Source organism: Pseudomonas sp. NBRC 111133, from assembly GCF_001320605.1.
Taxonomy (GTDB): Bacteria; Pseudomonadota; Gammaproteobacteria; order Pseudomonadales; family Pseudomonadaceae; genus Aquipseudomonas; species Aquipseudomonas monteilii.
The window spans coordinates 1-96,716 of sequence record NZ_BCBJ01000088.1 but is presented as its reverse complement, the minus strand read 5'-3'; the positions used below and the strand labels follow the sequence as shown (position 1 = coordinate 96,716).

Here is a 96,716-nt window from a genome sequence, read left to right as displayed (position 1 = left end):
TGCGGAAAATGGCTGCTGCGAGGTGCTCGCGGCGGCCAAAAACGGAGAACTGAGCGGGTTACCTGGTCGATTTTGATCGACGGCCCGCTTTCAAAAGCAGCAAGGGCTGAAGTCGACCGGAAATACAGGGTTACTTCAGACCTTCCTTAGGTAGCGGCCATTGCTGCGAGTGAACAACGCGCCAACTTCCGTTCGACAGACATTCACGGCGATCGCCAGGCAAAACAGCGGGAACGAGAGGCGTCCCAGAATGAACAGGTTATCCAGTGATGGCCATGCCAGACGCATGTGGTCGAGCACCATCGTGAGCAGGGCGATCCACTTGATGAGGTCCTGTCCGTTGTGTCGTTCAACCCGCGAAGGTGGTGATTCGTACGCGCTCAACTCAGGTTCTCCAGGATGAGAATCGCAAGGACCAGATACCGTCCGCCCTTGGCGAGCGTGACGATCAGGACGAACCGCCAGAGCGGCTCTTTCATCACGCCGGCGATCACGGTTAGCGGGTCTCCAATGATGGGTACCCAACTGAGCAGCAGCGACCAGTACCCGTAACGTTCATAGGAGGCTTTGGCTTTTTCGAAGGCCGCTTGCTTTACCGGAAACCAGCGCTTTTCGCGATAAGCCTCGATACCTCGTCCCAGCAGCCAGTTCACAACCGATCCGAGTACGTTGCCTGTGGTGGCCACCACCAGCAGGATGGCTGTGGAAAAACGCTCGGATATCAGCAGTCCGCCCAGCACTGCCTCCGATTGCATGGGCAGCAGGGTTGCCGCGCCGAATGCAGCCAGAAACAGGCCGAGGTAACCGCCGTACTCAAACATTCAACAACCGAGCACCGTGCCTACAGGTATTTGGTGATTTGCTTGAATTCGTCCAGTGCCGAACGGTCGCCCTTGCTCAGGGCTGTCACCGAGTCTTCCAGGCAATGGTCGATGTGGTCCTGGATCAGTGTCCGCTTCGCCTGGCACACGGCCTTTTCAACAGCATGGAGCTGCTGGGCGATGTCCACGCATTCACGTCCTTCATCGATCATGGTGATGATGCTGCGCAGGTGGCCGTCCGCTCGCTTGAGGCGTTTGATGATGGCGTCGTGAGTCTGGTGGGTATGAGCGTGACCATGCGGTTGGTCGTGAACGTGTTCTGACATGACTTGAGTCTCAGACGGCGATACTTTACGCTCTGCATGCTATCCCCCTGGGGGGGTTGGGTCAAACGCGCTATTTCACACCGTGTTTCAACCGGATAAGCATTGGGATGTCTCGTCGTTTTCTTTCAGCGACCATGATCGTGGCTTTGGCAATGGCCTTTCTGCTGGCCTGGACCGGTCATGCCTATTCACTTTCCGTCCTCTCGCAAATCACGGCAAAGAGCGCCCAGAGCCTGACTCATGATCACTCCCACGACTCGTCCCTGAGTTGTGCGCAGTGCTCTGATCACTACCACTCCCCCCTGACGCCCGATCACCAGCACGAAACGCCTCAGATACCAGCTGCAATCCACTTCTCCAGTCATTTCGAAGCCTCGGTACACCTGGCCATGCTGGGCGATTCCGTGCCTTGGCCCCCCATCTTCCGTATCGAACGCCCACCCCGTCCTGTGCTTGCTTCCTGACCAAGGCCGCTCTGCGGCCAACAATCACTGCAAGAAAGGATTGATCCATGCATTCGCACTCCCTAAAGGGTGGGGGCCTGTTCGCCATGCGTTCACGCCACCTGTTGTATCTGCTGTTCCTGCTCGTCGCCTCGCTGTTCATCGGCATGCCAGAAGCTCTGGCCCATGCCGTGGCCGAGGGTGACAAGGGCTTCATCCAGGAAAGCACCGGGGTCATGCTGATCCCCTTCATCTACATGGGCGCCAAGCACATGGTCACGGGATACGACCATCTGCTGTTCCTGTTCGGCGTCATCTTCTTCCTCTACCGGCTGAAGGATGTCGGCCTGTACGTCACGCTGTTTGCGGTCGGCCATTCGGTGACGCTGCTGATCGGCGTGCTGACGGAAGTCAGCATCAGCTCGTACGTCATCGACGCAATCATCGGTTTCTCGGTGGTGTACAAGGCCCTGGATAACCTGGGCGCCTTCCAGCGCTGGTTCGGCTATCAGCCGAACACCAAGGCCGCCACGCTGATTTTCGGCCTGCTGCACGGCTTCGGCCTGGCAACCAAGATCCAGGAATACGAGATCTCTCCCGATGGGCTGATCCCCAACCTGATCGCCTTCAACGTAGGGGTGGAGATCGGTCAGCTGATGGCGTTGAGCGCCATTCTGATCCTGATGGGCTTCTGGAGGCAGACCCCAAGCTTCTGGCGTCATGCCTATACCGCCAACGTCGCAATGATGAGTGCTGGTTTCCTGTTGATGGGTTACCAGATCTCCGGCCTGTTTCTGACCGCTTAAGGACTCCTGATCATGTTCAATTCTCCACTCCCATCGGCAAGCGAATTGCCGAGCAGCCGCCAACTCGTTCGTTCCACCGTCATTGCCCTGGCTGTCGCCATGGGCCTGCTGGTCACCGTGGTGATGCCTTCGGAATACGCGGTCGACCCGACCGGCCTGGGCCGCGCCATGGGCCTGACGCAAATGGGCGAGATCAAGATCACCCTCGCTGCCGAGGCTTTGGCTGACGAGGCTGCGTCGAAAGCGGCAGCTGCTCCGGCCCCAGCTCCTGTCGTTGCTGCTGCACCGGCACCTGCACCGGTAGCGCCACCCGTACAGCAAGTGGCAGCAGCCCCTCAGCCCGCGGCTCCCGTATCCAGCAAACCTGCTGCCAACGCCAAGTCCGATCAGGTCACCGTAACCCTGACGCCAGGCGAAGGTCGGGAGATCAAGCTGGAAATGCTCAAGGGCAGCACTGTGAGCTATGAATGGACCGCATCCGGCCCGGTCAACCACGACACCCACGGTGAGATCTACAACGCCGCCCAAGGCGATTTCCACAGCTACAGCAAAGGGCGTCAGGTGAAAGGCGACAAGGGCGACCTGACCGCGCTGTTCGATGGCACCCATGGCTGGTTCTGGCGTAACCGCACCAACGCCGATGTCACCATCGTGCTGAACACGACTGGCGACTACCTGAACGTGAAGAAGTAATCCCGCCGGGGCGAACCTGTTGTTCGCCCCGACTTTTTGATCTCAATTGGAATAGCTGAAGATGACTACCAAAATCCTCAAATCGCTCGTTGTGCTGAGCTTCCTCGGCCTGTTGGCTGCCTGCGGTGGTACTGATACCGAATCGAAGTCTGGCGATGCGGGTCACGGCCACTCGCACGAGTGATGCAAACAGGGCCGCTAAAGCGGCCCTGTTTCTTTCTGGATTACGCGAAGATCATCGATAGAACCCGTGCAACGCGGGCTTTATGGCTTTGGCCATTTCCGGTGATCGTCATCGATGACGAACGAGTGCGCATGCGCATTGCCGTTGGCCACGTGCGGGTGGTCTTCCGGCAGGTCATCGTGATTGTGCGCTACCACGTCTTCCTCATACTCCGGGCGCCAGATCCGCTTGCTCACCAGCCAGGCTACGGCGGCAACCAGACTCAGTCCGATGAACGAAGCCGTCAGGCTGACGCTTGCCCCCAACCATCCCGCGAGCGGGTAGGTGATCAGCCAGCAGGCGTGTGAAAGGGCGAACTGGGCGGCGAACAGCGCAGGTCGATCCTGGGCTGAGGACGAGCGCCGCAGAATGCGTCCGGACGGTGTCTGTGCCAGGGAGTAGCCGGCACCCAACACCAGCCACAACAGGATCAGCGCCGGGTAACTGGAGACGAAGGTACCCAGGATCAAACCGGCTACCAGCACGGCACCGCCGGCCAGCATCGCCTTGCGATCGTCCAGTCGTTCCAGCAGCTTGGGCAGCATCAGGGCGACCACCATCGAGCCACCGCCGAAGGCCATCAAGGCCATGGCGGTAGAGCTCTGGGGCAGCGCGAACTTGGATTGCACCAGTACCACGGTGTTGACGATGACCATGGCGCTGGCGGCTGCGATCGTCAGGTTCAGTGCAAGAAGGCCACGCAGCCGCGGGGTGCGCAGGAAAATCCGCATGCCCTTGGTGGTGCGTTCATAGATGCTGCGTTTGGGTCCTCGTGCCGCCAGGGGCAGCACCACGGTACCGACCATCGCGGCGGACACCAGGAAGCCCACCACCGTGCCCGCGAACAGGCTGTGGAAGCTGACCACCGTAAGCAACAGCGCGGCCAGCATCGGACTGATCACGCTTTCCAGGTCATAGGCCAGGCGCGAAAGGGAAAGCGCCCGGGTGTACTCGCGCTCATCCGGCAGGATGTCAGGGATGGTGGCCTGGAAGGTTGGCGTAAACGCCGCAGAGGCCGACTGCAGCACGAAAATCAGCACGTACACCTGCCAGATCTCGGTGACGAAGGGCAGCATCAGCGCGACCGCTGCCCTGACCAGATCGAGGGTGACCAGCATCGCCTTGCGCGGCAGATGCTCGGCGAACGCGGCGGCAACCGGTGCAACGCCGATGTAAGCCGCCATCTTGATGGCGAGCGCGGTACCCAATACAGCTCCCGCCTGGGCGCCGGCCAGGTCGAATGCCAGAAGCCCGAGGGCAACCGTCGCCAGACCAGTGCCCACCAGGGCGATCACCTGGGCCAGAAAGAGGTGTCGATAAGTACGATTTTTTAGAACGGATAGCATGCGCTACCTCCGGGTAGTGCGGGTGATTCATGTTTCTAGCGTATCCCCCCTGGGGGGATACGGTCAACGTGAGTGAATCGAACCCTCATCCCGGCAGTGCATTTTCCTGAGAACAGAGCTAAAGTAGAGATTCATACATTTTATGTTTGATTCTCTACATGAAAAATTGGCTTCTTCTTGTTTTGGCACTCCCCACGGCCAACGCGACCGAACGTATGCGTGCCTGGCGGGCGTTGAAGGCTTGCGGCGCTGCCGTGCTGCGCGACGGTGTGTACCTGTTGCCTGAGCAGGACGCGGGCCGCGAGGCGTTCGAGTCCGTGGAGCGCGATGTGACGGTCAGCGGCGGCACTGCGTTTCTGCTGGCATTCCCGGACGAAGAAACTCGCTTCGCCGGCCTGTTCGACCGGAGTGAGGAGTACAGCAAGCTGCGCGACGAAGTCGCCGCGTGCAGGGAGGGACTGCTTCCCGAGAACGCCCTGCAGGTCGCTCGCCAGGTCAGAAAACTGCGCAAGAGCTTCGCCCAGTTGGCCCTGATCGACTTCTTCCCCGGCGTTGCGAAGCAGCAGACGGAGACCGCGCTGGAAGCGCTGGAGACGGCAATCAGCCGTGCCCTCTCACCTGATGAACCGCACATTCAGGATCATCCCGTCACGCTGCTGGACCACAGTCATTACCAGGGGCGTCGCTGGGCAACCCGTCGACGTCCCTGGGTCGACCGGCTGGCCTGTGCCTGGCTCATCCAGCGCTTCATCGACAGCGGCGCGGAAATCCTCTGGCTGGAATCCCCGAGCGACTGCCCCGCCGATGCACTGGGCTTTGACTTCGATGGCGCCGCGTTCAGCCATGTCGGGCACCGCGTCACCTTCGAAACCCTGATCGACAGCTTCGTGCTGCAGGCTCCAGGCCTTTCACGCATCGCCGCGCTGGTTCACTACCTCGATGTCGGTGGCAGCCAGCCTGCGGAAGCGTCCGGCATCGAGCGTGTCCTGGCGGGCCTGCGCGAGAGCATTACCGATGACAACCAACTGATGGCAGCGGCAAACGGCATCTTCGACGGGCTGCTGGCGGCCTTTGCCAACGAGGAAAACGGTCATGGCTGAAACGACGACGCTGGCCACGGGCGAAGCCCCCCTCAAGCCAGCGACCCCGGTGGGCTTGTTCGAAGCGTTGCTGTTCTGGCTGAAGATCGGCTTCATCAGCTTTGGCGGGCCGGCAGGACAGATCTCCATCCTCCACCAGGAGTTGGTGGAGCGTCGCCGCTGGATCAGCGAGAAGCGCTTTCTGCATGCCCTGAACTACTGCATGTTGCTGCCCGGGCCCGAGGCCCAGCAGCTCGCGACCTACATCGGTTGGTTGATGCACCGGACCTGGGGCGGGGTGATTGCTGGCGGGCTGTTCGTGCTGCCGTCGCTGTTCATCCTGATCGGGCTGTCGTGGGTCTATATCGAGTTCGGCAACGTTCCGGTGGTTGCCGGGATCTTCTATGGCATCAAGCCGGCGGTCACCGCGATCGTCGTTCATGCGGCGCACCGCATCGGTTCCCGGGCATTGAAGAATGGCTGGCTATGGGCGATCGCCGCAGCATCCTTCGTCGCCATTTTTGCCCTGAACGTCCCGTTCCCGCTGATCGTTCTGGCCGCTGCCGTGCTGGGCTACATCGGCGGAAAAGTGCTGCCGGACAAGTTCGTGACCGCTGGCAAGCATGGCTCCGGGAAGGCCAGTTACGGGCCTGCGCTGATCGATGACGATACACCGCCACCCGCGCATGCCCGTTTCCGCTGGAGCTATCTGCTCAAGCTGATCCTGATCGGTGCGGCGCTATGGATGCTCCCCATGGGGTTGCTGACCGTCATCTTCGGCTGGCAAGGCACTCTGACCCAGATGGGGTGGTTCTTCACCAAGGCTGCGTTGCTCACCTTCGGCGGTGCCTACGCGGTGTTGCCCTATGTCTACCAAGGTGCGGTCGGTCACTACGGCTGGCTGTCGCCCACGCAGATGATCGACGGCCTGGCCCTGGGGGAAACAACGCCGGGGCCGTTGATCATGGTGGTGACTTTCGTCGGCTTCATTGGCAGCTACATCCACCCGATGTTCGGCACCGACCATCCGTTCCTGGCGGGCGCGGTGGCGGCTGTGCTGGTCACCTGGTTCACCTTCCTGCCCTCGTTCCTGTTCATCCTTGCCGGCGGTCCGCTGGTGGAGTCGACGCACAACGAACTGAAGTTCACAGCGCCGCTGACCGGGATCACCGCCGCCGTGGTAGGTGTGATCCTGAATCTGGCGTTGTTCTTCGGTTACCACGTGCTCTGGCCCAACGGCTTTGGGGGAGGATTCGAGTGGGCCTCCGCACTTATCGCCGCGGCCGCCGCTATTGCCCTGTTCTACTTCAAGCGCGGTGTGATCCAGGTGCTGGTGATGAGTGCACTGGCGGGGCTGGCGGTCCAGCTGTCGATGCGTTGAGGAGGATGCCGCTTGAGGGTGATCCGGGGCAGGCGGTCAAGCGCCTGCCTCAAGATCGAGGGGGAAGGAGGAAGTAGAGAAACAGCACATCCATGAGCCTAGGATGGGCTTTTAGCGTTTTCCTTTTCTTTGGTCTCTGCCGGTTTGGCTTTGTCTGCGGTGTCTTTTTCACCCCAGAGGCGTTTCTGGTCCTCGCGGAATTTCTTGTTGAATTCGATCGAGCGGTCGTAGCCATCTTCGGCAAATACCGGTGTCGTCACACCAACAGCCAGTACACCGATGAGAAGCGCTTGGGTCAGTCGCATTTTCAGAAACTCCAGGGGTTTGGATCTCAATGGATCGTGAGATTTTCGATACCCCTGAAGCTTAAAGAAGCGTCTCTGACGACAACGTGAGGCGCGAATTACAATGTTGAAAGACGCCTTGGGCTCAGAGACGGTTCACCGGAAAACTCAGGTGGAACCAGGTAAAGCCCGAGCCCGTTATTTCTACCTTCGCCACGCCTTGGTGCAGGCTCATGATCGATCGCACGATGGCAAGCCCGAGGCCTGTGCCTCCCTCGCTGCGCGCACGCCCTTTGTCGACCCGATAGAAGCGTTCGAACAGATGAGGCAGGTGCTCTTCCGGAATACCTTGGCCTGGATTGCCTACGCTGAGCCTGATGTGCTCCTGCTCACGGTGAACCTTCACCACTACAGCCTGCCCTTGTGGGCAGTAGCGAATGGCGTTGGAGAGCAAATTGGACACTGCCCGTTGAATCATCAGGCGATTGCCTTGGATCACATCGACACTGCCTGACACATCGAGCCGAACGCCGCTCTCTTCGGCACTCAGGCTGAACAAGTCACTGACCCTCTGCACCTCGTCGACCAGTGCCACCGTCTCGAATTGCACCAAGGCTGCAGGCTGGCTGACATGTGCCAGGAAAAGCATGTCGGCCACCATGCTTTTCATGCGATCCAGCTCCTCGGCGCAGGATTCCAGCACCTCACGGTACTCCTCCGAGCTGCGTGGTCGTGACAGGGCCACCTGTGCTTTGCCCATCAGGTTAGTGAGCGGAGCACGCAACTCGTGGGACAGGTCGTCCGAGAACTGCGATAGCTGCTGCACGCCACCGTCCAGGCGGTGCAGCATAAAGTTGATGCCGTCCGCGAGCTCCAGCAGTTCGATCGGCAAGCGGTCGGTAGGCAGCCGATGCTGCATGTTGTCGGTGGAGATCTTCGACGCGACTTTCAGAAAGCGCGTAAGCGGCAGCAAGCCCCGGCGTACCGTCCACCAGGCCACGACCATGATCAGCGCCAGGATGAAGGGTGACGCCATCAGGGCCCAGCTCAGCATCGCCCGGAGCAATTCGGCATCGGAGGATTCATCCACGGTCATGTACACACCGACCTGGGTACCGTCAGCCAGACGCATGAGCTGGGAAACGCTGAGCATGGGCATGCCCAGTTCGTTGTTCCACTCGTAGAACTCCACTTGATCGTTGGCAGGAAAGCTGGTGAGTTCGGTGGTTATCTTTTTCGAGCCGATGGTCAGCAGGGGGATTCGGCTGTTTGCCGTATCGAAAATGCTGACGAACAGGTTGTTGTGGCCCATCGCAAGGTCGACCAACTGGTGGGAGTCTGCGGTGACCTCGGACAGATCCGCGACGGTCGATAGGTTATGGGCCATGCCACCCATCTTGGTGATCAGGCTGCTTTGCGCCGTGCGCTCCAGCGCCTGGCCGAGCATCAGGTAGCCCACGATAGAGAGCAGCACCAGCAGTATCACGCTCATCAAGCCGACTTTGAGTCCCAACCTGGCGGCCAGGCTGAAGCGCTTCATGAACGCTCCTCGATCACATAGCCCACACCGCGCAGGGTGTGGATAAGTTTGTTCTCGAACGGATCGTCGATCTTGGCGCGCAGGCGCCGGATCGCCACGTCGATCACGTTGGTATCGCAGTCGAAGTTCATGTCCCAGACCAGGGAAATGATCTGCGAGCGGGTCAGGGCTTCCCCTGGGTGGCTCATGAGCAGGCGCAACAGGGCGAATTCCTTGGTAGTCAGCTCGACGCGCAGGTCACCCCGGAACGCGCGGTGGCGACCCGGATCCAGCTCAAGGTCTGCGACCCGCAAGGTCGGGTGGTCCACCACCTTGTCGCCACGCCGCTGCAGCGAGCGGATGCGGGCAAGCAGTTCCGGAAACTCGAACGGCTTCACTAGATAGTCGTCGGCGCCGCCGTCCAGGCCCTTCAGCTTGTCGTGCAGGCGGCCACGACCGGTCAGCATGATGATGCGAACCCGACTGGTCTTGCGGATCGTGTCGAGCACGTCCCAGCCGTCCACCTTGGGCAGGTTCACATCCAGGATGACCAGGCCGTAGGTGTTGTGCTGGAACAGGTGCAGCGCATCGACACCATTACTTGCCCGGTCAACGATATAGCCACTTTCGGTAAGCCCTTGCTGAAGGTATTCGGCAGTTTTGGCTTCGTCTTCCACTACTAGAACACGCATTATTTGTTTATCTCAAATTAAAAAAGTATTCGGGTGTCAAATAAAAAAATATTCATTTATTTCTTGAAGTGTCATTGCCTCATGCACCGAACCAGCATGGTGATCATCGATGACGGCGTTTTTCAAGGTAGTTGTCGCGTCAACCATCCAACTATGCGGCTTGCTTCACGTGCTGTTGTTCTCGATCAGGGTTCAGTAGCACGGTACCAATCGGCTCCCAGTTGCGAGTGCGTCCTGACCATCGCTCCGGATTCTTGCTTCGAGCGCGCTCATAGAGTTCGTGGCGCAGGGCAAGGATTTGCCTGTCCTGACCTCGATGACGCTCTGCTGGCGTGACGAAGCGGATTCGGCTGTGTCGGTGTTCGTGGTTGTACCAACGGATAAAATCACGCACCCAACATCGTGCAGCATCCAAGGTCTCGAAACCCTTGGTCGGCCATTGCGGGCAGTACTTCAGTGTTCTGAAAAGCGCCTCCGAGTATGGATTGTCATTACTGACACGCGGCCTGCCGCGGGACGGTGTTATGCCCAGCTCGTACATCTTGCTCAGCAAAGTGGCTGATTTCATCGGCGTGCCGTTGTCCGAGTGCAACACCAACGGCTCTCTCAAGCACTGTTCGCTGATTACACTCCTCTGCAGCAACACTGCAGCTTTGGCGCCGTCTTCGTTCTCGTGTACCTCCCAGCCCACAGTCTTGCGGCTGTAGATGTCTTCGATCAGGTACAGGTAGTAGTATTTTCCACGCACCGAAGACGGCAAGTATGTGATGTCCCACGACCACACCCGGTTAGGTGCGCAGGCTGCATGCGTTGTCGGCCCGGCATGACGCCCAGGGCGTTGAGCACGCCCTCGGCGTTCTTGCTGTCCAGCAGCCCGAAGCACCCGGTAAAAGGTCGACTCCGAGCCTATATAGAGCTGCTTATCGGCCAGCCTCGGCACGATCTGGCTAGGTGGCAAGTGAGCATATTCAGCGCTGTTGCACAGGTTGAGAATCGCTTGTCGCTCGTGCTCGCTCAGCGCGTTCGGTGGGGTTGCGCGAACTGTAGTTGTACGTGCATCCGCCGCCACTTCTTCCGATTGAGTCCAGCGCTGCAACGTTCTGAGCGTCAAGCCAACTTCCTGACATGCCGTCAATTTCCGAGCTCCGGAATTAATCGCCTCAGTCAGCCAAGCCACCAGCAGTTGCCGTTCCGGCAGAGCAGTCAATTGTCCTCGTCGTCTACTCCCCAGTAGTCGTTGAGCTTTTTTCGCAGCACCAATAACGCGGCTGTTTCAGCCAACGCCTTATCCTTGCGGCGCAGTTCGCGCTCAAGCTGTTTAATGCGTTTCTGATCCTGACGGGCCTGCTCCCGATCAACCTTAGGCTGCGCTTTTGGAGGGGCCATCCCACTCAGGAACGCTTGCCGCCAGGCAGCAAGCTGCTCGGGATACAAGCCTTTGCGACGGCAGTATTCACCCACCTCAATCTCGGACAAGCTGGCGCATTCGGCTACAGCTGCGAATTTCATTTCTGCCGACCAACTCTCGGTCGGGTGTTTGGGATCGGTCACCACCACACATTCTTCGGCACTGGCTCGTTTGCGCCAGGTATACAGCGACATTTCAGTAACGCCCTCGCGCCTAGCGACTTCGGCCATCGTCAGGTTGAGTGGAGGACCCAGCATCTTGAGCAGTTCGGCTTTGCGCTCAGAGGAATAGTACGGCACAACGGCTCTCTTTCCGCCCCCGGGGTCTGGTTTCAGGTAAATCTGGCGAGGCGACAACTATCCTGACACCGGGGGATGAATCAATCTTAAAACGAAAATCAGGAGGGAGGTGGAATCCTTCAAATTTGTAATTCAGCGGTAACGTTCCTGATAGTCACCCCCCTCTAGAATCGAACCTGTAGAGGAGTCTACGACAATCTCCTTCCATGCAAAGGGTGCAGCAGACGAGTGGGTTACTCATGTGTGTCCTGCGACCGCGCTCGCCTTGCGATTTAAAAATCCTCAAAGACAGGTCTAAAGCATGCCCATGTCATGGCGCTTCACGGGGAACTTTCGATGAATAACGAACATTATCTGCGCAGTGTAAAGGGGCTCTCTTTCGCCATCGCTTTTATTATTTCAGGGCCTGCCATGAGTGCTGAGAAGTTCTCTGTCGCCAATGAACAGATTCAAGCGCTGGGTATCAAGACGTCTGCTGTGCAAAGCATGAAACAGACGGTCAGCACGCGATATCCCGGCCAGGTTGTCGTGCCTCCGAAAGCGGAGCAGATCGTCAGTTCCCCACTTGAAGGTGTGGTGGTGCAACTGCTGGTGGGCGAGTACCAGGCCGTTCGCAAAGGCGAGCCGGTCGTGCGCCTGTCCAGTCCGGCGATGAGCCAGCTCCAGCTCCAGCTGTTGCAGGCATCTGCCCGCGCCACGCTGGCCCGGCAGGCCTACACCCGGGAACAGAAGCTGTTCGATGAGGGCATCATTCCGCAGCGTCGGGCGCAGGAAGCCCAGGCAACGCTGAAGGAAGCGGAAGCGACTCTGGTGCAGACCAAGGCCGAACTGGCCCTGGCGGGAATGACCCCGGCCATGATCGAGCAGGTCATCCGCTCCGGGATTCCTTCCGACAGGATCACCCTCAGCGCCGTTCAGGACGGCATTGTCAGCAACATCTCGGTCCGGCCCGGCCAGCGGGTCGACGGTGCCACGTCGCTGCTGAACATCACCCAGGTCGATGCGCTGTGGCTGGACGTGCAGATTCCGGCCGCGGCCAGTATTGGCATTCAGCCGGGCGCGGGCGTAACGGTGGTCGACAAGGGCATTAATGGGCGTGTCATCAACCTGAGCCCGACCCTCTCGGCTACCAGCCAGTTCGTGGTGCTGCGCGCCGAAATCGAAAATGCCAACGGCGCCCTGCGTCCCGGCGAGCTCGTCACCGTGGAGATCCCGGTTCAGGCCGCTGGCAAATCCTGGGACATCCCTCTGTCTGCCGTCGCTCGCAACAAGACCGACTCCGTGGTGTTCGTCCGCACGCCCGACGGTTTTGAAGCCCGCCCGGTCAAGGTCGAAGTCAGCGCGGGGCAACTGGTCCGTGTCCAGGGCAACATCAGCGAACAGGACCAGGTTGCCGTCGCCGGCGTGATTGCGCTGAAAGGCGCCTGGCTTGAAGAGGACGGTGAGTGATGCTGAGCCGTCTTATCCAATTCTCTTTGTCCCAGCGCCTGTTCATGGTGCTGGCGACGCTGTTGCTGACCGGCGCGGGCTGGTATGCCTACCGTGGGCTGCCCATCGATGCCTTCCCTGATGTGGCCAGCACCCAGGTCAAGGTGATCATGAAGGCACCGGGGATGACCCCGGAAGAAGTTGAAAGCCGGATTGCCGTGCCGATCGAAGTGGAAATGCTCGGTATTCCCAAGACCAAGATCCTGCGCTCGGTCACCAAGTACGGCCTGGTCGATGTCACCATCGATTTTCAGGATGGCACTGACATCTACTGGGCGCGGCAACAGGTTTCCGAGCGTCTCGGCAACCTGAGCGACAGCCTGCCGGACGGCATCAGTGGCGGCATGGCGCCGATCACCACACCGCTGGGCGAGATGTTTATGTTCACGGTGGACGGTACAACCTTGTCTCTGGTCGAACGTCGCAGCCTGCTCGACTGGGTGATCCGGCCGGCGCTGCGTACCGTACCTGGCGTGGCGGATGTGAACTCCCTCGGTGGCCAGGTCAGGACCTTCGAGGTACTGCCAGATCCCATCCGCATGGCTGCCAGCGGCGTGAGCCTTGAGCAGCTGACCAACGCGGTCAACACCAACAACCGTAACGACGGTGCCGGCCGACTGGGTGAAGGTGACGAAGTCCTGCTGGTACGCAGCGAGGGCAGCATCCGCACCCTGGATGACCTGCGGGCCGTTGTGGTCAATTCCAACAGCTCCAGCCCGGTGCGGGTTGGCGACCTGGCCGAGGTTCGCCTTGGCACCCTGACCCGCTACGGCGTGGTGACCCAGGATGGCAAGGGCGAGGCTGTGCAAGGCCTGGTGCTCGGCCTGGCTGGCGCCAACGCCCGCCAAGTGGTCGCCGGTGTGCAACTGAAGCTCAAGGAACTGGAGGCCACACTACCGAAAGGCATCACCATCACCAGCTTCTACGATCGCTCGTCGCTGGTCGATAAAGCGGTAGGGGCTGTGTCCAAGGCGCTGATCGAGGCCACCGTGTTGGTCATCGTGTTGCTGGCCCTGTTCCTCGGCAACGTTCGCGCAGCGCTGACGGTTGCCCTGGTACTTCCGCTGGCGGCGTTGATCACCTTCATCCTGATGCGCTTCGTCGGCATGTCCGCCAACCTGATGAGTCTGGGAGGGCTGGCCATTGCCATCGGCATGTTGGTGGATGCCGCGGTGGTGGTGGTCGAGAACATCGTCCAGCGTCTGGCCACCGATCCTTCCGGTGGCAAGCTGCCGCGTCTGCACATCATCTACCGGGCGGTGCGCGAGGTCGCGGTACCGGTGACGTCCGGCATCCTGATCATCATCACGGTGTTCCTGCCGCTGCTCACCCTGCAGGACCTCGAAGGCAAGTTCTTCGTCCCGGTGGCGCTGACCATCGTCTTCGCTCTGGCGGGATCGTTGCTGCTGTCGCTGACCGTGATCCCCGTGCTGTCCTCCTACCTGCTGCGCGAGGTCAAGCACGAAGACCCCTGGCTTGCCCGCAAGCTGCTGGGCATCTATGGCCCGGTGCTGGAGTGGGGGCTTGGCCGGCAGAAACTGATCGCGATCATCGCTGGCGCCATGTTGGTCGTCGCTGGCCTGGTCTACACCCAGGTGGGCAAGACCTTCATGCCGACCATGGATGAAGGCGACCTGATCGTGGGTATCGAGAAACTGCCATCGGTCAGCCTCGAACAGACGGCCGAGCTGGACAAGAAGATCCAGACCGCGCTGATGGCAGCGGTCCCGGAGATCCGGGGCATCGTGGCGCGGGCCGGTTCCGACGAGATCGGTCTTGATCCCATGGGCCTGAACCAGACCGATACCTACCTGCTGCTCAAGCCCATGAGCGAATGGCGGATGGACACCAAGGAAGAGCTGATGGACGAGGTCCGCAAGGTGCTCGATCCAATGCCGGGTATCGGCTACAGCTTTACCCAGCCCATCGAGATGCGCGTCTCCGAGATGATCATCGGTGTGCGCGGCGACCTCGCCGTGAAGATCTATGGCCCTGACCTGGGCACCCTGAGCCAACTGGGCGGCAAGATCGAGTCGCTGCTCAAGACTGTGCAGGGCAACCAGGACGTCTACACCGTGCAGAACGACGGTGTGCAGTATCTGCGCGTGGAGATCGACCGGCTGCAGGCTGGCCGTTTCGGCCTGAGCGTCGAGGCCATCCAGGATGCACTGCGCGTGCAGATCGAAGGCCAGCAGGCCGGCCTGGTGATCGAAGGCAACCAGCGCACGCCGATCCTCATTCGCTCGGACGAGTCGGTGCGCACGTCGCCGGCGGACTTCAACGCGGTGCGGATCACCACGCCGGATGGCCAGACCATTCCGCTGAGCAGCGTGGCGAGACTGGAGCGTGCCGATGGCCCGGTGAAGATCGACCGGGAAATGGGCAGCCGCTACAGCGTGGTGATCGCCAACGTCAGCGGTCGTGACCTGGTCGGCTTCGTCGAGGAGGCCAAGGCGCTGGTGGCTCAGCAGGTGGAACTGCCCAACGGCTATCGCATCAGCTGGGGCGGCCAGTTCGAGAACCAGCAGCGTGCGGCTGCCCGGCTGTCCATCGTCGTTCCCGTGGCGCTTGGTCTGATCTTCGTCCTGCTGTTCTCGACCTTCGGCTCCGTGCGCCAGGCGTTGCTTATCCTCAGCAACATCCCCTTCGCCCTGGTGGGCGGCATCGTCGCGCTGTGGGTCACTGGCGAGTACCTCTCGGTGCCAGCGTCGGTGGGGTTCATCGCTTTGTTGGGTATCGCGGTGCTCAACGGCATCGTGCTGGTCAGTTACTTCAACCAGTTGCATGGCGAAGGCCTGCCACTGCGGGAAGTGGTGCTCCAGGGTGCCCGTCGCCGGTTACGCCCGGTACTGATGACCGCCTCGATCACCGCCTTCGGTCTGGTCCCACTGTTGTTCGCTACCGGGCCCGGCTCCGAGATCCAGCGGCCGTTGGCCATCGTGGTGATCGGCGGTTTGATCACCGTCACCGCGCTCACCCTCATGTTGCTCCCGATTCTCTATCTGCGATTCGCCCACGCGAAAAAGGAGGCCAAAGATGCCTGATACCTGGTTGACGCTGCTCTGCACCCCAAGCTTGGAGGAGAAGCTCATCGACCACCTCCTGGTCGTGACGGGGAACCAGATCTTCACCAGCACACCGGTTGCGGCGCACGGGCTGTCCACCGCGGCACTCAATCCGATGGAGCGTGTCATGGGGCGGGCCAAGGCTGTGCAGATCCAACTCGTGGTGGAACGGCAGCAACTCACGGAGGTGCTGCAATCCCTCAAGGAGGAGTTTCCAAATACCGGGCTGCGCTATTGGACGGTCCAGGTCAGTAACTTTGGGGAGTTCGTGTGATGAAGCGCCTTGTTCCCCTGGCTCTGCTGATCAGTGTGTGTGGCACGGCCGTGGCGCAACCTGCCGCTCCGGCAAACATTCTGCCCAAGCCGCTGGTGGTGTCGCTGCTCAACGCCGATCCCCGCGTGGCCTCGGCACGCTCCAGCATGGATGCCGCCATGCTGGAGGCTGGCATCATCCGGCGTTCGCCTTATGAATGGACGGCCACGGCAATCGGCCAGCAACGGCGTACCGACGCTGGCCCCAACTACAACGAATGGAACGTGGGTATCGAGCGCACGGTGCGCCTGCCTGGCAAGGCCAGTGCCGACCAGGACATCAGTTCGGCAACGCTGCGATTGGCAGATGCCACCTATGGCGAAGTCCGTCATGAAGCCGCGCGGGAACTGATGACCCTGTGGCTGGATTGGCTGGTGTCGGAGCACGCGCTCACCATCGCCAATAAAGGCCTGGCCTCAGCCAAGGAAAGCCTGGCGGCGGCGGAAAAACGCAACCGTGCGGGTGACGCCTCTAAGCTGGATGTAAGCCTGGTCAAGGCGGAAGTGGCCGAGCAACTGCGACAAGGCAACGAAGCCAAGATAAAAGCCGCTGCGAGCTGGGCAACACTGTCGCGGCGCTTCCCTGGCATCGAGCGCAAAGTGGTTGATCTGCCCATTCCTTCGGCCGAACTCGGTCAGTACGACACCTGGCGCGAGCGGATCCTGGCCGAAAGCGATGTGCTGCGTCGGGTCGAAGCCTCTCTGCTGAGAAATCAGGGGCAATCGGCCCGGGCGAAGGCTGACAGGGTGCCGGATCCTACGTTGGGGGTATTCACCGCCTCCGAGCAGGGCAACCGTGAGCGCATCTACGGTGTCAGCTTCAGCATGCCGATCCCCAGCGGGTCGCGCAGTGCTCGCTACAGCCAGGCGCTGGCCCAGGAGAATGCGGCTCGCGAGGATGTCGACCTGGCCAAACGCGAGCTGGAAGCCGGGATTGCCCGTGACGTCGAACTGGCTTCAGGTGCTTACGAGAGCTACCTGATCGCGAAGGATGGCGCCGCTGCCATGACCCAGAACGAAGCACAGATGCAGCGTGCCTACGAACTGGGCGAGGTGGATCTGCAGTCGTTGTTGCTGGCTCGCCGGCAAGCCGTCGCATCGTCTACCAGCGCCCTGCAGGCCCACGCGGATACGCTGCGCACCCATCTGTCGCTGTTGATCGATGCCCACTGGATATGGGGGTTGGACGAAAGCTGAGTTGTTGCGTTGCCCGGCATAGGCCGGGCAACCTTTCAGAATCGTAATGAGTTACTCATGCTCCGGTTAGTTTTCGGCAGCAATGATAGGAAACGGCCAGTGACCACAGCTGAATAATAAACGGCCGTCCTATCTCAATAAGGGAAGGTCTGAAGTAACCCTGTATTTCCGGTCGACTTCAGCCCTTGCTGCTTTTGAAAGCGGGCCGTCGATCAAAATCGACCAGGTAACCCGCTCAGTTCTCCGTTTTTGGCCGCCGCGAGCACCTCGCAGCAGCCATTTTCCGCATTACAGGTGCACCTTTCCTGCGGTAGTCAGCAAATGTCGGCGCGCCATCCATAGGTTCGACAGCGCGAACAGCGTCACCAGCTGAGCGGTGTTCTTGGCCAGGCCACGGAAGCGCACCTTCACGTAACCGAACTGGCGCTTGATCACTCGAAACGGGTGCTCGACCTTCGCTCGCACTTGTGCCTTGGCCTTCTCGATCTTGCGCTTGGCTTTGTACAGGGCGCTGCGTTTATCGAGCTTCTTGTAGGTGCTGCGGCGTGCTGCGACCTGCCAGATCACTTCGCGGCCCGCATGTTCGGGGCGCTTTTCGACGCCGGTGTAGCCGGCATCGGCGCAGACGACGTTCTCGTTACCGTGCAGCAGTTTGTCGACCTGGGTGATATCGGGGTTTGGGGAGCAACGGAACAGAAAGTGCACTTAAGCCCAGCGCCTGCCCGCAAACCCTTGTGGCGTCTGGTTAGTTCGGGAAAACCAAGGTTTTGCCGAACTCTATCGAGGAATGGCTCGGTTCGTTAAGCTCCCCACGCTACGGTTCAAATAACTGGTACGCTTTATCAAAGTTCAACTATTACTAACGTAGTCGAGTAAACGGTACTTTTGATGAAGATCGGTTATGCGCGAGTGAGCACTCGGGATCAGAAAGCCGACCTACAAGTCGATGCCCTGAAACAGGCCGGGTGCGAACGCATCTACCAAGACATCGCCAGCGGCGCGAAAAGCGCCCGTCCGGAACTGGACAAACTGCTGGCCAACGTGCGTCCGGGTGATGCCGTGGTGATCTGGAAACTGGATCGCGTCGGGCGCTCGCTCAAGCACCTGGTCGAGCTGGTCGGCGAGCTGGCAGAGCGTAAGGTCGGCTTGCAGAGCCTGAATGACCCCATCGACACCACCCATGCCCAAGGCCGCCTGGTGTTCAACCTGTTCGCCTCGCTGGCCGAGTTCGAGCGCGAGCTGATCCGCGAGCGGACTCAGGCGGGCCTGTCGGCCGCACGGTCGCGGGGCCGGATCGGTGGCCGTCCCAAGGGTCTGCCCGCCAAGGCCGAGGCCACCGCCATGGCGGCGCAAACGCTGTACCGCGAGGGTCGCCTGAGCGTCAGCGCCATCGGCGAGAAGCTACACATCTCCAAGAGCACACTGTACAGCTACCTGCGCCACCGGGGTGTCGAGATCGGCGCATACCAGAAGAGCGCCCGGTCACGCGATCAGCAGATCACGGCCTCGTCGTCATCGCCGGCAGAGCCGCCCGCTGTCGAGCGGGTGGCCACCGTCACCCTGCGCCTGGCGGTGGTGAATAACAGCAAGTTCGTGCGCGGCCGGAAACGGGCCAAGGAGAACATCGAGCGCTACTGCCTGGAACCCTACGGCATGAAACGGCTGGAGTCGGGCCACTACGAGTTGGCCATTTCGTATCGAAGCGACGACGAGCTGGACAAGACCGTGCACGACCTGCTGACCGAGATCAGCCAGGAAGCCGACATGCGCAACTGCTTCATCGAGGCGGATGCCTGGGAAGAAGGCACCGAGCGCAGGTGGTAGGGCTTACGTTGGTTTTTGGTTCCATTGCTCCCCAAACCCCAGTTTCGCCAGGAAACCCATCGGCTGAAGGATGGCGCGTGGCTAGTGCAGTTTGCCTACTGGATGCCTCAGGAGCTGCGACAAAGCCTCACCGGGAGTTTCACCCTGACCGTCACACCTCCTCGAGATCCTCTTGATCGCCGAGAGCCTGAGTGAGTTGGGGTCAATCGGTCGGTGAAGACCTGGTCCCCGGAGCCGGTGATCTGGAACGGAGTATTACTGATTCCATGACATCCCGCTGCAATTCGCAAATGTCGTCGTTGAGTTGCGTGACTGACGCCGAAAAGCCCACGATATCGGGAGGGCCGGACAGCTGCTGGTAGAGCTTTTCAAGTTGGACGCTCAAGTAGCTGTGTCGGCTTGCGAATCCTTGTAGTTTCATCATCCACCTCACCTCGACATCATCCCTGCGTGTGACTGGGTGAAGGGATATCCGTTCCCTCCGGATGTTGGGCGATCTCTAAAATGTGAACTAGTAGAATCATTCCGCGTCGTCTGGATCCTGCTCCTCAAAAGTCATTTCGCGCTGCAGGTTCAGCTCGAGCACGGTCCCCGGCGCCGGCGCATACCAGTCGACGATCACGAAGCGTCCTTTGCCTGTGGCAGCGTCGTACTCCATGAGGACGCAGTCGTCATTCCACTCCTGGAGAGCCCAGCTTAGCTCAGAGTGTGAGGGTGACTCTTCCCCAGCCGGCTCAAGCTGAAACCATCCATGGCCAGAGCCTGCGCTGGGAAAGAACCTGCTTGGCAGGTTGCTTTCTTCTTCATTGTTGTCGTTGCGCAATACCGTGAGTTTGGTCATTACCTGGCCTAGTCCTTGCGCAGTGGGGCCTGGGCGGCGAGGGCATCGATGACCGACAACAGCGCGGCGCTGTCCACGGGGCCCTCCAGGCGCATGCTGTGCCCCGTCAAACTGTCGGTGACCTCGATCGTAGGGGTAGCGGCAATGCCGCGGCTCTTGGCCACAGCCAGTTGTTTGTCTACAACCCCACGGATGTCCATGTTTGCTCTAGCGCAACTGGAAAGAGCCTCGGTGGACACACCGGGCACCTCCAGTTCCCCTGCGAGTCCTTGTCCATCACCCCGTGTGCGCAGCAGAACCAGTTCGATCGCCTGCCAGAATACCGCTGCCCCCCCTAAGTACCCTGCGCATTGAACGAGTCGCGCCTCCGATTGTGCGGCAACTCCATGGATATCGAGGGGGAAATGGTGCCACGCGAGCTTCACGTTCTCTTGCCCGCTCACCCAGTGCTTCAGTTGCGGGGTGTATGCCCTGCAATAAGGGCATTCGAGGTCTGCATACTCAGTGATTACCCACCTGGCATTCGTGGGGCCGAAGTACCAGGTCTCATCGGGGCTTCTGGTATTCGAACTCGTCGCGAGCTGCCAGCAGACACCTACGCCTGCGATCACCATGACAATAAACAAGATGAGGTTGAGCCTAAGCTTAGGCATGCTTCCCCCCTAACTCACCAGGATTGGCTCCAGGCCGGCCGAGATTCTGCAACGCAACTTGGAGATCCTGGATTGCCCCCTCCGGTTGAGGATGCTGCTTCAGCCACTCATCCAACACGGACTGAACCAGGGGAATGATGTCGCGACGATCGAGGGCGTTATTTTTGATCTGTTGCAGCTCGTCAATGAGCACTGGTGCGCAAACCGACAGCGACTGGAGTGTGTCGTGCCCGGGGTCTTTGAGCAGCTGGGTCAGGTTATCAATGATGTTCTGGGTCAGGGTATTCATGACTCTCATGCCACGCGCTCCACGGCCTTCTTTTGTTCGGGAAAGGTGATGGGGAAAGGGGTGATACCGCGCTTGCGGTCCAGGTCTGCTGCCACCTGCAGCGCGGCATGTAATTCATCGCAGCCGAGCGCTTGCATGGTTTCATAACGTTGCCGCTTTTCTTCTGGCTCGGTCATGGCCAAGGCGAGGCATAAGCTGGGCGGCACTACCCGGAACAGCATCTCGATCCGCTTGGCCAGGACGATGCCCTCGGTGAATTTGCCGTTCTCCTTCCTTGCCGAGAGCATCATCGTCTTCTGTGCCGGCGTGAGTTCACGGAAGCGCGCGATCTTCTCCACCTCGTCTGGTGGCATGTTCAGGCAGATCCACCACTCGATCATGTTCAGCAGCGCCGATGCTTCTGGGGGGATGTCGTCGACGTTTTGGGTCGCCATCCAGTACCAGGCACCCAGTTTTCGCCACATCTTGGTGATCTTGACCGAGTACGGGGAGAGCAGTGGGACCTTCAATGGAATGTGGCCTTCGTCGGTGAAGGCAATCAGTGGTCGACCTTTGAACTGGTCACGCTCTGCGATGTTGTTGATGGTGTTCAGCAGTGAGATATAGGCGATGGCCATCTGGGCCTGATAGCCCTCACGCGCGTAAGTAGCCAAGTCTACGATCGTGATGTCAGCTTCCGGCCAGGCGGTACCAGGACGGTTGAACATCTCGGCTTCCGTACCCATGGTGAACATCCCCATGGCTTCGGCCATCTCCATGAGTCGGTTGCGCCGGCTTTCAGGGAGCTTGTCGTTGCTGGCCATCGCTTGGAGTGCTGCGCTGATATCTTCAGTGAGCACTGGCCGGTTCTTGCTGACACACAGCTCGGCCGCGTTGAGGATGCACTGGCGGATAGCACTGCGGTCAGCCCGAGTGAGCCGAGCATCTTCCTTGGACTCGCCGCCTGTGATCATCAGTCGGGCAGTGATCTCAAGTTCGCCCAAGATATCCCGCTGGTCGTCCTCGAGCCCCGCCAGGGCGTCGGCGAGGTGTTGATCGGAAGCATCCACGTCCGCCGCATTCAGGACCTTGACCTGGTCCTTGTTTTTGACGAGTTGCACCGCGTCTACGAACGGGGCAAGGCTCACGCCGCTGCCTGGGGCGAGCCGCACTCGGTTGACGGTCAAACCGAGCCGCTTGGCGAAATCCCCCAGCAGGCCGAAGCTGTTGCCGGCCTCGATGATGAAGAACCTTGGGCGGTACAGTGCGATGGCTTGCATGATCAGGTAGTTGGCTGTTGCGGACTTACCCGCGCCGGTGGGACCAAACAAGAACAGGTGCGCGTTCATCTGGCGATCGAGCTTGTTCAACGGGTCGAAGGTCAGCGCCGCTCCCCCCCTGTTGGAGAGCGTGAAACCTGGGTTGCCTGTGCCAGTGGAACGCCCCCATACCGGCGCCAGGTTCGCGATGTGCTGGGTGAACATCAGCTGGGTGTACCAGTCCAGAGCGCGGTTTTCATTCGGGTCGAAATTGCAGGGTAACCACCGTAGGTAGCTGTTCAGGGGCGCTACCTCGTCCTGTGGCTGGACTGGCTGCATGCCGGCGCCGAGCAGGATGTTGCACAAGCTGGTCGTGCGCTCCCCGAGCACGTCCTTATCCTGCCCACGCAGGAAGAAAGCAACACTGCCCCTGTAGAGCTTGTGCTTACGCCCGAGGATGGACCGTGCCGTTTGAACGTCATCCCGGGTGTGGCTGGATGCCTGGGTGTCGCCGATGGCCTTCCTGGAGAGTTGTTCAAGATGCCCTTCCAGCAGATCCTGCGGGGTCGGCACCATGGTGATACACAGCACGGTATCCTCAGGCAGGCGGTCGAACAGCGAGTTCAATGAGTCTGACTGCTTGGTCTCACCGGTCAGGTGCCCGGTAAGGGGGGCATTTTTCAGGCGATCGAGGATCACAACTCGGTGCGGCATGCCGTCGAACGACCAAAGGCCGCTGTCGACATCCGAGCGCGGTTCTCGGAAGAACAAATTCTCCGAAAAGTCGGTACCGCTGGCCACCGGCAGTTCACCCTCGTCGAGCTCGCGTGGTGGTTGGCAGACCGTGTCGTAGAATCGACGGATATCGCTATCGGTCGTGCCCAGATGATCTGGGTGTGGATTGAACCAACCCACGAGCCAGCGCTTGATAGCGTGGCCATCCATGCGTTTGGTTGTAACGCCGGCGTTGGCCAGGGATCCCTTGAGGCGATCGCAGATTGCTTTGAGGTATGCGGCAGGCTCCTGACCGCGAACCACGAGGTCCTGTTTCTTTACCCGGCGGTACACCACCAGGCGGACTTTCCGGGTCTGCCCACGCCACGGAAGGTTGCTGACGGCCGTGTCGACGAACAGCCCACCGGGCTTGGAGATGGATTCAAGGTGGTGGCGGAACAGCGCGAGATATAACCTGGTGAAGTCTGTGTTGTCAGCCCGGGGCTGAACGTAGGCCTGGAGTTTCTGCAGGTAGTCACCCCAGTCCGTCTCGTCCTGGGCGTAAAGCTGAACGACCCAGTGCGAGCTCTCCAGCTCGTCAAAACTGTCTTGTAGGACGCCTTGCAACGCATCGCGAGCTTGTTGAAGCCAGTCGTCGGAGCGCCCCTCGGTCCCAATCGGGACCAACTCGAAAAACGCCGCCCTGGAAATGCCATCCTCGAGGAGCATGGCTTCTTCCTCGGGCAGATATTCGGCCCATGGCAGCATGTCCACGAACGACGGGTTGACCTCGTACATGCGCGACACGTCAGCTTTCGTAGCCGGCCGACGTTTAGGGTTTTGCCAGTCGATAGGGGAAGGGATGCCCATCGACTCCAGGCGGGCGATGTACCGGTCATTCGCAGCTAGGCGGTGCTCCTCGTTGATGGCTGTACTAACCGTTGTGGGACGGTCGTCGATTGGCTCGTGTTCGGTCGCTGTCTGGCCGAGCACGGGCTCGATGGGCATTGCAGAGCCTTTGCCCAGCAATTTGCTGATGAACTGCATCAGTACTCCTCCGTACGCTCGCCTGGCATGGCGTACTGCACGCGTTGATACATCGGGAACACCGTGGTGTAACCCGGGACTGGAACCGGATCCGTACCAGCCAGGTGCGGGAACACGTACATCACCAGGTCAGGATTCGGCAGGCGCTTGAACTGGCTGTAAATCTCGTTCTGGGGCGTGCGAGTGAAGGCGTCAGCACCTGTCTGTTGGCGAACCACCTGCGCCTCATCAAGCGGCCGGCGAAGTTCCTGGCGAGCATCCAGCAGCATTCTGCTGTTGGAGCTGCCAGAGCTTCCTCCAGACGTTCCGTGTTGCCACACGTCCATCATGTTGGCTTCCCCGTGGGGGAGCAGCTCGTCTTTGTCAGTCGTGCATCCGCCTAGAAGGAGGGTGAGCACGAGCCAGGCCCCGGCCTGCAGGTGGGGCTTAGTCCAAGTTTGCAGATACATGGTTGGCTCCGGAGTTGTAATCGACCTTGCGGCCTTTGATCTCGTAGTCGATGGCGAGCTGCTGGTCCAAGTGGACGGCGACCTTCGCCCCGGGCTGGACGTACACGGCGGCGAAGGCTTCGCCGTAGAGCTTGTTCATCCAGGAGCGGATGTCGCTGACGCCGCCGGTGAGAATCGCGCCCATGGCTGAGTTCCCCGAGGAGCCCGTGGTCCCGAATGACGTTCCTCCGCTGCTGAAGGATGTTGAGCTATTTTGCTCATCGGCCTTCAACAGTTTGGCGATGCCGGCGCCCGCGGCCGTCACCAGGGATTGGTTGGTCAAATACTCCTTAGCGTTTGATCGGCGGTCGCCCGAGATGCAGGGGATGCCGTAGGAATCGCTAATCCAGCCGAGCCCGCCCTGGATCGCAGGCTGCCCATTCCCGTTGCTGCTGTTCTGATTGTTGTTCTGGCTGCCATTTGCTTCCTCGGCCGGGGCAGGGAACGATCGAACCGTGCCGTCGGCGAACACGAAGGTCAGGCTCCGTACTTGTCCGCGCACGCAGGACAATGTCCAGTCGCCCGATGCGGTCCCACTGGCGACGGCGCCGACGACGTCAGGGAGATCAATGCCGTTGGCGGTTAGGTTGTCCGGACCGATCAAAACCTTAAATGGGAAGGGGTCATTGACTGTTCCATCGATCGGGACGCGGCCAATGAGCGCCGACATGGCTACCGACCCCATCAGGGTCGAGTTCTGAGGCAGGGTATAGGCTTTGCGCACTTGCTTGCGGGCATCCTGGGGAGACATCTCAGCACCGACGTTCTGCGCCGTTGCGTTGAGAACGGTCTGGCCTTTGTCCAGGGTGCTGCCAAAGCTGGTGGGAAAATTGAAGCCGCTGGCTGCCTGGGGGGAGCCGGGCTGAAGTGGCTTACCGCTGGCGTCCACTGCAGTGGCGTCGGTCGGCTCGACCCACACGAGGCCATTGGACTTCGTACCCTTGTCGAAGCCTGCGCCGTCACCAGGTTGCACGCCAAGCCCGATAGGCAGGTCTTGCCCAGCGGCATTGGGGTTCTGCGACAGGTTATCCAACTGACGCTGGAACTGGTCCAGTAGGCCCAGGCTCTGGTTTTTAACCTGCTCCTGCAGCTCGCCCTTCGCATCATTCAGCTTGCTGTCGACATTCTGATCTATGCGCGAAAGCCGGAGCTGGAGCTCTGCGTTCTGGTCCTTGAGTTCTTTGTTGTCGGTCAGCACCTTCGCGATCTGGTCTTTCACCTCCCGACTTTCAGCGACCACTGTGCGGAGAGTGTCGGCCGGGGTATCCCCGTCCACCCCTAGCTTGCGCGCGGTGTCGCCGCCGATGATGATCGGCTCATCTTCAGGAGCCTTCACCTCTTCTTTTTTACTCCCGCCCTTGAACAGGATGATGAGCACGACGATCAGCACCGGAATGAGCAGGTACTTGAGGAGTGGATTACTTTTCAGACTGCCCACGGCGCCCTCCTGCTTTCGGATCAATTTGGCTGACCGAGGACGGCAGCAGAGCCTCTTTCAGCCCTTTGCTCTGGGTGACCAGGTAAAGCGTGGTGGTATCGCTGGCGTTTCCGCGAGCCCCAAGGTACGGGTGCTGGAATGTCGCTGTGGTGAAGTTACCCATCAGCTCTGTGGCATTCATCGTCAGCTGCTGGGCGCTCAGGTTCCTCAGCTTGACCGCAGTGACGTAACTGTTGTCGAGGCGCCAAGCCCCCAGGATTGATGCCTCCACGGGCAATACCGGCAACAAAGTGCTCAGATCCAGGGCCCGGTCAACACGCACCTGGCTGATGCCGGCGACAGGCTCAACGGTGCGAAGTGGGGCGTACAGCATTTGTGCCGCATAGCGGGTCAGGGCCACCGGCGCTGGAGTCTCATGGCGGGGGGGCGGTGGAACATCCTCTTCTTCCTCCGACGTCGCGGATCGCTTTGTCGAAGTTCGTGCTGAGGTGGTATCGCCGTAGTAGGTGGAAGGGGCCGCACCGGCGACGATCTTGGCGGGCTCGAGCTTGGCTTGGCCCTCTGCCGCCGGTGTTGCGGCAATATCCACCAGCATGATCTCGCCGGTGGCCACGTTCTGCAGCTGGAGCCGAGTCGGTGGAATTTCTTGGCTGGCCAAGAGGTAGACCGCGCCACCGGTGCTCTGGATGCGCAGCATGCCGACAAGCTGGGGAGGCATCCCAACGCGCACGTTTTGGTCGACGAACACAATGCGCTCTTGCCCTACAATCAGCGGGATTGCCATGGGGATACGGTCCCACTGCAGTAGCTCTACCGCTTTCACATCGGCAACTGCGAAGAGGCCCAGAGCAAGAAGCCAGGCGCGCAGATTCATGGCTTCACCCCGGTGGCTTGCAGATCGACCTCGATGCGTTGTGGGTTGGATGCGTAGCAGTTCCACATCAACCCGAATGGATTTTTCTCTGGGTTGACGTCGGCACGGACAATGGACAATGGGTAGCGGGTCATGGCGCGCTTGACCCGCTCCCCGTTCACCGACTCGTCAGCGAGCAGATCCAGGTTGACTGTCCAATCGTTGATCCCGATTTCTTCTACGCGCAGCACGCCAGGGTCGGTCAGCCCGTGACCCGGGATTTCTGAGACGTTCCGCTCACGGCGACGCAGCTCACCGGCGTTACGGCGCATCTCGTAGTCTTTCTTCAAGTATTCCTTGCAACCAGGGGTAACGTAGGAGGCCAGGCGTTCGATGTTGTCCTGGTAGTCGTCGTCCCCATTCTTCTCCCAGCGCTGCATCTGCTGGAAGATATAGAACCCGAAGGCGTACACGTTCTCAGGCGGCACTTCCCACCATTTGCGAGTGCTGCCGGAGCGGAGGTCCGGCGGCACATGCACGGTCAGGTCTTCGGGGGCTTTGTGCCAGCCGTAGAACGCAAAAAGACTGACTGCGCCCAGCACAATGACCGCGATTCGCAAGCTAAGGATGTGTGCCTGCTGAGCATCCACTCGTTTTCGAAAACTCATGAAGATCCCTACTTTCCTGTACGACGGCATGTCCACGCACCCTTCCGGGTGACCAACTGGGGGCCACCGAGGAAGGGGAGGTGTTGAGCCTTATAGAACTGGAGCTGGCGGTAAAACCATGTGTCCGGCCGGCCGCGCTTCATCTTCCGGAGGATTCGGCTTGCCACGGTCAAGCCCAGAGCTCCACCTACAAGAGCGCAAGCGATGAAAAGAGCTGGGTTGCCGAACAAGAACGACACAGGGATGCCCAGAATCACTCCGACCCCCCCACAAACACCGACCGTTCCCCACATTTCATCAGCAGTGAGGCCGCCCATGACGATGGGCTGCCTATTCAGGTTGTGGGGGAGGAAGTCGAGCGTTCCATCCTTCAGGTAAGTGGTCTCAGCCATGTCGCATCACCAGTTAGAGGACGCCGGTAGCTTTGGTGACCATGAAGATGCCAACGCCGATCAGACAGATCCCGACAACGGCGGTGAGCCCCAGGTCTCGCCACTTTTTCTTGCCCTCATGGATATCGTGGTAAACGCCGTAGGCATGGGAGGCGACCCCCACCATCATGCCTCCGAGCAGAAACAGCCCGATAAGCATGAAACCGTCGTAACCGTAGTTCTGGATGGTTTGCAGCCAGCTCGTTCCCTCGCCGCGTGTGGGGGCTTGTGCTCCTGGTAAGGCGGCAGCGGCAATGACTGGGTGCAGACCCATGATCATTGCGGCGGCGCCGGTGAGTGACTTGGTGATGGTGCGGATAGACATCGGTTAGCTCCTTGGCTAGCTGAGAACGAGTGTGGATAGGATCAGCAGGAGGACGATGACCTTGACGGTCGACGCGGCTGCAATGTTTCTGTCGATGTTCTGGGTCGCCCAGCCCCGGTAGATGCTGTACAGCGCCCAGGCACCCCAAAGGGTCGACAGTGCGATGACGGTGCCTACGAACAGCACGGTGCTGGCCTGCGGTGTGATGCCGCTGGCAGCGTTGAAAGCTGCGACTTGAGTGCCGCTCATGCTCATGGCATCCGCCCGCCGGTGAGGGTGTATTTTCCCGCCAGCTCTGCCGGATCCCGCGGCTGTGCGCGACTTGGGGTCAGGTACTCTTGCAGGCCCTGGCGAACGCGCTGGATATCGCCGGCCAGACGTTCATAGTCGAAGTAGTAGCGCTGGCCAGGTTCGCTGGCGATCGTGGCGCTGCGGCGCGCTGAGTCCTCCAGCGCGTTCAGCTGGCGGATCATCACCTCGATGTTGGCCTGTTCTGATGCACCGGCCGCCTGAGCGCTTGGTATTAGTGAAAAGCCGCCGCTGACGCTGATCAGCGCGCCAAGCAGGATTCGGCGAGGAGATACAAGGAGGAGGGATGGCTTGTTCACGGCTGGGCTCTGGGACGACTGACTGTGGATGTCAGAATGCCGAGACCAGGTGGGGGGGCGCCTCAAGAAATACTTATCTGGGGGCCGTAGAATTTTTTCTCGAGGCCAATCAGGGTTTGAAACCGTACAATTAACCTGTCTCGATAAGGCAGTTGATCAGCCCAGTTCGGCCTGAGCCCACTGCATCGATTACGATGAGCCGGAGTCAAGCCAGGGAGTTGGTGTACTGGAATACTGATCTGTGGGGAGTCGTATGCCGCAGCAAAAAACTTATTCGCCGGCGTTTGATACTTGGGTCTCGGACTTTCTCGGTGTGCATTTCCGAGATGAGGGTTGCTACGATAAAGCGGTCCTGGCCGCTGAGATGTTGCAGCACAGTCGGGCAGTTAGCTCGTCCGAGTTGATCGAGATGGTCAGAAGAGCCAATGCCATGTTGGCCCTTCTCCCTGGTTACGATCATGAAGGCTAGGCAACGGATGGGTCAGGCTGGTAACTCGCTGTTCCCGGCCTCGCGCTTGAAAAAGAGCAGATATCCGACCGGCATGGGAAATCCGTAGGACCAGGCCTGGGCATTTTGATTGCCCATCTTGATCTCCCCTCGGCACACTGGCTGCGTGCTGACGAGTTCCCAGCCATCGGCGCCGAGCTCGAGCATCTTCGTCTGCAGCGGCTCGTCTTCGGACAAGAGAGACACAACATCGGGTTCCAACGTCTGCTCAGTGCTCTTGAAGATCCATGCGCCGCTAGTCGTGTTCTTGAATGGGATAGCGACAAACTCAGCGCGGTGTTCGAATTTCTTGCTCATGGTTCCTCCTTTACTTAATCAGCCGCGCGCTTGACGTGCCCCGGGGGCGAGCGCGTCGACGTAGCGTTCCATAATGGACAGCACCAGACTGTTGATCGCCAAGATCTTCATCGCTCGGGTGACGGCCACATACAGAAGGTTCAGCTCATCATCTCGTCGGCCTGGATCGATATCCGGTGAGAGCGGGTCTGACGTGAAGTCGTCGAAGAGCCCGACAAAATCCCACTCCAGGCCTTTCGACTTGTGGGCAGAGGTCAACGTAATAGTTGCGTCAAGCTCCTTATCCACCGTGCATGAGCGTAGAGCCAAGATTCGCTGGGGCAGATCCGGATACATGTTGATGATCTTGATCGAGCGGATCATCTCGCTGTCCTGGCTCACCTCGGCGATTTCTACGTACTGGGCATAGTCCCGGTAGTCACGGAGCAGTTTTTTGTTCTGGACCAGGTCGCGCTGCTGTCGACTGAAATAGAACAGGTCCTCGAGGTCGCGCACTGAGTAGCTGTCGATGCCGCCAACCCAGTAGATCTTGGGCTTCTCGGTGACCAGGCACAGAGCGTTTTCAATCACCCCAATGACGGTTCGATGAATGTACGTCCTGTGCGGCAGTCCAGCCGGCAGCGCTTTCTTCACCAATGTCTTCTCGCCCAGTCCCTGCAGCTTCCTGGTTTCTCCCTTGTAGGACAGGATGATGTTGGCGACATGGGCGACTGCCGGCCCAAACCTGAAGCTCTGGGTCAGGTAGTGCTTCTCAGCCCCGGCCATCCAGCTGGCGTTGAGAGCATCTTCCGCGCCTCGAAAGCGATAGATCTGCTGATGACGATCACCCACTGCCACCTTGCGAATGTTCTGAATGCGCACAATGTCTGCGATCACGGGGTTTACGTCCTGCCCCTCATCGAGCAGAACACAGTCGAAGCGCTGGCTCAGATCGGGTTTGCTCAACTGGTACAGCTTCAGGTAACCGTCATGAGTGATCTGCACCGCTGTGTCCTGCAGGTCAGTCATTCGCTTCCAGATGCCCATCGCTGCTGCGAGCGCTTGCTTCAGGTAGCGCTCCTGGGCGGACGTAAGCATCGGCCGGTCACGGAACCGCGGAAAGTGGCAGCGTTCGATAAGATCGTCGGCGCTGGCCATGTAGTTGTTGAGGGTGGTCAGCACGTCTCTAACCAACTCCCAGTCCTGCGTATCGATCGCTCGGGCGATGTCGGTCAGTCGCAAGTTGTTGGTCTGCTTATGGCTGAACTGTGTGCCATAGACGGCGTAGGCCAGGCCGTGTGCGGTTTTGTTCACCACGTTGCGCGGGAAGCGTCCCCGTGCGGCGATCTCCACCGACTTGTTGTAGCAGAGATAGAGAATCCGCAGTCGGGAGTGATGTTGAGCGTATCCCACCAGCGTGGTGGTCTTTCCACTGCCGGCGCCGGCCTGGATGAGGAGTTTCGGAGCCTCCGACTGGATGATCGGCGACTGTTCGTGGGTCCATTGCATCGTGCTCTTCCTCACAAATACTTCTTGAAGCTCGCGGCCGTGATGCTCACGGACACACCGAGCAGGGCGGCGCAGGGGAGCAGTACCAGCATGGGACTGATGCTGATCGGGAGTGCCAAGTAGAAGGTCCAGGGGAAAATAGCCAACGGCATGATCGTTGCGCGGGCCTTGTGATAGAGGTAACTGGATTCGCGGCCAGCGCCGAATTTGCGCAGATCTCGGCGCACCAGGCCGTCGACCAGACCCGTCAGTGCCGCCATGGCGAACAGCGGTATGGTCATCAGCAGCACGACCAAGCGGACGCAAAACACCAGAACGGTGAAGAGAGCGGCAAGCACATAGTTCTGGACCGTTGTGACGCTTTGCGCGGCCCAGTAGCGCATGTCCATCTCGTTGCGGGGCCCGGCGTGGGCTATCGACTCCATACCCTGGACCCAGCTGAGCATCCCGGTCTTCACGATCAGCCAGTCATAAGCTTCGGTGACCAGCCATGTCGCAGTGCGTCCCGGCTCTTGGACGATGGCACTGTGGACCAAGCCTTTGGATAACCAGCTGACCTCGCTGACCAGCATTTGCTGACCGTGTCGCCATCCAGCTTCTGGCCAGAAGAAGTACAGGCATACCCAGTCGACCAAGATGGCGACGAGCAGCGAGCCGAACATCACTCCGAGAAAGTTGAACGGGAACCAGAAGATCTTGCTGAACAGCGATTCCTGTCGCTCCTGCTGCTGTTCGGCCTTCTTTGAAACGTCGTCTGCCATGGCCTACACCTCAAGCTGCGTCATCGGTGGCCACCTGACGGAAATCTTCAACCAGGTCTTCGGGTAACGCAGATTTCAGTTCCTGATAGCCCGGGGCTTCCCACCAGTCGCTTGAGGACGCCGCCGAACGTCGCATGCCTGCGGCCAGGTCCTGCAGATTGCCGGGCATGACCTCGTCGGGGTCGTTCGCGGGAAGCGGCATGCGGACCTTCCAGAGGTTTCCACCCTCAATGAGCGCGAAGGCCTGCCCCTTGGGAAGCCCGACCACGTGGGCGGGCTCAATCATCGGCACGCTCGCCAGTTGCACTTGGTCATGTGAGCTCGAGGTGAATGCTGTTTTCCCGTTGACCGAGTCGTTCGCACTGCTCGCCGGGGTGCTGTTGTAAATCTGCACCTTGGGCAGCTGGTTGGTCAGCAGCTCGGCGGTTGCGGTTTCACGGACGCGCAACATGAACAGGTTGTTGAAGTTACCGATCACCTGGCCGGCCTTGGCTTTCGAGCCAATCTTCGCCTCGATGTCGCTCATGGTCTGGGTGTAGGCGGTGACCTGCATGCCCGCGCCGCCGGCTTTGTTCACCATGGGGATGAACTCGTCCCCGATCAGTTCGTTGAACTCGTCAGCGTGGAGGTTGATGCGAACCTTGCCACCGGCCATATGGCCCGGCAGACCATCATCGATGCCATGCTTGTAAATGTGGCCGGCGACGGAGACCAGGTCGCTGAACATCGAGTTGCCCACCGCCGCAGCGACCTCAGTGTCGGACAGCGCATCGAGGCCGATGTATACGACCGCGCGTTTCCGAATCACTTGCATCCAGTCGAAAATCGGTCGCTGGTCAGCGAGATCCAGGTAGTCGGGCGCGAGTAGCTCAGCGATACGACCAGTGGTGAGTTTCTCCAGGAGCGGCAGCAGGGATGCGACGATCTTGTCGAAGTAGGTCTTGTCGTAGCGCACGGCACTTCGCAGGCCATCCATGACGGAGTCGTTGATGCGTTTCTGGGTCAAGTACATGTCGATCGCCACGACGCGCAGCGGACGGTCCTTCATGGCGAATGACAGGTTCTTCCGATCGATCTTGCCTTCAACTTCAACGATGGCTTGCCAGGCCTTCGGATCATGTTCTGCGAAGTACTTCTGGGCGTATTCGATGAATAGCTCGTCGATGTTGATGACGTGCCGGCGGATCTGTTCGTAGTCAGGACGGCGGCCGAGGGCGACCAACGACTGCGCGATGATGTTGACGAATCGCCAGGCGAACTCCCGGAACGCAGCAGAGTTGCCCTCGCCGGAGAGCTGGCCAGCGATACGGGTGGCGACCTCGCTGATCCGACCAAAGCGGCCGATGGCGTTGTAGCGCGCGGAAATGTCCGGCCAGCCCAGGTGGAACACATAAAACTCGTCGAGGCGTCCGGCGCGCTTGCATTCGATGTACATGCGCTTGAGCAGATCCGCATCACCTTTCGGGTCGAAGACGATCACAACCTCGTGGTCGGCCTGTGCGTCTGCACGCCGGCGCCGGCTCCAGCGATGGGAAGTTTGGCTCCGGCGCCCCATACGGACTCGCGGCCCGCGTCGATGCGTTCGGCGAATGTCCTGCGTGATGAAGACCTCAGCCAGGCGAGTCTTGCCTACCCGTGTGGTTCCCAGCACCAATGTGTGGCCCACGCGCTCACCGAGAGGCAGGCTAACGTTCTGCTCATCAGGCTCGATTCCATGCAGCCTGGGCAGGCCACCCACGGGTGGCAGCGGCCTGGCGGGGTTCCAGTTGGAGTCCCAGCCAGTGACCTTGGTGATGAGCTTCAGTGGAAAGGGGGCGAACTCCAGACGTTCTTCCAGCCAGCGCGCACGTATATAGAGGTTCGTCGGCTCGACGTAGGCCGCGAACTGGGGAAGGTAGGTGTCGGCCAGGCGTTGCGTGTGCTTCTGTGTCCACCGGAATCCACGACCGATGAACAGGCGCTCATTGCTGATCGGCATTTCAGCGCTGGTCATGGTGTAGTGGGGAAGCCGCCGTAAATTCGCCTGGTAGCGTAGGACCCTCCGCGCCTGCAGGAGCCGAATGGTGCCCAGGTAGATAAAGCCCAGGGCGGCGACAATCCCGAACAGCGGTGTCAGGGCAAAAGCCCAGGGTGCGCCAATGCAGAGTGCAGCCGCTACATAGCAGACGGCAGTGGTGAATAGTTCTACCGGGGGGCGGAGCAGAGATTCAAGGGTATATGTCGCCATCTCACGTCCTCGAGGTGTAGGTCAGGGCGTCGGCTTCAGCGCGTGCTGCCTCGACCTGGTCCGGAGTCAGCCGTTCGGCCAGGCGCTGGGCGAATGCGTGTTCGTTGAACTCGGAGATCCCGGTTAAGCGCGCACCGTAGAGCTCGCTCACGTGGCGGACCTGCTCGATCATTTGCTCGCGGCCGGGTCGGTGCAGGGGATGGCTGATGATCAGCGTGAACACCGGCGATACAGGTCGTGTTGGGCGCATACCGGGTCTCACTGCTGAAGGGTTGTGGCTGTGATCAGCACCGGGTAGTGCTGCAGCCCCAAGCGACCAGCAATATCGCTGGCAGGAACGGGCATCACTTGCAACCCGGGAGCCCAGCGGCGGATCTCTTGCAGTCGTGCCGCGTTGCCAACATTCACGGCGAGTCCCACTGCCTGCAGGCCTTGAAGTGCCGGCAGTTTCTGCTTGAGCCAGGCCTGCGACATTGGATCATCCCCGACGATGAACATCGGCTGCAGACCAGCTGCATTGATGACCCGTCCCTGTACTGGGCCCGGGCTCAGTTCTGGAGTCAACACCGGGAAAGCCCCTCCAGCCCTGACACCAGTCACAACTGGGGGAGCGTGCGCAGGCTCGGGCTCAATGTCCTGGTAGTAGAGCAATGCGGATGCTCCGCCGCGGTCCTCTACTACTGTGAGCACCGCTTGCTGGTCAGCATTGGTGGGTAGGGCCAGGCTGGTCACCATCGCGAAGGCTAGGGCTTGCAAGACGTGTGACCGCCAGGCGTGGGGATATGTCATGGGGTCCGTACCTCGAAATTGATGCCGGTGACCCGGCTGAGATGTTTCGCGAAGTAGCCTCGGTACTTTGCCGCCGGCGCGCCGCCGGCCGGGCGGTGATACCGCCCGGCAGCATCGATCCAGGTTCCGCCCTTGGCCTTTTGCTCAGCCAGGATCTGGGCGGTCACCGCCAAGTTCTTGTAGGGGTCCAGGCCTTCGCAGGGAAAGCTGTAGCGATGCCCGTTCGAGCGAATATTGGTTTGCCCCAGTCCCACGTCGACTCGAGCGGGCCCAGCGGTCGCAATTGCGACCAACAGCGCTCGGCAAGCATCTGCGCGGGTGGCGAAGCGATAGCCGGTGCCCGCGACATTCAACGTCCACGGCCAGGGCACAAGCTGACCCCGAAGGCGGGTGCCGCTCTCCTGCAGCGCCACTGAATAGAGCACGACCGGTGGAACCCCGTGCCTGATGGCGATCGCCTTGTAAGCTGGTGGCGGATCTTCCACGCCCCACGCATTGCCGGCGAACAGTAGCACCGGCAGCAGGCAGAGCTGCCACCAACTCATTGACGGCGCCATGATCCGTTCACCTGCGTCACGGCCGCTGGCAGCGAGCCGCCGAGACCGAGGCGAATCCAACGGCCCTGGTCATGATTGAGTGTGATCAGTCGGCTTTTAACACTGGACGGGTCAACACCCGCGAGGATTGCCCAGCGGCGAATTCGTTCATCGTCGTTCTGGCTGCCGACGAAATAGAGGTCAAACGGTGTCTGGGACGCCTGCAGGCGTTTGACCTGGTCGATGCAGGGCAGGCAGTCGTCTTTGACGAAGAGTGCCATTCGCCCGTTACCTTCCAGAGCTGGGCCGCTCCCGGACCCGGCCCGGGTCGAAGGGGAGGCCGAAATCTCAATGGCATTGATGCCCGGGAACAGACGCTGGTACGCCTCATCGTAGGCTCGCTGGTAGGCGAGCTCCCTGTCGACTCGTTGACGCTCTGCCTGAACCTGGAGCTCGGCAAACCGGCGCCGCTCACTATCCGATCGAGCTTCGATTCCGAGTGCAGTGAGCGGGTCAAGCCCCGGCGAATACACCCCCCGAGGCCCTTGCATCACTTCTTGATATCGCTCGTATTCCTTGGAGGTCAGGCCCCACTCCTGCGCTGCTTTATCATGAAGCTTGTCCTGCGACAGGATGCTTTCGCTGGTGAGCTGTTGAACACTGGGGGCGCCTCCTCCTACAGCGGAAGGAAGCGGCGCGGCCTCAATGCCCGCAGCAGTAAATGCGCAGGCGCAGGCGATGGCTCGAACGATTGGTAGATTCATGATGCTTTTCTCATGGCTGGATGCTCAGGGTTCGGGTTGTGCCGCCGGCGTCGAAGGTTGCAGTTCGTTCATCTACAGCCTTGAGTCGCCAGGTGCTGCCACTGACCACTTCGCCTGGCCGAAGCAGGTAGATCTGGCTCAGTCGCGTGCTACCGGTGGGGGCAACAGATAGAAAGCGCTCGCCGCCCCGGTATTCGAGACCGACCATCTGAAATGGTGGAGGCTCTTGCGGGATGGGCGTGGCTTTAACCGGTGCGGGCTTCGCCTTCGGTTTGGAAGTGGAGGCTTTAGGAGCTGGTGCAGTTGCCTGGGCCTGTGGCCTGCTCATTTTCTGCACTTTGCCGTCAAGTGACTCAAGGTCGGCTTTCAGTACCAGGAGATCGCCCGCAGTCGCGGATGAGCGAGTGGCTTCAACTGCAGCTTCGTGGGCCTGCTTTGCCGTGGCTTGCACAGCATCGATCCGGCTCGAGAGTGTTTGCTGGCTAACACGGAAGTCTTCCATCGTGACCAGGGGTTTGCCTGACACAGTGTCGAGACGATCGTCGATCGCGCTCACCCTGCTCTGGAGTGCGTCGATGGAAATTTTCTCTGCTGCTCCGTTCACAGCGCGAGACAGGGTCGACAGCTGGTATTGCTGGAACGCGATGATGCCGCCCAGGATGAGCAGTCCTGCGGCGATGGGCAGATATTTTCGGATCGGCAGTTTCATGGGTGTCCTCTCGAAGCCGAGTACACCCTCGCGCATCCATGATGCTGTTTCAGCAGAAAATACTTAGCCCGACCGTGTGGAATTTATTGATCGATGCCAAAGGGCCCGCCATCTGCTGGCGAGCGCCGCGACTGCAAACCCACCTTTGCAGCCCAGGTCGCTCAGGACGAGCGTGCTGGACAAACGGTTTTCTCGGCTGACGGCCAGTGAACGATTGCCACGAATGTTTAGAACCAGCCATCTGGGGGTTACACTGGATTCACTTTCCAGCAGGCAAAAAAAAACCGCCTTTAGGGAAGGCGGTTTTTGTGCAATCCAGATTAGGGGGCTGAATTGCGAGTCCTCACAGGGACCATCAACGTGCGTTCAGTTTACGTTCGTAAATTACGATTTGCAAATGGTGGTGGTCCGATTGGGATTGCGTTTTGGCATGCGACGAACGTACCGACCGTTTTCGGTGGCCTGAAAACCGATCCGCTTTTCGGCTTGGCTGAAAGCTGACTGCTTCCGCCCATGATCGCACAATGCCAGATTTGCAGCTATTATGGCGCTGCCTGCACTCACGTTGCCCGAAGCAGGTGGCCAGTTACGCAACAGTTTCATCCCCCAGACGCGGCGTAGGAACCCGCGCCAGATGACCATCCGGGGGTTCTCAACCGGCCACCTCACAGGGACCATCAACGGTAACTCGAAGGCGCTATGTGTTCTGGAAAAAGCGCTGGAGGTTCGGCCTTACCTACTTAGGAGGCCGAAATGTCTAAATTTGGACGTTTGTGGGACCTCGTTTGGAATGGTTACAGAGCTTTCAAGCTGTACGAGTTCCTGCGGGACCATTATGAAGACTGGTTCTAATTAATGGGGAAGCCCCGTTCTGGTTCGCCAGGGCGGGGCTTTTTGCATTAAGACAGAGCATGGCCAATGCCTGGCGCGCCACCCTCATCTGCAGTAAACCCGCCATAGCTGATCTAACCGGGTCGTAAACGACTGACTCAGCAGTTCCCGACGCATACCCCACTCAGGGCTTCTTGGAACGTTGGCAGATCTCAGTGTGCCTTTGCCGTACCGCTGGTTTATGCCATCCATTACCGACATCAGGCGATCGCAGGCAACTGGTTGCGTTGCCGCGAAGAGATCGTCAGTGAACTCACCCGGTTGCCGTAGCAAGGAGATATCGCGGTAATGCCCAAGCCCAGCCCTCGCTCTCCGCCGAAGTAGAGGGATAAGCCTTAGCCCGTTATAAGACTTGATAATCAATTGTGGCTGAAATAGGCTTAGGACCGGGCCACTTGCTGCCTGCCCCCTCCGCCGAATTGGCATGGTGAAAGCAAGGTTTTACCCCCTAATGGTGATTCTCACCGGCAGGTCGCAAAGGAGGGTCCGACACGCGATGCGAGCCGGTATATTGAGAACACATCATGACCAAGATTGAAGCGCTGAAGTCACAGGCCAAGCGCCTGCGCACCCACCTAGCAGCAAATAACGTTCCTCTCAGCCATAGCCAGGTTCTCGAAGCGGTTGCTGTCATGCATGGACATCGAGATTGGAACACGGCTTCAGCGGCCGAAAAAGAACATTCCGCGCTCCTGAAAGATCCCCAACATCTTAATTTGTCATTAGAAGCCATTTTGAATGGAGGCATGCAGCCTGGTGCAGACCTTGGGCCAGCCGAAGTGCAGAGGGAAGGCACTTACAGGCGCGGCTACCATCACTGTGCTGCTGTGATCATGCATGCGATGCGAGGGCCCGCGCCGATTACGGCTGCCATGTTGAAGGGCTGGATCGAGGGGGCGGGTAAGGAGTGGAGACATGATAAGCCTCTGGACCGTATGATCATCGCGCCCGCCTTTGTGGCTGCGAACGCAGAAGATTAGATGCTATCTAAGTGTTTTGAAGCGGAAGTAAAGGCATGCGTGGCCTCTAATTAGCGGGGGCTGAGTGTTCTTCCTCATACTAAAACCTTCACCAATTATTATAAGGGTCTTTCATGGCAAGCTTCACAGAAGGTAACAAATATCAGTTCGCGCTCCCAGATGGACAGGTCATTGTCCTTCTCTTTAAAGGTTTTGAGGGATATATGGAGCCTGTATGGATTGATCCGGCGTCCGGTCAGAAGGTCCAGCTGCCACCATTTAGCAGCTACAAGAAGGTTTGAGGGAACTAGATTAAAAGAGGCCACCTGAAGGTGGCCTTAAGTTATGCAGCAATCAGTTGTCGTGCGAGAGCCATCTCTACCGAATCTCCATCTTGGTTTAACGAGTCGAGTCCGGATTCCGGCACATCGCCCGAAGTGCTCTGGGCCACTGCGATCTTCTTGGCCATCAACTGCAGGCAGGTGATCTGCGAGCTGCCGGCGTAGCCGAAGAACACTACGCGGACCGGGTGTTTCTGCCCGATCCTCCACGACCGCCGCGCGGCCTGCTGTAGGGTGTACACGTTGTACCCGGTCTGCAGGAACGCGATGGTTGGGAAGTCCAGCAGGTCCAGCCCGGTCTTAACCAGCTCCGGGTTGGTGAGCAGCACGTCGACACCACGGTCAACCTGGTCGAGGATCCAGTCCTCGCGCCGAGCCGTTTCAACCGTGGCCCGCAGTACCGCAACGCGAAGGCCTGCCTGCTCGAGGACCTTCTTCAGCCTGGACGTGGTGTCGCGCGTCCCGCTGTAGACGGTATATGCAAGGACCTTGCGGCCTTTCGCTTTCTCCTCGAGGCAAAGGTTCAGCAGCGCCTGCTCCTTGGGCATCAGTTCATGGTCGCCGAAGAGCGCCGGCACAAAGGCCAGCGTGTCTCGAGTGCGCGGATGTTTGACCATCTCCGATCGGAAGCAGCAGTCCGGCCAGGCCAGTAGCACGTTGAGCACCACTCCCAGAAGAGTGGTGTCTCTCCGGGCCAGGGCCTGGCGGAGCTCAGCGGTCAACGTGGCCGCCAAGCGCTGGTAGGCCGAGGCCTGCTCCGGCGCCATGGGCACGTCGATGAACTCCTCCTGGTAGCTGGGCAGCACGTTGCCACCGATATCCTTGAGCTTCAGGAACACGGTGAATGGCAGCACGAACCGGTGGATGCCTTTAGGGCCGAAGCCTGGGGCCTTCACGGTGCGTACCGACAGCTTCTTGCCCTTGGCAGTCTTGTGCGAATCGCCATCGCGCTCGGTGTAGATGTCCTTGAGGACTCCGTGATCGCGCATGAACGACATGGCTGCAGGAGCCATACTGCCGCGTGCGTTGGGTCGGTAGCCGTCCTCGATCATGCGCTGGGTGAGAATGCGGAACAGGAGGTAGAACAGGTCGTCGGCGTAGCCGCCCATCAAGGTCCCGGTGAGAAGCACGGTTTTACGCGCCTTCGCGGCCAACACCCCCATGGCCTGGCCCTGGGCCGAACCGCTGTTCTTGTATTCATGCCCTTCGTCGACAACCAGCAGGTCGAAGAAACCATCGGGTAGGTAGCGCTTGATGAACTCTGTCGGCTGGTATCCGCCTTCGCCGAATCCAAACTCGATGTTGGCCATCGCCCGCTCCATGCGCTTGGCCTGACGGTCGCTGAAGACGAAGTTGCCTTTCGCGTCCATCAAGTTGATGAACTCTGAGACGTTGTCGACCAGCATCGAGGCCAGGAAGTCCTCGCCGAAGTCGTTCAGCAGCCGTTCCGCCCGGACCGGGCCGATCGTTGGTATCCGGCACATCGACTTCAGGATTGTCGAGCGTCGGTCCCCACCATCAGCTTTGCCTGGGCGCATAAGCGTCCAGAGGGCAGCGTTGCAGGCACTGCAGTTGCGACGGCGATCACCGCGCTCGAACTCTTCCACGGTGACCAGGTTGCCTTCCAGGTCCTCGAGGACCTGGCCGCAATCTGGACATGCCGCCAGCCGCTGGCCACCTGCAGTGCGCCGCTTCCAGCAGGCGAGTCGCCAGTGGAAACCCATCCGCATCCTGACGCGGCCGAGGATGAAGAACTCCGGCCGGCCGTCATAGGTTTGCCCCGCCTGGTCACGCAGCTTAAGCAGTTTGACCAACGTGTCCGGGCCGTTGAGCACCCAGACGCGGGCGCCTGGTGTGGTCTCCAGGATCTCGCGCCGCCACTTGTAGACAAGGTGGGGTGGTGAGATGACGAGGGTTCGACGGTAGCCTGCCGCGTGGAGCACGGCAGCGACTGCGATGGCCATCATCGTCTTCCCGGTACCCATCTCGGCGTTGATGATCGCAGCTTGCTCGTTGCGATCGAGCAGAAGCGCCGTGATGGCTTGGACAACCTCAGCTTGCGCCACGAATGGCGTGCGCTTGAGACTTGCCATCACGGCCTGGCGCTGTTCGTTAATGCTGCCGGTATAAACCGGAGGGTTGGAGCGGTTGAGCGACTCCAGTAGCTCATCGCCAAATTCGTCGATGAAAGCCGTCAGGTTGATATTCAGTGGGGAGTTGGCCGAGGCGGCTGCTTGGGTCAGTGCGTTCATGTGCATCTCCTGCAGGGAAAGCAGGGCATGCACAAACCCCAGCGGGTATGGGCATACCCTGTGGGTCGGTGTGGGGTTGTCGCCGTTGCGGCGTGGGTCAGTAGTCGCTGGGAAGCAGCAGGGTGGTGGAGCTGCGGTCGGCTTCGGTGATGATCCAGAGCCTGGACTCGTCGCCCGCGTCGATGTCGTAGCCTGAGAACAAACGGTCTCCGTGGGTAAGCGCAAGCTGATTGGAGGCCCGATCGTCATCGCATAGCTCACCCCAGTCGCCAGCAAGATGGCGTTTCAGCGCGGGAGTAGGGTTGAGCTGCCCGGTTTCGACCAGATGGCTGACAGCGGCGGTCATCATGATCTGCCCCGGGTTGAACAGCGGCGTTGCAACTGACTGATCGGTTGCAGGCGCTTCGTCGTTGCTCGCCGGTGAGGAACTGATGATCAGCACCTTGCCGTAGTTCACCGAGGAAGGTGTCATTTCCCAGGCGCGGATGATCGGAATGAACCGGTCGGTGAGGATCCTGACTTCTGAGACGTTGCCTTTCTCGTCCTCGGTGAATTCTGTCTTGCGCACCTTGTCCTTGTAGGTATCACCCTTCACGACCAAGACGCGCCCCGACTTCGAACGTACAACACCGGAGATTGCGCCGGCGGCCAGGGCCAGGGCGAGGTGCCAGCGAGAAAGCTCGCGGACAGGGGCTCGGGGTTGAAGGCCGGCCTGACCGAAATGCAAGTTGAAGTCGGGCCAGAGGCCTCGCAGCCGCAGAATCTCGGAGGCGAATTGCTCCGGCTCCAGGGTAATGCGGTAGAAGTGCTCCAGCTCGCTGGCAACTGACGGAATGAGGTACGGCTCCCATGGCCAGGTGGCAGGGATCTCCTCGGCCAGTTGCTGCCCAGCGCCGATCGCCTGCAGGCGGGACCTCACCTGGTTGGTGGTGGCCCGAGCCAGGTCTTGCCGGCGTACGCGAATGCCGAAGATCACCACCTGTTTGAAGGTGGGGTCTGCAGCACCGTATACGCGCAGTTCGGCGAAGTGGTTGCTCAGCCATCCTGTGAACTCGTCGTCCAGCACGTAGTGAGGAACGATGAGCACCATGACGCCGCCGTACTGCAGAAGCGGGAGGCAGCGTTGATAAAAGGCTTTCTCCAAGCGCCGGCGGCCGTTGCCTTGGTACTGGGATGCACCGGAGTGATCCGCGACCAGGTCACCGTAGGGTGGGTTGAGCCAGAGCAAGCCGAACGACTGGCGGCTGATCAAGGTGTCGAAGAGGTCGCTGTGCAGCACCCGGTCGAGCAGGCCACGCGCGTGATCCGCGCGTTCGAGATCGTACTCGACGGCGAACGCTTGGACCTGGTCGCGGCCTAAGAGATGAGCCGCTTCAGCAAGGGCGACACCCTCGCCGGCACAGGGGTCGCAGATCCTCATCCTGCCCGAAGTGGCGGGAGTGAGTGCCTGCAGCGTGCGTTCAAGAGTGATTTCATCGGTGGGGTAGTAGCCGTTGCGGGCAAAGTTGCGCGCCAGGCGCGGAAACATGAGGGCCATAGAGTGTCCTTTGAGTTGGTGGATGAGCTCAGGCAGGTGCCTGAGCTTCAGTGGTGAGTACGCCCTGGCGAATCAGCTCTCCGAGAGTAGGCTCGAGCACCTCGAGCTTCATGGCGAGTCGCCAGGCGCAGACATTGCCGATCGCTCCAGGGAGGGCGATCAGCATCTGGTGCTGGGTGAGTACCTCAATCACGGGCTCGCGCCAGTGGGAGAGAAGGGGGAGTGGGCAGGTCTCGATTACCAGCGGCCAGAGTCGATGGTGTGGAGCTTCATTTCGCTCCAGGAGGGCGAAAGCGAAGTGATTGGCTTGGTCGGGAACAGAGGCGCGTCGATCGAACAGCCAGAGGTGCAACATGCTGCCGAACAACGTCCCGCGGAATTGCCGTGTGGTGCGCTTTTCCAGCAGGTCCTGGTTGGGGAAGACGGGAATGCTCCGCCCGTCGACGAGAATGTGAAACTGCTCAAGGCCATTCTCTTCCCGGCCAAGTGTGAGCCTGGCCAGAAACTCCTGTAGTGCGGTGTCACGACCCCAGGCCGACATGAACACCAAGTTGCGTTGTTCGTCGCACACACAGGCGTCGACGTACAGGTCCGGGCATTCCTCGATCTGAAACAAGGGGGATGGGTGCATGATGGCCTCCATTGTGGAGGCGTCCGTCCCAGAGGGCGGAAACGCCCCCCGGGGTGGTCTGGTGGTTAATTGAAGGTCCTGGTGAGCGGATCGAAAGCCACACTGTCTTGTTGGTGCAGCGGGCCGTGACCCTCGAGGAATATTTGGATCCGGTACTGGTCGCGGAGACGTATAGCAGCCTCAGCCTGGTCCAGTGTGAGGTCCAACTCTTCGATGAAGAAGTCGACGAGTTCCTCGTCAGTCGACACCTCGTTGTTGGACAGCTGGTCCTCAATGTTGGCGAGGGTTTGTTTGCTCAAGTGGCTGAACATGGCGTTCATGGTGGTGCTCCAGGTAGATAAATGGAGCCCCCGAGGAGGCCCCTCAGGGTGTGTGGTTCAGGTTGACTGCGGCAGTGGTCTGGCAGGGGGGGGTTAAGGCGAAGCCCTGGTCCAGGTTTGAGTTTTGAAGTCCATGGTAAAACCGAGCTGGTCCAGCCGCGTGCACTGGGCGCGCAGCCGTTGTCGGTCTACGGTGGTGTCGAGCCTCACGGTTTCGCTCAATGGCCAAACCGTGCCAAATAGCTCGGCATCGATGTCGTTCGTGCTCGGTGGCTCCGATGGACTCATCCCGAAGGGCTCATCCGAGGCGAAGGCATCAGTTTGGGGCTGTCGCGCCGGCGTACTTGGAGTCCGACGTGGCGGTATCGGTGTGGGTGGTGGCCCGTCCTCTTCAAGAGGGTCAGGGACGTTGGTTGGCAGGTGTTCTTCGTCTTCGCGACTGAGACCTGTGACATCCTCCAGGGTCATGCCCTCGAGTTCAGCCCTGATCTCAACAACGAGTCGACCGCCGTGTGAGTAATACGATGGGCGAATCTGCTTGATCGCGAAATCACCTCGGTATTTACCCTCCTGGTACTGATCCAGAAGAGCATCCTTGATGGTGAACTCACCGATCGAGGTACTGAGGCGGCCGACGTTGAATAGCCCGAGTCGGCCGGAGATGGTGCGGATGGCCAACTGGCCGGTGATTGAGATCATGCGCGCTCCCCGTAAAGCATGGGGAACTCCCAGCGGGCGTTCCCCGCGAGGGTGGAAGGTGGTCAGCAGTCGAACAGCGGCAGACCGTCGAGAACGTTGCTGTTGGGGTCGATGACCAGGAACCTCACTTCAGCCTGAGCGGCAAGAGTGAGTACTCGGATGGTCTCCTCACTGAAGCCCTCGGTGGCTTGCAGAGCTTGAAGTGTCGACAGTTCGTACCCCCAGTACTGTCCCAGATGTTGGTCGGTCCAGGGCGTACTGAGAAGTTTGAAGCCGATGGCGTCACTGTCGGGCAGGGTGAAGCACTCGAACTGAAGCAGAGCTGTATCAGCAGTTTCAACGAGTGCCTGCAGCTCCTCCCAGTCCTCCTCGGGCAAGTGTGCAGATGCGATCTCGAACGCTTGGCTGCAGCAGGGATGAGGTACAGGGTGATCGCCGGTAGCGATGTTGAAGGGGTTGGGTGATTGTGCCATGTGGCGTGCTCCTGGTTGAGAGGAAGCCACCCCAGAGGGTGACCCCTCTGGGTGATTAACTGGCTGTGTCAGGCGGGGTCTGCAGTGGGCTGCAGCTGGATCTGGATGTAGGCAGGCTCGTTCTCGGGGGTGACGACTCGCAAAGCGAGGGCAACCCAGTCACGTTGGCGGCCAGTATGGCGCTTTGTATACACGCCGAAGGTAAAAGCCTTGGCCAGAGGTTGCTGCTTGAGTTCTTGCCACGCCGTTTGTACGACGGTAGCGAGGCGTTGGCTCATTTCGGCTACCCGGTCAGGGTTTTCGAGATAGACCGCACGCATCCACGCAGCGTTGTCCAGGACAACCGGAAGGGTGAGGTATGCCTCGGACGAGGCGGATGGTATGGACATCAGAGGTCTCCAGAATGAGCGAGGCCTCAGTCCGCGAGGGATGAGATCCCCGCGGGTAGGTAAAGTAGAAGGCACTCCATCACTGAGTGATGTGATCGCGCTGCCGAGTGCTAGGCGATCTTGGGTGGGTTGGCGCAACGCGCTGGAGCCTTAAACCCTGGCTCCGGGAGGCACTGTCAACGACAGTGAACCAAAACAGAATTCATTTGTCGGGCTGTTGGCAGAAGCCTCACAGATGCCCGGTAACTGCTTTGAAAGCCCCCCCGAAGGGATACCCTTCGGGGTGGAGGACTGGTGATACAGGGTGGGTCAGATCATGTCTTCGTAGATCTCTTCCCAGAGGTTGGAACTAGCTTCCTGTACAGCGCGGTAGTGCTCATCATCGAGCTGGAAGCCTTGTCGTTCTGCCTCACGTTTGAACAACTGATCGTGAGGAAAGGTGAGTGCGGCATATTGATCGCGCAGCGTAGTGAGCAGGCTCATCTCGTAAAGTTCGAAGTGTTGACCACAACGATCCATCGCAAGATTCGAGCTAGCTTGAATTGAATCCGCGAACCGCCGCTCGAGTACGTCTACGCGGATGAAGGCTCCGGTAACTCGTTTCTCGAAAGGATTGGTGATGAACATGACGCCGTTAAAGGCTTGAGTGGCTTGGGACATGGTGATTCTCCGATGAGGGGCCACCAGCCCGCTCGGGTGATGTACCCGAAAGGTAAGGTTCAAGCGCTGAAGTTGGTGGTACTAGAGGTCATTGGGGTCCATGAGACCCTGGGTGACCCTGAGAATTCGTGTATTGACCCGAAGATCCTTGGGAGTGATTTTGCCCTGGGCGTAGGCCATGTCAGCTAAATGATGTTTACGACCGCAGAGGAGTGCATAGACATCAACAAGACGATATCTGTCATTCGACAGTTCATCATCCGTTACCGACCAGGAAGAGTCGAAGTGAGGAAGCAGCTTGGTGAAATCGCACCAGGTCATGTCCGTGTAGTCTTGGATTCGCGCGCCGTGATCATCGATCTCGCAACCCAGACGTTCGAACGAAGTAGAGTAGTACAATCGAGGCTTCTGACCTTTGTCCCGCAGCTCCAAAATATCTGAGCGTGCGGTAGCGAAGTCGGGGAAGCATTGCCGAATATCTCCAGCAACAGTGATGCAGTACGGCATGGCGAAGTCCTTTGTGAGGAAAACGCCTCCCGAAGGGGATCGGCGTCCCCTAATGGGTAGAAGTCAGGTTGGTGTGATCAGTGGGTTGGCACAGTTGTGATCGAGCTGACTTTGCGGTTGAGGACATCGATAGCAAAACCGCTCAGCCCGATGAAAGCGCATGCGCCGAAAACAATGTCGCCGAGAATGACGGCGGCAATCAGGATTAGAAGGTTCAACGCGAACAGGATTTTCATGACTGCCTCCTTGGCAGAAAGTGAAGGCGCTGAAGTCAGCGCCTTGATAAGGGTTATGCGGCCTGGTTGGCCTCCTTGGGAAGATCATTACCGAAGTCAGGTTCAGGCTGTTCACCAAACTGGTCGGCGACTGGCTGTTCCTGATTCACGGGTTGGTCAGGAGCAGGTTGTTCCTGATTCAACGACTGATCAACACCAGGTTGTCCCTGATTGTCAGCTGGTGGGGTAGCGTTTTTCGGCTTCGCTTCGTACACCAGCTTGCCGTCGACTTTGATCCAGCCGATGAAGAGCAGACGGCCTTTGAGGCTTGCGCCGGCCTGGCCTTTCTTCTCGCCTTTATCATAAGTGAAAGCATCAGCCCAGATGTCGCCGATTCGGAAGGAGACGAGCACCTTCTTTTTAGCTTCAACGGCCTGCTGGCAGCGTTTAACCAGCGATTCTGCCTCGGCACCGACAATGTTGCAGTCGATGTAGGAGTACTCGGCTTTATCAGTTGCACCGTGCAAAGCTGCAACGGTGACACAGGTGAAGGGTTTGCCCTTGCGGGGACTGACTTCACGGATACGGTTGAGGTAGCCGATGCCAGTGGTATGCAGGTCGAAGAATTTGGCTTCGTTGGATTGATTGCTCATTGTGGTTCTCCAGTTTCAATAGCGAAAGCGGAGAAACACTTCGCCCAGGTGGGGAAAGTATTCCCCGCATGGGTTAGATGGTATTGCAAGTTGGGAGGGCTTCCATCAATTCGAAAATTGACCAATCGCTCTACCGGAAGCTTGGCGATTTTGGGTTGATCAACGCCTGAAGGGGCGTGGCAGTCTTTCAGATCTTGACTACTCGGGCTTGGGGTGCTGACGACGTCAGCAGCTCACAGGCTCAAGGATGGAAACGGCAGAATACTTTGTCAAGCCCTTGAACAAAAAACCCTCCGGTAGGAGGGTTTGAAGGGGAATCGACGTTCAATGCGCTCGCAGAAGCTTCTGGCATTGACGTTTGACATTGGGCCAATCTGCCCAAACCGCCATACCCAAGCAGAGTACGAGCAGGGAAGTCAGCAAGAGAATACCGAATGTGGTCTGGCTCATGTCAGTCCTCCGGTGTGAGGTAAATACCTGCTAACCAGATTACAGCACCTACCGCCAGGGCGAAAGTGGTAAGCAATCGGTTGGTGCTCAGAAAAATGCCCACGAGGGCGGCGGCGACAGCTGTGGTGCCTATCTTGCGAAGGTCGTCCGCTACAGCGGCGCGTTTTTTGGATGCCATGGCTTTCCTTAGATCGCCAGGCCCTCACCTTGCCAGGTGGGGTGCCTGGCACAGGGTGGGGAGGGAGAAGGGTTAGATCGCCGCGACTGGGGCTATGAGATCGTTCAGCGAGCCCATACGTGGCTCAGGTGCTTTGCGCTGGGCCGGCTTTCGCTGACGGACACGGCGCTTGGTCGGTGGTACCGGCTTGGTGTTGGTATCGAACCACTGGTTCAGATCAACGCCGCGGCGTGCAAGGGTAGGAAAGCGGCAAAGCTCATCCCAGTCGTTTCGAATGGGCGATATGCTCGCGAAATGAGCTACAGGCTGGGCCTGAACAGGGACAGGCGGAGTTGTCCGTTTCATGGAGCGCAGGAACTCTCGGGTGAGGGTGCCGAGCGCATAGCCAAAACGGAAGCCGGTCGTTGGTGCGGACATTGCGGTCATGGTGTTTCTCCTGCGGTGAAAAATGCGGAGAAACACTGACCCAACGGGGGAAGTGTATTCCCCGCTGGGTTTGCGGAAGGGGCTTCTATCGGTTTTACCCGATCGGTCGTGCTACCAGAAGCGAAACGACCTTGGGAGGATCACACATCGAATGGTGTGCTGCCGCATTACAGATCCGTGCGGCATAGGGCATGTTGCTGACGACGTCAGCAGATCACACACCAATAATCGAAGCAGAGGAGGCTTGTGTCAAGCTGGCAGTACGAAACAACGAACCTCAGGCTGGCCTGGAAAAGTGGTCGTCTCGGTCGCCAATCCTTGGTATCGATTCTTTAGCTGAGCAGATCCAGTAGGTCGGCTGGGGAATTACAGTCAGGAGAAAGCAATGCTTGCCGCACTTTTTCGTAAGCGCGCGCAGCCTCTTCGTAGGGCGTGTGACTATCGTTAAAAGTCCAGCCAGCCTTGTGCAGTGCGGCACGTTTAAGTTTGTCTCCCGCTCCCCAGCCCTCCCAGCCTTCCCAAGCGGGTTGGGATCTCAGTACACCTAGGTCGCGGCCAAGCTTTTCGAAAAAGCCTTGGTTCTTCTGCATTTCGTTCTTGGCGAGAGACGCAACCTCTCCGTCAATCAAGATGTGAGTTGGGAGCGCTCCCTCAATGCGAACAAAGTCATACGGTTCAACTTCGTCGCGGAGTCGGAGCGTTTCAATCGAATTCATGTTGTGGTCCTATTTTTGAAAGGGCAGACACGCAGCGCTTTATAGTTGGATATGTGCTGGAGAATAGGCCGGGAAGCCAAACTCTTATATAAATCTATCTCAAGTCTGTCTGGTTTTGGAAGAGGTTTTTATTCGGGGTCAATTTCGGTGAGTTGACGCCTTTCACGGGTTTGTTATATTTCCCTGAATTTGCAGGGTATGGCACCCATTTTTGCTGGGGGATTCAAAGGCTAATGAAGGATATTTTGGATTGGTTTTCCAAGGTTAATAGCAGGTCGTTGCTTATGGTTTTTGGTGCTCTGACATTGTTGAGCGTTTTCCCGGATTCATCGCCGTTGGCCGACCCATTCTCTGTTGCTGCACTCGCATTGCCGGTCGCAATGGGGATGTCGTACCTGATGGTGTTATCTTGGGTAGTCTTTATTGGTCGCTTGAACCTAGGGTTGCGCGATGGTGATTGGGCTAACATGGGGGTGCTGATCGGAGGATCAGGTTTGGCTTATTGCCTATGCATTTTACTTTGGTATGTCTCGCATACCCCTGACCCTCTTGATCTCAAAATCCTTGGTGCGGCTGATTTCGTTCGTTTCATTACGCTGTATCTCTTGTCTGTCGTGACAATGAGAGTGCCTCGATATCCCGCTGCAGCGAGGGGCCATGAACCCGATTAGGGATGTAGGGAGGGAGAAAGGATACCGGCTGGAGATCACCTCCAGCCGTGATGAGAAAGGATGTAGAAGGAGCCACCTGTGGGGAGATCGTCGATCCCTGGGCATTGATCGTCTCGATTCTCATCACCTGGCCATTCTCGTGGCTTTGGCCAGCAAACGTGAGGCACGCATCCGCGCACAAAAGGAGCCCGGCTTATCGCCGGCGGGCCACCGGCAGGGGGAGAAATACCCATTGGGTAGCCTGATGGACCTCGCTTGAAGTCCATCAGGCTACCCAAAGGGAAAGAAAAGAGTGGGGCCACATCACCGGTGTGGCCCTTGGAGCTAAGAAGCACCGAATCTCTTGAGACTCTGTATGCCTTTGGACTCGATCATCACGAGTTAGACGGCTGCGCGACTAGAGAGAGCAGGGAGGCAAAGGGAGAATCACAACCAGATCCGCACGCCCTTCCCGGAGCTATAGCGTGCTTACGGTTTGGTATTGGGGCGAACCACAACACCTGGGCGCTACTGATGACCGTCAGTAGCCAGCGGGGTTGAACCATTGCTGATGGCATTATGTTGTCGGCACCGTACAGATGCAAGCCGATACGCCCTTGCAGCCTGAATTCTTTAGTTGAGCGCTACGACCGCGCCTTCGGGTACAAGCGGAGGAATAGTGACGTTCGTCACGCCAGCAACTGGCGAGTACAGCAGTCCGGAACGCTTGACCCCAACGGACATCGATTGGGTTCTTTCCACTAGGGCAGCAGGTAGCCCCGCTGGTACGGCACCGGTGAAGTAGGTGTAGCTCTGTCCCGCCGTCACATAGGCGGCCAAGCCCGATGGTTTGGAAAACCAGGAGGGAAGCGACAAGGCGGCATCTGCAGGCGTGCCAGTGTAGGATGGGTTCGCAGCGGCATACTGCGCTGCAGCTGATCGGTAAACGAGGAAGTTACGGCTGACCGAATCAACCGTGGCGTAGTCCGAGAGCTGGAGAGACTGTTCCTCCTGCAGGGAAACTATCCCCACGGCAATCAGAAGTATGGTTATGACGATCCAGTTGAAAGACATTGCCTGGCCTCCTGGAGTGCAGAGGGTGAAGTTCAGCCCTGTGGGGCTTTGTCAAGACCAATAGTTCCTGAGATCGCCCCAGCCGCATCATGAGCGTGTTAGAAATTCCAACGCAGCAACGTTTTCCACATGTTCTTGAGCGGCGACCGCCAATGCTTGCGCCAGTTGCGCTCCCACCAATCATCTTCATTTTTAACCACTTGCTCCAGGTCGCTCCCAGTTACGCAGGCAGCGTGCTGCCGGAACATCATCGGGAAAACGCAGTGCTGGCGGATAGTGTTTTTGAAAACGACGTCGACAGGTGTGCCGTCATATTGGGTGTTTGCCAGGATCTGGCAGCCTTCTCGCGAAAGCACGTAGGCATGCAGCGCTACGACGCGTCCACGAGCGATAAATGGAAACCACGTCAGCCATGTTCGGCCCATGGAGTAGCCCAGGTGTAGCGCCTCGAATCGGTGCCGACGCATGAACCGGTTGATCCATTGAATGCGTGAGGCTTTGAGTTCATAAGGCTTCACATCATCTTCAAACACAAGAATGCGCTCAAGTCCCTGATCCAGGGCAAGGCGAGCCAGCTGCTGATGAGACTCGTAACAACCTTGTTTGGGATCGTGATGTTTTTGAACGATGTGGAAGTTGACAGGGTTATCGATTACTTCGCCGATGCTTTCTCTGAAGAGCTGGCGGCGATCTTCGCGAGTGTCTAAAGAGATGCAATACACTGCATCTACATCAAAATGGATACTGCTCACTTCTCAATCCTTGTAAGTGCTGCTTGGAAGCTCGGTAAGGCGGTAAGCCATGATACCCGCTAGAGGGTGTGTCACAAAGCCATCATTGCTTATCGAGCAGTTGGAGCCGCCGGCACGGCGGCGCTGGGTCAGAACTGGCAGCAGAAAATGGTCGAGTAATCGTTGGAGCCGATGATGATTCCGGGCGTCGTGCTCGAGCGCCAACCCTGGCCGTAGGTGTCCCACCCGATCTTGGTGTAGCCCGCGGGGCAGGCGTATGTGGTCACGTCGTTCGCGGCGTACCCGGGGATGGTGTAAGCCGCGCACTTGGGGGCTGTACTGGATGCGGAGCGCCATACCCCTGATTGGCAGGAAAGGGTTTGGCCGGCAGCGTTTTTGGCGATCAGGCTGTTGTCGCTGCAGGCAGCACCCTCAGCAGCCTGGCCACCGATCGAGAGATACTCCCCCGTCGTAAGTCGCCCAGACGCGCTGATGCTGCCGTAGGACTGGACCTGACCGGCGACGACGGCACCACCCGTAGCGAGGCCTTTGTTGTTGTAGATGCGCACCCAGTCCGGATCCGACTGGTAGATGCCGCCGCCCCATTTTTCGTTGTACCAGCCAGTATCACCGCGCGATCTGAACCAGCCGCCCGTATAGGTCTCCCCTGTGATGTTGGCGGTTGCTGCAGTCACCGTATTTGTCGCCGTCACGTTCCGAGCATTGAGGTCCGCACTGGTTGTCACATTGCCAGACGCAGTGATGGCTGCTGCGTTGTTGATATTGTGCCCCCCGATGCTGAGGTCGGTGTTCATGCTGTTCAGCTCGGGGTGGCCCGGCACCGCGTTGCGATACAGGTAGTCGTTGGCGAGTTGGCCATCCATCAGGAACAGTGCGCTTGCGGTATGGCCGGCGCCGGGGTTGATGGCGTAGTTGCTCAGGGTCACTTGCCAGCCACCGCGTACGCCCTGAATCACATTGGTGTTGCTCGAAGAAATGAAGCCGCCCGGGCCGCCGAGGTTTTCTGCAATTGTTCGAATGCCCAGCTCCGATATGGCCTGGCCACCGGTGGTGAGGACGACAGCTTCCAACTGGTTGGCATTCGGCTTGCGAGCCAGCCCGACGATCGTCTGGCCAAACCCATTGGTGTCCGTGAACCCGGCCGGCAGGAAGTTCGTGTTGCGAAGCATCGGTACTGTGATCTGTACCGGATTCGTAGCGGTGGCGCTCGCCAGCACAGTACTGAAGTTGTCTTTGAGGTACTTGCTGACCGCGTCAGCGACCGCCTTCTGCTTGTCTGCAGCGATCCTGAAGTCCTGGGCGTCCATCTGCTTGATGATCCACACCGAGCCCAGGGTGATGAGCACAGAGAGCACGAGCAATGCCATGACGGCGTCCACGCCGAGCATCCCCGCCTGGTTGCGTTTATTGATCATTCCAGAGGCTCCTAGAGGACTGGTTGGCGATGTCTTGCTCGAGCATCTGCAGTTGGCCGGCACGGATCTTTTCGCGGATACCAGGTGCGTCGGTTCCAACCAGAGACAGGCATTGAAGTTTCAGCCGCTTGAAGCCAGATGCGTCAGGGATCAGGACCTGGTGGATGACGGCAATGAGTCCTTGAGCCAGCAGGTCTTTCGCATTCGGGATCAGTGGCTGTGCCAGCGAAGCCAAGCGCTCAATGCCTTTGGTGGCGCTGCCGGCATGCCCGGTGCAGATGATGAAATGACCATTGATCGAGGCCTGGACTACTTGGGCGGCTGTCGGTGTGTCGCGTACTTCGCCCACCATCAGGATCTCCGCGCGCGTTCTCAGCGCCCGGATCAACGCCTCCTCATATCCACCCTGGCGACGGGAGACTGGGATCTGGATACAGCGCCCAAGTCCATGCTCGCCATGCAGCAGAGGTTCGGGTGGATCCTCGACGGTCAGTCCCATTCCCCCAAGCTCCTCAAGCCTTGCCGCAACCATCGAGGCCGCACTTGAGGTCTTGCCGGAGCCCATCTCACCGCAGATGAATATCAACCCTCGTATGCCAGGGTCGAACAGGCTCCGATGGAGTTCATCAGGCAGCCCGAGATCGTCCAGCGGGAGAATCCGAACCACCGACCTGCTCAGTACGAAGAGCGATTGTGCGTGGAGATCCTGGAGCTGGGTAACCCGGTAAACGGCACCATCGAAAATCAGCGAGAACTCAGGTTCCTGCGTTTTGTTGAAGTGCTCTTGGCAGCGCTCGCGCAGTTGATCAATTTCGACTCCCCATTCCTGAGGGGCAGGAACACGAGTGGGCTGCCCAGGCAGCCCCTTCACGTCCGCGAAACCGTCGCCGAGGTAGAGGTCGACGAAGTTTGCTTCGGAGATGGCGCTCACACCAAGCTCCTTCAGTAGGTGGTCCAGGTCATGGTGTTGGCGTTGTTCGAGCAGCTGGTGGTTGCTGCAGTCGCTAGTACTTCACCCGTGGTCGCCGTGCCGCCATTGATTGCGGTAGTGGTCTGCTTGTCTTTGGCCACCTTGGTTGCCAAAGTGATACAGGCGCTTTTCGGAACGTTGGCTTCGGAGATAGTGAAGGTCATACCGTTGCTGACGACCGTCACGGCACCATTCCACTGGTTCACCAGGGTGGTGCCGGAAATCCCCATCGAGCCGGTGCCTTCGATGTTGATCAGGGACGTTACCAGGCTCTGCCCGGACGTCCCGTAGCCAGTGGAGCCTTTAAGCTTTTTGGTGTTTGCGATCAGGGTGCTGATGTTGCTCTGTTCGATCGCGACATCGGAGTTGCCGATCATTCTCCAGCTCATCCAGACGATGAAACCGATCGCAACCGCGATCAGCATCAGCCAGAAAACACCGTCAATCGACAGGAAGCCGGCTTGTGTACGTTTTGCACGAGTTACCATGCTTGTTACTCCTTGGTTACTGTTTAAAAGCTGGTTGAGTCCATTACGCTTCCGGCCATCTGGAAGATCCCGATGACCACGAGGATCATCAGGACGCCCATGCACACCGAGGACATGGCGATCAGGAATTTGGAAGTCGCATCAACGCGAAGAAGGGTTTGCTCTAGCCAGCGATTGGCAAAGCGCTCCATGGACTCCGCGAATCCCTTGCGGGTCGCCAGGACCTCCAGATAGTGGATGGCCATCGCATCGGGAAATTGGTGTCCGGCGAGCTTCAGCGCTTCGCCGAAGTTTTTGCCTGAGCTCACGCCGTAGTGAATCGCGTCGAGCCTTTCGCTGAGCCAAGGTGGAGCGCTCCTGTTGAGGATGGCTAAGGCATCCAGCTGGTTGATGCCGGTGCGCAACATCACCGACATGTTCAACAGGAAAATTGAGCCGTGCAGAACCTTGTACAGAGACCAAGGTGGGAACGACTCAACGCGAAGGCGCGCGACTTGCAGAACCCTGCTCACCTGTACCTGCCAGGTCGGGCTGTCAGGTTTGATCTTGAGCCCGCAAAATACGGGTAGCGTGGTTACAGCAATGGCGATCACCGCCAGCAGGCCGATCAGTATTGCCAAACCGTAATGGGTGACGAGGTTGGACAGGTGGTAAAGCAGCGCCGGAATACCTGTCCAGGATTCTGGGTCCGATCGCCTTGTCATTGAAGGGACCATCCATAGGGCGATCACATACAAGAGCGCCCACATCAGGCTCCAGGTCAGCGATGGAAGCGCAACTACTGATCGGACCAGCCGGCCAATGCGCTGGCGGATCTCGATGATCCGCACGCAATCACGAAACGCCTGCACCAGGTTCCCGGTTTCTTCTCCCGTCTCGATCAGTGACGCTTCATCGTAAGGAACGTGAGCCCTGCAGGAGTGCGCCAGGGACTTCCCCCCACGTACTGTCATTGCGATCTCGCCGCAGATTATCGATACCGGATGCAGCTCCTTGCCGTTGTTGCTGAAGGCTTTTTCAACCGTCTCCAGAGCAACCTCGATCGGGATCCCGTCCTCGAGCACGCCCATGAGGCTCTCGTAGAATTGGACGCGCTCCTTCTTCCCGAATTGCTTGGCATAGAAGGTCTCGACCCAACCTCGGGACGCCTCTTTCAAACCAGCTCGGAAGTCTTGGAGCGCATCAAACATGGGAGAGCTCGACTAACTGGCGGTCAAAATCGAGCGGACCAATAATGGTCTCTGCGTGCCGAGGATCGATACTTCCCATTTCGATCTTTGTAATGGCATGAGCGATCTTGGTAATGCCCCCCATCTCCTTAACCCAATGCCTACGCGCAGCGCTGGCACCTCTCTCTGAGAAGACACCCATGAACTGCATGTCGGTGAGCAACACCTCACCTACTACGGTTCGATCGACGACACCGAGATTTCTACAGCATGAGCAGCCTTCGCCGCGCAGATTGACCTGGTCGACGATCCTCAGTTTTTCAAGGCGAGAAAGTAGGCCGGGAGTGATCGTCCCGAGGTTCCTAGACAATGGAACGCGACATGAAGGGCAGAGAACTGGAAGCAGGGACTGGTTGATGATGCCGGTGGTGAGGGCAGGATCCGTCACCAGGTACTTGGGTACCCCCATGTCGATCAGGCGCTGAAGGGAAGCGACAGCGTTATTCGTGTGCAACGTCGACCAAACCTGGTGACCTGTCATCCCTCCGCTGTAAGCGGCCTGGGCCGACTCAACGTCCCGCAGTTCTCCGTACATCAAAATGTCAGGATCCAGGCGGACTGAGTTTTTGATGCCGTGATTCCAAGTCTCACCGCTACTCAATGGGGATTGATTGGCTTTTAGCGGATACTCGGGTGGATCCTCGAGAGTCAGAAGGTGCTTCGTACCCTGCGTCTCGTCGTGGAGTAAGTTCAGGTTCACCTGCAGCGATTTTGACTTTCCGGAGCCAGTCGGACCGGTGATCAAGTTCACCCCATACGGCAGACTCCGAAGGCGCGCGAACTGTTCGATTTGCGCCGGCAAGAAGCCCAAGTGTTCGAGCGTCATCTTTTTTTGATCGTCGTAAAGAAGCCGCATGACCATCAGCGGACCGTCCACGAGAGGGCGCGTAGCTACCCTGGCACCGAACAACCCAAGCTGTTGCACGAATTCCCGACCAACGCGCGCGTCTTGCGCGATCTGCGGTTGGTAGTGATCTTTGGTGACGTCACACATGCTGTTGTAGAGCGCTGAACACAGCTCCAGACCGACCAGGCTTGACTCCTGGCGTGCCTCCCAGAGCAGTCCATGTAGGCGGTAGAAGATCTTGGAAATGTCGTGGCCAACAACGATGTGTACGTCACTGGCCCCGCGTCGATGGGCATCACCCAGTATCTGCAGGGCATGGGCCTGACGGTCGGTATCGACTTGCGCGAGACCCACGCCGGCCTGGGCGGAGGTTTGGTAAAGCGCCTTGATGTCTGTCATCGAGCACGTCGAGATCGTGTAGTCGAACCCTGCGTGGTCGAGCTGATCCATGAAAGCCATCACCCAAGGATCAGTCTGGTGCTGGGTCGACACATGAAGTGTGCCGTCTTCGGTTAGCGCGCAGTAAAGACGCAACTCGGGCTTTACCTCGAATCTGCCCCCTGGGGCCGTCAAGACGGTACAGGCAGGGGAGAACAGAGCTGCTGTGCCGGCATCTGCCGACAGACTATCGGCAGGGTTTGGAGCTGTAAGGACGGTCACTGGGCGCTACCTCAGGGCTTGGTTTGGAACATGCCGGGCAAGGCGTTGGCTGGCTGGGTGAGCGCAGGGGGCTGGATGGCTACCGATGGGGCCTGGTCAGAAAACCCCAACGGGAATCGCTTGCCCTTACGCTCGAGCGTTACGCCGTCCAGGGTGATCTGAGCAACGCGGTAGCCACCAGGCAGCTCGCGGCCAATCAGGGCATCAACCTCGATACCGCTGCTGTAGAGCAGGGTCGCCTGCATCCTGCGAGCTGAACCCGTGACGGCCTTGACCACTGGGAGGTCTGACTTGGCGGCTGCTTTGCTTTCAGAGGGCAGGTACTGCATAGGCTGAGGCGCAGGGAAGGGATTACTCATCCCAGTGCTTACCGGTTGGACCGATGGCGTGGGTTCGCCCTTCATTTCTCGCTCGGCCTTGGCTCGTTCGGCCTTGGCCTTCAACAGAATCGTCTCGCTCTGTACCTTCCCCAGTTCGCCAATGCTGATGCCAGACAATTCCGAAGGGGTCGCAAAGGCATTCGTAGCGAACGCCGCGACGATCAAGAGGCCCACGGCGTTATTTCGCATACAGATCACCTGTCACAGTCCACATCAAATGGTTGGCCTGATACTCAGCCTTGATTTCGCGCAGCCTCAGCCCCTGGACGGGTGCGTCCGTGAGCGAGTCGTGCGGTAGCACACCCGTGCTGTACTTCAATTCAAACTGCCTCCACTCAGGGGGCGGAGGCGGTGGAGGAGCGGGTTGTCCTGGCAGGGCGGGCTCTTGGGGAACAGCAACAGGCACTTCAGTGAGCGTCGGTTCTTGAGAAAAACGATGAAGCGACGACGTCAAATTGGCAGTTGCTTCGGCTACGTTCAGCAGTGGCTCGTCACCTGCTGCAGGCAGAGATATCGCGTAAGGCAGCGTCGCGGAATTACCCTGGTTGAAGAATGCAGGGGGACCCGAAAAGACGCCGTTCGTGGCGGATATGAGGTCAGCTGCCGTGCTGTTGCCTGTGCGGTTGTAGGTGGTCAGAACCTGGGAGCCGTCGCACACAGCGTCGGCATAAAGCCAGCCATCGATGCTGGGGGGCAGCCAGTAAATGACCTTGCTGCAACCGTCCACAAAGTCTCCGACTGAGGGACGTTTTGCCCAAGGGTGCTCCAAGGCTTGTGCAGGCTGAGTGCTGCCACTCTCCCGCTCCAGCCTGGCGAGTTCTTCGAGCCGCTTCTGCTCGGCCGCCAAGCGTTTCTCCAGCTCAACCTGGTCCTGGTAGGCGCTCCACTGCGACCAACCGATCAGCCCTGCTGTAACAACGATGCCTGCGATTGCTAGCTGGGACAGCTCTGCTCTGGATAGCCCGAACACCAATGGGCGTAGTCGATACTCGCGCTTGAGCTTCGACGGCTGGAGCAGCTCATCGACATCGAGTGGTTTGCCCCCCATGTCGAATTCGGTGGGCAAATACCACTCTTCAAACTCAATCCCGCGGCTGCGCTGTTGCGCCACTCGCCGGCGGATTTCGACTTCCGAGCCAATGACGTCACAGCCAGGGATGATGCCGCCCTTGTAAACAGCGACAAGCGCGTATCGATCCTCGTCCGGGCTCACTCGCCACGCGGCGATCCAGGACTCACCGAGCTGGCCTGCCAGGGTCGAGGCCAGGGAGTACATCCCTTTGGTCACACCATCGGTACGAGCAACGAAGCCGGCCTGGATAATTCGCGGGTTACGTCGAATCGTGACGATATCGAGCTTGTTCTCCTTACCGAACTGGCGAGCTTCCTTCATGTGGCCAGTCACGCTGCCCAGCGGGTGCCATCGCAATCCGGTGACGAACGCTCGGCCTCGGTGGTGCAGAATCTGCACCCGAGAGATGCGTGGCGACTGAGTTTCAGTGCTCATTGTCGGCATCTCAAAGAACCTGGCAGACGCTGAGTGGCGGCCTGCAGTGGGTGCGGGAGGCAGGAGCGGTTCCGTTCAAGCTGAACTGATGGCTGCTGAGGGGGTAAGGAATGCTCCAGCTGCTGGACAGGCTGTCGGGTAGAACGATCGGCGTTACCAGAACGACCAGGGAACTGTGGGTGGTAGCGCGCTTGCGACCGCCGCCCAGGCCAAAGAAGCTTGCACTCCCTACACCACTCTTGTCGGCGTTTTCACTGTTCTCATCGAACCCGGTCAGGACGAGTGTTTCACCGCTCCGCAGGCGTACCTTGGGGGCAACGTTCTTGGTGTCATAGTCTGTGGTCTGGATCTTCGATTCATTGCTTTCGAAGTCCTTGAAGGTGGGCTTGCTGCTGATGCTCAGCGTGATCATCAGCAGCATGTTTTCTTTGTCCAGGAGCTTCGGCAGCAGCATCATGTTGAAGCCACTGGTGATGGTTGCCGGCGTCAGGGCAGTGCTTGAACCTACCGAGGCAGTGGTGGTGGTCGAGCTCGAGGCGACGTAGCTCTGAACGTTACCGATCTGGATGGGCGCGGGTTGCAAGTTGAGTGTAGTGACCGAAGGCGAGCGGACCTCCGACACCCGGCCTTGCTCCGACAGAGCTTGGAGGACGGCTTTCGAGCCAGCCCACGGCGAGCTGGACGTGTCCAGAATGCTACCGGTTGCAGAGATTGCCTCTGAGCTAATGCCGGCAACGGTGTTGCTGAGTCCAAAGCCCCATTTGCCTGATATCGACTTGTAGACGGCGCTCCAGTTGATGGCTGTCTGATCGCTGTCGGTAAAGTTCACCTCATAGACCTTGACGTTGAAAAGTACCTGCCGCGTGATACTGCGATTGGTGTCCTTGAGGTAGGCCGCGATACGGTTCAGTACGTCAGGGCGATCGCTGACGGTGAGCGAACCGGTGGAGCGGGAAAGCGACAGGCGCCCGGGCGGTTGTACGCTTAGCATTGCCCGCACATCGTTCTCGATGTCGGTCATCAACGATGTCTTATAGGTCGACTTGGTGCTCTGGTTGCTCCCAGACTCCCCTGTGGCGCCCGAAGAGCTGGACGAGCCGGTATCTCCGCTGCCTGTCGAGGTCAGCAGGCCGGACTTCACCGTACTCTCGATTTCCAGGACATCGCCGAAGGTCCACACATCGAAGGTGCGCGTGTCAAAGTAGGTGATCCGCACGCCTCGTAGTTCCTGGTCAAAGTGCCAGGACAGGCCGAGCTGAGAGGTCGCCTGGTTGAGCAGACCGGATACTTTCCCTGAGTACTTGAGGCCCGAAATCAAGCTGCTGGAGCCAATGCCGAGGTCGAAGGTGCTCGTATCACCATAGCCACCCATCACTGAGCTTGGCAGGAGGCCGGCCAAGCTATCGGGGTTTGCTACAGGAGGCTTTGGCTGGGCCGTTTTGTCCGACTTCCCAGACGACAGAATTGCCGGGTTGATTGCATCAGGTGCCACGATTACCGGCAGGCCTGTTTCCTTGGTGATGTACTGGGCCAGCTGCGAAATCGAGACAGCCCCTGCCGGGCGATACGCGATGTCGGCATCGAGCGCGAAGGGCAGCCCACGCTTGCTCACCAGCGGCTGCGTCGACACCCACGGCTTGTTGCTAAACACCACGGTTTCACGCGCCTGTTGAGGCTGCTGATTCTGGAGGTACTTGCTGTATTGCCCTGCAGTTCGCCCTTCATACTCCGAGCGGTCAAATGACTCGTTCACGCGCTGCAGCGCGCAGCTGGTCAACATTGCCATGGCGATCGGCGTCAGGGCCCAGCGTGCCCAAGCGGACTTGGTCATTTCTTTTTCCTCTCAGCTACGTGCAGGACGCTCTGCGCCCCCTCGCTGCCGTCGACCACGAAGGGGCGAGGGGCGTTGTCGTAAAGTGGGAACAGCTGCTTGATGGCTTCCTGGAAAGACCCTTCGAAACGCAGCGGGGCCTCAATGGGGTAGTTGAGGTCCTCCTGTGCCCAGATCACTCGCCAGTTGGCTTTTTTGGCCCATTCCTCAACGGTCTCGCGCAACGTTGATCCAACTGCGGCCGTCCATACCTGTGGCAGCGGCCGGGGAGCGGGTTTGACCTCGATGGGCGGGGCGCCGACTGCGGTACTAGAGACCGCAACCGCTGGCTTGGAAGCTGCCTGTTTGTTCGGCACTGTCGGTGCTGGGAACGCAGGCGTCGAAGGTTTAGCCGCGGCGGTTACGGTCGCAGCCGGGATAGAGCCATCCTTGGCGGGTGCCACTGGGGGGAGCGCGGGAGCCACTGGCGCTGGGGATGCGACAGCGGGCGTAGTGGTGGAGATGGGAGGGGGACTAGGCACTGCGGCGACGACTACGCCCGGCGTCGAGCCCGGTGTGGCGGAGCTGGTTTCAGGAGTCCGCGCTTTGTCGGCGTAGAGCTCGCCTGCCGGCGTCGACGGGGTTGGCAATTGGTAACCGGGGCGAAGCACGAAGCACACCTGACGGTTCACTTCATCGATCTTCACCTGCCAGGCTGGGCCGGCGAGGACCTGGAGGGTATTACGCAGCGTCATCGGGCCAAGTTTGTACTGGGCTGCCGGCAGAGGTCGGGTGTACAGGATGTTGACGTGCTGCGAACTGGGCGGGCAGAGGGCGTACCCTGACCGGTCGACCACGTAGAGCATGGCATCCCTAACGCTTGGGTTCATGCTGGACGGGATGGTTACGTCGATGATCTGTGCCATCAGGTCGCGCTGGCTCGCATCGGGTTGGGTGCTCACCAAGGTGTAGCGGCCATACCGAACGACCGGTTCCTTCTCCGGACTTGCACCGTTCGGGTAGATGTCCGGAGACAGCCATTCGGGATTACGGCTGCTATCGAACGCCGGCTTCGGCGGCTGCTCAGCCTTCTGAATCGCACAACCAGCAACGAGTGCGGCGAGCGAGAGAGTGGTCAACTGCCTGATCATGAGGCCCCCTGTAGTCATTGAGGGCACGGTGACAGCCAGCAGATTCTCATGCAGCAGGAAATCAATATCACACAGAGTTAGAATTTCCGGCGCGCTTGATGGAACGCAAGTGAGTAGCCGCTTGGGGCGCCGAGGTTGGCCTGACCTCGGACTGGAAAAGATCAACGGAGGTGATAATGCTCGACAGTCGAATTGCCGCTTTCGAACACCTGATGGACTGGGCGAACACTCTCAGCGCTGAACACAATCGGCGCGGCCTGGAAGACCTCATAAAAATTGTGCTCAGGCCCGTTCAGGCCATCCACTTACGGGACGCACTGCTTCGACCTCGGCATGCGGGCCCTCAGTCGCTGCACTGGATGAGCTCACTTGGTGGGCTGTGGGATGGGCACGCCGAGAACGGCACTTGGGCTGCATTTCTGCTGAAGAATTGCCGTCGGCCAGTGGATCAGAGCTCAAGTATCCGGTTGGCCAGTGACATGGTAATCCCTACTCTGTGGTCGGAAAGCAGCATACTCAATAGCCTCGGCATGATCGGGGAGGGACGTGAGCTCGGCGCGTTCGTGCAGGATCCAAACCATAGCGTGACCCTGATGCAGCCGTTGAACATAGCTTGGGTCAACGGTGGTAACCATTCGATCGCCCAAGGCATTCTGGGCGGGGAAGGGGTGCTCGTACCCGATGATGTTTATGACGTTACCGAGATCATCAGGGGAGTGCGTTTTGATGGCGAATGCTGGGTCTGTCGGAAGACCGGCGACAAATATGGTTCACCAATCTACGTTGAGTTTGGATGGGCCTGGGAGATCGCACGCTTGCTGGTCGATCTCCCACGCGGATCTACTGGCTGATGGTCGCGGCGAGCATAGCCTTGGCCAAGGCGTCCTGCTGCTCTTCCGGCTCGATAAGCTCCAAGCTGACTTGGCGCTTCGCTAAGAGCATCTGCCAGAGCTGCTGATCGATGCTGTTCTCCACGAGGGGGATCTTCACGATCACCGTCCTGAGCTGACCATTCCGGTACGCCCGGTCCTCGGCCTGATCCTGTTGTCCGGGTGTCCAGGGCAGGCCCAGGAAGAAGACATAGTTGGCGGCCGTGAGGTTGTTGCCGGTACCGGCGGCTTGTGTGGTGCAGATGAAAGCCCGGCAGTCGGGGTCGCCCTGGAACTTGTCGATCGCCCTCTGGCGCTTGGTGAGTGAGTCACTGCCGACCAGGGTGACGTTCCCGATACCGGCTGCATCGCACAGCTCCTTGAGGCGCGCGACGGTGGGTTTGAACTCGCAGAACAGGATGACCTTGTCTTCGGGGTCCAGCTCGCCCAGCAGGTCCATAGCGACTCTGACCTTCACCTGTTCCAGGTAATGGCGAAGCGCGCCGAGCCTGGCAAAGATGGGCCTGTCCTCGAGGCGAATGCTGTCGTACTTCTTCCGCTCCTCCACCCCCATCGCCACGGGCAGCAACTGGCGGTGCTTACCCTTGAGCCCGGGCAGAACGTCTTTGCGCCGGCGAAGCATCCAGTCGCCCAGTTCTGCCCGGAGGTTTTGCCGGAACTCTGGGCTGCCGGCGAAGCGTTCGCAGAAATCGCTGAGGGGCAACTGGCCGACCGGGTGCCCCGATAGACGTAGCAGGGTGTGCAGCTCCGTCTCACGATTGAGGACAGGCGTGCCTGTCAGCAGATAGCGATTCGGCACCTTGGCTGCGATATCGAAGCCATGGCGTGTACGCTCGGCAGTGGGCTCCTTCAGCTGGTGCGCCTCGTCGACCACTAGAACGTGGTAATGCTCAGCCAGCAGCACGTAATCGCCGAGACGCTCGTAGTTGATCAGCATCCATTGGACCAGCGGGTCGTGCTTCTGCACAGCGACTGTCGCGTCGGGGTAGACCGCCAAGATTTCGCGCTGCCAGTTGATCAGCAACGAGGAAAGGGTCACCACCAGGATCGGGCGACCGGCTGCACTGATATGCGCCGCGATGATGGCCTGGCGCGTCTTGCCGAGGCCCATATCATCAGCCAGCAGTGCGCTGGTGCGCTGGAGCAGGTGAGCGATGCCAGCAGGCTGGTGATCGAGCAGGGAATAGCCGACCAGGGCCTGGGCGATCATGGCATCTGAGAATTTGGTGCGTTCGATCGGCGAGACGGCAGCGAGGTAGATGTCGTTGGAGCTCTCCTCACCGCTGGCGGCTGTCGAGGGTTCCTGAGGAGCACCGCCCAGGCTGATGCGCGGAATGTCTGCTGCTGGAGTAACAGAGCCATCGCCCAGGAGCTCCTGTACAACGTCCAGGATCTCGAACTGATCCTCTACAAGACCGAGCTCCAGAACCAGGTTGCTGCGCAGGATCTCGGCGGTGGCGTTGACTCGCCACGAGCTGGATTTGCCCAGGAACACTCCCCGCATCCGGCGGGCCACTGCAACGACTCCAGGATGATAATCTCCGGACAGCAGCACACCGCCGTCGGCTAGCGGAGCAATTCGCAGCAGCATTCCGGAGATGAAAGCGTCTCGGCGTGGGTTGGCCAGTGCGCTCTCGATCTTCTGGCGGAATGCCTGCCATGATTCAGTGACCTTGCCACCGGCCAGCTCGATCAGCTGGTGGTACACCAGGTCCAGCTCGTCGATGAACTTGGCCTTGGGCACGCGCCAATAACGGCAGAGCGGGTGATCGCCGCGGCGAATGAAGAACCCGCTACGTGCGAACATGACCTTGTTTGCGCCCTCAATGTAGGGCATGAGGATGCCCATGTCGTAGCCGTCGAACACGGCGGCTTCGAGCAACACTGGCTGGCTGTTGAGGAGGCGTGGTCGTTTCAATTGGCGTCCGCGCTCTTGGGCTTCATCGGCACCGTTTGGTCGAGGTGGTAGGCCGCGACCCAACGGGTTAAGAGCACTGAGCCGTGGAGTGATCCTCCCTGGCCACTGATTACATACGCAGCTGGTTCTGCGCCCTTCGGCACACGTCTGCGTTCCTGCTTCCAGTACCCGGCGGTCTTGATGTCGTCAGGTTGTAGCGGCCAGCATGACTCACCTGGCCGGGACTCATAATGGGGGATCTTCGGATTGTTCGCCTGCTCGGCCTTCAGCCGATCAATGACTTTCTTGGAACGAGCCACAAGCACCTCCGGGAGGATGAGTAGTCAACACGTCATCATTCAAGGTGCGCCTGCCCGCACCCGTAAGAGCGAGCAGATTGGCAGCTGGGGGAGAGCGGCTACAGGAGAAATGGATTACCGCCCCCGAAGCATTTCGGCTACATGCCCCTGGGCTTGGACATATCCGGCTTGCCGCTCACCGAGGGGTAGCTCACACGGCAGTTGTTCACCTTGTACCCGGTGCATCCCCAGAAGTCGTAACCCCCATCACCGCGCTTCTGGCGGCGCGCCAGTGGCATCCCGCACTTGCCGCAGGAATGGCCGCCCTGGGTGCCTGATGAAGCTTCAGGCGAACGCGCCTTCATCGCCACTGTGGGCGCCTGGCGGAGGGCTGCGAGCTCCGACTGGAGATGCTGAAAGAACTTGGCGACCACCGACCCGTACTGCTCCTCCCCGCGTGCGATTCGGTCCAGGTCCTTCTCCAGCGTGCTGGTGAACGCCAGTTCGACGAAGCTGAAGCGGCCCTCCAACTGGTCGATGGTGCTCACCCCCAACGGGCCTGGGACCAATTTGCGCTTCTCCTCAACGACCAGGCCTTTTCCGGTGATGTTCTTGATGATCGATGCAAACGTGCTGGGGCGTCCTATCCCAAGTCGCTCTAGCTCCTTGATCAGGCTTGCCTTGGTGAAGCGTGCCGGCGCCTTCGTCTTCTGGTTGAGCACCTCACCCTGAAGCACGCTGAGGATCTGTTTGGGTTCGAGCACCGGCACCGGATTCTTGGGGATGTCGGTCGACTCTTCATCCGTCTCGTCCTTCTGCAAAAGCTTCATCCAGCCGAGATAGGCGACAGTGCTGCCAGTCGCGGCGAAGCGCAGAGGCCTCTGATCCGGCCCCCTGGCCAGCAGTTTGGCTATGCGCACGTCGTAGATGGCGTCTGCGAGCTGGCTGGCCAGCGCCCTGATCCGGATGAGCTTGTACAGCGCTTGCTCTTCAGCAGACTCGCCTGCGACTTCATCCTCCCACGCGGTTGGCGCAATTGCGGGGTGACCTTCCTGGGCGCTATCCGCAGCCTTGAACGTCCGGCGCTCGTCAACAACGTCGAGGCCTTGCCTGCGAGCCACTGCCTGGATATCTGGCATGGCTTCATCGGCCAAGTTGGGGTTATCCGTCCGGTGATAGGTGATCACGCCCTGCTCGTACAGGCGCTGCGCGACCTGCATGGTTTTGTCCGGGTCCCATTTCAGCGCTACGCTGGCCGCCTGCTGCAGGGTGGATGAAATGAACGGTGGGGGTGGCGGGCGCCGCTTCTTGCCGTCTTCACATGACTCGACAATTACCGCGCGCGTTGCGGCAACCCTTGCCGCGAGTGTGCCGTCCTGAATATAGGGGTTTTCTTTGCTCGCGAAGTCGGGGATCGGTTGCCATACGGCAGTCCAGTCCATACCGGTGGTTTCGTCCTTGAAGGTCAGCTCTACCCCGAAGTGGTGGACCACCTTGAAGTTCCTGATTTCACGCTCGCGCAACACCACCAGGTAGAGGGCAGGTGACTGAACTCGACCAGCGGAGGTAGGTTGGCCCAGGACTCTGCGAAGCTCCTGCGTGACCAGGTAGCCCACCAGGCGGTCCAGCACTCGCCGGCACTCTTGTGAGGCAACGAGTTGCCCATCGATTCTCCGTGCATTGGCCAGGCCCTCCCGTACTCTGGCTTGGGTGATCTCATTGAACGTGACTCGCTTGTACTCGCGGATCCCCAGCGCCTGCTGTATGTGCCAGGCGATACTTTCTCCCTCCCGGTCCGGGTCGGTGGCGATGTACACCTCCGTGGCGTCCTTGAGCGCTTTGCGAATGGTGCTGACGTTGCGGGCACTCTTGGGCAGGATCTCGTAGACCGGGCGAAGGGTTTTCAAGACGCCGGTTGTGATCATCGTGTCGTCCTGACCCGATTGGGGGAGATCACGGATATGGCCACCAGATGCCACCACCACCCAGTGCTCGCCAGGGCGGATCTTTTTCATCATGGGCCCAAGCTTCTTCAGCTTGCCCGGTGCCTCGATGATCATGAGTTTCATAGGGTGCCCCTGCACAGATAAATCAGGGAGCACTCTTGCCGCCGACCGGGGACGGCACAACGTGAAATGGTCAACTGGAAGAGAGGGAATTCGGTACGGCTCAGGCCCACGGAGGAAGGGTCAAAAATTGAGGGTGAGCTGCTGGGCGCGCTTGTACCCTTTCAGCCAGGAGGCCAGCATGGCAGGGTGCTTGTAGGGGCAGGCATATATGGGCAGCCCTTTCTCGGCGGCTTCAACCCCTGCAGCCTCCACCGCAGGATGGGGGTTATTGAACTGGCGCCTGTCCGCTTTTCGCTCCTGGGCATCTTCGTTCTGCATCGATTGTTCCTCATCAACGCCCTGTTCACGCCGGGCGAGTCACGCCTCAAACGACCTGGCCACCAGCAACTCCCCGACAAGGGCGTTTTTTACGACCCTGTGCCTCACTTCGATACAAGTTAGCAGCCGTAGAGCGGAGATGCCTTCAGGAAATGGTAATTTGCCAGCGCTGTCATTTCAAATGTGCCCCTGACCTGGGCAAGCGCTGCTTGCAGCGCCCCTTGGGCTACGAGTTCGCGTCCTCGTCGTAGGAGCTTCACGAGCTGCGGCCGCAACAGAAGGTCCTTGTCGCCAGAAATGCGAGGCACCAGACGGCAGGTCCAGAGGACGGGGCTGCGACGATCCGTCCTTGTCTCCGGAAACTTCACGAGTGGCGCGCCTGAAAATAGCTGTCACGCCAATGCCCGTGTACCACAGCTAGTGGGGAATCATGCTTGAGCGGTAGAGTGCCGACCATGCCAGCAGCGTCGCGCTGGGGTCATCCAGTGCGGCACGAACCATCACCTCAGCGTGTTGACCTGTGATGTCGCAAACTGCCTGCCCAAGTCGAAGGAGCTCAGCTTTCACTCCTGCATTCCAGGCCTTGGTCGCAAACTCATACTCCTCGCCCTGCCCATACTCAAAGGTGGCATTGAACCGGAGGCGAAGCATTTCGATGGCCTCCACTTCGGCCTCCGGCAGCATGATGGATTCGCCGTCGCAAAAGATCTGGCGGACGCCATTGAGAGCTCGAACCGCATCCATGTAGCGCGAGGCGTCTACAGTCGCTTTGACGGATGGATATTCCGGGTAGTCGTGGTGCATGGGGCGATACCTCGAAGCGGAATGAGGTGGCGACGATCCGTCCTTGCCCCCAGTGACTTCACGAGAGGCGCCTGAAAAATCGCCTGCCAGGCTGTGGCTAGAATGCCGTGGAGATGCCCCATCGAAGGGAGGGGAAACTCGAAGTGACGTCCTTGTCACCAGGAGCTTCGCGATGTGGCGCGCCAAATTAAGGGGGGGCTACAGGGGAATGTCGTCGTCAAAGCTGTCGCTGTAGTGGCGCATGTCTTCGGGGGTCGGCTGAGGAACGTTTTGAGCCTGGCCGCCGACGGCTTGACCGCGTGGCTGACCCTGCGGTTGATTGGTCGGACGCTGACCGCCGCCAGACAGAGATACGTGTTCGACTCGGTGTGGAAGAATCGAGATCCGGCTGGCCTCGACCTTGAGTGCAGACACCTCCTCGCCGCTCTGTTTATCCGTCCAGCTATCCATGATCGCGCGACCAATCACCACCACGCGCATGCCCTTCTGAAACAGAGCCGCAAACCGCTCGGCATCCTGATGCCACCATTCGACGTTGGCCCAGAAGCCACCCCGATCCTTGTAGCCACCCTGGCCGTCAGGGATCGAGTTGTCGAACATCACATTGAGTCGCAGCATGTGCCGCGGATCTTTGTTGCCGTTGGCAAACGACCGGTGCTCAGCGGCGTTACCAACGTTGCCTTCCCAAACTACTGGTGTACCCATGGTGTATCTCCCGTTCAGTGTTGAGGTGGGTTCATGACCTGCTGCAGTCGAGCCTGATATTCGGCTTCGGCCTGCCCCATCTTTTCTGCGCATTCGGCGGCCTGTTTGCCGATGGAGTGGATGAGGCTGATCTGCATGTTCAGGGTGATTCGGTGTTGCTCCAGGGCAAACAGGTCCTGCAGCAAGTGGATTGGTGTTTTGGGGGCGTGAACCATCTGAGCCCATACGCCGACACCCATGCGCCGCTCTTGCACGCTTTGCCAGCGAAGAAAGGTTGTGCCAGCTGCTGTGTTTTGCTCGATGAGCCTGACGGGCAGCAGAGCGAATGGATGTTGGCGAACCTGGGCCAGTACTTCCTGGGTAAGGGTGCGCAGCCCCGCCTCCAGCGATGCGCACTGCTCCGCCAACTGGACCAGCTCCCCCTTACCTTTAAAGGGCTTTAAAAGGCCTTTTAGTGAGGCACTCTGTTGCAGCCCCTGATAGGCACCCTGTTGCAGCGGTTTGAAGGCACTCTGTTGCAGTGCCTCCATTGGTCGGGTGTCCGATCGCATGAGCGTCATGCCTCGCCTTCGAATTCGTCATCCACATCCTCGACCGGGCCTGCGGAGCCACGGCGGATGGGCGGGGCGAAGTTCGAGCGGCGGGTGCCTTCCAGGATGTCCTGGGGGATATCGCCGTAGCGCTTGTACATTTCGCGCGCGTTTTCAGCCCGGGCATTGTTGGCGGCGAAGTCGTCACGCGATGCGCCGGAGAAGCGATGGAGCTGGGCCAGCCCAAAAAGACTGCGCAGCAGGTGAGCACCTTCATCGATCCAGATCTCGCCATCGCGGCGACCGATCATGGCGACGTGCTGAGCCAGCAGGATGCGGCGGACGACTTCGTCGTACTGAGTCAGTAGATGGACGCCCTTGAAGCCCAGCGGGTTGGAGATGAAGAGCGGCAGCTTCAGCGGCTGGATGGAGAGGTTCTCGCCGATTTCGAGTGCTTTGGGGAGTTGGGCCATCACTCCATCAAGGCGGCTGTCGATGGCCTTGAGGGCATCATCTACCTCCTGGATTTTCTCCTCGATCCTGATCATCCACCAGTCGGAGTACGGGTCGTCTTGCGCTGCGGCGCGATCGATCTGGTTGATCTTGAGGCAGAAGCCAGCCAGCCCAAGAATGCTGTGTTTGTCGTCGGTCTTCTGGCGACCCAGCCAGATTCGGGCGGCATGGTGAGTGTGGAGAGTCAGCTGGACCTGGCTCCTGAGGGAGCCGATGTTGAGCTGATAGTTGTCAGCCATGGACATGGTTTCCTTATATAAGGTGGGTGAACGATGTCCATGCTGCTGTCGGGCCGTTTGTGGCGCAGTAATAAATGAAGAACCCGGTGTGCTGGATTTGTCATTGGTTTAACGGTGCCTTGGAGATGTGGCCTGCACCACTATGAGGTGTTGCCAGTGGCAACAGCCGGTCACCGTCGCCCACGGGAGAAGACCGTGTGTTGGTTGGGCTGTGCGTAGTGTTGCCAGTGGCAACAGTGGGTAAGCCGTCGGCGCCGGTGAAGACCGCCTGGCAGTCGGCGCTGCTTGGTGTTGCCAGTGGCAACAGTCGGCCACCGTCGCCCCCCCGGTGAAGACCGTGTGTTGGTTGGACTGTGCATAGTGTTGCCAGTGGCAACAGTGGGCAAACCGTCGGCGCCGGTGAAGACCGCCTGGCAGTCGGCGCTGCTTGGTGTTGCCAGTGGCAACAGTCGGCCACCGTCGCCCCCCCGGTGAAGACCGTGTGTTGGTTGGACTGTGCATAGTGTTGCCAGTGGCAACAGCCGGTCACTGTCGACGCGGGTGAAGACCGTGTGTCTGGTTGGCTGTGCGTAGTGTTGCCAGTGGCAACAGTGGAGAAGTTGTTCGGGCCGATGAGTGGCGGGCTGTTTTCCCGCGGGAGCACCGCTCAGATGGGCGGCATCGGTGGATGGTGTTGCCAGTGGCAACACGCCCTACCATTGATGTGGCAGCAGCATGCCTGCCCAGCCAGCCATCGCCAGGAACGGACCCAAAGGAATTCTTGAGGTGCTGGACAGAGCTTTTTGCAGCTTGAGGTATCCACATGCCAGGGCTGCAAGTACTAGGGTACAACCTGCTGTCCAGGGAAGTGCCTGCCAGCCAGTCCATGCCCCAATTAGGGCCAGCATCTTGAAGTCGCCAGCGCCCAGGCTTTCTATGCCGGTAATGAATTTGACCAGGTGGAAAACTGACCAAAGGCTCAAATAGCCCATGGCACAGCCCCAAAGTGCCTCGTGCAGTGTCGTGAAAACTCCAAAGGAGTTGAGTGCGAGACCGATCCAGAGGATGGGTATTACCAGCGCATCCGGCAGCATATGGTGTTCACTGTCGATCAAGCTCAAAGCCAGAAGACACCAAGTGAACACCAGGGCAAAGAATGCCTGCATGGTTGGCCCATAATGCACCGTCACCACTAACGACAAGACAGCGCAGCCGATTTGCGCGGCCCAGGTTCCACGCACCGGAGATCCGGTCGTTTGAAGCTCGCAAGGATTATCGAGATCCAGCCCGAGTAGTTCCCGAGCATCCCGCTGCCATTGTTGCTCGAGGAAAGCAGGCAACCAGCAGGCAACCCAAGTACTGAGGCGACCGGCCAGCATGCCCAAAACGATGGAGCCAAGCCCTAGGGTGATCTCAAGCCCCATCCACTCACTCATCGGTGGACTCCTCGCGGCGACGTGGGTCAAGCAGGGCTTGGAGCGAAGTCAGGGCGGAGTTCGCTGTCTGCATCGAGGTTGCTGTCGGTGCCGGCTTTTGGGCGGGGGACTGGGCAGGGCGTGCAACCGTCCGTGCCGGTGGAGGCGTTGGCGTCGGAGTTGCGGCGGGCGCTGAAGGATTCCACTCAGCGTTGAAGTCGCCCCGGATGGCCTTGCCAGCAAGGGTCGTCAGGTATGCAAGTGGCTTGGCCACGCTCCCAGTTGTGCATCGATGTTTCCACTGGTTGATCACCGCCTCTCGGACATGCTCCGGTACAGGTCCCATAATCTCTCGTGCTTTCACACGGTCCTCTGGCTTGAGAAGATCCAGGGCAAGCAACCAATTCACACCTGCACTCTCGCGCGGTTGTACAAAGCTTTTAGATACAGACTTGTCTGTATTTGTATACGTACTGTCAGAGTTCGGATTCCGAACTGAGGGTGTACTCAGCGGTTTTAGGCTGAGTTCGGATTCCGAACTGAGGGGAAGATCTCCCTGTTTCGCTGAGTTCTCACTGAGTTCGGATTCCGAACTCAGTCCTTCCGGGGCTAAATCTTGCTGAGTTCGGATTCCGAACTCAGGTGCGGGCAGCGCGTTATGCTTGGTCTCTACAGCCCAAGTCTGGGCATTCAGCCGATCGCTAATCGTGTCAATGCGCGAGGGAAGGCGTCGGCCCACGTCGGGATCGCTGGTGAATTCGCGCCAGGTGATCGCTGCGATGTCCTTGATCGCTTTGTTCTGATGCTCCATGGATTGCATCAGCAAGGTCATGTAGTCCTTGTCGAACTCCAGGGCCTCTGCCGGTGTTACTGGCTCGTCGTGGAGCAGATAGACATTCCCCTGAACCTGTCCGTTGATCTCATTGCGGACGGTCCTACCCAAGCTCAACCAACGAGTTAGACGGAGCACGGTGAGGGCCTTTGCCACGGTTTCTCGAGAGGCATGTTTCCCTGGGTTCATGCCCAAGTATGGCCGTAGCTGGTCATAGGTGGGGAAGGCAGTGATGCCATCTTCGTTGACAAGTAATCGGAATACTTGCCAACAATTACGTTCCAAGGGGGTGAGCCGATTGTCGAGCAGGAGCTTACGCGGGACCGTTTCATGCGGATTACCGCTGAATATGATCCCGGAGTAGGGGGTAGCAGGTGCAGCAGTAGGGGCGGTGTCCTCAGCTCTCTTCTTCTGTACATGGGCCTCGAGTTGCCCCGAGGCCGAATCTAGGAGCGTGGAAATCGGGAACCGTGCGAGCTTCATTTTCTATGTTCGCCTTCTCCAAAGTGAGCGGAGGCGGGGCAGCAGTCCTCGACACGGCGTATGCCACCCTCGTCCAGCAGAGTGAGTTGTCGACGTTCAGATACTCGGGACTTTTCCTTGCTGCTGGGATACAGGCCTTGTTCGATCCACTGAGTGATACGAGACCAGATCTGCGCAAGCGTTAAGCCATCTGTGCTCAGTTCTTCTGCAACCAGCATGGCAACGTCGAGCATGGCCAGGCTGTCCTCGAGCTCCACTCGGTTTTCACCCATCAACTTGGTCCAGCGGTGCCAAATATGATGATCTTGATCCTCGGAAAGCTCGGGCCAACGTCCGCGCGGGGCTCGAACCCCAATGACGGTACGCTGAAGGGCGATCTCCTGAGGTGTGAGCCCGAAGAACTTGTTGAGCAAGCTTGTAGTGGCACCCAAGCGGATTGCCCGCTCAATAAGGCGGGTTTCCTCTTCTGAGCGAGCAGCCCCGGTCAGAAGCTTGAGGATCATCGAGCTGTTGATAGACACGTTGACCCAACTGACCGGTGTGTTGCGGAGCAGGCTGAGTACTGTTGGATGCTGGATCTGGCCCAGCACCTCGGGTTCAACCCCCATCTCCACACAGCGCTGGAGTTGGCCATTGCGCATCAGGTCAAGAAGCTGCGACAGAACTGCTTCGTTAAGTGTTGACTTGGACATTGAGACTCCCTCCCATTCATCTCATCGAGTGTTCAGATGCCCTGGGCTTCCGAGGACCGTTTGAACTCTTCGATTTCCAAGTCGATCAACCGGCGAGCCAGTCGAATGATGCGGAACAGTTTGACCAGCGCGCCGTCGCTCAAACGGCCGTCGTCTCCTGGAGACTGTTCAGTACTCAAGGGCTGGCCCAGCAGCAGTTGTCCTAACCCGGCTGCAAATTCAAACTCACCTAATGCGCTGGCAGGATCTGGTTGCTCGTTCAGCATTTTCAGAGCGATAGCCATGGCTCCGCTCAATGACTGAAGCAGCGTCACGGTATGTTGAGCTGTTGCAGTGATTTCGACATCGGTGTCGGGCTGTTTGTATTTGAAACCGATCCCGCCATCGATTGCCTGGATATCGCCTGGGCCGTTGACGGACTCGAGAATCTCAACTGCCAGCTGGGCTACCTGGTTGCGCAATTCTGCAGCTTGGTCAATCTGCCGCTCGATGTACCAAAGGTCTGTGATGGGGTGCAGTCCCCCGGCCTGTACGGGAATGGCGACCAGACAGTTCGCGTTGAAATCGGGTAGGGTTTCCCCACTGAGGGCGGCAACCTTCGCTTTGGTCTCGATCACTCGCTGGCTGAGATTCGCTGGGGACGCAATGTGCCCTGCAACTCGCTCCTGCTGCTCCTCTGGTGTGAGCAAGGCTCCCGGCGCTGGGGCTGCTGGCTGGGGTGGTGTATGCGGAGACCGCTGCGAGCGACCAGTACCTTCAGATGGTTGTTGCGATGGCGGAAGGGTAGGGCCTGCCCCAGTGCCTGGCGCAGGCGCGGGTGGAGTGGACGTCGAACTGGTGATCGGCAATTCAACCACCGGCGTCGAGCGACGAAGCTTGTCCTGCTGTTGAGTGATCTCCAGCAAGATGTCCTCATAGCCCAACAGCAGCGATTTTTTCATCGTGCCGATGAGCTCGTCCTGGAAACGCTGGAACAGGAACTCTTCTGCCTCGCCTTCGAACTGGGCAAGGACGTCCTGGAACAACATCTCGAAGTCGACGCCTTCATTGCTGTAGTGCTTGTCCCAGCAGGCCAGTGCTGACTTCCTTAACGACAGTATTTTCTCGATCTGTGGCTTGCCGAGACCATTGTAGAGGAGAGCAGGTACGGCAGGGAGCAGGTGCTGAACCGTGTCTAGCATCCTGCTGATATGAGAAGGAGAGATTGGGTATCCGTCCTTCGTCAGACGGCGAGAGAGTTCTCGAATCCCAATCACCTCCCCACTCTCGGATTCATACAGCGCTTTTGCGTTCCCCACACCCACGGCGCGCTCGATGAACTTGAGTTCACCCTTGAGATCCTCAGCTAAGTGGCCGGTGAGCATGATGATCTCACCGCGGGCTTGGTCCCAAGGGCGGAACAGCACGTGGAGGCGCTGGTACAGCGGGTCGTTGGTCTCTTGGAACAGCTCCTTCAAGATCGAGATGCGAGTATTGCCACCGTTGCGAATACGGTACTTCTCTTCCCCTGGCCGGCGAGTTACAGGCGGGGGGGTGTCGAGGCCGCGGTTGCGTATCGACTCCTTGAGTTCATCGTACCGAGGGTTACGGGTGGTACGAGGGTTGTCCTCCCAAGGGAGGACCTCGTCGATGCTCAGCACGAGTGGGGTATCAGCGATAGGGTCGCTCATGGCGGCGGTGGAGCCTGTAGGGCTGAAGCCTGGAGCCAGGAGCTTGGCTTTGAGGTCTGTAGCGGCCATATCAAGCTCCTACCGCAGCAATGTGGGACAGACCCAGTGGAGTTTGCTTGCGGACCAGGTGCAACACCTCCTGGATGTCGGCCTGTGTAGGAACGGCGTTTTGCAGCAGGCGATCGATGATCTTGTAAGCGCGAACCAGCTCTGACTTGAGATTGTCGTCTGCTGAACCGGCCTGGACCTGAGCAGTATTGTGTTGGTCATTGAGCAGCGATTGCTCAAGACGCTCAATAATCTCGCTGTTCATAGAGCGATGGTTGTCGCGGGCGACTTGAGCGACACGTTCACGCATGCCATCAGGCAGGCGAACCACAAATTTGTCAGCGGTGCGGGAATTGGTTGCGTTCATGGTGTTCTCCTTACTGGCGGCGCTTGAGTTGGTCGGTGAGCTGAGTGGGCAGGTTCTTGATCGTCAGCGAGCCGGTGTCGGCGTCGTAGGTGACGTTGGAACCGAGTAGGTGCGCCTCAAAGCTGATCGACAGACCTTCGGCGCGGCCGGTGAAACGGCGGAACTGGTTGAGAGTGCGCTTATCGGCCGGGATCTCCGGGGATAGGCCGTAGTCGCTATTGCGGATGTGGTCATAAAACGCCTGAGGGCGGTCTTCATCGAGGGTCTGGGACAGCTCTTGAAGAGAGAGGGGCTGCCCCAGCTTCGTTTGGGTGGTGGCATAGTCGAGCAGCGCGTGGGTTTTCTCCCGGGCGCTTTCTTCTGGGAGATCTTCTTTCTCGACGTAATCGGTGAATGCTTTGAGAAGCGTGCGGGTTTCACCTGGCCCGTCGACGCCTTCTTGGCACCCGATGAAGTCGCGGAAGTAGTCCGAACTCTTCCTGCCGTTTTTGCCTTTAACGAAAGAAATGTACTGCTTCGAGTTTGGGTTGTTGCGCCACTCGCTCAGGTTGATCCGGGCCGCGCAGGAGAAGTTGCTGGTGTCCAGGTAGCGAGAGGCGACAACATTAAGATCACCGTCGAGGCCGACGGTTTCGACCTGCTGGAGGACAGCGATCATCAGGTATTCAGTCAGGCCTTGTTGGTAATGGCTGAAGAGCACGTGGCCGCCGGTAGACAGGTTGACCTCTTCAATCAATTTCTGCAGGTGTTCGACAGACACACGGCTGAAGCTGGTGAAGTCTTGCTGCTCCTCCAGGTACTGTTTCAGCCAACCGCTGAATGGGTACGCACCCGACTCCCCATGGAAGAAGCCCCACGCTTTGCCTTGCTTGGCGTTGTAGCTGTCGTTCAGGTCGGCCTGGAGGTTCTCGACGGCATCCGTAGCCGGTAGCTCTGTGTCACGAGCGTGAAGTACGGCCGGGTTGCCGTCGGGCTGCTTATCGAGCTGGTGAACGATTGCATGTCGGATTGGCATTATTGAATCCCCCGGGACATGTTGTTTTGGGCCTCGGCACGGCGGAGCAGCGCTCGAGTATTGCGCTCGGTACGGCGGTCGCTGGGCGTGCAAGACGTGAAGATCGGTGTAAAGCCGGACTTGCTGAATTTCAGATGCCCGCTGTTGGAGCGGGAGAGAGTCCAGCCTTCGGAGAGGGCGAATTCGGCAAGCCGGCGAACACTGTCGTGCGCGCCGCGAAGGAGGTTACGCATTGGATCCGGCCTCCTTCTGGCAAAGCGCATCACCGGCTTGGATGGCCACGATTTCCGGAGTGCAGCCGGGGTATTGAGTGGCCAGGTCGGTGAGGAACTCACGTGCTGTTTCGCGCGATCCAGGAATGCGGAAGACCACGGTGCAATGATGAGCCTCGTCATCGGAGCTGGTCAGATAGGGGGTTACTGCCACCTTCAGACCGCAGCTCAGGAGATGTCTTGGTACCCATACGGACCAGAAATAGTTGGTCAGCAGGGCTGGTTGGCCAAGAAGGGTCGCTGCCAGCGTTCCAGCATCATGGCTTTCCAGCTCGATGTACTGCAGCCGGGCAAGCTCTTGCATAGCCTCATTCAGCTCAACAGGCACCGTGGTTTCACCGAACTGGGTGAGCCGTGAGATAACCTGGCCGAGAGCATCCAGCCAAACCGCGTTGACGCCAGAGTGGTGCGCAAAGGCCAAGGCCGACTGGTCGGTGTTTGCGATCGCAGGGATCGAAGGGTAGATCTGCTCAACTTGCATTGGGCACCTCCGAAAGAGGATTGAGGTCGTAGCTGCCGCAGACCGGGCATACCAGGACCTCTGCCTCACCTTCAGGGGTGTGCTCGGCGGGATGCACCTGCCGTACTTGATGCAGTGCGAAGTGCCGGCCACAGCTATGGCAGGCATGCGTAATCGGATGGGGTTGCATGGACGTCATGCGGCAGCTCCTTGCCAATGATCGGCAGTGAGGTTTGCGAATCGGGTTTGGTTGGCGATGAAGGCAGCCCGGACATAGCCGACGGGGCCATTGCGGTGTTTACCAATGATCAGTTCGGCAACGCCTTTGAGTTCGGTGTCCTCGTTGTACACCTCGTCCCGATAGACAAAGAGGATGAGGTCCGCGTCCTGCTCGATAGCCCCGCTGTCCCGTAGATCAGCATTCACAGGGCGCTTATTGGGACGGCGCTCGAGGTCCCGATTGAGCTGGGAGAGGGCCATGAACGGGCAGTTGAATTCCTTGGCGATCCCCTTCAGTGATCGGGATATTTCGCTGATTTCGTTGACCCTGTTTTCTTGACCAGGACTCCGCATGAGCTGCAGGTAGTCCGCCATGATCAAGCAAGGCTTCCCGAAACGCCGGCTAGCACGTCGAACCTTGGCTCGCATAGCGGCAGGGGTCAGGTTCGCGCTGTCATCGATGACCAGTCGGTTGCCATAGGCGTTCATGCGATGGACGGCGGCTGATAGTTTGGGCCAGTCCTCATCCTGCAGCTGACCCGAAAGTAGCCTGCTCAGATCGATGTGGCCCAGAATGGCCAGCATTCGATAAATCAGGGCCTCGGTAGGCATCTCCATGCTGAAAACCAGCACGATCTTGTCAGGCGAATTGGTCAGCGCAGCATCGACGGTGCTCAAGCAGAACGAGGTTTTGCCCATGGAGGGGCGCGCGCCTACGATGATCAGATCGGCTGGCTGCAAACCACGGGTCATCTCGTCAAGATCGGTGATCCCGGTCGGCACACCGGTCACGGTCACATGGCCATTGAAATTGGCGTCGATCTTGTCGACGACAGAGAGCAATGCCTCATTCATGTCGGTGAATTCGCTAACCACACGACCTTCGCCCAGCTTAAACAGCTTCTGCTCTAGCGTGTCCTGGACCTCAGCCGCGTCAGCGGCGAGTTCAGCAGCGTCCCGAGTCCCCTGAAAACACAGGGACATGATGCGGCGGAGATGGGCGCGGTTGCGCACGATCTCAGCATACGACCGGATATTCGCTACAGACGGAGTGTTCTTGGCCAGCTCTGCCAGGTAGGAGAGGCCTCCAACCTCCTCAGGGATGGCCATCGCCTCAAAAATCGTCACTATATCGAATGGGCTGTTTTTCTCTGACAGCTCCTGGATGGCAGTGAAGATCAGCCTGTGTTGGGATAGAAAAAAGTCGTCGGCCTGCAGTAGATCACCGACCAGATCCCAGGCTTCGTTGTCCAGCATCAGCCCGCCCAGAACGCCTTGTTCAGCCTCGACGGAATGAGGAGGGGAAAGGATCAGATCGGTCATCTGGCACCTCCCTGGGCAATTCCTGGCTGTTCACTGCGGCCTACTCCCCGGTGGAGCTGAGCACGCTGACCCTGCTTAATTCCTTCGTACAGCGAGCTACGATCGTGGCCCTTGGCTTCGCTTGGCGTGATGTCGAAGCGCTTCAACTCAGGGTGATGTAAGGTCAAGTAGGCACTGATATCAGCCTGGATATCTGGGGCTAGGTCACCAGCGAATTCTCGAACTTTGTAGGCCACTGCCCCGATCCAGCCCTCAGCAAAGAGTTGGCCGCGACGTCGTTTGGTCTTCAGCTGACACCGTTTCTGCTGCGAGACATGCTCGCGACGTGCTTTCTGCAGTTGCAGGACGAGGCTGCTGTAGGCATAAGCAGCCAGATCCGGGCCGATACCCTTGCCCAGGAACTTGAAGCAGTACCCTTTCAATGGGTGGTAGTAGGAGAGGTGGCTGCAGTCGAAAGCGGCTGCGCACGTTGCGGCCAGGGAGTGCAGCCAATCAGCGGGGGAGCGGCGAGTGCCAGTGGGGACGCTTGTTTCTAGAACCTGGCTGGCTCGAAGTTCGTCGGACTCGATGTTGTACTTGGCCATGAGCGAGCGGGCCTGGCGCAATGCGGTTGCGGCCTCGTTCGTGTTTGCCCCCGGACTATTGGCCAAGGACATCAGCTTGGTGACCTTGTCGAGGATCTTCTGCTTGTCCATCATGAACTCTCCCCGGCGCGGCGAGGTCGGCTGCGCAGCGCGGATGCGATCAAGGCCAGGGAGTTCAGTACGCCGAAGACACAGAGCGCATAGGCTGAGTAGACCGCTCCCTGCAACGCGAGCTCGACATGGGGGGCTTTGAAGATCGAGCCCAAGCCATAGGCAGTGGCCAGTGCCACAGAGCAGTTCATGAGATACAGGCAAAGCGAGCCCGCGAATTGAGATATGAGGGCAAAGCTCATGCTTGGCCCTCCTGCCTGTCCGCTGCAGGCACCAAGGCCTCTTGCCAGAGGCGAAGGGTCTCGCGTTCGTCTGCTGTCAAGGCAGCCAAGCCTACAGCTTCGGCCACTTTCTCCTGCAGGAGCCGCAGGCGTTCCTCAACCGATGAACCATCGTCATAAGCAAGGTGGCTGGTCAGGTCGCTGATCATGAAGTAGCGGAGTGATCTGACATTACCTGCTCGGTGTTGCTCCACTGAATGCCCATGGAGCCGAGCAGGTGTCTTCAGCTCGTTTCTGATGTAAACGTTGAATTCAGAAGGGTTGTAGGAGGTGTTTAACTGCCGTGCACGATTCAGAATGAGTGCGGCTTTGATCGTCTCCAGCAGTTCTTCGTGAGTTTCGGTAGGCAAGGGGAACGTACGGGCTACCAGCTGTTTCGACTGAGCATCACGCGCATCTTGCCGGCGTTTCGTTTCTTTCTCGGAACGAACGCGCTTTTCCTTCGCATGGGTCACGTTGTGACCGATCGAATCAACGAGTTGTGCGGCACTACGCAGTAGATCGCGCTGTTCAATGCTCAGAAGGTCACCGAGCGATCCGAGCAAGCCGGCACCCATCTTCCAACCGTTGGCTAGCTTGTGCAGGTCTCCAGACGCGGATGTCAGCTTTTTCTGGATGCCGCGTAACTCATTGGAGCTGTAGAGTTTCCCAATCCTGAGGACTTCATCGGCCGTGATCCCGGCAGCCTCGGTTATCGCGTGCTTACTCATCGCGGCGGGCCTCCTTGGCGATCTCGGCAACACGCTCTTCGGTCATTGCCTCGAAGCGGTCTTTCCATTCTGGGAACGCCTCGATAGCCAGGTTGCGGATGACGTTCAGCGCCGACGGCGACTTACGGTTCGACGGTTGACGATATTCAAGCCGATGCGCTGGCACGCCTTGGCTCGCGGCTTTCTTGAAGATGACGGCATCTGGGATGATCGATTGCAGGACGGTGTAGTCAGGGTTCCCGTCGAAAATTTCACGGACGGTACGGTGGATCTCGCGTGCGTCAGCAGTTTCATCCAGGCCGTTGATGATGATGTTGATGTGGGGAATGGTGAGGCCGAGGCGTGCGTAACTGCGCAAGCCATCCATCATATGGATGGTCCCACGGCTGAATTCGCGCGCGGCCAACATGTTCGGGGGGAGGGGGGAGAGGATGATGTCGGATGCAAGAACGACCATCTCCAACATCGCAGAGCGGGCGCCCTGGGTATCAAAGAGGATGAGGTCGTAATTGGCATCGAAAGCCGACATCAGGTTGGCTAGTCGCAGTCTGCCATCAGGCGCCTGCAGTATGAGGTTGTTGAGCTGGTTGTTGGCGTCGTTCGAGATGATGACGTCGAGATTCTTGATCGACGTGCGGGAGATGATCTTGGCCGGGTCGGTCTCGTTGTACGACAGCAGCTCGAAAATGCCGCCCGGGGCGGTGTACTCCAGGGGGAAATAGGAGGATGCGGAAGGCTGGACGGGGTCCAGATCGATGAGGAGGGTGCGCAGCCCGGCGTCTGCAGTGAATGCCCCCAGATTGGTGGATCCAGTGGATTTACCGGTGCCGCCTTTGGTGGAAACCTTACCTGCTCGTCTTGCTTTCTTCGGATGTGTCATTGCCATGCCTCTAATGTGGATTTCATTAGAGGCTGCTTAGCTAGGCGCTGGAATGGTGCTTAAAACCCCTCCCTAGGTGGAAATTTCGGCCTAGATCCCAATTGTCTTTTAACCAATTGGTCGTAGGTTCGAATCCTACACGACCCACCATGAACAAAGGGCATCTCGAAAGAGATGCCCTTTTTCTTTGCCTTGCAAAAAGTGCTGAACCCACAGCCGGTAGATGAGCAAAAAGAAGGGCCGCATCAGCGACCCTTGGCTTTCAATCAGTGCAGCTTCAGCCGCGGCTCGGTACCCCGGCCAATCTTGCTACCCAGCATCATCAACGCTGTACGGAAGAACCCGTACAACGCCATCTGGTGCATGCGGTACAGCGACACGTAGAACATCCGCGCCAGCCAGCCTTCCAGCTTCACGCTGCCCATCAGGTTACCCATCAGGTTGCCTACCGCCGAGAAGCGCGACAGCGACACCAGCGAGCCGTAGTCCTTGTACTCGTAGGTCGGCAGCGCCTTGTTCTCCAGGCGCGCCTTAAGGCTTTGCGCCAGCATCGAAGCCTGCTGGTGCGCGGCCTGTGCCCGTGGCGGCACACTGCGGTCGCTGCCTGGTTGCGGGCAAGCGGCGCAGTCACCGAAAGCGAAAATGTTGTCATCGCGGGTGGTTTGCAGGGTAGGGCGCACGACCAGCTGGTTGATGCGATTGGTTTCCAGCCCGTCGATGTCTTTCAGGAAGGCCGGCGCACGGATACCCGCCGCCCACACCTTCAGGCTGGCCTGGATCACTTCGCCGTCCTTGGTTTTCAACCCGTCCTCGGTCACTTCACTGACCGCAGCGTTGGTCATCACCTTCACGCCCAGTTTTTCAAGGGTCTTGTGCACCGGCACGCTGATGCGCTCTGGCAGCGCCGGCAGCACGCGCGGGCCTGCCTCGATGATGGTGATGTGCATATCCTTGGGCTGGATGCGGTCCAGGCCATAGGCCGCCAGTTCGTGTGCGGCGTGGTGCAGCTCGGCCGCCAGTTCCACACCGGTGGCACCCGCGCCGACGATGGCGACGCTGATTTTTTCACTGGCCACATCGCCGGCATGGGCGCGCAGATAGTGGTTCAGCAGCTGTTGGTGGAAGCGCTCGGCCTGCTTGCGGGTGTCCAGGAACAGGCAGTGCTGCGCCGCGCCCAGGGTGCCGAAGTCGTTGGTGTTGGAACCTACGGCAATGACCAGGGTGTCGTAGCCCAGGGTACGCGCAGGCAGCAGCTCGCGGCCCTCTTCATCGAGGGTGGCGGCCAGTTGAATCTGTTTGCCTTCACGGTCCAGGCCGCTCATGCGCCCCAGTTGGAAGTTGAAGTGGTTCCACTTGGCCTGGGCCACGTAGTTCAGTTCGTCTTCCGAGGAGTTCAGCGAGCCGGCAGCCACTTCGTGCAGCAGTGGTTTCCAAATGTGCGTGAGGTTGGCGTCGACCAAGGTTATTTCGGCCTGCTTGCGCTTGCCCAGGCTTTTACCCAGGCGGGTCGCCAGTTCCAGGCCGCCGGCGCCGCCGCCGACAATCACGATGCGATGAGTCATGGGGATATCTCATAAGGTTTACGGAATTCGTGGCCCAGAGGGCCGGCCGCAAACTGCACGAGGGGAGGGCGAGCGCGAAGCAGCTCATAGCACCAGTCCACTGAGCAGGCGGCTGATGAGACCCAACCCGATGGTCACGGCCACCACCAGCACAAGGAGCAGCCACGGCCGGAAAGGCCTGCGCTCGACTTGGTGCTGGGGGGCTCGCAGATACTCATCGACACGACGCTGATCTTCCGGATTCAGGCGGCTGGTCATGGTGGGCCTCGTCAGGTAGACGTTTGTGACTGCGCAAACGCTACAGCGTTCGCGCAAGCGCTTGAAACAAATGATAATGCTTTCTATCCCTGGCGCCGAGTGTACGCCATCGCAAACATTCGCTGCACTGGATCAAAGACTGATGCCCACGTCGAACACGATGCTGCGGCCCAGGTTGCCGCGCAAAAAGTCTGGCGCGTCTGGGTGGGCGAACAGCACCCGGGCAAAGGTCGGCCCCACCAGCGACAACGAGCGCCAGCCCTGGCGCAGGTATTCGGTAGGCGGCGGGAAGTGGGTGTTGAGGTCGAGCACTTCGCGCTTGAGGCTGGCGAAGGCGATGATGTCCAGCTCGTTCAGCTCCAGCCCGCGTTCCCGATAGTTGTGCGCCTTCTTGCGCAAGGTCGGCGCCAGGCGCCCCAGCAACTCGGTGGCACTAATGCGTCGGGGGCGCGCTTCGCGGCGCACCAGCTGCGCCAGGGAAAACGCACTGCGCCGGCGTTGCAGCTCTTCGCGCCATTCATCGTTCAGCCGGCGGCCTTCGTCGAGCACGAAAAATACCTCGAACGCGGCATCGCGGAACAGCACGTCTGGCGGCTCCTGGCCGGCCGGGGTGAAGTCCTCGCTGCGGTAGGGAATGTTCAACCCCTGCAACAGACGCTGGCACACCCAACGCTCCCGCTCCCACTTGCGGGCGTTGGAGAGAAAGGCATTGGCTTGTTCGGCCTGGATGGTAAGCAGGCGCAGGTAGTCTGAGTCATCCATGCAGACAAGCTTAGCCGCTAATCGATGACGGTAAGATGCTGTTTAAGCGCGGGAATCAGCGCAACATCGGCCACTGCTGCACCAGCCCGACCAGGTGCACCAGGCCGAAGCCCAGGCAGATCAGTGAACTGACCACGATAAAACGCTGCGAACGCCCGGTGCCCGCCAGCAATCTGGGCCCCAGCAGGCCACGCAGCAGGTACACCAGGGTGATGAGGCAGATGGCCGGCAGCAGCAACGGCAGCCGCCCGATTGCCCCGGCAGCCGACAGTGCATAGGCCGACCAGGCCAGCAACACGAAGGCGATCGCGGCGGTGATCAGCGCCGGGTACCAGCGGCCCTTTTCGGCGGCAACCGCCATACGTTCGCCGGCCCCGAACAAACGGTACCAGCGTGGCCCAACGGCGATCACAGCCAGGTGAAGTACGCCAATGATGGCGTTGAGTGCTGCTGCCAACAGCAGGGTGGGGTTGATTCCTTCCGGCATGGCCAATGCTTCCTGCATCGAATGAGGGCGCCAGCCTACCGCAGCCGAAGGAAACGGAGAATGGGTGTAGACTCGGGTTTATCCACATGGCCGCAAGGGGCATTGCTCAGGTGATCAGCGCGCAGGTGTTGTCCGGTACCACCCTTACCCTTGGCTGGCTGGGTTATGTACCGTTGCTGGTGTGGGCGGTCAGCCGGGTGCGCTGGGTAGAACTGTTCACCGACCGGCGCCGGCAGCATCTGTTGTTTGGCACCGTGTTTTGCCTGTTTGCGTTGTGGCTGGTGAGGCGTGATTTCGATACCGGTGTGTCGTACCACTTCATCGGCATGACGGCAGTTACCCTGTTGCTGGACTGGCCCCTGGCGGTGCTGGGTGGGTTCATGGCCCAGCTCGGTCTGCTGGCGTTGGGGCGGCAGGATTTGGCGGCGCTGGGGGTGAATGGCTTGTTGCTGATTGGCTTGCCGGTGCTGATTACCGAGGTGTGCGCGATCGTGGTCGAGCGCGCTCAGCCGCGAAACCTGTTTGTTTATATATTTTGTTCGGGGTTCTTTCCTGCGGCGCTCACCGTGCTTGTTTGCGTGCCTGCAGCGCTAGGGGTGTTGTGGCTGGATGGGCGTTTCGCCATGCCGGAATGGCTGAGCGACTTTGTGGGCTACCTGTGGCTGATGATGTTCCCCGAGGCGTTCATCAACGGCATGGTGATCAGTGCGCTGGTGGTGTTTTGCCCGGAGTGGCTGGAAACGTTCAACCGCACGCGGTACTTGCAGGCGCCGTGGAAGGAAGATGATCGGTAAATGTGTGGTGGCTGTGCCGGCGCTTTCGCGGGTAAACCCGCTCCCACAGGGACTGGCGTTGCACTTTCTCTGTGGGAGCGGGTTTACCCGCGAAGAGGCCAGCCCAGCCACCTTGAAATCCGCTTAGTGCCGCGGCTCCAGGTCCCCCGAATACAGCTCATCCTCAGACTCTTCAGCCCCCGGAATCTTGTGTTCCTCAGCCGCCCAGGCCCCCAGGTCGATCAGCTTGCAACGGTCCGAGCAAAACGGCCGGAACGCGCTTTTCTCGTTCCATTCCACAGGTGCGCCACAGGTCGGGCAGTCGACGGTCAATGGCTGGCTCATGGCTGGCCTCCTTTCAAAGTCAGGTAAAAGTGGTGCAGGCGGTCAATCTGCTGATGCAGCGCGGCCAGGTCGCCGTCATTGACCACCACGTCATCGGCATGGCGCAGGCGATCCTCACGGGCCAGTTGGGCCTGCAAAATGGCCTGCACCTGCTCGGCACTGGTGTTGTCCCGCGCCAGGGTACGGGCTATTTGCAGTTCCTGCGGCGCATCGATCACCAGCACGCGCTGGGTCTTATGGTATTGCCCCGACTCGATCAGCAGCGGCGAGACATATACCGCATACGGCGACTGGGCTTTGGCCAGGTAGCTGAAAATCTCCTGCCCGATCAACGGGTGCAGCAGTTGCTCCAGCCATTTGCGCTGCGCCGGGTCTGCGAAGATCAGCTGGCGCAGGGCGGCGCGATCCAGCTGGCCGTCGGCCTGCAGCACACCCGGGCCGAAGCGCTCGACAATGCTGGCCAGGGCCGGGCGGCCGGGTTCAACCACCCAGCGCGCCGCCTGATCGGCATCGACCAGGTGCACGTCAAGCTCGACGAAGCGCTCGGCAGCGGCGCTCTTGCCGCTACCAATGCCGCCGGTAAGGCCGAGAATCCAGGGGGTAAAGGCTGCAGTGGCCATCAGTATCCAAGCAGTTGCATGTAAGAGGCGACTATTTCATCACCCCAGAGCACGGCAATCCACCCCGCAATCGCCAGATAAGGCCCGAACGGCATCGCCGTGCCCATGGCATGCCGGCGCAGACGCAGCAGGCACAGGCCAACCAGCGCCCCCACCACCGACGACAGCAGCAGCGTCAACGGCAACACCTGCCAGCCACCCCAGGCCCCGATCAGCGCCATCAGCTTGAAGTCGCCATAGCCCATACCTTCCTTGCCGGTGACCAGCTTGAACACCCAGTACACCGTCCACAGGCTGAGGTACCCGGCCACCGCGCCCCACAGCGCGTCGGTAAGCGGGGCATACAGGTTGAAGGCATTGACGATCAGCCCCAGCCACAGCATCGGCAGCACCAGCATATCCGGCAGCAATTGGTGTTCTGCATCGATCAGGCTCAGGGCCAGCAGGCACCAGGTCAGTGGCAGTGCCAGCAACGCCTCTACCGAAGCGCCAAAGCGCCACGCCACCACCAGCGACAGCAGCGCGCTGGCGATTTCCACCACCGGGTAGCGCGGGCTGATACGGGTTTTGCAGGCTGAGCAACGCCCGCGCAATGCCAGGTAACTGATGACCGGAATGTTCTCCCACGCGCGAATCTGATGCGCGCAATGTGGGCAGCGGGAGGCGGGCAAGCACAGGTCGTACCGTTCGTGTTGCGTAACCGGCAGCCCCAACACTTCTTGTGCCTCACGCTGCCATTGCCGCTCCAGCATGATCGGCAGCCGATACACCAGCACATTGAGAAAACTGCCCACCAACAGGCCGAGCAGCGTGGCCAGGGTGAGGAAGTACGCCGGCTGCTCTGCCAGCAAAGTCCATAAAGTCATGTTCAGATCAAGCTACCCAACTGGAAGATCGGCAGGTACATCGCAACCACCAGGCCACCGACCAGCAGGCCCAGGATCAGCACGATGGCCGGCTCCAGCAGGCTGGTCAACTGGTCCAGCGCCTGGCTGACCTGTTCCTCGTAATGGCTGGCGGCTTTCTCCAGCATCTGGTCCAGCGTGCCGCTGGATTCACCGATGGCCGTCAGCTGCACCAGCAACGGTGGAAACAGCGGTTCACCCGCCATCGCCTGGTTCAGCCCCTGCCCATTGGCCATGCCCTGGCGCAGCCGCAACACCGCCTGCTCGTGCAGATCGCCACCGGTTACCCGGGCCACCGTGCCCAACGCATCCAGCAACGGCACCCCGGCGCTATAGGACGTTGCCAGGCTACGCGCAAACCGCGCCAGCGCCGCCTGCCCCAGCAATTTGCCGAACACCGGTAAACCCAGCACCTGCCGAGATAGCCACAGGCGCGCTGGCGCATGCTGCCGGTAAACCTGACGCCCGGCAAAACCTAACACCGCAGCCATCACCAACAACAGCGGCGCAAACCGACTCAACCCTGCGGACAAGTCGATCACCCACTGGGTAAATGCCGGCAAAGCTGCCCCTACACCGGCAAACAGGCTCTCGAATTTCGGAATCACCTCAAGCAACAAAATCGCCGACACCCCCAGCCCGGTCAGCAACAGCAGCAGCGGGTAGATCATCGCCTTGCGCACCTTCTTGTGCAGCGCCCGCCGCTGTTCCAGCATGCCCGCCAGCTGCTCCAGTTGCCGATCGAGCGTGCCAGACTGCTCGCCCACCCGCACCAGGTTGCAATACAGCGCATCGAACCATGCCGGGTGGCGCTGCAACGCATCCGCCAACCCCAGGCCCGAGGCCACATCCTGTTTCAATCGCTCCAGCAACGCCGCCTGCGCCGCATTGCAGCCACTGCGCCCCATCACCTCGAACGCCTGCAGCAGCGGCACGCCGGCCTTGAGCAAGGTCGCCAACTGTCGGCTGAAACCCGCCGGGTCGGCCTTATCGCGCTGCTTCGGCAAACTGAACGTCAGCCCGCTGGCCGGGCGTAAACTGGCCACCGTGATGCCCTGGCGAATCAGCCCGGCGCGCACATAAGCCGGACTGCGCCCGGGTGTTTGGCCGCTGACCGGCGTCCCGTTGGCGTCGGTGCCATGCCAGCGGTAGAGGGGGGAAGATGAAGTCATGCAAAGGTCCTTTTTCTGCCCGTGCGACAAGCCTGGAAACAGCTTGCCGCGTCCATGCAAGGGCGCGTGTCCGTGATGCTCACTAGAGTAGTTCAGCGAAGATGACGCCCAAGCGGGCAGGGGTGACAAAAGGTGTCTGTTCAGGCCTACTGCGCCGCTGCCGGTTGGGGCGCAACCGACCTCAACGTGTAAGCGAATGAAAAAGGAAATACGTTCATGAAAGGGCAACGCGGTATCACCCTGATCGAACTGATGATCGTTGTCGCGATCATCGGCATTCTGGCGACCATCGCCTTACCGATGTACACCAACCACCAGGCACGCTCCAAGGCGGCGGCCGGGTTGCTGGAAATCAGCGCGCTGAAGACAGCGATGGACCTGCGCCTGAATGACGGGAAAGACGTGGGGGGCGTGGCCGAGCTGGGTGGCCGATCTGCCACGACGCATTGTGCGATCACCGCCGAAGGCAAGGCGGCGGATGGCAGCGGGAAGATTGCTTGCACGCTGGTGGATGCACCGGCCAATGTGGTGGGTAAGGCACTGACCCTGACTCGCTCGGCCAGTGGGTGGGTGTGCACTACTGACATCGAGGAAGACCTGGCGCCCAAGGGTTGCAACGGGGCTTGAGGGTAGGGGATTAAACTAGCGGAAACAGGGGTTTGCGTTGCGGGTGTGAGCAGTGGTACGTTGCGCTACACGCCGGTGTAGCTCAGTCGGTAGAGCAGCGCACTCGTAACGCGAAGGTCGCAGGTTCGATTCCTGTCTCCGGCACCACATCCAGCTCCACTGCATTCCGCTGAATGCTTTTGAAGCCCTCTAAACCGGCCTTCTGGCCGGTTTTTTATTTCCACGACCCTCCGTCGGGAACCAACAAAATCCCCAATAACCGGGGGTATTTTTGGGGTACAGCGTCTTTCCTGAATGGAGAACGTACCCCTATGCCACGTCTAGCCGTTCCGCTCAGCGACCTCAAATGCCGCACGGCCAAACCGCGTGATCGTGCTTACAAACTGTTCGACGGTGGGGGTATGTACCTGTACGTCGCGCCCAGTGGCTCGAAGACTTGGCGGCTACGGTATTTCAAACCCAACGGCAAGGAAGGCACGCTGATCATCGGCAAGTACCCCATCGTTTCATTGGCCGTCGCGAGGACCAAGCGCGATGAGGCCAAGGCACTGTAGCTCGATAACCTTGACCCGATGGAAGAAAAGCAGAAGGCGAAGATTGCTGCCCAGCGGGCGAGTCTTCTCTTTGAAACCGTTGCCCTGGAGTGGCATGTCGAAATGTCACGGCGTTGGACCGAGGGCCATGCCAAGACGGTGCTGAGCAGGTTGCGTACCCATGTGTTTCCACTAATCGGCCAGCGGCCTATCGCTGAACTCGACACCCATGATCTTCTTGAGGTCACCCAGCGGATCAAGGATCGCGGCACCATGGATGTAGCCTTGCGAGTGCAGAACTATTTATCAACGATCATGCGAGGTGCGAAGCGGGCGCGGCAGATTACTCAAAATCCGGCGCTCGATCTGGCCGGCTCGATTCAGGCGCCGCGTACTGTGCACCGTCCAGCACTCTCGCTGAACCGCCTTCCTGAACTGTTGGATCGAATCGACAACTACACCGGTCGCGAATTGACCCGGCTCGCAGTGCTGCTGACGCTGCATGTATTCGTGCGCTCCAGTGAACTGCGCTTTGCGCGATGGGATGAATTCGACCTGCAACGGGCGATGTGGGAGATCCCCGATACCCGCAAGCCGATTGAAGGCGTCCGCTATTCCACACGCGGGACCAAGATGAGTGGAGACATTCAGATAGTGCCGCTGTCGCCTCAAGTCATCGAGATCCTTGAACGGCTGCGCAGCTTGAATCGCTTCTCTGAACTGGTTTTGCCCGGTGACCACAGGTACTGGAAACCCTTGTCGGAGAATACGGTTAACCAGGTGCTGCGAAATATGGGGTACGACACCACCAAGGACGTGTGCGGGCATGGTTTCAGGACCATGGCTTGTAGTGCCTTGCTCGAATCAGGGTTGTGGACGGATGCGGCGATTGAGCGGCAGATGAGCCATCAGGAGCGTAACCGCGTTCGCGCCGCTTACATCCACAAAGCCCAATTTCTGGAGCAGCGTCGGTTGATCATGGCGTGGTGGAGTAACTACATCGATGCCAACAGATCGGGTCATGTCACCCCGCATGAGTTTGCCCATCCGGTAGGCGACAACGTCACCGCCTTGCCAAATGGGCATGGCGCATTCAATCGCGGGTGAGTCTGAAAGATCGGCGCTGGCTGCTCTTTCACGCGGGTCCATCCAAACAGGGCTGCAAAGCCGCCCTGTTTGGATGGACCTTACTCTGAAGAGCTAAAAGCCACGATGTTGTCCGGGATTTACCACGGAATTCCACCGGTGGATAACTAACTTTCACGTCCTAAATAGCGCTGAATTTCGATCCTTGACCGGGTTTATCCACAGGCGTAGAACTGGTCGTGCAAGCGCTGTCGATGACAGCACCCCAGGTGACCTGAACCTTAAAGGTCACGCCGCTCCCGCGGTGGTTCTCCCCAAGGGCGATTCGCATCCGGCAGCTCGCCCGGTCACTACCCATGTGATGGATGCTCTTACACATATGGCGCTCGTGCGCCAGATACACCGTACCTCGCTGCCCTGCAGCAATCTATCCGCTTGGCCGAATATTGCGCCAACCTGTGCCCGTCTCTTTCTTCTGGAAAGAGACGGGCACTTCTACCACTGCTGCAGCCCTGATCGCACCTGGCTTTGCGGCATTCCCCCTCGTGACAATCGGCGTGACAAACGCGGATGTCACCAGCAACAGCCTTGTAGATGATGGTGCCGCAGACCACGGAATGGACTGCACCTGACTGACAGTCAGGCATGCCCCGGTCATCGCATTGCTGCTTGCACCTGGCTCAGGATCTCGCGGCACTGGTCTCGTCAGCCAATGCAGCCTCCACCCGCCCACCGGTAACGGTGCTCAGGAGGCCGGATCATGAGATGCCCTTGCTCTTGGTCGTAAAGAGCCGTCAGTCCCGCGCTAGAGGACATCCCCACAAGTCGCAGGGGCCTTGATCCCTGATAACACTCAACATTCTTGGCGGGATGACGTGGGGGACGATTCCACGGCTGCAGATGTAGATTGGTCATTGAGTCGCGTGGCATGAGGATCGTGCGCAATTCTGCCGATGTAAATCGGCCCCAGCGGGGCCGCTTCGCGGGCATCAACCGGGTGTGGCTATCACAAGCAAGGCGTTAGAGGTCTGGCACACCGTATTCGCTGTACGGGGAATTTCGGCTGGCAGAATGCTATTCACAGCTGCTGCTTAGGGGCTGCCAGAAAAGGGGGGGGAGCCATCAGTGGACACCGTGATGGCAAAAGGATAGCCTGCGGCTAGGAGTGAGCAATTATGTTGCCTGCTCTTAATGTTGGTAAGTATAAAACTGTACATGGATTGAGTATGATTTATCTCGGGGGCACGGATTTTTATATCGACGTACCGAGTTTGCCTCGGCACGAATTCGAACAATACTCTACTAAATTGTTTGATGAGTGGGAGGCGTATGTTGAAAATGCACTAAAGATTCCAGATTATTCACTTGCGCTTGAGGTTGAAGAAGGCTCAATAAAGGGCAGTGCTAAAATTGCCGCTGCACTTGGCGCAATTTATATTGGTATAGGTCAGTACGGTTCGTTTATTTCAGGATTGCAAACTATTCGAGGTCAGGTAAGCGCAGTAGGGAGTTTTTTGGCTGCTCAGGCATCTACATCATTTTCTTATGGTAAAGTCAAGCCAAAAATAAAAAAATATAATGGTGCTTTGGGTGACTTGCAGCGATTGTTTAATAAAGTTCAGCGGGGTGAAATTACTGCTGAGCAGGCAATGCTGAAGGCTGAACTTATTCTTGGTGATGAAGTAAGTTCTGAGCCAAGCTTCATGGTTGAATTAAAAGACTCATTTGAAAGTACGACGTTGCTAACTAAGCAGTTGGACCTGCCTCTACATAATTTTGAGCAAGACTCTGCCCTTCAACCTGGCAATAAGATGCGTAAACCACGCGTGCCACGTCCTAAGCCAGAACTTCCTATTGGACAACAGTTTCGTGTGGAAGTTTGGCGGGATTCGAAGAAAGAGAAGAGAAAGGTGAGGGTGATTCAGTTGTAGCCACAAAGGGGACTGGTTTAGTTCTCATAAAATGAATCAGTCCTATTTTTTTTGGTCCGAGTCGAGTTTTTAAGGAAGTAATATGAGAAAGCCTAGAATATTTATAGCTTCAGCGGTAGAAAGTTTAGATGTGGCTGATGCATTTAACGTAAATCTAGATCATCAGGCTGAGGTGACGGTTTGGAAACATGGGTTTAACCTTTCTCAGAATACGATTGACTCCCTGGTAAAAATGGCGGAATCAGTTGACTTTGCAATTTTTATTTTTACACCAGATGATATTGCAGAAATCAGAGACCAACAAAAGCACGTTGTTCGTGATAACGTTCTTTTTGAGCTTGGACTGTTTGTCGGTACTTTAGGAAAGGAACGATGCTTCATAGTTAAGCCTCGAGACACCGAACTGCACTTTCCGACCGATCTTTTGGGGCTTACCCCAGCAGATTACAATGGAGGAAGGTCTGATGGGAACTTGGAGGCTGCTGTAAATCACCCATGCGTTTTAATTAAGAAGGAAGTAGCAAATTTAGGCTTGCTTTCACAGGATCTTAATATTAATACAAAGCCGCGGAGGAAGGCTGGATACAATTACAAACTTGGCGACGTTGAGCATCGTCTGTTGGCAAAAGTTCTTGAAAGCTACGCTAGCTCACCAGATGGTGTATCTGTATGGAGCACATTCAACAATCTAAAAGGAGTCGAGCAAGGGGTGCTGAGTTTAGCGGCGATTAAGCTGGAAAGAGTAGGGTTTTTAGATAAAAGTATTGCTATAGACCACGAGTATAATGGTTCTGAATATTATTCGTTCACAATAACTGCTGATGGCATTGATTATTTGCTGGAAAACGAGGAGTTGCTTCATAAGGCAAGTAAAAAAGTAGATGCTGTTGATTTGAATTCGGATATTCCGTTCTAGGTCTATATTTCGCTATTAAGGGCTGTTTTTATAATGGCGTAAAAAGCAGCCTTTCTGTAGTTAAGTGCAGGTGAGCAACTGATTAAAATCGTTCGTGCGCTAGTTTTGAGAGCGTGTAGGCCGCTCTTAACGTGATCGTTATGCAAAAAAATATCACCGATGTATGTAATATCAAGTTATACCACGACACATTCGAGACTGATGGTAACGGCTTTGCGTTGTCGCGCGATTCTGTCGTAGGTGCTTGCCGATCTGCCACATGAAATGCGGCCAATTTGGCATTGGGATTGAGAGGTGTTAATCCGAAGCCTGTCACAACGGACCGGCAGTGGCCGATAGCTACCCTCCAATCAAGGACGGCAATGGGTCGATAACGGTCATCCACGAACGGCAAGTCTCGACCCAAAGCTGAGCGTGCCGACAATCGTGAATGACGGTGGTTCTCCTTGCAGGGATTAGTCAGGCGCTGCGGTGTTAGTCGCCGCCGCTGTATCAATTACGCATTGTGTGGGCACAGTGACTAGATCTAGACTAGATGGGTGGCGATTTGCTACCTTTCGGTTGTTTTGGCCTATTGGAAATGGAATTTATGAGAATTGTCCCAGTTCTGGGTGCTTACGCCATCACGGCGTCGCTTGCGGGGTGTGCTGCGATGGAAGTTAAACCCTATCAGCCTGCACCTGAAGGTGTTGCGATTGTAAAAAATCAATACGGCAGCTACAGCGTAGAATCCATTAGGATTACAAAGCTAGGCCAAAAAGCAGGAGCTGACGCACTTCAATTCTGCTTTGCACAGAATGTACCTGGGATTAGTGGCGCTCCGTTGTTCAATCCATCGAAGACCAGAATCACCGTTCAGGGTAAGGATCAGGTGACCTTCATTGTCCCTATGACGATGGGTACGCCGTTGGCATATGAAATGGCTTTTTCCCTTACTCAAAGTCAGTCTGCCAATGCTCAAATCTATGTATTTACAAATTTGAAAATTAGAGGGACGTGGACTGCCAATGAGGCTCCGTTGCCGGGAACGATGGAGGCGAACCAATATGTCGATAGCGCACGTGCTAAAGTAGACAGTATCAGCAATGCAATCAGTAATTGTCTTGCGTCGGAAGTGTAGATCGTCCGCTTCTTGGTCCTGCCAGAGCTGCCTAGAGATTAACTGACGTGCGACTTGAGCATTGGGGTCGGTAAAAATACATCCGTCCCCATTTTCGAGTGACATATCCCAAAGATCTGTGATTTTTGGGCTCAGCGATATGACGCTGAACTGGTATGCACTAGTTGACGAACTGACGGTCGTGGCCCCTGTGGCAACGAGCCACCTGCTGATAATAGTTGAGGTTCTGTACTAGGCCTCAAGCGAAGCCTCAACGCTAGCCTGCCCTATACCTGCCATATCCTATGGGTTGGGTAGATTCGCCACCACAGTCACTGCAGAGACTCCATCATCATGCTACTATGCCATCCAGACTGACCGCAGCGCGTGGTGGCTATGAAATTCATTACTATTGATGGCGATGATATTGGGCAAAAAATCACATCGGCATATTTAAATAATAATGCGAAAGAACTCGTTCGAGTTAACGATCTTGTCCAAGAGAAAACACAATCTGTCGCAGATTTTTTAAAGTCTCAAGGCTTCGAGATACTTTTCTGTGCCGCCGACGGCGTCGCAGGATCTATCGACTTAGAGTTTGATAAAAACCTGATCTTTTCGCAGATCAAGAAAATTGCAGAGAAAGAAATTTCTTTTTCTGTCGGCGTTGGGTTGACACTGAGAGAGGCCTATGTCGCTTTACTTTCTGCTAAGAGCAGTGGCAAAGGACGACTACATGATTTTAGTGACATGGAATAAAAATGTTTAGAATAATAAATTTCAATATTATCATTAAAATTCTTGTGATTGCCACTACGCTAATAAGCATAGCCACCTATCTGATTTGGAAGCGATGGGATTCCGAGTTGTCGCTGATTAATATAGTAAAAATTGCTCCATGGGCTGCACTTTTTGTTATTTTTTTGCTTACAAAGAACTTTTTCGCTCGCCGCATATGGAAGCTGGCGAAGATATTCTACAGGGATCTCTTTCCAGATCTAAATGGAATTTGGGAAGGGGAGATAATTATTTCAGAAACAAAATCAATACCTGCTCGCGCGAGCATTAGACAATCTTTTATACGAATGCAGATCGACATTCATACTGAAACTTCGAAATCTGTCACGCTAGAAACTACACCGACTATTGAATTTGATCAGTGCAAAATCTACTATCACTACCGAGCGATCCCTAAAAACCCTCAGTGGGACGAATATAGAGGTTTTACAACTTTCGATATTCGCACCGTTACCACAGGCTCTCACGATGCTCTCGAGATTTCAGGAGCCTATTTTACTAGTCGCCAATCGGTTGGCCGAGTCAGGTTCCGCCAGCTAAGTCCTGATGCCTCAGGCGACGTCTCGTACTATTAGTAAATAGCCAAAACTTCCTCAACAACTTTTATTTGCAATTTTTAGCGGAGGGCTAGTGTGGATCAAATATTCACGAGCCCTACCCATCTCTACGCGGCAGGCGTCGACAACGCTGTACCCTTGAGGTTTTCTGCGTCCTTTCGTCCCCAGTACTGAAAATTTTACTTACAGTGCGACAGCGTGCTGGCACATCGGCAATCCCGAGTTTGATTCCATCGAGCACAATAACTAGCTGATCTATTTATAGTTACTGGTTGGGGTACGATGAATCTTCCACCGAATTCCTGATCCGCAGAAAGCCTGGCTTCTCCAGAAGAAACCATTCGTCTAACTCCGCACCAGTCAGCTGTATCAATACGTCTCCCCTTGTATACGAAACCCCAAGAAAAGCCCGCTCTGTGCGGACTTTCTTGTTTCTACCTATCTCGTTCTGTATCTGGCTATCTACCAAGACTCTCTCCAGAGGGCGTACCATTAATTGGGGGCGGGTATACGTATCCGGACGAACTCCCATGTGGGTTATGCGCCACCTCTATGAATCGCCCCGGGTTCCC

The 96,716-nt window shown here is 58.6% G+C and carries 102 protein-coding genes, 1 tRNA gene and 4 pseudogenes; 22 read left to right on the top strand and 85 right to left on the bottom strand.

The features are described 5' to 3' along the window. Positions 1-147 precede the first annotated feature (147 nt). The 3 genes and pseudogenes from APH36_RS21360 to APH36_RS21350 form a co-directional block, all read right to left on the bottom strand. A pseudogene (locus tag APH36_RS21360) lies at positions 148-384 on the bottom strand (TraX family protein); the annotation flags it as partial. Beyond that, entirely contained in the window at positions 381-821 is a 441-nt protein-coding gene (locus APH36_RS21355; protein WP_003089095.1) for a YqaA family protein, read from the bottom strand. The pseudogene APH36_RS21360 and the gene APH36_RS21355, both read right to left, overlap by 4 nt. A 20-nt stretch (positions 822-841) precedes the next feature. Further along, positions 842-1,147: a metal-sensing transcriptional repressor gene (locus tag APH36_RS21350; protein WP_003089094.1), complete on the bottom strand. Its 306-nt coding sequence runs from the start codon at positions 1,145-1,147 to the stop codon at positions 842-844. Positions 1,148-1,658: 511 nt separating this feature from the next. On the opposite strand from APH36_RS21350, the gene APH36_RS21345 reads away from it, so the two are divergent. From APH36_RS21345 to APH36_RS32795, 3 genes are all read left to right on the top strand, one after another. Beyond that, positions 1,659-2,396, top strand: coding sequence for a HupE/UreJ family protein (locus tag APH36_RS21345; protein WP_003089091.1), 738 nt, complete (start codon positions 1,659-1,661; stop codon positions 2,394-2,396). Positions 2,397-2,408: 12 nt separating this feature from the next. Beyond that, positions 2,409-3,089, top strand: a complete 681-nt coding sequence (locus APH36_RS21340) for a hypothetical protein (protein ID WP_003089089.1) — start codon at positions 2,409-2,411, stop codon at positions 3,087-3,089. Positions 3,090-3,150: 61 nt separating this feature from the next. Continuing rightward, positions 3,151-3,273, top strand: coding sequence for a hypothetical protein (locus APH36_RS32795; protein WP_016713062.1), 123 nt, complete (start codon positions 3,151-3,153; stop codon positions 3,271-3,273). An 80-nt stretch (positions 3,274-3,353) separates the two neighbouring features. Here APH36_RS32795 and APH36_RS21335 read toward each other — a convergent pair whose 3' ends face one another. Continuing rightward, positions 3,354-4,658: an MFS transporter gene (locus APH36_RS21335; protein ID WP_003089087.1), complete on the bottom strand. Its 1,305-nt coding sequence runs from the start codon at positions 4,656-4,658 to the stop codon at positions 3,354-3,356. Between the two features lie 158 nt (positions 4,659-4,816). Here APH36_RS21335 and APH36_RS21330 point away from each other — a divergent pair, with 158 nt between their 5' ends. Together APH36_RS21330 and chrA are read left to right on the top strand one after the other, a co-directional pair. After that, positions 4,817-5,758 (top strand): chromate resistance protein ChrB domain-containing protein, encoded by a 942-nt coding sequence (locus APH36_RS21330; protein ID WP_023095846.1) that lies wholly within the window; start codon positions 4,817-4,819, stop codon positions 5,756-5,758. Continuing rightward, positions 5,751-7,118, top strand: coding sequence for a chromate efflux transporter (gene chrA / locus APH36_RS21325; protein ID WP_003089083.1), 1,368 nt, complete (start codon positions 5,751-5,753; stop codon positions 7,116-7,118). Before APH36_RS21330 ends, chrA begins: the two co-directional genes overlap by 8 nt. A gap of 98 nt (positions 7,119-7,216) precedes the next feature. Here chrA and APH36_RS21320 read toward each other — a convergent pair whose 3' ends face one another. The 4 genes from APH36_RS21320 to APH36_RS31095 form a co-directional block, all read right to left on the bottom strand. Beyond that, on the bottom strand, positions 7,217-7,423 hold the full coding sequence (locus tag APH36_RS21320; protein WP_003089081.1) for a hypothetical protein: 207 nt from the start codon (positions 7,421-7,423) through the stop codon (positions 7,217-7,219). Between the two features lie 124 nt (positions 7,424-7,547). Beyond that, positions 7,548-8,942, bottom strand: coding sequence for a heavy metal sensor histidine kinase (locus APH36_RS21315; protein WP_003089080.1), 1,395 nt, complete (start codon positions 8,940-8,942; stop codon positions 7,548-7,550). Then, on the bottom strand, positions 8,939-9,613 hold the full coding sequence (locus tag APH36_RS21310; RefSeq protein WP_003288515.1) for a heavy metal response regulator transcription factor: 675 nt from the start codon (positions 9,611-9,613) through the stop codon (positions 8,939-8,941). The genes APH36_RS21315 and APH36_RS21310 overlap by 4 nt, the downstream gene beginning before the upstream one ends. A 151-nt stretch (positions 9,614-9,764) precedes the next feature. Then, a protein-coding gene (locus tag APH36_RS31095) for an IS3 family transposase (RefSeq protein ID WP_374754801.1) occupies positions 9,765-11,320 on the bottom strand; the annotation gives its coding sequence in 2 pieces (ribosomal slippage) (positions 9,765-10,864 and positions 10,864-11,320; 1,557 coding nt in all). A gap of 336 nt (positions 11,321-11,656) precedes the next feature. Here APH36_RS31095 and APH36_RS21295 point away from each other — a divergent pair. The 4 genes from APH36_RS21295 to APH36_RS21280 are packed head-to-tail and all read left to right on the top strand — an operon-like array spanning position 11,657 to position 17,382. Then, complete coding sequence (locus APH36_RS21295; RefSeq protein ID WP_003089078.1) at positions 11,657-12,769, top strand: efflux RND transporter periplasmic adaptor subunit; 1,113 nt, start codon at positions 11,657-11,659, stop codon at positions 12,767-12,769. Beyond that, a complete protein-coding gene (locus APH36_RS21290) occupies positions 12,769-15,852 on the top strand; it encodes an efflux RND transporter permease subunit (RefSeq protein ID WP_003089077.1) in 3,084 nt (1,027 codons plus the stop codon). Before APH36_RS21295 ends, APH36_RS21290 begins: the two co-directional genes overlap by 1 nt. Then, positions 15,845-16,147, top strand: a complete 303-nt coding sequence (locus APH36_RS21285; RefSeq protein ID WP_003288512.1) for a DUF3240 family protein — start codon at positions 15,845-15,847, stop codon at positions 16,145-16,147. The genes APH36_RS21290 and APH36_RS21285 overlap by 8 nt, the downstream gene beginning before the upstream one ends. Continuing rightward, positions 16,147-17,382 carry a TolC family protein gene (locus tag APH36_RS21280; RefSeq protein ID WP_003089075.1) on the top strand — a complete coding sequence of 412 codons (1,236 nt, stop codon included), beginning with the start codon at positions 16,147-16,149 and terminating at the stop codon, positions 17,380-17,382. The genes APH36_RS21285 and APH36_RS21280 overlap by 1 nt, the downstream gene beginning before the upstream one ends. Positions 17,383-17,670: 288 nt before the next feature. On the opposite strand, the pseudogene APH36_RS21275 reads toward APH36_RS21280, so the two are convergent. Next, positions 17,671-18,054 (bottom strand): annotated as a pseudogene (locus APH36_RS21275) (transposase); the annotation flags it as partial. A 216-nt stretch (positions 18,055-18,270) separates the two neighbouring features. On the opposite strand from APH36_RS21275, the gene APH36_RS21270 reads away from it, so the two are divergent. Continuing rightward, positions 18,271-19,206 carry a recombinase family protein gene (locus APH36_RS21270; RefSeq protein ID WP_060500125.1) on the top strand — a complete coding sequence of 312 codons (936 nt, stop codon included), beginning with the start codon at positions 18,271-18,273 and terminating at the stop codon, positions 19,204-19,206. Between the two features lie 520 nt (positions 19,207-19,726). Here the strand turns inward: APH36_RS21270 and APH36_RS21265 are convergent. The 22 genes and pseudogenes from APH36_RS21265 to APH36_RS32790 form a co-directional block, all read right to left on the bottom strand. Then, entirely contained in the window at positions 19,727-20,047 is a 321-nt protein-coding gene (locus APH36_RS21265; protein WP_023660755.1) for a hypothetical protein, read from the bottom strand. A gap of 8 nt (positions 20,048-20,055) precedes the next feature. After that, entirely contained in the window at positions 20,056-20,661 is a 606-nt protein-coding gene (locus APH36_RS21260; protein WP_225624752.1) for a thioredoxin domain-containing protein, read from the bottom strand. A gap of 31 nt (positions 20,662-20,692) precedes the next feature. After that, positions 20,693-20,998 (bottom strand): hypothetical protein, encoded by a 306-nt coding sequence (locus APH36_RS21255; RefSeq protein ID WP_023660753.1) that lies wholly within the window; start codon positions 20,996-20,998, stop codon positions 20,693-20,695. Further along, the gene (locus tag APH36_RS21250; RefSeq protein WP_225624740.1) at positions 20,995-23,988 is read right to left on the bottom strand and encodes a conjugative transfer ATPase; all 2,994 of its coding nucleotides are present in this window, start codon (positions 23,986-23,988) and stop codon (positions 20,995-20,997) included. The genes APH36_RS21255 and APH36_RS21250 overlap by 4 nt, the downstream gene beginning before the upstream one ends. Beyond that, positions 23,988-24,437: a TIGR03751 family conjugal transfer lipoprotein gene (locus tag APH36_RS21245; RefSeq protein ID WP_023660752.1), complete on the bottom strand. Its 450-nt coding sequence runs from the start codon at positions 24,435-24,437 to the stop codon at positions 23,988-23,990. Before APH36_RS21245 ends, APH36_RS21250 begins: the two co-directional genes overlap by 1 nt. Then, on the bottom strand, positions 24,415-25,914 hold the full coding sequence (locus APH36_RS21240) for a TIGR03752 family integrating conjugative element protein (protein ID WP_023660751.1): 1,500 nt from the start codon (positions 25,912-25,914) through the stop codon (positions 24,415-24,417). Before APH36_RS21240 ends, APH36_RS21245 begins: the two co-directional genes overlap by 23 nt. Next, positions 25,895-26,788, bottom strand: a complete 894-nt coding sequence (locus APH36_RS21235; protein ID WP_023660750.1) for a TIGR03749 family integrating conjugative element protein — start codon at positions 26,786-26,788, stop codon at positions 25,895-25,897. Before APH36_RS21235 ends, APH36_RS21240 begins: the two co-directional genes overlap by 20 nt. Then, on the bottom strand, positions 26,785-27,435 hold the full coding sequence (locus APH36_RS21230; protein WP_023660749.1) for a PFL_4703 family integrating conjugative element protein: 651 nt from the start codon (positions 27,433-27,435) through the stop codon (positions 26,785-26,787). Before APH36_RS21230 ends, APH36_RS21235 begins: the two co-directional genes overlap by 4 nt. An 8-nt stretch (positions 27,436-27,443) precedes the next feature. Beyond that, positions 27,444-27,827 carry a TIGR03750 family conjugal transfer protein gene (locus tag APH36_RS21225; protein ID WP_023660748.1) on the bottom strand — a complete coding sequence of 128 codons (384 nt, stop codon included), beginning with the start codon at positions 27,825-27,827 and terminating at the stop codon, positions 27,444-27,446. Positions 27,828-27,840: 13 nt separating this feature from the next. Next, a complete protein-coding gene (locus APH36_RS21220) occupies positions 27,841-28,146 on the bottom strand; it encodes a TIGR03745 family integrating conjugative element membrane protein (protein ID WP_225624753.1) in 306 nt (101 codons plus the stop codon). A gap of 60 nt (positions 28,147-28,206) precedes the next feature. Then, on the bottom strand, positions 28,207-28,440 hold the full coding sequence (locus tag APH36_RS21215; RefSeq protein WP_023660746.1) for a TIGR03758 family integrating conjugative element protein: 234 nt from the start codon (positions 28,438-28,440) through the stop codon (positions 28,207-28,209). A gap of 2 nt (positions 28,441-28,442) precedes the next feature. Beyond that, positions 28,443-28,760, bottom strand: a complete 318-nt coding sequence (locus APH36_RS21210; RefSeq protein WP_028690570.1) for an RAQPRD family integrative conjugative element protein — start codon at positions 28,758-28,760, stop codon at positions 28,443-28,445. Between the two features lie 520 nt (positions 28,761-29,280). Next, complete coding sequence (locus APH36_RS21200; protein ID WP_023660744.1) at positions 29,281-29,604, bottom strand: hypothetical protein; 324 nt, start codon at positions 29,602-29,604, stop codon at positions 29,281-29,283. 18 nt (positions 29,605-29,622) lie between these two features. Further along, positions 29,623-31,092, bottom strand: a complete 1,470-nt coding sequence (locus APH36_RS21195; RefSeq protein WP_023660743.1) for a UvrD-helicase domain-containing protein — start codon at positions 31,090-31,092, stop codon at positions 29,623-29,625. A gap of 11 nt (positions 31,093-31,103) precedes the next feature. Then, the gene (locus APH36_RS21190) at positions 31,104-31,853 is read right to left on the bottom strand and encodes a TIGR03747 family integrating conjugative element membrane protein (RefSeq protein WP_023660742.1); all 750 of its coding nucleotides are present in this window, start codon (positions 31,851-31,853) and stop codon (positions 31,104-31,106) included. A 10-nt stretch (positions 31,854-31,863) separates the two neighbouring features. Then, positions 31,864-34,080 (bottom strand): type IV conjugative transfer system coupling protein TraD, encoded by a 2,217-nt coding sequence (gene traD / locus APH36_RS21185; RefSeq protein WP_023660741.1) that lies wholly within the window; start codon positions 34,078-34,080, stop codon positions 31,864-31,866. A gap of 1 nt (position 34,081) precedes the next feature. After that, the gene (locus tag APH36_RS21180; RefSeq protein WP_060500124.1) at positions 34,082-34,330 is read right to left on the bottom strand and encodes a hypothetical protein; all 249 of its coding nucleotides are present in this window, start codon (positions 34,328-34,330) and stop codon (positions 34,082-34,084) included. Between the two features lie 8 nt (positions 34,331-34,338). Beyond that, entirely contained in the window at positions 34,339-34,815 is a 477-nt protein-coding gene (locus APH36_RS21175; RefSeq protein WP_031324279.1) for an integrating conjugative element protein, read from the bottom strand. Between the two features lie 50 nt (positions 34,816-34,865). Further along, positions 34,866-35,426: a lytic transglycosylase gene (locus APH36_RS21170; protein ID WP_031324278.1), complete on the bottom strand. Its 561-nt coding sequence runs from the start codon at positions 35,424-35,426 to the stop codon at positions 34,866-34,868. Then, positions 35,411-36,169, bottom strand: a complete 759-nt coding sequence (locus APH36_RS21165) for a TIGR03759 family integrating conjugative element protein (protein ID WP_055985437.1) — start codon at positions 36,167-36,169, stop codon at positions 35,411-35,413. The genes APH36_RS21170 and APH36_RS21165 overlap by 16 nt, the downstream gene beginning before the upstream one ends. 10 nt (positions 36,170-36,179) lie before the next feature. Further along, positions 36,180-36,878 (bottom strand): hypothetical protein, encoded by a 699-nt coding sequence (locus tag APH36_RS21160; protein ID WP_031324277.1) that lies wholly within the window; start codon positions 36,876-36,878, stop codon positions 36,180-36,182. A gap of 936 nt (positions 36,879-37,814) precedes the next feature. After that, a pseudogene (locus APH36_RS32790) lies at positions 37,815-38,039 on the bottom strand (DUF4113 domain-containing protein); the annotation flags it as partial. A 254-nt stretch (positions 38,040-38,293) separates the two neighbouring features. Between APH36_RS32790 and APH36_RS32785 the strand changes: the two are divergent. Then, complete coding sequence (locus APH36_RS32785; RefSeq protein ID WP_023660738.1) at positions 38,294-38,749, top strand: glyoxalase superfamily protein; 456 nt, start codon at positions 38,294-38,296, stop codon at positions 38,747-38,749. A gap of 322 nt (positions 38,750-39,071) precedes the next feature. On the opposite strand, the gene APH36_RS21150 is transcribed toward APH36_RS32785, so the two are convergent. The 14 genes from APH36_RS21150 to APH36_RS21095 form a co-directional block, all read right to left on the bottom strand. Then, complete coding sequence (locus tag APH36_RS21150) at positions 39,072-41,321, bottom strand: DEAD/DEAH box helicase (protein ID WP_031324274.1); 2,250 nt, start codon at positions 41,319-41,321, stop codon at positions 39,072-39,074. Positions 41,322-41,418: 97 nt separating this feature from the next. After that, on the bottom strand, positions 41,419-42,858 hold the full coding sequence (locus APH36_RS21145; RefSeq protein ID WP_023660735.1) for a DUF6094 domain-containing protein: 1,440 nt from the start codon (positions 42,856-42,858) through the stop codon (positions 41,419-41,421). Between the two features lie 28 nt (positions 42,859-42,886). Continuing rightward, positions 42,887-43,489 (bottom strand): hypothetical protein, encoded by a 603-nt coding sequence (locus APH36_RS21140; protein WP_232109481.1) that lies wholly within the window; start codon positions 43,487-43,489, stop codon positions 42,887-42,889. A 65-nt stretch (positions 43,490-43,554) separates the two neighbouring features. Next, on the bottom strand, positions 43,555-43,809 hold the full coding sequence (locus APH36_RS21135; RefSeq protein WP_023660733.1) for a hypothetical protein: 255 nt from the start codon (positions 43,807-43,809) through the stop codon (positions 43,555-43,557). A 93-nt stretch (positions 43,810-43,902) separates the two neighbouring features. Then, a complete protein-coding gene (locus APH36_RS21130; RefSeq protein ID WP_023660732.1) occupies positions 43,903-44,508 on the bottom strand; it encodes a DUF3275 family protein in 606 nt (201 codons plus the stop codon). 62 nt (positions 44,509-44,570) lie between these two features. Next, a complete protein-coding gene (locus APH36_RS21125; RefSeq protein ID WP_023660731.1) occupies positions 44,571-44,981 on the bottom strand; it encodes a hypothetical protein in 411 nt (136 codons plus the stop codon). Between the two features lie 68 nt (positions 44,982-45,049). Continuing rightward, positions 45,050-45,370, bottom strand: a complete 321-nt coding sequence (locus APH36_RS21120) for a hypothetical protein (RefSeq protein WP_043287754.1) — start codon at positions 45,368-45,370, stop codon at positions 45,050-45,052. A 309-nt stretch (positions 45,371-45,679) separates the two neighbouring features. Next, the gene (locus tag APH36_RS21115; protein WP_023660729.1) at positions 45,680-46,030 is read right to left on the bottom strand and encodes a hypothetical protein; all 351 of its coding nucleotides are present in this window, start codon (positions 46,028-46,030) and stop codon (positions 45,680-45,682) included. Between the two features lie 81 nt (positions 46,031-46,111). Then, positions 46,112-46,537 carry a hypothetical protein gene (locus APH36_RS21110; protein ID WP_023660728.1) on the bottom strand — a complete coding sequence of 142 codons (426 nt, stop codon included), beginning with the start codon at positions 46,535-46,537 and terminating at the stop codon, positions 46,112-46,114. A 77-nt stretch (positions 46,538-46,614) separates the two neighbouring features. Then, positions 46,615-46,773 carry a hypothetical protein gene (locus tag APH36_RS31770; RefSeq protein ID WP_023660727.1) on the bottom strand — a complete coding sequence of 53 codons (159 nt, stop codon included), beginning with the start codon at positions 46,771-46,773 and terminating at the stop codon, positions 46,615-46,617. Between the two features lie 53 nt (positions 46,774-46,826). Beyond that, positions 46,827-47,405, bottom strand: coding sequence for an STY4534 family ICE replication protein (locus APH36_RS21105; RefSeq protein ID WP_023660726.1), 579 nt, complete (start codon positions 47,403-47,405; stop codon positions 46,827-46,829). A gap of 451 nt (positions 47,406-47,856) precedes the next feature. Beyond that, a complete protein-coding gene (locus APH36_RS32140) occupies positions 47,857-48,033 on the bottom strand; it encodes a hypothetical protein (RefSeq protein WP_023660725.1) in 177 nt (58 codons plus the stop codon). 72 nt (positions 48,034-48,105) lie between these two features. Beyond that, on the bottom strand, positions 48,106-48,459 hold the full coding sequence (locus APH36_RS21100; RefSeq protein ID WP_023660724.1) for a hypothetical protein: 354 nt from the start codon (positions 48,457-48,459) through the stop codon (positions 48,106-48,108). A gap of 332 nt (positions 48,460-48,791) precedes the next feature. Then, positions 48,792-49,175 (bottom strand): hypothetical protein, encoded by a 384-nt coding sequence (locus APH36_RS21095; protein WP_023660723.1) that lies wholly within the window; start codon positions 49,173-49,175, stop codon positions 48,792-48,794. A 233-nt stretch (positions 49,176-49,408) separates the two neighbouring features. Between APH36_RS21095 and APH36_RS31765 the strand changes: the two genes are divergently transcribed. After that, positions 49,409-49,846 (top strand): hypothetical protein, encoded by a 438-nt coding sequence (locus APH36_RS31765; protein ID WP_139139510.1) that lies wholly within the window; start codon positions 49,409-49,411, stop codon positions 49,844-49,846. A 612-nt stretch (positions 49,847-50,458) separates the two neighbouring features. On the opposite strand, the gene pilM is transcribed toward APH36_RS31765, so the two are convergent. From pilM to APH36_RS21035, 11 genes are all read right to left on the bottom strand, one after another. Continuing rightward, the gene (pilM, locus tag APH36_RS21085) at positions 50,459-50,899 is read right to left on the bottom strand and encodes a type IV pilus biogenesis protein PilM (protein ID WP_023660721.1); all 441 of its coding nucleotides are present in this window, start codon (positions 50,897-50,899) and stop codon (positions 50,459-50,461) included. Between the two features lie 98 nt (positions 50,900-50,997). Beyond that, positions 50,998-51,651 carry a hypothetical protein gene (locus APH36_RS21080; RefSeq protein WP_023660720.1) on the bottom strand — a complete coding sequence of 218 codons (654 nt, stop codon included), beginning with the start codon at positions 51,649-51,651 and terminating at the stop codon, positions 50,998-51,000. Positions 51,652-51,779: 128 nt separating this feature from the next. Continuing rightward, the gene (gene pilV / locus APH36_RS21075) at positions 51,780-53,066 is read right to left on the bottom strand and encodes a shufflon system plasmid conjugative transfer pilus tip adhesin PilV (protein ID WP_055985445.1); all 1,287 of its coding nucleotides are present in this window, start codon (positions 53,064-53,066) and stop codon (positions 51,780-51,782) included. After that, complete coding sequence (locus tag APH36_RS21070; RefSeq protein WP_023660718.1) at positions 53,056-53,997, bottom strand: ATPase, T2SS/T4P/T4SS family; 942 nt, start codon at positions 53,995-53,997, stop codon at positions 53,056-53,058. Before APH36_RS21070 ends, pilV begins: the two co-directional genes overlap by 11 nt. 11 nt (positions 53,998-54,008) lie before the next feature. After that, a complete protein-coding gene (locus APH36_RS21065; RefSeq protein ID WP_023660717.1) occupies positions 54,009-54,524 on the bottom strand; it encodes a type 4 pilus major pilin in 516 nt (171 codons plus the stop codon). A 23-nt stretch (positions 54,525-54,547) separates the two neighbouring features. After that, a complete protein-coding gene (locus APH36_RS21060; RefSeq protein ID WP_023660716.1) occupies positions 54,548-55,714 on the bottom strand; it encodes a type II secretion system F family protein in 1,167 nt (388 codons plus the stop codon). Beyond that, positions 55,707-57,050: a GspE/PulE family protein gene (locus tag APH36_RS21055; protein WP_225624741.1), complete on the bottom strand. Its 1,344-nt coding sequence runs from the start codon at positions 57,048-57,050 to the stop codon at positions 55,707-55,709. Before APH36_RS21055 ends, APH36_RS21060 begins: the two co-directional genes overlap by 8 nt. A 221-nt stretch (positions 57,051-57,271) precedes the next feature. Then, complete coding sequence (gene pilP, locus APH36_RS21050; RefSeq protein WP_023660714.1) at positions 57,272-57,829, bottom strand: type IV pilus biogenesis protein PilP; 558 nt, start codon at positions 57,827-57,829, stop codon at positions 57,272-57,274. Beyond that, a complete protein-coding gene (gene pilO2 / locus APH36_RS21045; protein ID WP_031324269.1) occupies positions 57,819-59,147 on the bottom strand; it encodes a type 4b pilus protein PilO2 in 1,329 nt (442 codons plus the stop codon). Before pilO2 ends, pilP begins: the two co-directional genes overlap by 11 nt. Positions 59,148-59,157: 10 nt before the next feature. Beyond that, a complete protein-coding gene (locus tag APH36_RS21040) occupies positions 59,158-60,978 on the bottom strand; it encodes a PilN family type IVB pilus formation outer membrane protein (RefSeq protein ID WP_023660712.1) in 1,821 nt (606 codons plus the stop codon). Next, positions 60,975-62,108 carry a TcpQ domain-containing protein gene (locus APH36_RS21035; RefSeq protein WP_031324267.1) on the bottom strand — a complete coding sequence of 378 codons (1,134 nt, stop codon included), beginning with the start codon at positions 62,106-62,108 and terminating at the stop codon, positions 60,975-60,977. Before APH36_RS21035 ends, APH36_RS21040 begins: the two co-directional genes overlap by 4 nt. A gap of 176 nt (positions 62,109-62,284) precedes the next feature. Between APH36_RS21035 and APH36_RS21030 the strand changes: the two genes are divergently transcribed. Then, positions 62,285-62,959, top strand: coding sequence for a DUF6710 family protein (locus APH36_RS21030; RefSeq protein ID WP_023660710.1), 675 nt, complete (start codon positions 62,285-62,287; stop codon positions 62,957-62,959). Here the strand turns inward: APH36_RS21030 and APH36_RS21025 are convergent. The 25 genes from APH36_RS21025 to APH36_RS20900 form a co-directional block, all read right to left on the bottom strand. After that, positions 62,949-64,916, bottom strand: a complete 1,968-nt coding sequence (locus APH36_RS21025) for a DEAD/DEAH box helicase (protein WP_023660709.1) — start codon at positions 64,914-64,916, stop codon at positions 62,949-62,951. The two genes, APH36_RS21030 and APH36_RS21025, sit on opposite strands and share 11 nt — an antisense overlap. After that, positions 64,913-65,215, bottom strand: coding sequence for a hypothetical protein (locus tag APH36_RS21020; RefSeq protein WP_023660708.1), 303 nt, complete (start codon positions 65,213-65,215; stop codon positions 64,913-64,915). Before APH36_RS21020 ends, APH36_RS21025 begins: the two co-directional genes overlap by 4 nt. 137 nt (positions 65,216-65,352) lie before the next feature. Beyond that, the gene (locus APH36_RS21015; protein WP_023660707.1) at positions 65,353-67,263 is read right to left on the bottom strand and encodes a DNA topoisomerase; all 1,911 of its coding nucleotides are present in this window, start codon (positions 67,261-67,263) and stop codon (positions 65,353-65,355) included. A 120-nt stretch (positions 67,264-67,383) separates the two neighbouring features. After that, the gene (locus tag APH36_RS21010) at positions 67,384-67,581 is read right to left on the bottom strand and encodes a CrpP family ICE-associated protein (RefSeq protein WP_023660706.1); all 198 of its coding nucleotides are present in this window, start codon (positions 67,579-67,581) and stop codon (positions 67,384-67,386) included. A 417-nt stretch (positions 67,582-67,998) separates the two neighbouring features. Continuing rightward, the gene (locus tag APH36_RS21000; RefSeq protein WP_023660704.1) at positions 67,999-68,385 is read right to left on the bottom strand and encodes a hypothetical protein; all 387 of its coding nucleotides are present in this window, start codon (positions 68,383-68,385) and stop codon (positions 67,999-68,001) included. A 198-nt stretch (positions 68,386-68,583) separates the two neighbouring features. Further along, the gene (locus APH36_RS20995) at positions 68,584-69,090 is read right to left on the bottom strand and encodes a single-stranded DNA-binding protein (RefSeq protein ID WP_023660703.1); all 507 of its coding nucleotides are present in this window, start codon (positions 69,088-69,090) and stop codon (positions 68,584-68,586) included. A 14-nt stretch (positions 69,091-69,104) separates the two neighbouring features. Next, positions 69,105-69,650, bottom strand: a complete 546-nt coding sequence (locus APH36_RS20990) for a DUF3158 family protein (RefSeq protein ID WP_023660702.1) — start codon at positions 69,648-69,650, stop codon at positions 69,105-69,107. Beyond that, complete coding sequence (locus APH36_RS20985) at positions 69,647-70,372, bottom strand: PFL_4669 family integrating conjugative element protein (RefSeq protein ID WP_023660701.1); 726 nt, start codon at positions 70,370-70,372, stop codon at positions 69,647-69,649. Before APH36_RS20985 ends, APH36_RS20990 begins: the two co-directional genes overlap by 4 nt. Positions 70,373-71,064: 692 nt before the next feature. Then, a complete protein-coding gene (locus tag APH36_RS20980; protein WP_055985449.1) occupies positions 71,065-71,787 on the bottom strand; it encodes an A24 family peptidase in 723 nt (240 codons plus the stop codon). Further along, positions 71,780-73,081, bottom strand: coding sequence for an STY4528 family pathogenicity island replication protein (locus APH36_RS20975; protein ID WP_023660700.1), 1,302 nt, complete (start codon positions 73,079-73,081; stop codon positions 71,780-71,782). Before APH36_RS20975 ends, APH36_RS20980 begins: the two co-directional genes overlap by 8 nt. After that, positions 73,078-73,773: a DUF2857 domain-containing protein gene (locus tag APH36_RS20970; RefSeq protein WP_023660699.1), complete on the bottom strand. Its 696-nt coding sequence runs from the start codon at positions 73,771-73,773 to the stop codon at positions 73,078-73,080. The genes APH36_RS20975 and APH36_RS20970 overlap by 4 nt, the downstream gene beginning before the upstream one ends. A gap of 32 nt (positions 73,774-73,805) precedes the next feature. Next, positions 73,806-75,512 (bottom strand): ParB family protein, encoded by a 1,707-nt coding sequence (locus APH36_RS20965; protein ID WP_023660698.1) that lies wholly within the window; start codon positions 75,510-75,512, stop codon positions 73,806-73,808. A gap of 1 nt (position 75,513) precedes the next feature. Then, positions 75,514-75,858, bottom strand: a complete 345-nt coding sequence (locus tag APH36_RS20960; RefSeq protein WP_023660697.1) for an Arc family DNA-binding protein — start codon at positions 75,856-75,858, stop codon at positions 75,514-75,516. Positions 75,859-75,868: 10 nt separating this feature from the next. Further along, positions 75,869-76,873 (bottom strand): nucleoid-associated protein YejK, encoded by a 1,005-nt coding sequence (gene yejK, locus APH36_RS20955; RefSeq protein ID WP_023660696.1) that lies wholly within the window; start codon positions 76,871-76,873, stop codon positions 75,869-75,871. After that, entirely contained in the window at positions 76,873-77,106 is a 234-nt protein-coding gene (locus APH36_RS20950) for a hypothetical protein (RefSeq protein WP_023660695.1), read from the bottom strand. Before APH36_RS20950 ends, yejK begins: the two co-directional genes overlap by 1 nt. Then, positions 77,099-77,626 (bottom strand): hypothetical protein, encoded by a 528-nt coding sequence (locus APH36_RS20945; protein WP_023660694.1) that lies wholly within the window; start codon positions 77,624-77,626, stop codon positions 77,099-77,101. Before APH36_RS20945 ends, APH36_RS20950 begins: the two co-directional genes overlap by 8 nt. Before the next feature lie 174 nt (positions 77,627-77,800). Then, entirely contained in the window at positions 77,801-79,147 is a 1,347-nt protein-coding gene (dnaB, locus tag APH36_RS20940; protein ID WP_023660693.1) for a replicative DNA helicase, read from the bottom strand. Further along, positions 79,144-79,842, bottom strand: a complete 699-nt coding sequence (locus APH36_RS20935; protein ID WP_031324260.1) for a DUF2786 domain-containing protein — start codon at positions 79,840-79,842, stop codon at positions 79,144-79,146. Before APH36_RS20935 ends, dnaB begins: the two co-directional genes overlap by 4 nt. Further along, a complete protein-coding gene (locus APH36_RS20930) occupies positions 79,842-80,084 on the bottom strand; it encodes a hypothetical protein (RefSeq protein ID WP_023660691.1) in 243 nt (80 codons plus the stop codon). Before APH36_RS20930 ends, APH36_RS20935 begins: the two co-directional genes overlap by 1 nt. Further along, positions 80,081-80,833, bottom strand: a complete 753-nt coding sequence (locus APH36_RS20925; protein ID WP_023660690.1) for a hypothetical protein — start codon at positions 80,831-80,833, stop codon at positions 80,081-80,083. The genes APH36_RS20930 and APH36_RS20925 overlap by 4 nt, the downstream gene beginning before the upstream one ends. After that, the gene (locus tag APH36_RS20920) at positions 80,826-81,713 is read right to left on the bottom strand and encodes a ParA family protein (RefSeq protein ID WP_055985452.1); all 888 of its coding nucleotides are present in this window, start codon (positions 81,711-81,713) and stop codon (positions 80,826-80,828) included. The genes APH36_RS20925 and APH36_RS20920 overlap by 8 nt, the downstream gene beginning before the upstream one ends. 266 nt (positions 81,714-81,979) lie before the next feature. Then, positions 81,980-83,275 carry an NAD(P)/FAD-dependent oxidoreductase gene (locus APH36_RS20915; protein ID WP_060500123.1) on the bottom strand — a complete coding sequence of 432 codons (1,296 nt, stop codon included), beginning with the start codon at positions 83,273-83,275 and terminating at the stop codon, positions 81,980-81,982. A gap of 84 nt (positions 83,276-83,359) precedes the next feature. Continuing rightward, positions 83,360-83,533 carry a DUF3094 family protein gene (locus tag APH36_RS20910; RefSeq protein WP_013970765.1) on the bottom strand — a complete coding sequence of 58 codons (174 nt, stop codon included), beginning with the start codon at positions 83,531-83,533 and terminating at the stop codon, positions 83,360-83,362. A 132-nt stretch (positions 83,534-83,665) separates the two neighbouring features. Next, entirely contained in the window at positions 83,666-84,295 is a 630-nt protein-coding gene (locus tag APH36_RS20905; RefSeq protein ID WP_013970766.1) for a DUF1780 domain-containing protein, read from the bottom strand. Positions 84,296-84,350: 55 nt separating this feature from the next. Then, positions 84,351-84,782, bottom strand: coding sequence for a hypothetical protein (locus tag APH36_RS20900; RefSeq protein WP_060500126.1), 432 nt, complete (start codon positions 84,780-84,782; stop codon positions 84,351-84,353). Positions 84,783-84,868: 86 nt separating this feature from the next. Here APH36_RS20900 and APH36_RS20895 point away from each other — a divergent pair, with 86 nt between their 5' ends. Further along, positions 84,869-85,576, top strand: a complete 708-nt coding sequence (locus tag APH36_RS20895) for an energy-coupling factor ABC transporter permease (RefSeq protein ID WP_060500122.1) — start codon at positions 84,869-84,871, stop codon at positions 85,574-85,576. Positions 85,577-85,699: 123 nt separating this feature from the next. On the opposite strand, the gene yacG is transcribed toward APH36_RS20895, so the two are convergent. The 4 genes from yacG to APH36_RS20875 are packed head-to-tail and all read right to left on the bottom strand — an operon-like array spanning position 85,700 to position 88,597. Beyond that, positions 85,700-85,900 (bottom strand): DNA gyrase inhibitor YacG, encoded by a 201-nt coding sequence (gene yacG, locus APH36_RS20890; protein ID WP_016484797.1) that lies wholly within the window; start codon positions 85,898-85,900, stop codon positions 85,700-85,702. Beyond that, positions 85,897-86,520: a dephospho-CoA kinase gene (gene coaE / locus APH36_RS20885; RefSeq protein ID WP_060500121.1), complete on the bottom strand. Its 624-nt coding sequence runs from the start codon at positions 86,518-86,520 to the stop codon at positions 85,897-85,899. Before coaE ends, yacG begins: the two co-directional genes overlap by 4 nt. Next, on the bottom strand, positions 86,520-87,386 hold the full coding sequence (locus tag APH36_RS20880) for an A24 family peptidase (protein ID WP_060500120.1): 867 nt from the start codon (positions 87,384-87,386) through the stop codon (positions 86,520-86,522). Before APH36_RS20880 ends, coaE begins: the two co-directional genes overlap by 1 nt. Positions 87,387-87,388: 2 nt before the next feature. Beyond that, positions 87,389-88,597, bottom strand: a complete 1,209-nt coding sequence (locus APH36_RS20875) for a type II secretion system F family protein (protein ID WP_060500119.1) — start codon at positions 88,595-88,597, stop codon at positions 87,389-87,391. Positions 88,598-88,813: 216 nt separating this feature from the next. Here APH36_RS20875 and APH36_RS20870 point away from each other — a divergent pair, with 216 nt between their 5' ends. The 8 genes and pseudogenes from APH36_RS20870 to APH36_RS32135 all read left to right on the top strand — a co-directional run bounded on the left by APH36_RS20870 (position 88,814) and on the right by APH36_RS32135 (position 96,162). Continuing rightward, the gene (locus tag APH36_RS20870; RefSeq protein ID WP_060500118.1) at positions 88,814-89,224 is read left to right on the top strand and encodes a pilin; all 411 of its coding nucleotides are present in this window, start codon (positions 88,814-88,816) and stop codon (positions 89,222-89,224) included. A 71-nt stretch (positions 89,225-89,295) separates the two neighbouring features. After that, positions 89,296-89,371: transfer RNA gene (locus APH36_RS20865), tRNA-Thr, on the top strand. 164 nt (positions 89,372-89,535) lie between these two features. Then, a pseudogene (locus APH36_RS20860) lies at positions 89,536-90,864 on the top strand (tyrosine-type recombinase/integrase). A 1,154-nt stretch (positions 90,865-92,018) separates the two neighbouring features. Then, complete coding sequence (locus APH36_RS20855) at positions 92,019-92,774, top strand: hypothetical protein (protein WP_256219307.1); 756 nt, start codon at positions 92,019-92,021, stop codon at positions 92,772-92,774. Between the two features lie 82 nt (positions 92,775-92,856). Continuing rightward, positions 92,857-93,690 (top strand): TIR domain-containing protein, encoded by an 834-nt coding sequence (locus APH36_RS20850; RefSeq protein WP_060500116.1) that lies wholly within the window; start codon positions 92,857-92,859, stop codon positions 93,688-93,690. A gap of 535 nt (positions 93,691-94,225) precedes the next feature. Continuing rightward, the gene (locus APH36_RS20845; RefSeq protein ID WP_060500115.1) at positions 94,226-94,810 is read left to right on the top strand and encodes a hypothetical protein; all 585 of its coding nucleotides are present in this window, start codon (positions 94,226-94,228) and stop codon (positions 94,808-94,810) included. A gap of 375 nt (positions 94,811-95,185) precedes the next feature. Then, complete coding sequence (locus APH36_RS20840; RefSeq protein WP_060500114.1) at positions 95,186-95,548, top strand: mCpol domain-containing protein; 363 nt, start codon at positions 95,186-95,188, stop codon at positions 95,546-95,548. Positions 95,549-95,550: 2 nt separating this feature from the next. Next, positions 95,551-96,162, top strand: coding sequence for a hypothetical protein (locus tag APH36_RS32135; protein ID WP_060500113.1), 612 nt, complete (start codon positions 95,551-95,553; stop codon positions 96,160-96,162). The last annotated feature ends 554 nt before the right edge of the window (positions 96,163-96,716 follow it).

Excerpts from the sequence above, each read along its gene's own strand:
- APH36_RS21200 (WP_023660744.1), bottom strand. The coding sequence starts at position 29,604 with ATGAGCAAGAAATTCGAACACCGCGCTGAGTTTGTCGCTATCCCATTC.
- APH36_RS20840 (WP_060500114.1), top strand. The coding sequence starts at position 95,186 with ATGAAATTCATTACTATTGATGGCGATGATATTGGGCAAAAAATCACA.
- pilM (WP_023660721.1), bottom strand. The coding sequence starts at position 50,899 with ATGTCTTTCAACTGGATCGTCATAACCATACTTCTGATTGCCGTGGGG.
- APH36_RS21030 (WP_023660710.1), top strand. The coding sequence starts at position 62,285 with ATGCTCGACAGTCGAATTGCCGCTTTCGAACACCTGATGGACTGGGCG.
- APH36_RS20895 (WP_060500122.1), top strand. The coding sequence starts at position 84,869 with ATGGCCGCAAGGGGCATTGCTCAGGTGATCAGCGCGCAGGTGTTGTCC.
- pilO2 (WP_031324269.1), bottom strand. The coding sequence starts at position 59,147 with ATGAGCACTGAAACTCAGTCGCCACGCATCTCTCGGGTGCAGATTCTG.
- APH36_RS21315 (WP_003089080.1), bottom strand. The coding sequence starts at position 8,942 with ATGAAGCGCTTCAGCCTGGCCGCCAGGTTGGGACTCAAAGTCGGCTTG.
- APH36_RS21250 (WP_225624740.1), bottom strand. The coding sequence starts at position 23,988 with ATGCAGTTCATCAGCAAATTGCTGGGCAAAGGCTCTGCAATGCCCATC.
- pilV (WP_055985445.1), bottom strand. The coding sequence starts at position 53,066 with ATGATCAATAAACGCAACCAGGCGGGGATGCTCGGCGTGGACGCCGTC.
- APH36_RS32785 (WP_023660738.1), top strand. The coding sequence starts at position 38,294 with ATGACCAAGATTGAAGCGCTGAAGTCACAGGCCAAGCGCCTGCGCACC.
- APH36_RS20855 (WP_256219307.1), top strand. The coding sequence starts at position 92,019 with ATGTTGCCTGCTCTTAATGTTGGTAAGTATAAAACTGTACATGGATTG.
- APH36_RS20910 (WP_013970765.1), bottom strand. The coding sequence starts at position 83,533 with ATGACCAGCCGCCTGAATCCGGAAGATCAGCGTCGTGTCGATGAGTAT.
- APH36_RS21255 (WP_023660753.1), bottom strand. The coding sequence starts at position 20,998 with ATGAGAGTCATGAATACCCTGACCCAGAACATCATTGATAACCTGACC.
- APH36_RS21310 (WP_003288515.1), bottom strand. The coding sequence starts at position 9,613 with ATGCGTGTTCTAGTAGTGGAAGACGAAGCCAAAACTGCCGAATACCTT.
- APH36_RS21120 (WP_043287754.1), bottom strand. The coding sequence starts at position 45,370 with ATGTCCATACCATCCGCCTCGTCCGAGGCATACCTCACCCTTCCGGTT.
- yacG (WP_016484797.1), bottom strand. The coding sequence starts at position 85,900 with ATGAGCCAGCCATTGACCGTCGACTGCCCGACCTGTGGCGCACCTGTG.
- APH36_RS21340 (WP_003089089.1), top strand. The coding sequence starts at position 2,409 with ATGTTCAATTCTCCACTCCCATCGGCAAGCGAATTGCCGAGCAGCCGC.
- APH36_RS20850 (WP_060500116.1), top strand. The coding sequence starts at position 92,857 with ATGAGAAAGCCTAGAATATTTATAGCTTCAGCGGTAGAAAGTTTAGAT.
- APH36_RS21065 (WP_023660717.1), bottom strand. The coding sequence starts at position 54,524 with ATGGTAACTCGTGCAAAACGTACACAAGCCGGCTTCCTGTCGATTGAC.
- coaE (WP_060500121.1), bottom strand. The coding sequence starts at position 86,520 with ATGGCCACTGCAGCCTTTACCCCCTGGATTCTCGGCCTTACCGGCGGC.
- chrA (WP_003089083.1), top strand. The coding sequence starts at position 5,751 with ATGGCTGAAACGACGACGCTGGCCACGGGCGAAGCCCCCCTCAAGCCA.
- APH36_RS21350 (WP_003089094.1), bottom strand. The coding sequence starts at position 1,147 with ATGTCAGAACACGTTCACGACCAACCGCATGGTCACGCTCATACCCAC.
- APH36_RS20970 (WP_023660699.1), bottom strand. The coding sequence starts at position 73,773 with ATGTCCAAGTCAACACTTAACGAAGCAGTTCTGTCGCAGCTTCTTGAC.
- APH36_RS21040 (WP_023660712.1), bottom strand. The coding sequence starts at position 60,978 with ATGACCAAGTCCGCTTGGGCACGCTGGGCCCTGACGCCGATCGCCATG.
- APH36_RS21355 (WP_003089095.1), bottom strand. The coding sequence starts at position 821 with ATGTTTGAGTACGGCGGTTACCTCGGCCTGTTTCTGGCTGCATTCGGC.
- APH36_RS21175 (WP_031324279.1), bottom strand. The coding sequence starts at position 34,815 with ATGGTGACCAGCCTGGCCCTACCCACCAATGCTGACCAGCAAGCGGTG.
- APH36_RS21055 (WP_225624741.1), bottom strand. The coding sequence starts at position 57,050 with ATGGATCAGCTCGACCACGCAGGGTTCGACTACACGATCTCGACGTGC.
- APH36_RS21180 (WP_060500124.1), bottom strand. The coding sequence starts at position 34,330 with ATGCGCCCAACACGACCTGTATCGCCGGTGTTCACGCTGATCATCAGC.
- APH36_RS21105 (WP_023660726.1), bottom strand. The coding sequence starts at position 47,405 with ATGAGCAATCAATCCAACGAAGCCAAATTCTTCGACCTGCATACCACT.
- APH36_RS21125 (WP_023660731.1), bottom strand. The coding sequence starts at position 44,981 with ATGGCACAATCACCCAACCCCTTCAACATCGCTACCGGCGATCACCCT.
- APH36_RS20905 (WP_013970766.1), bottom strand. The coding sequence starts at position 84,295 with ATGGATGACTCAGACTACCTGCGCCTGCTTACCATCCAGGCCGAACAA.
- APH36_RS21260 (WP_225624752.1), bottom strand. The coding sequence starts at position 20,661 with ATGGTGATCGCAGGCGTAGGTGTCTGCTGGCAGCTCGCGACGAGTTCG.
- APH36_RS21150 (WP_031324274.1), bottom strand. The coding sequence starts at position 41,321 with ATGAACGCACTGACCCAAGCAGCCGCCTCGGCCAACTCCCCACTGAAT.
- APH36_RS21060 (WP_023660716.1), bottom strand. The coding sequence starts at position 55,714 with ATGTTTGATGCGCTCCAAGACTTCCGAGCTGGTTTGAAAGAGGCGTCC.
- yejK (WP_023660696.1), bottom strand. The coding sequence starts at position 76,873 with ATGCCAATCCGACATGCAATCGTTCACCAGCTCGATAAGCAGCCCGAC.
- APH36_RS21265 (WP_023660755.1), bottom strand. The coding sequence starts at position 20,047 with ATGACCAAACTCACGGTATTGCGCAACGACAACAATGAAGAAGAAAGC.
- APH36_RS32795 (WP_016713062.1), top strand. The coding sequence starts at position 3,151 with ATGACTACCAAAATCCTCAAATCGCTCGTTGTGCTGAGCTTCCTCGGC.
- APH36_RS20920 (WP_055985452.1), bottom strand. The coding sequence starts at position 81,713 with ATGACACATCCGAAGAAAGCAAGACGAGCAGGTAAGGTTTCCACCAAA.
- APH36_RS20875 (WP_060500119.1), bottom strand. The coding sequence starts at position 88,597 with ATGACTTCATCTTCCCCCCTCTACCGCTGGCATGGCACCGACGCCAAC.
- APH36_RS21160 (WP_031324277.1), bottom strand. The coding sequence starts at position 36,878 with ATGAAACTGCCGATCCGAAAATATCTGCCCATCGCCGCAGGACTGCTC.
- dnaB (WP_023660693.1), bottom strand. The coding sequence starts at position 79,147 with ATGACCGATCTGATCCTTTCCCCTCCTCATTCCGTCGAGGCTGAACAA.
- APH36_RS20880 (WP_060500120.1), bottom strand. The coding sequence starts at position 87,386 with ATGACTTTATGGACTTTGCTGGCAGAGCAGCCGGCGTACTTCCTCACC.
- APH36_RS31770 (WP_023660727.1), bottom strand. The coding sequence starts at position 46,773 with ATGAAAATCCTGTTCGCGTTGAACCTTCTAATCCTGATTGCCGCCGTC.
- APH36_RS21235 (WP_023660750.1), bottom strand. The coding sequence starts at position 26,788 with ATGAATCTGCGCGCCTGGCTTCTTGCTCTGGGCCTCTTCGCAGTTGCC.
- APH36_RS21170 (WP_031324278.1), bottom strand. The coding sequence starts at position 35,426 with ATGGCGCCGTCAATGAGTTGGTGGCAGCTCTGCCTGCTGCCGGTGCTA.
- APH36_RS21230 (WP_023660749.1), bottom strand. The coding sequence starts at position 27,435 with ATGAGTTTTCGAAAACGAGTGGATGCTCAGCAGGCACACATCCTTAGC.
- APH36_RS21015 (WP_023660707.1), bottom strand. The coding sequence starts at position 67,263 with ATGAAACTCATGATCATCGAGGCACCGGGCAAGCTGAAGAAGCTTGGG.
- APH36_RS32140 (WP_023660725.1), bottom strand. The coding sequence starts at position 48,033 with ATGGCATCCAAAAAACGCGCCGCTGTAGCGGACGACCTTCGCAAGATA.
- APH36_RS21330 (WP_023095846.1), top strand. The coding sequence starts at position 4,817 with ATGAAAAATTGGCTTCTTCTTGTTTTGGCACTCCCCACGGCCAACGCG.
- APH36_RS20985 (WP_023660701.1), bottom strand. The coding sequence starts at position 70,372 with ATGGCTGACAACTATCAGCTCAACATCGGCTCCCTCAGGAGCCAGGTC.
- APH36_RS21130 (WP_023660732.1), bottom strand. The coding sequence starts at position 44,508 with ATGATCTCAATCACCGGCCAGTTGGCCATCCGCACCATCTCCGGCCGA.
- pilP (WP_023660714.1), bottom strand. The coding sequence starts at position 57,829 with ATGCGAAATAACGCCGTGGGCCTCTTGATCGTCGCGGCGTTCGCTACG.
- APH36_RS21295 (WP_003089078.1), top strand. The coding sequence starts at position 11,657 with ATGAATAACGAACATTATCTGCGCAGTGTAAAGGGGCTCTCTTTCGCC.
- APH36_RS20930 (WP_023660691.1), bottom strand. The coding sequence starts at position 80,084 with ATGAGCTTTGCCCTCATATCTCAATTCGCGGGCTCGCTTTGCCTGTAT.
- APH36_RS20900 (WP_060500126.1), bottom strand. The coding sequence starts at position 84,782 with ATGCCGGAAGGAATCAACCCCACCCTGCTGTTGGCAGCAGCACTCAAC.
- APH36_RS21345 (WP_003089091.1), top strand. The coding sequence starts at position 1,659 with ATGCATTCGCACTCCCTAAAGGGTGGGGGCCTGTTCGCCATGCGTTCA.
- APH36_RS21285 (WP_003288512.1), top strand. The coding sequence starts at position 15,845 with ATGCCTGATACCTGGTTGACGCTGCTCTGCACCCCAAGCTTGGAGGAG.
- APH36_RS20980 (WP_055985449.1), bottom strand. The coding sequence starts at position 71,787 with ATGAGTGAGTGGATGGGGCTTGAGATCACCCTAGGGCTTGGCTCCATC.
- APH36_RS21290 (WP_003089077.1), top strand. The coding sequence starts at position 12,769 with ATGCTGAGCCGTCTTATCCAATTCTCTTTGTCCCAGCGCCTGTTCATG.
- APH36_RS21215 (WP_023660746.1), bottom strand. The coding sequence starts at position 28,440 with ATGAGCGGCACTCAAGTCGCAGCTTTCAACGCTGCCAGCGGCATCACA.
- APH36_RS21135 (WP_023660733.1), bottom strand. The coding sequence starts at position 43,809 with ATGAACGCCATGTTCAGCCACTTGAGCAAACAAACCCTCGCCAACATT.
- APH36_RS21280 (WP_003089075.1), top strand. The coding sequence starts at position 16,147 with ATGAAGCGCCTTGTTCCCCTGGCTCTGCTGATCAGTGTGTGTGGCACG.
- APH36_RS20845 (WP_060500115.1), top strand. The coding sequence starts at position 94,226 with ATGGGTGGCGATTTGCTACCTTTCGGTTGTTTTGGCCTATTGGAAATG.
- APH36_RS21335 (WP_003089087.1), bottom strand. The coding sequence starts at position 4,658 with ATGCTATCCGTTCTAAAAAATCGTACTTATCGACACCTCTTTCTGGCC.
- APH36_RS20915 (WP_060500123.1), bottom strand. The coding sequence starts at position 83,275 with ATGACTCATCGCATCGTGATTGTCGGCGGCGGCGCCGGCGGCCTGGAA.
- APH36_RS21115 (WP_023660729.1), bottom strand. The coding sequence starts at position 46,030 with ATGTCCCAAGCCACTCAAGCCTTTAACGGCGTCATGTTCATCACCAAT.
- APH36_RS21000 (WP_023660704.1), bottom strand. The coding sequence starts at position 68,385 with ATGCACCACGACTACCCGGAATATCCATCCGTCAAAGCGACTGTAGAC.
- APH36_RS21225 (WP_023660748.1), bottom strand. The coding sequence starts at position 27,827 with ATGGCTGAGACCACTTACCTGAAGGATGGAACGCTCGACTTCCTCCCC.
- APH36_RS20965 (WP_023660698.1), bottom strand. The coding sequence starts at position 75,512 with ATGGCCGCTACAGACCTCAAAGCCAAGCTCCTGGCTCCAGGCTTCAGC.
- APH36_RS21095 (WP_023660723.1), bottom strand. The coding sequence starts at position 49,175 with ATGAATTCGATTGAAACGCTCCGACTCCGCGACGAAGTTGAACCGTAT.
- APH36_RS20990 (WP_023660702.1), bottom strand. The coding sequence starts at position 69,650 with ATGACGCTCATGCGATCGGACACCCGACCAATGGAGGCACTGCAACAG.
- APH36_RS21195 (WP_023660743.1), bottom strand. The coding sequence starts at position 31,092 with ATGCAATGGACCCACGAACAGTCGCCGATCATCCAGTCGGAGGCTCCG.
- APH36_RS21035 (WP_031324267.1), bottom strand. The coding sequence starts at position 62,108 with ATGATCAGGCAGTTGACCACTCTCTCGCTCGCCGCACTCGTTGCTGGT.
- APH36_RS32135 (WP_060500113.1), top strand. The coding sequence starts at position 95,551 with ATGTTTAGAATAATAAATTTCAATATTATCATTAAAATTCTTGTGATT.
- APH36_RS21145 (WP_023660735.1), bottom strand. The coding sequence starts at position 42,858 with ATGGCCCTCATGTTTCCGCGCCTGGCGCGCAACTTTGCCCGCAACGGC.
- APH36_RS31765 (WP_139139510.1), top strand. The coding sequence starts at position 49,409 with ATGAAGGATATTTTGGATTGGTTTTCCAAGGTTAATAGCAGGTCGTTG.
- APH36_RS20950 (WP_023660695.1), bottom strand. The coding sequence starts at position 77,106 with ATGCGTAACCTCCTTCGCGGCGCGCACGACAGTGTTCGCCGGCTTGCC.
- APH36_RS20975 (WP_023660700.1), bottom strand. The coding sequence starts at position 73,081 with ATGAAGCTCGCACGGTTCCCGATTTCCACGCTCCTAGATTCGGCCTCG.
- APH36_RS21245 (WP_023660752.1), bottom strand. The coding sequence starts at position 24,437 with ATGTATCTGCAAACTTGGACTAAGCCCCACCTGCAGGCCGGGGCCTGG.
- APH36_RS20925 (WP_023660690.1), bottom strand. The coding sequence starts at position 80,833 with ATGAGTAAGCACGCGATAACCGAGGCTGCCGGGATCACGGCCGATGAA.
- APH36_RS21320 (WP_003089081.1), bottom strand. The coding sequence starts at position 7,423 with ATGCGACTGACCCAAGCGCTTCTCATCGGTGTACTGGCTGTTGGTGTG.
- APH36_RS21165 (WP_055985437.1), bottom strand. The coding sequence starts at position 36,169 with ATGAATCTACCAATCGTTCGAGCCATCGCCTGCGCCTGCGCATTTACT.
- APH36_RS20945 (WP_023660694.1), bottom strand. The coding sequence starts at position 77,626 with ATGCAAGTTGAGCAGATCTACCCTTCGATCCCTGCGATCGCAAACACC.
- APH36_RS20870 (WP_060500118.1), top strand. The coding sequence starts at position 88,814 with ATGAAAGGGCAACGCGGTATCACCCTGATCGAACTGATGATCGTTGTC.
- APH36_RS20995 (WP_023660703.1), bottom strand. The coding sequence starts at position 69,090 with ATGGGTACACCAGTAGTTTGGGAAGGCAACGTTGGTAACGCCGCTGAG.
- APH36_RS21190 (WP_023660742.1), bottom strand. The coding sequence starts at position 31,853 with ATGGCAGACGACGTTTCAAAGAAGGCCGAACAGCAGCAGGAGCGACAG.
- APH36_RS21270 (WP_060500125.1), top strand. The coding sequence starts at position 18,271 with ATGAAGATCGGTTATGCGCGAGTGAGCACTCGGGATCAGAAAGCCGAC.
- traD (WP_023660741.1), bottom strand. The coding sequence starts at position 34,080 with ATGGCGACATATACCCTTGAATCTCTGCTCCGCCCCCCGGTAGAACTA.
- APH36_RS20960 (WP_023660697.1), bottom strand. The coding sequence starts at position 75,858 with ATGAACGCAACCAATTCCCGCACCGCTGACAAATTTGTGGTTCGCCTG.
- APH36_RS21010 (WP_023660706.1), bottom strand. The coding sequence starts at position 67,581 with ATGCAGAACGAAGATGCCCAGGAGCGAAAAGCGGACAGGCGCCAGTTC.
- APH36_RS21100 (WP_023660724.1), bottom strand. The coding sequence starts at position 48,459 with ATGACCGCAATGTCCGCACCAACGACCGGCTTCCGTTTTGGCTATGCG.
- APH36_RS20935 (WP_031324260.1), bottom strand. The coding sequence starts at position 79,842 with ATGGACAAGCAGAAGATCCTCGACAAGGTCACCAAGCTGATGTCCTTG.
- APH36_RS21110 (WP_023660728.1), bottom strand. The coding sequence starts at position 46,537 with ATGCCGTACTGCATCACTGTTGCTGGAGATATTCGGCAATGCTTCCCC.
- APH36_RS21220 (WP_225624753.1), bottom strand. The coding sequence starts at position 28,146 with ATGATCATGGGTCTGCACCCAGTCATTGCCGCTGCCGCCTTACCAGGA.
- APH36_RS21140 (WP_232109481.1), bottom strand. The coding sequence starts at position 43,489 with ATGCACCCATCCCCCTTGTTTCAGATCGAGGAATGCCCGGACCTGTAC.